The organism is Promicromonospora kroppenstedtii (assembly GCF_044389675.1).
Classification (GTDB): Bacteria; Actinomycetota; Actinomycetes; order Actinomycetales; family Cellulomonadaceae; genus Promicromonospora; species Promicromonospora kroppenstedtii.
Genome location: NZ_JBIRYI010000014.1, coordinates 1 through 113349 on the forward strand (window position 1 = coordinate 1; position 113349 = coordinate 113349).

At 73.4% G+C, this 113349-nt stretch carries 102 protein-coding genes (1 of these 102 only partly in view); 69 read left to right on the top strand and 33 right to left on the bottom strand.

Translation table 11 applies throughout. From position 1 onward, the window contains the following. Positions 1 to 160: 160 nt before the first annotated feature. Both ACH47X_RS20615 and ACH47X_RS20620 read right to left on the bottom strand, forming a co-directional pair. Complete coding sequence (locus tag ACH47X_RS20615) at positions 161 to 1084, bottom strand: NADP-dependent oxidoreductase (protein WP_397406485.1); 924 nt, start codon at positions 1082 to 1084, stop codon at positions 161 to 163. Between the two features lie 153 nt (positions 1085 to 1237). After that, positions 1238 to 3784, bottom strand: a complete 2547-nt coding sequence (locus tag ACH47X_RS20620; protein WP_397406487.1) for an ATP-dependent DNA ligase — start codon at positions 3782 to 3784, stop codon at positions 1238 to 1240. A gap of 99 nt (positions 3785 to 3883) precedes the next feature. Between ACH47X_RS20620 and ACH47X_RS20625 the strand changes: the two genes are divergently transcribed. Both ACH47X_RS20625 and ku read left to right on the top strand, forming a co-directional pair. Next, the gene (locus tag ACH47X_RS20625) at positions 3884 to 4204 is read left to right on the top strand and encodes a glutaredoxin family protein (protein WP_397406489.1); all 321 of its coding nucleotides are present in this window, start codon (positions 3884 to 3886) and stop codon (positions 4202 to 4204) included. Between the two features lie 56 nt (positions 4205 to 4260). Further along, positions 4261 to 5067, top strand: a complete 807-nt coding sequence (ku, locus tag ACH47X_RS20630; protein WP_397406491.1) for a non-homologous end joining protein Ku — start codon at positions 4261 to 4263, stop codon at positions 5065 to 5067. 33 nt (positions 5068 to 5100) lie between these two features. Here the strand turns inward: ku and ACH47X_RS20635 are convergent, their stop codons facing one another. Further along, positions 5101 to 5598 carry a hypothetical protein gene (locus ACH47X_RS20635; protein ID WP_397406493.1) on the bottom strand — a complete coding sequence of 166 codons (498 nt, stop codon included), beginning with the start codon at positions 5596 to 5598 and terminating at the stop codon, positions 5101 to 5103. Positions 5599 to 5646: 48 nt separating this feature from the next. Between ACH47X_RS20635 and ACH47X_RS20640 the strand changes: the two genes are divergently transcribed. The 4 genes from ACH47X_RS20640 to ACH47X_RS20655 all read left to right on the top strand — a co-directional run bounded on the left by ACH47X_RS20640 (position 5647) and on the right by ACH47X_RS20655 (position 10046). Further along, positions 5647 to 7314, top strand: coding sequence for a metallophosphoesterase family protein (locus ACH47X_RS20640; protein ID WP_397406495.1), 1668 nt, complete (start codon positions 5647 to 5649; stop codon positions 7312 to 7314). 9 nt (positions 7315 to 7323) lie between these two features. Continuing rightward, complete coding sequence (locus ACH47X_RS20645) at positions 7324 to 8034, top strand: metal-dependent transcriptional regulator (RefSeq protein ID WP_397406497.1); 711 nt, start codon at positions 7324 to 7326, stop codon at positions 8032 to 8034. A 76-nt stretch (positions 8035 to 8110) separates the two neighbouring features. Next, positions 8111 to 9340 (top strand): MFS transporter, encoded by a 1230-nt coding sequence (locus ACH47X_RS20650; protein ID WP_397406499.1) that lies wholly within the window; start codon positions 8111 to 8113, stop codon positions 9338 to 9340. Positions 9341 to 9386: 46 nt separating this feature from the next. Beyond that, on the top strand, positions 9387 to 10046 hold the full coding sequence (locus ACH47X_RS20655) for a vitamin K epoxide reductase family protein (protein WP_397406501.1): 660 nt from the start codon (positions 9387 to 9389) through the stop codon (positions 10044 to 10046). A gap of 124 nt (positions 10047 to 10170) precedes the next feature. Here the strand turns inward: ACH47X_RS20655 and ACH47X_RS20660 are convergent, their stop codons facing one another. Continuing rightward, positions 10171 to 11541 carry an alkaline phosphatase family protein gene (locus tag ACH47X_RS20660; RefSeq protein ID WP_397406503.1) on the bottom strand — a complete coding sequence of 457 codons (1371 nt, stop codon included), beginning with the start codon at positions 11539 to 11541 and terminating at the stop codon, positions 10171 to 10173. Positions 11542 to 11668: 127 nt separating this feature from the next. Between ACH47X_RS20660 and leuS the strand changes: the two genes are divergently transcribed. Then, entirely contained in the window at positions 11669 to 14626 is a 2958-nt protein-coding gene (leuS, locus tag ACH47X_RS20665; protein WP_397406774.1) for a leucine--tRNA ligase, read from the top strand. Positions 14627 to 14691: 65 nt separating this feature from the next. Here leuS and ACH47X_RS20670 read toward each other — a convergent pair whose 3' ends face one another. Beyond that, positions 14692 to 15579: a DUF559 domain-containing protein gene (locus tag ACH47X_RS20670; RefSeq protein WP_397406505.1), complete on the bottom strand. Its 888-nt coding sequence runs from the start codon at positions 15577 to 15579 to the stop codon at positions 14692 to 14694. 137 nt (positions 15580 to 15716) lie between these two features. Next, positions 15717 to 17474 (bottom strand): helicase HerA-like domain-containing protein, encoded by a 1758-nt coding sequence (locus ACH47X_RS20675; RefSeq protein WP_397406507.1) that lies wholly within the window; start codon positions 17472 to 17474, stop codon positions 15717 to 15719. Positions 17475 to 17568: 94 nt separating this feature from the next. On the opposite strand from ACH47X_RS20675, the gene ACH47X_RS20680 reads away from it, so the two are divergent. Continuing rightward, positions 17569 to 18450, top strand: coding sequence for a DegV family protein (locus tag ACH47X_RS20680; protein WP_397406509.1), 882 nt, complete (start codon positions 17569 to 17571; stop codon positions 18448 to 18450). A gap of 78 nt (positions 18451 to 18528) precedes the next feature. Here ACH47X_RS20680 and ACH47X_RS20685 read toward each other — a convergent pair whose 3' ends face one another. Continuing rightward, positions 18529 to 19392 (bottom strand): alpha/beta fold hydrolase, encoded by an 864-nt coding sequence (locus ACH47X_RS20685; protein ID WP_397406511.1) that lies wholly within the window; start codon positions 19390 to 19392, stop codon positions 18529 to 18531. Between the two features lie 283 nt (positions 19393 to 19675). Here ACH47X_RS20685 and ACH47X_RS20690 point away from each other — a divergent pair, with 283 nt between their 5' ends. From ACH47X_RS20690 to holA, 6 genes are all read left to right on the top strand, one after another. Beyond that, entirely contained in the window at positions 19676 to 20686 is a 1011-nt protein-coding gene (locus ACH47X_RS20690) for a helix-hairpin-helix domain-containing protein (protein WP_397406513.1), read from the top strand. Then, entirely contained in the window at positions 20683 to 23082 is a 2400-nt protein-coding gene (locus ACH47X_RS20695; RefSeq protein WP_397406515.1) for a ComEC/Rec2 family competence protein, read from the top strand. The genes ACH47X_RS20690 and ACH47X_RS20695 overlap by 4 nt, the downstream gene beginning before the upstream one ends. 135 nt (positions 23083 to 23217) lie before the next feature. Then, entirely contained in the window at positions 23218 to 24012 is a 795-nt protein-coding gene (locus ACH47X_RS20700; protein ID WP_397406517.1) for a hypothetical protein, read from the top strand. A 19-nt stretch (positions 24013 to 24031) separates the two neighbouring features. Next, positions 24032 to 24712: a hypothetical protein gene (locus ACH47X_RS20705; protein ID WP_397406519.1), complete on the top strand. Its 681-nt coding sequence runs from the start codon at positions 24032 to 24034 to the stop codon at positions 24710 to 24712. Then, the gene (locus ACH47X_RS20710; RefSeq protein ID WP_397406521.1) at positions 24712 to 25605 is read left to right on the top strand and encodes a neocarzinostatin apoprotein domain-containing protein; all 894 of its coding nucleotides are present in this window, start codon (positions 24712 to 24714) and stop codon (positions 25603 to 25605) included. Before ACH47X_RS20705 ends, ACH47X_RS20710 begins: the two co-directional genes overlap by 1 nt. 58 nt (positions 25606 to 25663) lie before the next feature. Continuing rightward, a complete protein-coding gene (gene holA, locus ACH47X_RS20715) occupies positions 25664 to 26671 on the top strand; it encodes a DNA polymerase III subunit delta (protein ID WP_397406523.1) in 1008 nt (335 codons plus the stop codon). A gap of 283 nt (positions 26672 to 26954) precedes the next feature. On the opposite strand, the gene rpsT is transcribed toward holA, so the two are convergent. Further along, positions 26955 to 27215 (bottom strand): 30S ribosomal protein S20, encoded by a 261-nt coding sequence (rpsT, locus tag ACH47X_RS20720; RefSeq protein ID WP_026365415.1) that lies wholly within the window; start codon positions 27213 to 27215, stop codon positions 26955 to 26957. Positions 27216 to 27459: 244 nt separating this feature from the next. On the opposite strand from rpsT, the gene ACH47X_RS20725 reads away from it, so the two are divergent. Further along, positions 27460 to 28581: a calcium:proton antiporter gene (locus tag ACH47X_RS20725; protein WP_036968373.1), complete on the top strand. Its 1122-nt coding sequence runs from the start codon at positions 27460 to 27462 to the stop codon at positions 28579 to 28581. Positions 28582 to 28610: 29 nt separating this feature from the next. Here the strand turns inward: ACH47X_RS20725 and ACH47X_RS20730 are convergent, their stop codons facing one another. The 3 genes from ACH47X_RS20730 to ACH47X_RS20740 form a co-directional block, all read right to left on the bottom strand. Continuing rightward, a complete protein-coding gene (locus ACH47X_RS20730) occupies positions 28611 to 29180 on the bottom strand; it encodes a type II toxin-antitoxin system PemK/MazF family toxin (RefSeq protein WP_397406525.1) in 570 nt (189 codons plus the stop codon). Between the two features lie 83 nt (positions 29181 to 29263). After that, positions 29264 to 29698 carry a type II toxin-antitoxin system PemK/MazF family toxin gene (locus ACH47X_RS20735; RefSeq protein WP_036968369.1) on the bottom strand — a complete coding sequence of 145 codons (435 nt, stop codon included), beginning with the start codon at positions 29696 to 29698 and terminating at the stop codon, positions 29264 to 29266. Between the two features lie 65 nt (positions 29699 to 29763). Continuing rightward, complete coding sequence (locus ACH47X_RS20740) at positions 29764 to 30552, bottom strand: alpha/beta fold hydrolase (protein ID WP_397406528.1); 789 nt, start codon at positions 30550 to 30552, stop codon at positions 29764 to 29766. Positions 30553 to 30638: 86 nt separating this feature from the next. Here ACH47X_RS20740 and ACH47X_RS20745 point away from each other — a divergent pair, with 86 nt between their 5' ends. Continuing rightward, the gene (locus tag ACH47X_RS20745; RefSeq protein ID WP_397406529.1) at positions 30639 to 31529 is read left to right on the top strand and encodes an aminoglycoside phosphotransferase family protein; all 891 of its coding nucleotides are present in this window, start codon (positions 30639 to 30641) and stop codon (positions 31527 to 31529) included. A 15-nt stretch (positions 31530 to 31544) separates the two neighbouring features. Here ACH47X_RS20745 and ACH47X_RS20750 read toward each other — a convergent pair whose 3' ends face one another. After that, positions 31545 to 32285: a maleylpyruvate isomerase N-terminal domain-containing protein gene (locus tag ACH47X_RS20750; protein ID WP_397406531.1), complete on the bottom strand. Its 741-nt coding sequence runs from the start codon at positions 32283 to 32285 to the stop codon at positions 31545 to 31547. Between the two features lie 240 nt (positions 32286 to 32525). Here ACH47X_RS20750 and ACH47X_RS20755 point away from each other — a divergent pair, with 240 nt between their 5' ends. Then, positions 32526 to 33935, top strand: coding sequence for a hemolysin family protein (locus ACH47X_RS20755; RefSeq protein ID WP_397406533.1), 1410 nt, complete (start codon positions 32526 to 32528; stop codon positions 33933 to 33935). Further along, on the top strand, positions 33932 to 34978 hold the full coding sequence (locus ACH47X_RS20760) for a CNNM domain-containing protein (protein WP_397406535.1): 1047 nt from the start codon (positions 33932 to 33934) through the stop codon (positions 34976 to 34978). The genes ACH47X_RS20755 and ACH47X_RS20760 overlap by 4 nt, the downstream gene beginning before the upstream one ends. A 37-nt stretch (positions 34979 to 35015) precedes the next feature. Here the strand turns inward: ACH47X_RS20760 and ACH47X_RS20765 are convergent, their stop codons facing one another. Further along, complete coding sequence (locus ACH47X_RS20765; protein WP_397406538.1) at positions 35016 to 35570, bottom strand: DJ-1/PfpI/YhbO family deglycase/protease; 555 nt, start codon at positions 35568 to 35570, stop codon at positions 35016 to 35018. A 133-nt stretch (positions 35571 to 35703) separates the two neighbouring features. Between ACH47X_RS20765 and lepA the strand changes: the two genes are divergently transcribed. The 4 genes from lepA (at position 35704) to ACH47X_RS20785 (ending at position 41043) form a co-directional block, all read left to right on the top strand. After that, the gene (gene lepA / locus ACH47X_RS20770; RefSeq protein ID WP_397406540.1) at positions 35704 to 37569 is read left to right on the top strand and encodes a translation elongation factor 4; all 1866 of its coding nucleotides are present in this window, start codon (positions 35704 to 35706) and stop codon (positions 37567 to 37569) included. Continuing rightward, positions 37570 to 38931: a radical SAM family heme chaperone HemW gene (hemW, locus tag ACH47X_RS20775; protein ID WP_397406542.1), complete on the top strand. Its 1362-nt coding sequence runs from the start codon at positions 37570 to 37572 to the stop codon at positions 38929 to 38931. 127 nt (positions 38932 to 39058) lie between these two features. Continuing rightward, positions 39059 to 39988, top strand: coding sequence for a hypothetical protein (locus tag ACH47X_RS20780; protein WP_397406544.1), 930 nt, complete (start codon positions 39059 to 39061; stop codon positions 39986 to 39988). A 92-nt stretch (positions 39989 to 40080) separates the two neighbouring features. Continuing rightward, complete coding sequence (locus ACH47X_RS20785) at positions 40081 to 41043, top strand: hypothetical protein (RefSeq protein WP_397406546.1); 963 nt, start codon at positions 40081 to 40083, stop codon at positions 41041 to 41043. Positions 41044 to 41133: 90 nt separating this feature from the next. Here the strand turns inward: ACH47X_RS20785 and ACH47X_RS20790 are convergent, their stop codons facing one another. The 4 genes from ACH47X_RS20790 to ACH47X_RS20805 all read right to left on the bottom strand — a co-directional run bounded on the left by ACH47X_RS20790 (position 41134) and on the right by ACH47X_RS20805 (position 45723). Next, positions 41134 to 41643: a DUF4870 domain-containing protein gene (locus ACH47X_RS20790; protein WP_397406548.1), complete on the bottom strand. Its 510-nt coding sequence runs from the start codon at positions 41641 to 41643 to the stop codon at positions 41134 to 41136. Positions 41644 to 41667: 24 nt separating this feature from the next. Next, positions 41668 to 42531 carry a DUF3097 domain-containing protein gene (locus ACH47X_RS20795; RefSeq protein ID WP_397406550.1) on the bottom strand — a complete coding sequence of 288 codons (864 nt, stop codon included), beginning with the start codon at positions 42529 to 42531 and terminating at the stop codon, positions 41668 to 41670. Between the two features lie 67 nt (positions 42532 to 42598). Further along, on the bottom strand, positions 42599 to 45448 hold the full coding sequence (locus tag ACH47X_RS20800) for an ATP-binding protein (RefSeq protein ID WP_397406551.1): 2850 nt from the start codon (positions 45446 to 45448) through the stop codon (positions 42599 to 42601). An 89-nt stretch (positions 45449 to 45537) separates the two neighbouring features. Then, positions 45538 to 45723, bottom strand: coding sequence for a hypothetical protein (locus ACH47X_RS20805; protein ID WP_142038200.1), 186 nt, complete (start codon positions 45721 to 45723; stop codon positions 45538 to 45540). Between the two features lie 390 nt (positions 45724 to 46113). Between ACH47X_RS20805 and hrcA the strand changes: the two genes are divergently transcribed. From hrcA to ACH47X_RS20820, 3 genes are read left to right on the top strand one after another with little or no spacing between them, the layout of a single operon-like run. Continuing rightward, positions 46114 to 47133, top strand: a complete 1020-nt coding sequence (gene hrcA / locus ACH47X_RS20810; protein ID WP_397406553.1) for a heat-inducible transcriptional repressor HrcA — start codon at positions 46114 to 46116, stop codon at positions 47131 to 47133. 28 nt (positions 47134 to 47161) lie between these two features. Then, entirely contained in the window at positions 47162 to 48283 is a 1122-nt protein-coding gene (gene dnaJ, locus ACH47X_RS20815) for a molecular chaperone DnaJ (protein WP_036968361.1), read from the top strand. 10 nt (positions 48284 to 48293) lie between these two features. Then, complete coding sequence (locus tag ACH47X_RS20820) at positions 48294 to 49058, top strand: 16S rRNA (uracil(1498)-N(3))-methyltransferase (RefSeq protein ID WP_397406555.1); 765 nt, start codon at positions 48294 to 48296, stop codon at positions 49056 to 49058. Between the two features lie 64 nt (positions 49059 to 49122). Here the strand turns inward: ACH47X_RS20820 and ACH47X_RS20825 are convergent, their stop codons facing one another. Both ACH47X_RS20825 and ACH47X_RS20830 read right to left on the bottom strand, forming a co-directional pair. Further along, positions 49123 to 49953, bottom strand: coding sequence for an OmpA family protein (locus tag ACH47X_RS20825; protein ID WP_397406557.1), 831 nt, complete (start codon positions 49951 to 49953; stop codon positions 49123 to 49125). Then, positions 49950 to 51803 (bottom strand): helix-hairpin-helix domain-containing protein, encoded by a 1854-nt coding sequence (locus ACH47X_RS20830; RefSeq protein WP_397406558.1) that lies wholly within the window; start codon positions 51801 to 51803, stop codon positions 49950 to 49952. Before ACH47X_RS20830 ends, ACH47X_RS20825 begins: the two co-directional genes overlap by 4 nt. A 214-nt stretch (positions 51804 to 52017) precedes the next feature. Here ACH47X_RS20830 and ACH47X_RS20835 point away from each other — a divergent pair, with 214 nt between their 5' ends. The 8 genes from ACH47X_RS20835 to ACH47X_RS20870 all read left to right on the top strand — a co-directional run bounded on the left by ACH47X_RS20835 (position 52018) and on the right by ACH47X_RS20870 (position 60294). Continuing rightward, a complete protein-coding gene (locus tag ACH47X_RS20835; RefSeq protein ID WP_121384176.1) occupies positions 52018 to 52368 on the top strand; it encodes a histidine triad nucleotide-binding protein in 351 nt (116 codons plus the stop codon). Between the two features lie 115 nt (positions 52369 to 52483). Beyond that, on the top strand, positions 52484 to 53539 hold the full coding sequence (locus ACH47X_RS20840; RefSeq protein WP_033326134.1) for a PhoH family protein: 1056 nt from the start codon (positions 52484 to 52486) through the stop codon (positions 53537 to 53539). Continuing rightward, a complete protein-coding gene (gene ybeY / locus ACH47X_RS20845) occupies positions 53536 to 53988 on the top strand; it encodes an rRNA maturation RNase YbeY (protein ID WP_036968347.1) in 453 nt (150 codons plus the stop codon). Before ACH47X_RS20840 ends, ybeY begins: the two co-directional genes overlap by 4 nt. Further along, complete coding sequence (locus tag ACH47X_RS20850) at positions 53985 to 55379, top strand: hemolysin family protein (protein ID WP_397406561.1); 1395 nt, start codon at positions 53985 to 53987, stop codon at positions 55377 to 55379. The genes ybeY and ACH47X_RS20850 overlap by 4 nt, the downstream gene beginning before the upstream one ends. After that, positions 55376 to 56344, top strand: coding sequence for a GTPase Era (gene era, locus ACH47X_RS20855; protein WP_397406563.1), 969 nt, complete (start codon positions 55376 to 55378; stop codon positions 56342 to 56344). The genes ACH47X_RS20850 and era overlap by 4 nt, the downstream gene beginning before the upstream one ends. Before the next feature lie 295 nt (positions 56345 to 56639). Further along, positions 56640 to 57917, top strand: coding sequence for a cytochrome P450 (locus tag ACH47X_RS20860; protein ID WP_397406565.1), 1278 nt, complete (start codon positions 56640 to 56642; stop codon positions 57915 to 57917). A 92-nt stretch (positions 57918 to 58009) separates the two neighbouring features. After that, on the top strand, positions 58010 to 59536 hold the full coding sequence (locus ACH47X_RS20865) for a class I adenylate-forming enzyme family protein (RefSeq protein WP_397406567.1): 1527 nt from the start codon (positions 58010 to 58012) through the stop codon (positions 59534 to 59536). Continuing rightward, positions 59533 to 60294: a crotonase/enoyl-CoA hydratase family protein gene (locus ACH47X_RS20870; protein WP_397406569.1), complete on the top strand. Its 762-nt coding sequence runs from the start codon at positions 59533 to 59535 to the stop codon at positions 60292 to 60294. Before ACH47X_RS20865 ends, ACH47X_RS20870 begins: the two co-directional genes overlap by 4 nt. Before the next feature lie 148 nt (positions 60295 to 60442). On the opposite strand, the gene ACH47X_RS20875 is transcribed toward ACH47X_RS20870, so the two are convergent. Continuing rightward, positions 60443 to 61642, bottom strand: a complete 1200-nt coding sequence (locus ACH47X_RS20875) for an FAD-dependent oxidoreductase (RefSeq protein WP_397406570.1) — start codon at positions 61640 to 61642, stop codon at positions 60443 to 60445. 85 nt (positions 61643 to 61727) lie between these two features. Here ACH47X_RS20875 and ACH47X_RS20880 point away from each other — a divergent pair, with 85 nt between their 5' ends. Both ACH47X_RS20880 and ACH47X_RS20885 read left to right on the top strand, forming a co-directional pair. Continuing rightward, complete coding sequence (locus ACH47X_RS20880) at positions 61728 to 62333, top strand: PadR family transcriptional regulator (RefSeq protein ID WP_397406572.1); 606 nt, start codon at positions 61728 to 61730, stop codon at positions 62331 to 62333. A gap of 29 nt (positions 62334 to 62362) precedes the next feature. Continuing rightward, on the top strand, positions 62363 to 63919 hold the full coding sequence (locus tag ACH47X_RS20885; RefSeq protein WP_397406574.1) for an alpha/beta hydrolase family protein: 1557 nt from the start codon (positions 62363 to 62365) through the stop codon (positions 63917 to 63919). Here the strand turns inward: ACH47X_RS20885 and ACH47X_RS20890 are convergent. Next, positions 63901 to 64671 (bottom strand): 4'-phosphopantetheinyl transferase family protein, encoded by a 771-nt coding sequence (locus tag ACH47X_RS20890; protein ID WP_397406576.1) that lies wholly within the window; start codon positions 64669 to 64671, stop codon positions 63901 to 63903. The two genes, ACH47X_RS20885 and ACH47X_RS20890, sit on opposite strands and share 19 nt — an antisense overlap. Positions 64672 to 64895: 224 nt before the next feature. On the opposite strand from ACH47X_RS20890, the gene ACH47X_RS20895 reads away from it, so the two are divergent. Further along, the gene (locus tag ACH47X_RS20895) at positions 64896 to 67037 is read left to right on the top strand and encodes a DUF7937 domain-containing protein (protein WP_397406578.1); all 2142 of its coding nucleotides are present in this window, start codon (positions 64896 to 64898) and stop codon (positions 67035 to 67037) included. A 255-nt stretch (positions 67038 to 67292) separates the two neighbouring features. Then, a complete protein-coding gene (gene leuA, locus ACH47X_RS20900; protein ID WP_397406580.1) occupies positions 67293 to 69122 on the top strand; it encodes a 2-isopropylmalate synthase in 1830 nt (609 codons plus the stop codon). A gap of 62 nt (positions 69123 to 69184) precedes the next feature. Here leuA and ACH47X_RS20905 read toward each other — a convergent pair whose 3' ends face one another. Continuing rightward, entirely contained in the window at positions 69185 to 70795 is a 1611-nt protein-coding gene (locus ACH47X_RS20905) for a serine/threonine-protein kinase (protein WP_397406582.1), read from the bottom strand. A gap of 94 nt (positions 70796 to 70889) precedes the next feature. On the opposite strand from ACH47X_RS20905, the gene ACH47X_RS20910 reads away from it, so the two are divergent. Both ACH47X_RS20910 and ACH47X_RS20915 read left to right on the top strand, forming a co-directional pair. Then, the gene (locus ACH47X_RS20910) at positions 70890 to 71801 is read left to right on the top strand and encodes a hypothetical protein (RefSeq protein ID WP_397406584.1); all 912 of its coding nucleotides are present in this window, start codon (positions 70890 to 70892) and stop codon (positions 71799 to 71801) included. Positions 71802 to 71920: 119 nt separating this feature from the next. After that, on the top strand, positions 71921 to 72706 hold the full coding sequence (locus ACH47X_RS20915; RefSeq protein ID WP_397406587.1) for a DUF3626 domain-containing protein: 786 nt from the start codon (positions 71921 to 71923) through the stop codon (positions 72704 to 72706). Here ACH47X_RS20915 and ACH47X_RS20920 read toward each other — a convergent pair. Then, positions 72679 to 73632 (bottom strand): DMT family transporter, encoded by a 954-nt coding sequence (locus tag ACH47X_RS20920; protein WP_397406589.1) that lies wholly within the window; start codon positions 73630 to 73632, stop codon positions 72679 to 72681. The two genes, ACH47X_RS20915 and ACH47X_RS20920, sit on opposite strands and share 28 nt — an antisense overlap. A 60-nt stretch (positions 73633 to 73692) precedes the next feature. Here ACH47X_RS20920 and ACH47X_RS20925 point away from each other — a divergent pair, with 60 nt between their 5' ends. Together ACH47X_RS20925 and ACH47X_RS20930 are read left to right on the top strand one after the other, a co-directional pair. Further along, complete coding sequence (locus tag ACH47X_RS20925) at positions 73693 to 74265, top strand: TetR/AcrR family transcriptional regulator (protein WP_397406592.1); 573 nt, start codon at positions 73693 to 73695, stop codon at positions 74263 to 74265. Positions 74266 to 74318: 53 nt separating this feature from the next. Beyond that, complete coding sequence (locus tag ACH47X_RS20930) at positions 74319 to 75461, top strand: acetamidase/formamidase family protein (protein WP_397406595.1); 1143 nt, start codon at positions 74319 to 74321, stop codon at positions 75459 to 75461. A gap of 259 nt (positions 75462 to 75720) precedes the next feature. Here the strand turns inward: ACH47X_RS20930 and ACH47X_RS20935 are convergent, their stop codons facing one another. After that, positions 75721 to 76602: a GNAT family N-acetyltransferase gene (locus tag ACH47X_RS20935; protein WP_397406597.1), complete on the bottom strand. Its 882-nt coding sequence runs from the start codon at positions 76600 to 76602 to the stop codon at positions 75721 to 75723. 197 nt (positions 76603 to 76799) lie between these two features. Between ACH47X_RS20935 and ACH47X_RS20940 the strand changes: the two genes are divergently transcribed. The 3 genes from ACH47X_RS20940 (at position 76800) to ACH47X_RS20950 (ending at position 79050) form a co-directional block, all read left to right on the top strand. Beyond that, on the top strand, positions 76800 to 78395 hold the full coding sequence (locus tag ACH47X_RS20940; protein ID WP_397406599.1) for a peptidase inhibitor family I36 protein: 1596 nt from the start codon (positions 76800 to 76802) through the stop codon (positions 78393 to 78395). A 190-nt stretch (positions 78396 to 78585) separates the two neighbouring features. Further along, a complete protein-coding gene (locus tag ACH47X_RS20945) occupies positions 78586 to 78765 on the top strand; it encodes a hypothetical protein (RefSeq protein WP_036965881.1) in 180 nt (59 codons plus the stop codon). 6 nt (positions 78766 to 78771) lie between these two features. Continuing rightward, positions 78772 to 79050 carry a hypothetical protein gene (locus ACH47X_RS20950; RefSeq protein ID WP_036965878.1) on the top strand — a complete coding sequence of 93 codons (279 nt, stop codon included), beginning with the start codon at positions 78772 to 78774 and terminating at the stop codon, positions 79048 to 79050. A 17-nt stretch (positions 79051 to 79067) separates the two neighbouring features. Here the strand turns inward: ACH47X_RS20950 and ACH47X_RS20955 are convergent, their stop codons facing one another. Further along, on the bottom strand, positions 79068 to 80060 hold the full coding sequence (locus tag ACH47X_RS20955; protein ID WP_397406602.1) for a LuxR C-terminal-related transcriptional regulator: 993 nt from the start codon (positions 80058 to 80060) through the stop codon (positions 79068 to 79070). 167 nt (positions 80061 to 80227) lie between these two features. Here ACH47X_RS20955 and ACH47X_RS20960 point away from each other — a divergent pair, with 167 nt between their 5' ends. The 10 genes from ACH47X_RS20960 to ACH47X_RS21005 all read left to right on the top strand — a co-directional run bounded on the left by ACH47X_RS20960 (position 80228) and on the right by ACH47X_RS21005 (position 91685). Continuing rightward, a complete protein-coding gene (locus tag ACH47X_RS20960; RefSeq protein WP_397406604.1) occupies positions 80228 to 81370 on the top strand; it encodes an amidase family protein in 1143 nt (380 codons plus the stop codon). Positions 81371 to 81562: 192 nt separating this feature from the next. After that, positions 81563 to 82078, top strand: a complete 516-nt coding sequence (gene uraD, locus ACH47X_RS20965) for a 2-oxo-4-hydroxy-4-carboxy-5-ureidoimidazoline decarboxylase (protein ID WP_397406606.1) — start codon at positions 81563 to 81565, stop codon at positions 82076 to 82078. Beyond that, positions 82075 to 82368 carry a hydroxyisourate hydrolase gene (locus ACH47X_RS20970; protein ID WP_397406608.1) on the top strand — a complete coding sequence of 98 codons (294 nt, stop codon included), beginning with the start codon at positions 82075 to 82077 and terminating at the stop codon, positions 82366 to 82368. The genes uraD and ACH47X_RS20970 overlap by 4 nt, the downstream gene beginning before the upstream one ends. Next, entirely contained in the window at positions 82369 to 83295 is a 927-nt protein-coding gene (gene pucL / locus ACH47X_RS20975) for a factor-independent urate hydroxylase (protein WP_397406609.1), read from the top strand. Further along, on the top strand, positions 83292 to 84836 hold the full coding sequence (gene allB / locus ACH47X_RS20980) for an allantoinase AllB (RefSeq protein ID WP_397406611.1): 1545 nt from the start codon (positions 83292 to 83294) through the stop codon (positions 84834 to 84836). The genes pucL and allB overlap by 4 nt, the downstream gene beginning before the upstream one ends. After that, positions 84833 to 86056, top strand: coding sequence for a pyridoxal-phosphate-dependent aminotransferase family protein (locus tag ACH47X_RS20985; RefSeq protein WP_397406613.1), 1224 nt, complete (start codon positions 84833 to 84835; stop codon positions 86054 to 86056). Before allB ends, ACH47X_RS20985 begins: the two co-directional genes overlap by 4 nt. Further along, on the top strand, positions 86053 to 87312 hold the full coding sequence (locus ACH47X_RS20990) for an allantoate amidohydrolase (RefSeq protein WP_397406615.1): 1260 nt from the start codon (positions 86053 to 86055) through the stop codon (positions 87310 to 87312). The genes ACH47X_RS20985 and ACH47X_RS20990 overlap by 4 nt, the downstream gene beginning before the upstream one ends. Next, positions 87309 to 88145 (top strand): MurR/RpiR family transcriptional regulator, encoded by an 837-nt coding sequence (locus tag ACH47X_RS20995; protein WP_397406617.1) that lies wholly within the window; start codon positions 87309 to 87311, stop codon positions 88143 to 88145. The genes ACH47X_RS20990 and ACH47X_RS20995 overlap by 4 nt, the downstream gene beginning before the upstream one ends. A gap of 10 nt (positions 88146 to 88155) precedes the next feature. Further along, positions 88156 to 88974 (top strand): FAD binding domain-containing protein, encoded by an 819-nt coding sequence (locus ACH47X_RS21000; RefSeq protein ID WP_397406618.1) that lies wholly within the window; start codon positions 88156 to 88158, stop codon positions 88972 to 88974. Further along, complete coding sequence (locus ACH47X_RS21005; RefSeq protein ID WP_397406620.1) at positions 88971 to 91685, top strand: molybdopterin-dependent oxidoreductase; 2715 nt, start codon at positions 88971 to 88973, stop codon at positions 91683 to 91685. Before ACH47X_RS21000 ends, ACH47X_RS21005 begins: the two co-directional genes overlap by 4 nt. On the opposite strand, the gene ACH47X_RS21010 is transcribed toward ACH47X_RS21005, so the two are convergent. Next, a complete protein-coding gene (locus ACH47X_RS21010; RefSeq protein WP_397406622.1) occupies positions 91648 to 92619 on the bottom strand; it encodes a DUF2332 domain-containing protein in 972 nt (323 codons plus the stop codon). The two genes, ACH47X_RS21005 and ACH47X_RS21010, sit on opposite strands and share 38 nt — an antisense overlap. Positions 92620 to 92829: 210 nt before the next feature. On the opposite strand from ACH47X_RS21010, the gene ACH47X_RS21015 reads away from it, so the two are divergent. The 7 genes from ACH47X_RS21015 to ACH47X_RS21045 all read left to right on the top strand — a co-directional run bounded on the left by ACH47X_RS21015 (position 92830) and on the right by ACH47X_RS21045 (position 98492). After that, positions 92830 to 93348 carry a nucleoside deaminase gene (locus tag ACH47X_RS21015; protein ID WP_142038063.1) on the top strand — a complete coding sequence of 173 codons (519 nt, stop codon included), beginning with the start codon at positions 92830 to 92832 and terminating at the stop codon, positions 93346 to 93348. An 87-nt stretch (positions 93349 to 93435) separates the two neighbouring features. Beyond that, positions 93436 to 94020, top strand: a complete 585-nt coding sequence (locus tag ACH47X_RS21020) for a nucleotidyltransferase family protein (protein WP_397406624.1) — start codon at positions 93436 to 93438, stop codon at positions 94018 to 94020. A gap of 115 nt (positions 94021 to 94135) precedes the next feature. Continuing rightward, positions 94136 to 95401 (top strand): cytochrome ubiquinol oxidase subunit I, encoded by a 1266-nt coding sequence (locus ACH47X_RS21025; protein WP_397406626.1) that lies wholly within the window; start codon positions 94136 to 94138, stop codon positions 95399 to 95401. Further along, on the top strand, positions 95398 to 96153 hold the full coding sequence (locus tag ACH47X_RS21030; RefSeq protein WP_397406628.1) for a cytochrome d ubiquinol oxidase subunit II: 756 nt from the start codon (positions 95398 to 95400) through the stop codon (positions 96151 to 96153). The genes ACH47X_RS21025 and ACH47X_RS21030 overlap by 4 nt, the downstream gene beginning before the upstream one ends. Positions 96154 to 96227: 74 nt before the next feature. Further along, positions 96228 to 96857, top strand: a complete 630-nt coding sequence (locus ACH47X_RS21035; RefSeq protein ID WP_036968317.1) for a hypothetical protein — start codon at positions 96228 to 96230, stop codon at positions 96855 to 96857. A 91-nt stretch (positions 96858 to 96948) separates the two neighbouring features. Beyond that, a complete protein-coding gene (gene recO / locus ACH47X_RS21040) occupies positions 96949 to 97695 on the top strand; it encodes a DNA repair protein RecO (RefSeq protein ID WP_397406630.1) in 747 nt (248 codons plus the stop codon). Continuing rightward, positions 97695 to 98492 carry an isoprenyl transferase gene (locus ACH47X_RS21045; RefSeq protein ID WP_397406632.1) on the top strand — a complete coding sequence of 266 codons (798 nt, stop codon included), beginning with the start codon at positions 97695 to 97697 and terminating at the stop codon, positions 98490 to 98492. Before recO ends, ACH47X_RS21045 begins: the two co-directional genes overlap by 1 nt. A 33-nt stretch (positions 98493 to 98525) precedes the next feature. On the opposite strand, the gene ACH47X_RS21050 is transcribed toward ACH47X_RS21045, so the two are convergent. The 5 genes from ACH47X_RS21050 to ACH47X_RS21070 all read right to left on the bottom strand — a co-directional run bounded on the left by ACH47X_RS21050 (position 98526) and on the right by ACH47X_RS21070 (position 103157). Further along, positions 98526 to 99578, bottom strand: a complete 1053-nt coding sequence (locus tag ACH47X_RS21050; RefSeq protein ID WP_397406635.1) for an iron-siderophore ABC transporter substrate-binding protein — start codon at positions 99576 to 99578, stop codon at positions 98526 to 98528. A gap of 124 nt (positions 99579 to 99702) precedes the next feature. Next, positions 99703 to 100494: an ABC transporter ATP-binding protein gene (locus tag ACH47X_RS21055; protein WP_397406637.1), complete on the bottom strand. Its 792-nt coding sequence runs from the start codon at positions 100492 to 100494 to the stop codon at positions 99703 to 99705. Continuing rightward, positions 100491 to 101525: a FecCD family ABC transporter permease gene (locus ACH47X_RS21060; protein WP_397406639.1), complete on the bottom strand. Its 1035-nt coding sequence runs from the start codon at positions 101523 to 101525 to the stop codon at positions 100491 to 100493. Before ACH47X_RS21060 ends, ACH47X_RS21055 begins: the two co-directional genes overlap by 4 nt. Next, on the bottom strand, positions 101525 to 102571 hold the full coding sequence (locus ACH47X_RS21065) for a FecCD family ABC transporter permease (RefSeq protein ID WP_397406641.1): 1047 nt from the start codon (positions 102569 to 102571) through the stop codon (positions 101525 to 101527). The genes ACH47X_RS21060 and ACH47X_RS21065 overlap by 1 nt, the downstream gene beginning before the upstream one ends. 46 nt (positions 102572 to 102617) lie before the next feature. Then, positions 102618 to 103157 (bottom strand): hypothetical protein, encoded by a 540-nt coding sequence (locus ACH47X_RS21070; RefSeq protein ID WP_397406643.1) that lies wholly within the window; start codon positions 103155 to 103157, stop codon positions 102618 to 102620. 318 nt (positions 103158 to 103475) lie between these two features. Here ACH47X_RS21070 and ACH47X_RS21075 point away from each other — a divergent pair, with 318 nt between their 5' ends. Next, entirely contained in the window at positions 103476 to 104231 is a 756-nt protein-coding gene (locus ACH47X_RS21075) for a helix-turn-helix domain-containing protein (protein ID WP_397406645.1), read from the top strand. 9 nt (positions 104232 to 104240) lie between these two features. Here the strand turns inward: ACH47X_RS21075 and ACH47X_RS21080 are convergent, their stop codons facing one another. Then, on the bottom strand, positions 104241 to 105647 hold the full coding sequence (locus ACH47X_RS21080; RefSeq protein ID WP_211240181.1) for a glycine--tRNA ligase: 1407 nt from the start codon (positions 105645 to 105647) through the stop codon (positions 104241 to 104243). A gap of 146 nt (positions 105648 to 105793) precedes the next feature. On the opposite strand from ACH47X_RS21080, the gene ACH47X_RS21085 reads away from it, so the two are divergent. The 7 genes from ACH47X_RS21085 to amaB all read left to right on the top strand — a co-directional run bounded on the left by ACH47X_RS21085 (position 105794) and on the right by amaB (position 113230). After that, the gene (locus ACH47X_RS21085; protein WP_397406647.1) at positions 105794 to 106762 is read left to right on the top strand and encodes a metal ABC transporter substrate-binding protein; all 969 of its coding nucleotides are present in this window, start codon (positions 105794 to 105796) and stop codon (positions 106760 to 106762) included. A gap of 14 nt (positions 106763 to 106776) precedes the next feature. Continuing rightward, positions 106777 to 107580, top strand: coding sequence for a metal ABC transporter ATP-binding protein (locus ACH47X_RS21090; protein ID WP_397406649.1), 804 nt, complete (start codon positions 106777 to 106779; stop codon positions 107578 to 107580). A 2-nt stretch (positions 107581 to 107582) separates the two neighbouring features. Next, positions 107583 to 108512 (top strand): metal ABC transporter permease, encoded by a 930-nt coding sequence (locus ACH47X_RS21095; protein WP_142042760.1) that lies wholly within the window; start codon positions 107583 to 107585, stop codon positions 108510 to 108512. Next, positions 108512 to 108907: a Fur family transcriptional regulator gene (locus tag ACH47X_RS21100; RefSeq protein ID WP_397406651.1), complete on the top strand. Its 396-nt coding sequence runs from the start codon at positions 108512 to 108514 to the stop codon at positions 108905 to 108907. The genes ACH47X_RS21095 and ACH47X_RS21100 overlap by 1 nt, the downstream gene beginning before the upstream one ends. Before the next feature lie 128 nt (positions 108908 to 109035). Next, complete coding sequence (locus ACH47X_RS21105) at positions 109036 to 110271, top strand: NAD(P)/FAD-dependent oxidoreductase (RefSeq protein ID WP_397406653.1); 1236 nt, start codon at positions 109036 to 109038, stop codon at positions 110269 to 110271. A gap of 17 nt (positions 110272 to 110288) precedes the next feature. Continuing rightward, positions 110289 to 111698 carry a 2-oxoadipate dioxygenase/decarboxylase gene (hglS, locus tag ACH47X_RS21110; RefSeq protein WP_397406655.1) on the top strand — a complete coding sequence of 470 codons (1410 nt, stop codon included), beginning with the start codon at positions 110289 to 110291 and terminating at the stop codon, positions 111696 to 111698. After that, a complete protein-coding gene (gene amaB, locus ACH47X_RS21115) occupies positions 111695 to 113230 on the top strand; it encodes an L-piperidine-6-carboxylate dehydrogenase (RefSeq protein ID WP_397406657.1) in 1536 nt (511 codons plus the stop codon). Before hglS ends, amaB begins: the two co-directional genes overlap by 4 nt. Positions 113231 to 113336: 106 nt before the next feature. Here the strand turns inward: amaB and ACH47X_RS21120 are convergent, their stop codons facing one another. Further along, on the bottom strand, positions 113337 to 113349 hold the 3' portion of the coding sequence (locus ACH47X_RS21120) for a hypothetical protein (RefSeq protein WP_397406659.1). The gene runs 1244 nt beyond the window's last position; 13 of the gene's 1257 nt are visible here — the last part of the coding sequence; its start codon lies off the right edge, out of view; its stop codon occupies positions 113337 to 113339.

The following is a 113349-nucleotide window of genomic DNA, read 5'->3' on the forward strand; positions in this document are numbered from 1 at the left end:
GGGGCGGGGGGGGGGGGGGGGGGGGGGGCGCCCGGGGGGGGGGGGGGGGGGGGGGGGGGGGGGGGGGGCGCCCGGGGGGGGGGGGGGCCGCCCCCCCCCCCCCCCACCACCCGGATCGGCTCGCCGCAGCCCGCAGCCCGCAGCCGCAGCCGCCCTGGCCTCAGACGCGGACGACGACCTTGCCCCGTGTGTGGCCGGACTCGTTGGCGCGGTGTGCTTCGGCGGCGTCGGCCAGGTCGAAGACCTGCGCGATCTCGACGGACAGCTTGCCGGCGTCGAACAGCGCGGTGAGCGCGTCCAGGTCGGCGGTCGAGGGGCGCACCCACAGGTAGTGCCCGCCGTGCTCGCTGCGGGCGGTCGGGTCGGCGATCGAGGCCACCGTGCCGCCGTCGGCCAGGTTCTCGACGCTGGCCGCGACGGCCCCGTCACCCACGAAGTCCAGGATGACGTCCACGCCGTCGGGCGCGAGGGCGCGCACGCGGTCGGCGAGGCCGTCGCCGTAGGTGACGGGCTCGGCGCCCAGCCCGCGCAGGAACTCGTGGTTCCGCTCGCTCGCCGTGCCGATGACGCGGGCGCCCAGCGCCCTGGCGATCTGCACGGCGAACGCGCCGACGCCTCCGGCCGCGGCGTGCACGAGCACGGTCTGGCCGTCCCTGACGCCGGCTCGCTGGATCGCCTGGTACGCGGTGAGACCCGCGAGCGGCACCGCCGCGGCCTCCTCGAAGCTCAGCGACGCCGGCTTGCGGGCCAGCGTGCGCACGGGCGCGGCGACCAGCTCGGCGAACGTGCCCCCGCGCACGGTGTCCTTGCGCACGTAGCCGTAGACCTCGTCGCCCACCTGGTACTCGGGGGTGTCCAGGCCGACCTGCTCGACGACGCCGGCGACGTCCCAGCCCGGGATCGCGGGCAGGTCCGTGTCGATGAGGCCCTGGAGGTACCCCTGGCGGATCTTCCAGTCGACCGGGTTGACCGACGCCGCCTTCACCCGGACGACGACGGTGTCGGGGCCGATGTGGGGGTCGGGCTGCTCGGTGAGCTCCAGGACGTCGGCGCTGCCGAACTCTGCATACGTGATCGCTCGCATGCACGCGACAACCACCGTTGCGGACGCGGGTATTCCGCGCCCGCCGGGTGGCCCGCGGCACACTGTGCGCCGCCCCATCACTAATAGTGTGCCAAGCGCCCCGCGCCGCACCCCATGGATAGAAGCGGACAACGACGGACGCCGGGACATCACTCATGCGGGCGGCGGCACCTCCGCGACCACGTCCTGCGCCGCCTTCTCCGGGCGCCAGCCCCGCCACACCGAGTGCCGCATGCGCCGCTCGCCCGAGGCGCCGTCGGAACCCTCGACCCAGTCGGCGTACGTCACCTCGCCCACCAGGCTCGGTGTGACCCAGCGCGCGTCCGACGCGTCCTCCGGCGGCACCCCGGACACCCCCGGCGTCTTGCGCTCCATGCCCCGCAGCCGGGCGGTGATCTCCCGGCGCTCGCGCTCGCTGAACCCCGTGCCGACCCGGCCGACGTAGCGCAGGCCGCCGCCCTCGCCGTCGGGCACCGCCATGAGCAGCGAGCCCATCACGGACGCGTCGGCGCGGCCCGGGCGCCAGCCCACCACGACCACCTCCTGCATGGCCTGGTGCTTGATCTTGAGCCATTCCCGTGAGCGGCGTCCGGCGTAGGTGGAGGCGCGGCGCTTGGCGACCACGCCCTCCAGCCGCAGGGTGCGCGAGGTGCGGACGGCGGCGTCGAGGTCGCCGTCGAAGGCGGGCGGCAGGTGCACGGGCGGGCGGGGCGCGACCAGGGACTCCAGCAGCTCGCGCCGCTCGGTATAGGTGCGGCCGGTCACGTCCTCGCCGTCGGCCACCAGGACGTCGAACAGCATGAGGTCCACCTGGACCTGCGCGCGGGCGCGGGCGACGTCGTGCTCCTTGCGCAGGTTGGCGCGGTGCTGCAGGCGGCGGAAGTCGGGCCGGCCGGCGCGGTCGAGGGCGACGATCTCGCCGTCGAGCACCACGGGCAGGCGGGCGGCGTCGACCTGACCCGCGAGCGCCGCGAGCTCGGGAAAGGTGACGGTGAGGTCCTGGCCGGAGCGGCTGATCAGACGGAGGGTGTCGGGGTCCTGGACGTGGGCGAGGGTGCGGAACCCGTCCCACTTCATCTCGAAGGCCCAGTCGTCGGGTCGGGTGAGGTCGCCGGGGGTGGCGGCGGTGGCGAGCATGGCGCGCCACCGGCCGCCCGGCGGCGCCTCGCGGCGGGTGCCGGGTTCTGGGGCCGCGGACGGCGCCGCGGGTTCGGTGCTCGACGGCGCGGGGGAGCCGGGCTGGGCCTTGGTGAGGTGGATGAGCCAGTTGTTCTCGGCGTCGCCGTCGCGTCCCCCGGTGCGGATCAGGGCGAGGCGGCGGGCGCCGCGCTCGGCGGAGTGCAGGGTGACGATGACCTCGTCGTCGCGCCACTTCTCCAGGTCGTAGGTGCCGGAGTCCCAGATGGTGACGTCGCCGGCCCCGTACTCGCCGGCGGGGATGCTGCCCTCGAACGATCCGTACTCGAGGGGGTGGTCCTCGGTCTGCACGGCCAGGTGGTTCTTGGCGGGGTCGGTGGGTTCGCCGCGGGGGAGCGCCCAGCTGACGAGTACGCCCTCGTGCTCCAGCCGGAAGTCCCAGTGCAGGCGGCGGGCGTGGTGCTCCTGGATGACGAAGGTGGGGTCGGTCTCGACAGGGTCGGCCCGCGGGGTGGCCTCGGCCTGGGGGGCGGGTTCGGCCTCCGCGGTGGGTTCCGCCTCCGGGTCGTCGCCCGGTCCGAAGGGTTCCGGCGTCTTGGCGGGGTCCCGCTTGGCGCGGTAGGTCTCCAGCTTCTGGAACGTGGCCAGGCGCTCCGGCGTCGGCTCCAGGGCGGCGAGGTGTCCTTCCAGCAGCGGCGCGAGGAGGTCGCCGTCGGCGGCGATGCGGGCCAGCACGTCGTCGGAGGTGAGCTGGGCGAGGTCCGGGTCCTCCAGCTCGGCCCATGTCCGTGGTGCGGCGACCCAGGGCCGGTCGAGGCCGCGCAGGGAGTAGGGCGCGATGGTGGTCTTGCTGCCGTTGTTCTGCGACCAGTCGACGAGCACCTTGCCGGAGCGCAGGGCCTTGCTCATGTCGCTGACCACCAGGTCGGGGTGCTCGGCCTCCAGGTAGCGGGCGAGCTCGTGCGCGACGGCGGAGACGGCGTCGGAGTCGAGGCGGGTGTCGGCGGCCTTGCCGAGGGCGGCGTACAGGTGGATGCCCTTGGATCCCGAGGTGACGGGGTAGGGCTCCAGGTCCATGCCGCGCAGGATCTCGCGGGCCCAGCGGGCGACCTGCGCGCACTCGGCGAGGCCGGCGCCCGGGCCGGGGTCGAGGTCGAGCACGAGGCGGTCGGGGTCGAGCCGGGCCCCGGTGCGGCCGAACTGCCACTGCGGTGTGTGCAGCTCCAGGGTGGCGGTCTGGCCCAGCCAGGTCAGGGTCGCGAGGTCGTTGACCAGCACGTAGTCGTTGGCGGACTGCTTGTGCTGGATCGACCGCCGCTTGACCCAGTCGGGGGTGGAGGCGTCGAGGTTCTTCTGGAAGAACATCTGCCCGCCGGTGCCGTCCGGCCACCGCTTGCGCGTGACGGGCCGGTTGGCCGCGTGCGGCAGCAGCGCCGGCGCCACCTCGGCCAGGTAGTGCAGCACCTCGCCCTTGGTGGTGCCCGACGCCGGGTAGAGCACCTTGTCGAGGTTGCTCAGGCGCAGGCGGTGCCCGTCGACCGTGACCGTGTGCGTCGTCGCCATCCCACCATCGTGCCGCCGCCGGGGCGCGTGCGCTCGGAGTCGGCGAGATCACTCGAACGGGGTCGTGGTGGGGTGAAGAACTCCGCTAGGCTCCGGCGCGTGATTTCTGACATCTCGACCGCCGCGTTCGCCTCGCCCCTGACGGTGGCCGGCGACGCGCCGTCGACGCGCCGGCCCGAGCGCCTCACCGTCTACGGCGCCGAGTGGTGCCGCGACTGCCGCCGCAGCAAGGCCGTGCTCGACGTGCGCCGCGTGGACTACGTGTACGTGGACCTCGTCGCGGAGCCGGCGCGGGCCGACGAGGCCGAGGCGCTGACCGGCCGCAAGCAGATCCCGGTGCTGGTGTTCCCGGACGGCGAGCACCTGGTGGAGCCCACCAACGCCGAGCTCTGCGAGAAGCTGGACCGCGCGGGCCTCTGACCTCGGCCCAGGGGTAAACCTGGGCATGTAGTGCGCTTGGGGCGCACCATAGAAGGATGAGGGCCATCTGGAAGGGTGCCGTGACCTTCGGTCTCGTCAACGTCCCGGTCAAGGTCTACAGCGCGACCGAGGACCACGACGTGCCGTTGCACCAGGTGCATGACGCCGACGGCGGACGCATCCGGTACAAGCGCGTGTGCGAGATCGACGGCGAGGTGGTGCCGTACGAGCACATCGACAAGGCGTACGACGACGGCGAGCGCACCGTGGTGCTCACCAAGCAGGACCTCGCCGACCTGCCCGCCGAGCGGGACCGGGAGATCTCGGTGGTCGAGTTCGTGCCGAGCGACCAGATCGACCCGATCATGTTCGACCGCACCTACTACCTGGAGCCCGACTCCAAGTCCACGAAGGCGTACGTGCTGCTGCGCCGCACGCTGGAGGAGACCGACCGCACCGCGGTCGTGAAGTTCGCGCTCCGGCAGCGCACCCGGCTCGCGGCGTTGCGCGTGCGGGACGAGGTGCTGGTGCTGCAGACCCTCCTGTGGGCCGACGAGATCCGCGAGGCCGCGTTCCCGTCCCTCGACGAGCCCGCGAAGGTGAGCGCCAAGGAGCTGACGATGTCGGCGCAGCTCGTGAGCAGCTTCGAGGCGGACTTCACGCCCGAGGACTACGAGGACGAGTACCAGGTGCAGCTCCGCAAGCTCGTGGACGCGAAGCTGGAGGCGGGCGAGAGCGTCGACACGGCGGCCACCTTCGGCGAGCAGGCCGAGGAGGAGGGCGGGGGCGCCGAGGTCGTGGACCTCATGGAGGCCCTCAAGCGTTCCGTCGCGGACGCGAAGAAGTCCCGCAAGACCGGTTGAGCCGCCCCGGCCGAACCGCCGGACCATTCCGGGTCACGCGCCCAGGTGGGCCGCCAGGCCCCGTTCCCCCGCGCGCATCACCCGCGAGTGCGCCCAGGCCAGCGGACCGGGGGCCACGCGCGCCGCGGCGCGGAACCAGCCCGGGACCGGCGCCACCCGCCAGACCAGGCGTACGTCCGTGCGCGGCGTGCCGGGCGCCGGGGCGTCCGAGACCACCACGTCGGCCAGCCCCGTCAGGTCCCCGGAGACGTCCAGCCGCGCGCGCCCGGGCACGCCGTCGGACGGCGCCGTCGTCTCCACGAGGTCCAGCCGGAACGCCAGTGCGTACCCCAGCGGGCTGCGCACCCGTAGCCGGGCCCACGTCCCGGGCGCCGCCAGACCGTCCGGCCCGACGGTGCTCCCGGTCTCGTCGGCGGTGAGGCCCGGCCACCAGTCGGGCCAGCTGAACCGCGGGTCGGCGAGCACCGACCAGACCAGCGCCGGGGCACCGGCGGGCCGCCAGAGCGACTCGAGCACGAACATGGCGCTCATCGTGCCAGCGACGGGTGACCGGTGCGCGTGCATGAAAAGGTAGAGGGGATGAGTCGTTCGAAACCGCCCCGCTGGCTGCGCTGGACCCTCGCGGGAGCGGCCGCCGCCCTGCTGTGCCTCATGTTCGGGATCACCACAGCCAAGGCCGACCTCAGCCTCGGCCCGCACGAGGCGACCTACGCGATCACCGCGGACGACGAGGTGGTCGCCGACCTCGGCCCGCTCGGCACGGTCGTGACGGACTCGCCGCTGCCCCTGACGCTCGGCGTGCGCATCACGGTGCACGAGATCCCCGCGGACCTCGCGGCCGTGGACGCCGCCAGCTTCGACGCGCTCGCCGGCGACCTCGACGGGTACCTCCAGTTCTTCGACACCCCGCAGCAGACGGTGCGCACCGTGGCGACGGCGCTGGTCTGGGACGCGCTGCGCGGCGCGGCGGTCGCGGCCGTGGTCCTGGTCGGCGGAGCCTACGGTTTGCGGCTCCTGCTCGGCGCCGCCCGACGGCGGGAGCTCGCCCGGGGCATGGCTGCCCGCACCTGGGAGATCACCGCCGCCACCGTCGTCGTCGTGCTGGTGGCCGCGACCGCGACGGCGAGCGCCGGCCCGGAGGAGCGCGCGGCGCTGCCCGCGTCGCCGGTGTTCGCGGGGACGGCCCTGGAGGGTGCGCGGATCACGGGCCGGCTGGCGGGCGTGATCGACACGTACAGCGGTCAGCTCGTGGACACGTACCAGGCGAACGAGGTGTTCTACGCGGGCGCCCGGGAGAAGCTGATGGCGGCGTGGGACGCGCGGGTCGCGGAGCAGGACGCGGCGCTGGTCGAGGACGGCGCCACGGCGTCGGCGGACCCGGACGCGCCGGACTACGTGACGTTCCTCGTGGTCTCGGACCTGCACTGCAACACAGGGATGACGCCGCTGATCCGGGATCTCGCGGACAGCCTGGCGCCCGACGTCATGCTGAACGCGGGGGACACCACGATCAACGGCACGAGCGTGGAGTCGGTGTGCGTGGACTCGTTCGCCTCGGCGGTGCCGGACGGCGTCCCGTTCGTCGTCTCGGACGGCAACCACGACTCGCGCCTGACGACGGCCACGGAGCTGGCCAACCGGCAGGTCGTGCTGGACGGCGAGGTGGTCGAGGTGGAGGGCGTGCGGATCCTCGGCGACCGGGACCCGCTGGAGACGCGGATCGGCGGCGGCACGGTGATCGCGCGCGAGGAGACGCCCGCGGAGGCCGGGGAGCGGCTGCGGGACACGGCGTGCGAGGCGGCCGGCGAGCCGGGGCTCGGCGGGTACACGGGCGAGGACCGGGTGGACCTGCTGCTGATCCACCAGCCCGCCGTGGGCGACGCGGCCCTGGAGTCGGGCTGCGTGCCGTTCCAGCTCTCGGGGCACATGCACACGCGGATCGGGCCGGATGTCGTCGGCTACGGGGTGCGGTACGTCAACGCGAGCACCGGTGGCGCCACGAAGGGCAACACGTCGGTGGGGCCGCTGCGCGACACGTCCGAGATGACGGTGCTGCGGTTCGACCCGGAGCGGCGCCGGTTCGTGGACTGGCAGCTCGTGGAGGTCACGCCCGAGGGGGATGCGGCCGTGAGCGAGCGGCGGGCCATCCCGCCGACCGTCCCGCTGCCCGCCGAGGTGCCGGACGAGGTGCCCGGTGACGTCCCGGGTGCCGGAAGCACGCCGTCGTCCTCGCCGTCGGGCAACTAGGCTCGGGGCGTGGAGATCACTACCGACCCGGCCGAGCTGACGCCCGTCGCCCAGGACTACCTGAAGGCCGTGTGGTCGGCGCAGGAGTGGTCGGACGAGAAGGTGACCACCAAGCACCTGGCCGACCGCCTCGGGGTGGGTGCGTCCACGGTGTCCGAGACGGTGCGCCGCCTGAGCGGGCAGGGCCTCCTGGAGCACGAGCGGTACGGCGCGATCCGGCTGACGGACGACGGCCGCCGGCTCGCGCTGGTGATGGTGCGCCGGCACCGGCTGCTGGAGACGTTCCTCGTGGAACAGCTCGGTTACGGCTGGGACGAGGTGCACGACGAGGCCGAGGTGCTGGAGCACGCGGTCTCGGACGTGTTCGTGGAGCGGATGGCGGAGCGGCTGGGCAACCCGTCGCGCGACCCGCACGGCGACCCGATCCCGGCGGCCGACGGCACCGTGGTGCGGCCCGACGCCGTGCCGCTGTCGTCGATGCACGCGGGCGACGCGGGCACCGTGGTACGTATCTCCGACGCCGACCCGGAGGCCCTGCGCTACCTCGCCGAGCTGGGCCTGGACCTGGACCTCCGGGTGGAGGTCACCACGCGCCGCGAGTTCGCCGGTACGGTCGCCGTCGCCTGGACCTGTCCGCCCGCCCCGGGAGGGGACGGCGACGAGCGCGTGGCCGATCTCGGACTGCTGGCGGCCTCCCGCGTGTGGGTGGCCCAGGAGTAGTCTTCTCCCCGTTCCCAACGCTCGTCGCCGGTGTCGCCGACGCATCCCCCGAATCGATACGACTCCCGGAGACCCCATGGCGACCAGCGCCCCTCAGAACGCCCCGGACCAGGCGGCGGAACCTGGCTCGATGCGCCGGGCCGCGCCCGCGCTCGTCGCGCTCGCCGTGGGCGGGTTCACCATCGGCACCACCGAGTTCGCCGCGATGGGCCTGCTGCCCGACGTCGGTGCCGACCTCGGCGCGACCGACCCCCAGGTGGGGCACACCATCACGGCGTACGCGCTCGGCGTCGTCGTCGGGGCGCCGCTGCTGACCGTGGCCGCGGCGCGCATGTCGCGCAAGCGCCTGCTGCTCGCCCTGATGGGGTTCTACACGGTCGCGAACGTGCTGTCCGCCGCCGCGCCCGACATCGGCTGGCTGGTGGCCGGCCGGTTCCTCGCGGGCCTGCCGCACGGCGCGTTCTTCGGCGTCGGCGCCGCGGTCGGTGCCGCCGTGGCCGGACCGGCCCAGCGCGGCCGGGCCGTCGCGACGATGATGACCGGCCTGACCATCGCGAACGTCGTCGGCGTACCGCTGTCCACGTGGGTGGGGCAGGTCTTCGGCTGGCGCACGTCCTACGTGCTGATCGGCGTGCTCGGGATCGCGACACTCCTGGGCCTCTGGCGCCTGATCCCGGCCGGCGCGGGCGGCGAGGGCCGTTCGGTGCGTACCGAGCTGGCCACCCTGCGCAACGCGCCCCTGTGGTTCGCGTTCGTGGCCGGGGCCATCGGGTTCGGCGGCATGTTCGCCGTCTACACCTACGTTGCCCCCACCATGACGGGTGTGACCGGCCTGCCGGGCGGGGCCGTGCCGTGGGTGCTGGCCCTGTTCGGCGTCGGCATGACCGTGGGCACGCAGATCGGCGGGCGGCTCGCCGACCGCGGCGTGCTGCGCGCCGTCCTGATCGGCTTCGTGGCCACGGCGGTCTCGCTCGTCCTGTTCGCGCTGACCGGAGCCTCGGTGGTGCCCGCGCTGGTCTCCCTGTTCCTGCTGGGCGTCACCTCGCAGATGCTGGGCCTCGCGTTCCAGACCCGGCTCATGGACCTGTCGCCCGGCGCGCCGTCGCTCGGGGCGGCGCTGTGCCACGCCGGGCTCAACGTCGCCAACGGCGCGGGCGCGTTCCTGGGCGGTGTCGTCATCGACGCCGGCTGGGGCTACCTGGCACCCGCCTGGGCCGGCGCCGTGGTCACCGTGCTGGGCCTGGGCATGATCCTGGCGTTCGGGCGGCAGCGAGTCGTGCACCAGCACACGGAGACCCCACTGTGACCCAGGATTCAGCAATGTCCCAGCCTGCGCCGGTACCGTAGGGCGGGTGACCGATACCGGGGCGACCACGACGTCGTCGGAGAGCTCGTTGGACAGCACGGACGACGCCGCGGCGCCCGAGGGCGCTCCGCTGGGCGCGCGGACCATGGGACTGCTGCTGGTGGTGCTCGGAGGTGTCGGCTTCGCCGCCTCGTTCGCCCTGGCCTGGGAGAAGTACCTCAAGCTGCTCGACCCGGACCGGACGGCGTCCTGCAGCATCAACCTGTTCGTCGACTGCGGCGCCGCGATGTCGTCGTGGCAGGGCGCCCTGCTCGGCTTCCCGAACCCGTACCTGGGCGTCGCGGCCTTCCCCGTGGTGATCACCACGGGCGTGATGCTGCTGCTCGGCACGCGCCTGCCGCGCTGGTACTGGACGTCGCTGCTGATCGGCACCGTGCTGGGCCAGGCGCTCGTGTTCTTCCTGATGTGGACCAGCTTCTACGCGATCGTCGCGCTGTGCCCCTACTGCATGGTCGTGTGGACCATCATGTGGCCGCTGCTCTGGTACCAGCTCGTGCGCGGCGTCCAGTCGGGCGACCTGCCCGCGAGCGCCGGCCTGCGGGACATCATGGTCGGCAACCGGCACATCATCCTGGTCATCGGGTACGTCGCCGCGGTGGCGTGGCTGATGCTCGCGGTGGGCGGGGACCTGGTCGCGTCGTTCTGACGGTCTGCCCTCGCGGCCGCTGACGGCTCCGCGTGCCTGGGGAGAGACCGCGTCCTGGAGGTGTGTTGCGCTGTGTAGACACTGTCTACGCAGCGCAACACACCTCTTTCTCGTCCTCCTGTGGTCAGCGGGTCAGCGCCTCGCGCAGCACCCGGCCCTCGCTGCCCGACGGCGGCGCGTACCCAAGCAGCGCCGAGATCGTCGGCGCGACGTCGACGTGCCGCGGGCCGCGCGGGTGCACGCCCGCCCGGACGCCTGCCCCGGCGAGGACCAGCGGCACGCGCAGCTCGGTGGTCGCGCCGTGCCGCCCGGCCGGGGAGGCGGGGGTGGCGCCGAAGGACCAGCCCGGCTCGGGCTCGACGACCAGGTCACCGTAGTTCGGGCTCATCCGCAGACGGCGCTGGTCGGCCTTGTCGAACACGTTCCGCACCTGCGGCAGCGCCGTCAGCGCCCGCTCCAGCCGGCGGACGGCGGAGCGGTCGCCCGCCCGCTCGCCGATGATCCGCACGTCGGCGACCCCGCCGACGACGATCGCGACGTCGGTGCCGGCCGCGGGCGTCTGCCCGCTGGTCAGGACCTGCGGCGTGAAGCCTGCGGCCTCGATCGCGGCGATCCCCTCGGTGGCGAAGCCCTTGTCGAAGGTGGTCATGCCGTGGTCGCCGGTGACGACGAAGGCGGTGTCGTCGTGGACGCCCGCCTCCTTCGTGGCGGCGACGATGCGGCCGATCTGCCGGTCGATGTCCTCCAGTGCGCCCGGGATGCGCGGGTCGGCGTCGCCGCCGGCGTGCCCGATCGCGTCGAGCGTGTCGCAGTACACCGTGATCAGGTCGGGGATCCCGTTGGCACGCACCAGCTGGCCGTTCGAGCTGACGGGCTCGCCGCGCAGCACCGAGACGGCGTCGTCGGTGCGGCGCGCGCAGTCGCCGCCGGGCTGCGTGTACAGGCCGTCCGGGTCGCCGAACGTGACCCCGTAGTTCTGCAGGATGAACCACTGCGCGGAGAACACCGTGCCGCCCTGCTCCCGGATCGACTGCGCGATCGTGGGCACGGCCAGGTCCCGCTGCTGGCCGCGCGCGGTGTTGCTCGCGGCGTCGAACCAGTAGGCGGTGTTGCGGTGCGTCTCGGGCCAGGCGCCCGTGGCGACCGAGGACCACGACGGGTTGGTGATCGACGTCATCACGCCCGACGAGGTGGTGACACTGCCCTCGCGCAGCAGCGCGCGCAGGTTCGGCATCTCGGCCGAGCCGGGGGAGCCGGCGCCGTCGCGCACCAGGTCGAGGTACTCGACGTCGAACCCGTCCAGGGCCAGGAGGACGACGTGGTCGGCGCGGCCGGCGGACGGGCTCGCGGGCATGGTGGCGGTCCTGGTCCTCTCCCCGGCGGTCGCGGTGGTGGGTGGGGTGCCGGGCACCGGAGCGGCGGCGGCGGTCGAGGCCGTCCACACGGTGGCGGCGACGATGCTGACGGCGAGGATCTTTCGCGACAAAGGCATCATGCGCGCAATTCGAGCACCCGGGCGGAGAACTTCGGGGGAGGCGGGGGCGAATGTCGGATGAACCCTGGAGCCTGTGGACGAACGAGGGCCGCCTCCTCGCGCGGTCGGTAGACTCGGCCGGGTGACCATGCCCGACGCACCCGAGCGCACCACGTCTCCCGACGAGCCCCGTTTCCGCTACACCCCCGCCCTCGCGCAGCAGATCGAGCTGCGCTGGCAGGACATCTGGGAGGAGCGGGGCACGTTCCACGCGGCGAACCCGCAGGGGCGACTTACGGGGCCGGGCGGGAGCCCGGCGCAGGGTGACCCGTACTTCATCATGGACATGTTCCCGTACCCCTCGGGTGCGGGCCTGCACGTGGGTCACCCGCTGGGCTACATCGCCACCGACGTCACCGGGCGCTTCCGCCGCATGCGCGGCGACAACGTGCTGCACGCGCTGGGCTACGACGCGTTCGGCCTGCCCGCCGAGCAGTACGCCGTCCAGACGGGTCAGCACCCGCGGACCACGACCGAGGCCAACATCGGCAACATGCGGCGCCAGCTGCGCCGCCTCGGCCTGGGCCACGACCCGCGCCGCACCTTCGCGACGATCGACCCCGAGTACGTCCGCTGGACGCAGTGGATCTTCCTGCAGATCTTCGAGTCCTGGTACGACGCCGACGCCGAGCGCCCCGGACCCGTCACGGGCTCCGGCGACGGCAAGGGCCGCGCGCGCCCGATCGCGGAGCTGCGCGCCGAGCTCGCCGCGGGCACGCGGCCCGTCCCCGGGCACGACGGCGACAACACGGGCGGCGCAGTCTGGGCCGGGCTGAGCGAGCTCGAGCAGCGGGACGTCGTCGACGGCCAGCGGCTCGCCTACATCGACTCCTCGCCGGTGAACTGGTGCCCGGGCCTGGGTACCGTGCTCGCGAACGAGGAGGTCACCGCCGACGGCCGCTCCGAGCGCGGCAACTTCCCCGTGTTCCAGCGCAACCTGCGCCAGTGGAAGATGCGCATCACCGCCTACGCGGACCGCCTCACGGACGACCTGGAGCTCATCGACTGGCCGGAGAAGGTCAAGTCCATGCAGCGCAACTGGATCGGCCGCTCCACGGGCGCCAACGTCCGGTTCGACGTCGTCGGCACCGCCGAGGGCGACCCGGCCGGCGCGGCGGGCTCGCTGGAGGTCTTCACCACCCGCCCCGACACGCTGTTCGGCGCCACGTTCATGGTGGTGGCCCCGGAGCACCCGCTGCTGGACGAGGTCCCCACGGCCTGGCCCGACGGCACGCGCTCCGCATGGACCGGCGGGTACGACACCCCCGTCGAGGCCGTCGCCGCCTACCGCCGTGAGTCGTCCGCCAAGACCGCCGTCGAGCGGCAGGCCGACGCCGGCAAGAAGACCGGCGTGTTCACGGGCCACCTGGCCGTGAACCCGGTCAGCGGTCTGCAGGTCCCGGTCTTCACCGCGGACTACGTGCTGATGGGCTACGGCACCGGCGCCATCATGGCCGTCCCGGGCGGCGACGAGCGCGACTTCGCGTTCGCCGAGGCCTACGACCTGCCGGTGATCCACACCGTCGAGCCGGAAGGCGGCCTGCCCGAGGGCCACACCGGGGCATACGCGGGTGACGGCGTCGCCGTGCGGTCCTCGAACGACGAGATCTCGCTCGACGGCCTGGGCGTCGTCGAGGCCAAGGCGAAGATCATCGCCTGGCTGGAGAGCAGGAACATCGGCGAGGGCACCACCACCTATCGCCTCAACGACTGGCTGTTCAGCCGCCAGCGCTACTGGGGCGAGCCGTTCCCCGTGGTGTGGGACGAGGACGACCGCCCGGTCGCGATCCCCGACGCGATGCTGCCGGTGGACCTGCCGGACGTGCCCGACTACGCGCCGCGCACCTTCGACCCGGAGGACGCCAACTCGGAGCCCGAGGCGCCGCTGGGCCGCAACGACGACTGGGTGCACGTCACCCTCGACCTCGGCGACGGGCCCAAGGAGTACCGCCGCGACACCAACACGATGCCCAACTGGGCCGGGTCGTGCTGGTACTACCTGCGCTACCTCGACCCCGCCGAGAGCACGGCGGCCGCGCTGCCCGAGCTCGAGAACTACTGGCTGGGGCCGCAGCACAACCCGACGTCCGGCCCGGCCGGCGGCGTCGACCTCTACGTGGGCGGCGTGGAGCACGCCGTGCTGCACCTGCTGTACGCGCGGTTCTGGCACAAGGTCCTGTTCGACCTGGGCCACGTCAGCGGCGTCGAGCCGTTCGGCAAGCTGTTCAACCAGGGCTACATCCAGGCGTACGCCTACACCGACTCACGCGGCCAGTACGTGCCGGCCGAGGAGGTCGAGGGCGACGAGCAGACCGGCTTCACGTGGCAGGGCCAGCCCGTCAATCGTGAGTACGGGAAGATGGGCAAGTCGCTCAAGAACGTCGTGACGCCTGACGAGATGTACGAGCAGTACGGCGCCGACACGTTCCGCGTCTACGAGATGTCGATGGGCCCGCTGGACCTGTCGCGCCCGTGGGAGACCCGGGCCGTCGTCGGGTCGCAGCGGTTCCTGCAGCGGCTGTGGCGCAACGTCGTGTCGGAGGAGACCGGTGAGCTCACCGTCACCGACGACGAGCCCGACACCGCGACGCTGCGCGCGGTGCACCGCGCCATCGCCGACGTGCGCCTCGAGATGGAGAACATGCGGCCCAACACCGCGATCGCCAAGCTCATCACGCTGAACAACCACCTCACGGGCCTGCCGGCCGTGCCGCGCTCGGCCGTGGAGCCGCTCGTCCTGATGACGGCGCCCATCGCGCCGCACATCGCGGAGGAGCTGTGGTCCCGCCTCGGCCACGAGGAGTCGCTGGCGCACGCGCCGTTCCCGGCCGCCGACGAGCAGTACCTCGTGCAGGACACCGTGACGTGCGTGGTCCAGGTGCAGGGCAAGGTGCGGGCCAAGTTCGAGGTCGCCCCGGACATCTCCGACCAGGACCTGGAGGCGACGGCCCTGGCCGAGCCGAACGTGGTCAAGTTCCTGGACGGCCGCGGGGTCCGCAAGGTGATCGTCCGTGCCCCGAAGCTGGTCAACATCGTCCCGGCCTAGCGCCTTTCGTTGAGTGCTGGGTATTTGTTGGTCCAAGGAGCCCTGGACCAACAAATACCCAGCACTCAACGTTCTTGTTGGATCTTGCGAGCCCTGATCGCGGCGCGGATCCGGCGGATCAGCCGGTCCGGGTAGCGGATCACGTCGTCCGCCGTTGCGGTGATGATCAGCCAGCCGGCACCTTCGAGGAGCTGGCGCCGTTCCACGTCGCGCCGCCAGGTTGCAGGATCGGTGCGGTGATGGTCGCCGTCGTACTCGACGGCGATCTTGAGCTCCGGATAGGACAGGTCCGGGAGCGCGAGAAACTGCCCCGTCGTGTCCAGGGCGGGCACGTTCACCAGCGGTTCAGGCAGTCCGGCGTCGATGATGATCAATCGCAGCCGAGACTCCATCGACGAGTCCGTCCCGGACCGGACCAGCTCGACGGCTTCCCGGCAGAGCGCGAGACCTCGCATCTTGAAGGTCTCGCGAAGCAGCAGCTCCAGCTCGTCGACCGTGGTCAGCGGGTTCTTGCGCCGCGTCATGGCGTCGCCGAGGCCGACCAGGCTGTCCCTGGTCAAGCCGTGCGACACCTGGAGCCAGGTCTGTGGTGCCGAGGTGATCCGGAGCCCGAGCCGATGGACGACGTCGAGCTTCTTCTGCCCGCAGAAGTGTGGCCTGATCGCGTATCGCTGGGGGCGCTCACCCCTGCGCGGAGTCACGACATGGATCGCGTGATCTTCTTCGAGCTGCCAAGGAAGCTCGACGCCGAGCAGCCGCAGCGCCGTCGAACGAGCGAAGGCGGCGTTCGGGTGCACGACCCGTGCAATCGCGCGGCACCGGTCGATCAACGACGGGTCGGGGTCGTCGATGCGTACGCCGGACGTCGGAGCCGAGAGTCGTCTGGATCTCAGCGCCTGGGCGCTGATTCCACGAGAAAGCCCCTCTGAGACCGTGAAGACTTCATGTGCCACACGTCGAGGCTCGATGGTTTCGGAGCGGGCCGCTCCCTATCCACAGCCCCCACTCCACCACCCCGTTGAGTGCTGGCCATTTGTGGGCTGAACCCGGCCAGAGGCAACAAATAGCCAGCACTCAACGGGAGGACGGGTCAGCGCTTGCGGGTGCCGAACAGCGACCGGGTCAGCTCGCGGACGAGGACCGTCCCCGCTGTCCTGGCCAGCGAGCCCACCACCCGGTTGCGGTCGCGGGCCGCCTGCTCCTTGTGCCGGGCCTCCGCCTTCTCGCGGGTCGCGGCCTCCTTCTCCAGGCGGGCACGCTCCTTGGCGATCTCCCGCTGGTCCTCGGCGGCGGACGCCTCGCCCGCCGCGGCCGCCTGCCCGGCGGCCTGCTCCTGTGCCCGCGCCTGGAGCAGCTCGAACGCCGACTCCGCGTCGACCGCCGTCCCGTACCTCGCCTGGCCCGCGGAGGCCGCGACCACCCGGTCGATCTCCGCGTCGCCCGCCGGCTCCATCGACGCCTGCGGCGCCCGCACCCGCGTCCACGCGACCGGGGACGGCGCGCCCTTCTCCGTGAGCACCGTGACCACTGCCTCGCCGGTGCCGAGCTCCTGCAGCAGACGCTCCAGGTCGTACGGCGACTTCGGGAACGTGCGGGCGGCCGCCCGCAGCGCGGTCGCGTCGTCGGGTGTGAAGGCGCGCAGCGCGTGCTGCACCCGGTTGCCGAGCTGGGCCAGCACGTCGGACGGCACGTCCTTGGGCGACTGCGTCACGAAGAACACGCCCACGCCCTTGGAACGGATCAGCCGGACCGTCTGCACCACCTGCTGCAGGAAGTCCTTGGAGGCGCCGGTGAACAGCAGGTGCGCCTCGTCGAAGAAGAACACGAGCTTGGGCTTGTCGGCGTCGCCCACCTCGGGCAGCTCCTGGAAGAGGTCGGCCAGCAGCCACATGAGGAACGTCGAGAACAGCTGCGGGCGGTCCTGGACCGCGGGGAGCTCCAGCACGCTCAGCACGCCGAGGTCGCCCCGTGTCGCGATCAGGTCCGACGTCTCGAACGCCGGTTCACCGAAGAACACGTCGGCGCCCTGCCCCTCCAGGCCCACGATCTCGCGCAGGATGACGCCCGCCGTCGCCGCCGAGACCCCGCCGATCCCCTTGAGCTCGGCCTTGCCCTCGTCCGAGGTCAGGTGCGCGATCACCGACTGCAGGTCCTTGAGGTCCAGCAGCGCCAGACCCTTCTTGTCGGCCCAGTGGAAGATCAGGGTCAGGCTCGACTCCTGCGTCGCGTTCAGGCCCAGCACCTTGGACAGCAGGATCGGCCCGAAGTCGGTGACCGTCGTCCGGATCGGTACCCCCTTGCCCAGACCGCCCAGCGAGTAGAACTCGACCGGGTACCGCGTGGGTGTCCACTCCTGGCCGATGCTCGCCGCGCGCTCCGCGACCTTCGGGTTGTCCGGGCCCGGCAGCGCCAGGCCGGACAGGTCGCCCTTGACGTCGGCCAGGAAGACCGGCACCCCGGCCAGGGACAGGCCCTCGGCCATGCCCTGCAACGTCTTGGTCTTGCCGGTTCCCGTGGCGCCCGCGACCAGGCCGTGCCGGTTCAGCATCGACAGGGCGAAGCCCACCTGGACCTGCGGGTCGGGCGTGGCCTCGCCGCCCGGTTCGCCCTCCAGGAGGGCGCCCAGCGGCAGCGTTGCCTCCGCGGCATATCCGGCGGCGACCTCCGCCGCGTAACCCTGGGGCGTCGCCTCGCCCGGGGCCGGCTCGTCGTCGGCGGACGGCGCCGCCCCGTCGCCGGTCTCGGGGGCCGCGGGCGCGGCAGCCCGCTCCGCCTCCTCCAGCGCCTTCTGGGCCGCGGCGGCGGCCTCGCGCAGTGCGGCGAGATCAGGCGTCGATGCATCGGGCATGTCTCGGATGCTAAGTCGGGCCCAGGAGCGGCGCGCGGGGAGGCTCCGTCGCGTTTCGCCGTCGGGTTCCCGGCGCGGATAGAGTGTCGCGGTCATGCGCAACCGTCGTCGTCCTTCCCGCCCGGCACCCCAGGAGGTGCGGGTCGTCACCGACTCCACCGCCTGCCTGCCCGCCGGTCTGCCGGACGGTCCGGTCGTGGTGCCGCTACGCGTCCTGGTCGGGGACGAGGCGTACGCGGAGGGCGAGGACATCACCCCCGACCGTCTGGCCGAGCTGGTCTCCGAGGGCGAGCAGGTCACCACCTCGCAGCCGTCGCCCGAGGCGTTCGCGGCGGTCTACCGCGCCCTCGGCGAGCAGGGCGTCCGGTCGGTCGTCTCGGTGCACCTGTCGGGAGCGCTGTCGGGCACCGTCGGCTCGGCCGGCACCGCCGCTGCGCGCTCGCCCCTCCAGGTGCGCGCCGTCGACTCCCGGACGGCGGCCGCCGGCCTCGGCTTCGCCGCCCGGGCCGCCGCGGAGTGCGCGGCAGCCGGGGCCGACGCCGCCCACGTGGCAGCGCGCGCTATCGAGGTCGCCGGGACCGCCGACGCCGTGTTCGTCGTCGACACCCTGGAGCACCTGCGCCGCGGTGGGCGGCTCTCCGGCCCCGCGGCCGCGCTCGGCACCGTCCTCGGCGTCAAGCCGATCCTGCGGCTGTCCGACGGCGCGGTCGTGCTCTCCCAGCGCGTCCGCACCCGCGCGGCCGGCGCGGAGCGGCTCCTGGAGCAGGCCGCCGACTTCGTCGCGCGTGCCACGCGGCCGGTCGTCGCCGTGCACCACTTCGGCGCCCACGACCGGGCCCAGGCCCTCGCCGGCCGCCTGCACACCCGCACCCGGGCGGACGTCGAGGTCACGCCGCTGAGCGCCGTCCTCGGGGTGCACGTGGGACCGGGCACGCTCGCCGTCGTCGTCGCGGACCTGGGCGACCACGCGCACTGAGGCCCGCCTAGATCGGGTGATTGGTAGTAGGCCAGGTGGTCGGCAGCTCGGGCTGCCGACCACCTGACGTACTACCGATCACGGCGTGAGGACTTCCCGCAGCCGCGCCGCGAACTCGTCGGGCTTGTCGGCCGGCTGCCCGTACTCCCCGCCGCTGAAACCGCCGTGGCCCCCGGGGAAGATGACCGCCTCGGCGTCGAGCAGCGCGGCGGCCGCCCGCGAGGAACGGCCGGTCATCTCGTCGTTCGTGTCCTCGCCGACGGCGATCAGCGGCTTGGCCGCGCTGGCCCGGACCGCGGCCCAGTCCGGTTCGTACTGCGCCAGGAGTCGCATGTTGACGCCCAGCAGCAGGTCGTCGCGATTGCCGTCGTCCTCGGTCGGCAGGCCGAACACGGCCGGGTCCGGGTCGGGCTGGGCGACGTAGTCCGCGGTGAGCTCACCACGGGCCATGACCAGGGCGATGAACTTCGCCATCCCGGCCCCGAAACCCTTCGCCTGATAGGTGTCATGGATGTCGGTCAGGGCCGCGACCATGGCCGCACGGTCCGGCAGCACGCTGGGCAGCGGTGGCTCGTGCGCCACGACGGTCCGCACGTCCTCCGGGTATCGGGCTACGAGCTCGAGCGCCACGAGGGCGCCGCCGCTGGAGGCGAAGAGGTCCACCGGGCCGCCGCCGACGGCCTCGATGATCCGGTGCACGTCGTCGGCGTGGTCCGCGAGCCCGGGTGTTCCGGTGCGGGTGCTGCGCTCCACACCCCGCGGGTCGTAGGTGGCCACCCTCCGGTCGGTGAAGTGGCGCGCCAGGGTGGTGAAGCCCTCGGCGCCCATCGGCAGGCCGATCATGAGCAGCGTCGGTTCGTCGGACGGCGCGGCCGCCTCGCGCACGTCGTAGGTGAGGACGGCGCCCGGCACGTCGAGCGTGTGGGTCTTCTTCTCGGTCATGGTGCTCGCTCCTGATCTCGTCCGCGCGGGCCGGGACCGCTTGTGCTGCTCGGGTTCGCGCGGGTTCGTCAGGTCCGACGACGGCGTCCGGTGGAACTCATCGGTGGTGACGGACGGAGCCACGGTCGAAACTCATGGAGCCCTCGTAGTCGGCGAGGACAGACCCTCGCGACGGCGCCGTGCGGGTACGAGCCCGACCACAGGGGCTCGTTCTCGGGGTCTGTGCACAGGTGCACCGCGGGGCTCGTTCGTGGCGTGCCCGACCCGCCTAGCGTCCTGAGTCATGCAGCCAGAGACCGCGCAGCAGCGCCGCCCTGATCCCTGGCCGTTCGGCCCGGTGCGTGGGTCAGACGGCCCGGGAACCTTGCCGTCCGTCACCGAACCGGCCGCCGACGCCGGGCCGGCCGTGGACGGCGTGCCCGATGCGAGGACGGAGGCCGAGGACCTGGTGGAGCGACTGCGCGCGCGGCGCTCCGCCTCGGGCGTGGCCGCGGCCTACGCGGCCGCGCACGGTCATCCCGCCGACCCGCGGGCCGAGCACGGCGCCCGGCGCTGGGCACTGACCGGCACGACAGCCCTGGTCGCGGTCGTGGCGGTGCTCCTGATCGGCGTGGGTGTGGCCGCCTTCGCCGTGGGCGGTGACGGCGTCGAGGCGCTGGCCCCGGTCGCTGCCGACGGCGCCACGTCGGACGCTTCGCCGGGCACCGGTGACGAGGAACCGGGCGCCACGGCCCCGGGTGCGGACGGCAGCGCCCGCGACGGGGCAGCGGATGGGGACGGCGCGGGCGGTGACGGCGCAGGCGCGTCCGCCGGGACCTCGGGCGGCCTGCTGGTGCACGTGGTCGGCGAGGTCGCCGAGCCGGGCCTGGTCACCCTGCCGGACGGCGCCCGCGTGGCCGACGCCGTCGAGGCCGCCGGCGGCGTCACGCGCAAGGCCGACCTCACCGCGGTCAACCTGGCCCGGGCCGTGGTTGACGGTGAGCAGCTCTACGTGCCGAAACCGGGGGAGCCCGTCCCCGGAGCGGCGGCCGGCGCCGGCGGTTCGGCCGGTTCCGCCGGTGGTGGGACGGGTGGCTCCGCCGGCGGGGCGGGATCGGGCGCCGTCGACATCAACACTGCCGACGCGGCGGCCCTGGAGGCCCTTCCCGGTGTCGGGCCGTCGATCGCGAAGGCCATCGTCGAGTGGCGGGACACGAACGGGCCGTTCGCGAGCGTGGACGAGCTGGACGACGTGCCGGGCATCGGCCCCGCCACCCTCGACGAGTTCCGTGACAGCGCGCGGGTGGGCCCATGACCGACCTCCGGCTCGTGCCTGCGGCCATCGCCGTGTGGGTCGCCGCCTGGTCGCTGACCGGCCCGGCGGCGGCCTGGACGGGGCCGGCGACGGTGGTGTTCTCCCTGGTGACCGGGGTCGTGATGGCTGTGGCATGCCTCTGGCCGACCGCCGTCGTCGGGGCGGCACGGCGCGGACCCGACCGGAACGCCGCCCTGTACCCCGTCCTCGCACACCTCGCCCTGGTTGCCGCCGGCGTCCTCGCGGTCACGCTCTCCGCGCACGTCCAGCTCGCCGGCCGAGCCCCACTGGCCGAACTGGCCGGGCAGCGCGTGACCGCGACCCTCACCGGCGTCGTCGTGTCCCAGCCCGAGCCGTTCTCGTTCGCCCCGGGCTCGGGCCGGCAGCGCTGGGTCCTTGCCGCCCGGACCGTCGACGCCCGCGGCGTCGAGTCGTCGGCCCGGGCGCACGTCCAGGTGCTGTCGGATGCTGCACCCCGGTACGGGTCGACCGCGACCGTCACGGGCCCGCTGCGTCCCGCCGACCCAGGCGCCGCCGAGACCGCCCGGCTGAGCGCCCGGAGCGCCGCCGAGATCCGGGCGCCACCGTCCGCGCTCCGCGTGCTCGACACCCACCGCGCGGCCCTCCTGACGGTCACCGACCCGCTCTCCCCGCAGGCACGCGGGCTGGTCCCGGGTGCGGCGATCGGCGACACCAGTCGGCTTCCCGACGACGTCGCGGAGGAAATGCGCGTCACGGGCCTGACCCACATCACGGCTGTCTCCGGGGGCCATTTCGCGGTCGTGGTCGCCGTCCTGACCCTCCTCTGCTCGGCCGCCCGGCTGCCCCGACCCGGCAGGGTGCTCGTCATCGCGCTCGCGTCCCTGGCTTTCGTGCTGCTGGTCCGGCCCGAACCCGCCGTGCTCCGGGCCGCCGTCATGGCGGCGTTCGCCCTCACCGGTACGGCGCTCGGCCGGCCGTCCCAGGCGCTGCCCGCGCTCGCGGGGTCCGTGGTGGGGCTGCTGGTGGTCGACCCGTGGCTGTCCCGCTCGTTCGGGTTCGCCCTGTCGGCCGCGGCGACGGCGGGGCTGGTGCTGCTCACGGCTCCGCTGAGCGCGCGGCTGGCGCCCTGGACGGGCCAGGCCCTGGCGTACGCGGCAGCCGTCCCGCTCGCGGCGCAGGTCGCGTGCGGCCCGATCCTGGTGCTCCTCGACCCGTCGGTCTCGACGGTCTCGGTGCTCGCCAACCTCCTGGCCGGCCCGGCGCTGGTCCCGGCGACCGTGCTCGGCCTGCTCGCCACGGTGCTCGCACCCTGGCTCCCGGCCGTCGCCGGGCTGGTGGCCTGGGCGGCGAGCGGGGCCACCTGGTGGATCGCCGCGGTCGCGCACCGGTGCGCCGCGCTGCCCGGTGCGGCCGTCCCCTGGCTGGGCGGGCCGGCGGGTGCGCTCCTGCTCGCCGTGCTCACCGGGTTGGTGCTGTGGGCCGTGCTGCGGCGCGCACCGCGCCCGGGCTGGCCCGAGTCCTGGCGTGCGGCGGCGTCGCGCGGCCTGCGCGAGACCCTGGCCGCGCGACGCCGCCGGCTGACCCGGGCCCGGTTCGTCGTGCTCCTGGCGGCTGCGTCGGTGGCGGCGCTGGTCGTCGCCGTCACGGTGCCCCGGCTCGTGGCCCGCACCGGTCTGCCGGCGGACTGGCAGGTCGCGGCGTGCGACGTCGGGCAGGGTGACGCGCTCGCACTCCGCACCGGTCCGACGTCGGCCGTGGTGGTGGACGTCGGTCCCGACGGTCCGGCAGCGGGCCGGTGCCTCGACCGGCTGGGGGTCGAGCGGGTCGACCTGCTCGTCCTCACCCACTTCCACGCCGACCACGTGGGCGGGCTGGCGCCCGTGCTCGCCGGGCGCGAGGTCGTCGCGGCGCTCGTGTCCCCGGTTCCGGAGCCGGTGGCGAACGCCGGCGCGACAGGGGCGACCCTGGCCGCGGCCGGCGTCCCCGTGCGGGTCGCCGGGTCCGGCGACCGGGGGACGGCCGGGACCCTCGCGTGGCAGGTGCTGCAGGCGGGCGCGGGAACGGACGCGAACGACTCCAGCGTGGTGCTGTCCGCCCGGGTCGCCGGGCTGGACGTGCTCCTCCTGGGCGACCTGGAGGACGTCGGCCAGTCAGCGCTGGTGCCGCTGACAGGTCGCGCCGACGTCGTGAAGGTCGCGCACCACGGGTCGGCGGTGCAGTCCCGCGCGCTCGCGGAGCGGGTGCGTCCGGCGGTCGCGCTCGTGTCCGCCGGGCGGGACAACGAGTACGGGCACCCCACCGACGAGGCGCTCGACCTGTACGCGGGCGTCGGCGCCGCGGTGGTGCGCACGGACGAGTGCGGCACCGTCGCGCTCGTCGTCCGCGGAGGGGAGGTGGCCCTCGCGGGCTGCTAGTGCCCAGGCAAGCGTTTGCCCACGCACGACGACGCAAGTCAGCGCCACACTTTCGCGAAACGTTGCGGATCCTGGCCACGGCCCTAACGTGGTTGAAAGACGAAGGAGCTTTTTCGGCACCTATCAGGGGGCAACGTGGTCGAACTAGGACGTACCGCCCGGCGGCACCGCCGGATCATCGCGGTGACAGCAGCGGTGGCGCTCCTCGTCCCGGCGGCGGCGTTCAGCGCCGCCGGCCGGGACCAGGTCTCCGCGCAGCTTCAGCTCCGGCAGGACCTTCTGGACCAGGAGGTCGTCACCGACGTCTCCGAGGAGGACCAGGTCGTCCGGGTCGACACCACGCAGGACCCGGCGGCCGCCGAGCAGTGGCTCGACGAGTCGGCCGATGTGCTCGACGGCTGGACCGTCGTCGTCGGCGGGACGGGTTCCCGCACCGGCGAGGAGCGCGCCGAGCTCGACGCGCAGGCGTCCGCGGGCGATGTCGCACCGGACGCCGTGTGCCCGGACGTCCCCGAGGGCAAGCGCTCGAAGGACGGCTCGACGACGCCGGTCCTGGGCTGCGGCACCGGGGAGGACGTCCAGCTGACCGCCGGCGCGAAGCGCGTGACACACGGCGGGCCCTCCCGGACGCTGGCGACCGCCGTCGACGAGGTCCTGGCCTCCTACCTGCCGGACGCGGGCCTGGCGGCCACCAAGGTGCACCTGACCAAGGGCGAGGCGACGGTCGACGTCGCCGCCGGGTTCGAGCAGGCGCTGTCCGACGCCGGGGTCTACCCGGGCGACGTCTGGCAGGCGCTCCTGTTCACGGCGTACAGCAACGGCGCCGTCGACTCGGTGAAGTTCACGCTCGACGGGGACTGCCTCGCCTTCGCCTACGCCACGGGCGGCGACATGTGCGCGGCGACCGACCTGCCGATCGAGCTGGGCTGAGGGGGCCATGATGCACACCATGCTCCGACGGCTCCTGGTCGTGCTCACCGCCCTGCTCGTGGGCGCCGCCGGTCTGGTGGCCGTGGCGCCGTCGGCGGCGGCCGACGTGACCTACGTGCCGGACGACTGGAACGGCAAGGTGATCTACCTGTCCCAGGCGTGCCACGACCGCGGGGACACCGTCTGCCACGACAACACCGGCTGCGGCGGCTTCAGCGAGAACGGCAACTCCTACCGGCTCGCGATGTCGACGATCCAGGGCGGCAGCACCGACAAGCTCAACCTCCTGGAGCGGGGCTACAAGGTGGTGCGGGGCAACGGCCTGACGCGCAAGAACATCGCCAACTCGAACAAGGTGGGCGCGGACCTGCACGTCCCGTTGCACTCCAACGCGATCAGCGCGGCGTGCGAGAGCAAGAAGCCCGCGTCCCGGTACGGCACGCACGTGATGTACGTATCCAAGGCGGGCAAGGCCTGCGCCGCGGCGATGGTGCAGCACGTGGGCGTCAGCAGCCCGGGCACCAACGACACCCGGCAGTACCGGACCGACCTGGGGGAGCTGAACCAGACCAACGCCGTCGCCTGCTACCTGGAGCAGGACTTCCACGTCTGGCAGCGGGGCGTGAACTGGATGAAGAACCGTGACACCTGGAGCTGGCGCCTGGCCGGGGCCATCGACGTGTACCTGGGTTACCCGTGATGCGCGCGCGGCTGTTCGGCCCTGTCGTCCTCGCGACGGCCCTGCTCCTGCTCGCCGGCTGCACCGCTGAGCCGACGGGTCAGGGCTCGGGCGCCGCACGCGGGAGCGGCGCGGGCCCGTCACCCAGCCAGGAGAGCCGGGGTGGCGCGGACGGCACGAGCCGCGCCGACGGCGGCACGGGCAGCGCCGACGGCGGCACGGGCAGCGCCGACGGCGTGGAGGAGCCCACCCTCACGGTCCGGTCCGCAGGCGGCGCCTGGATCGTGCGCGGCACGGGGTACGCGGGCCGCAACCAGTACCTGGTCCAGTGCACCGCCGGCACCACGACGGGGGCGAGCGCGCTCGACGAGTGCGACATGTCGACCAGCCAGCAGGTGGTCGCCGACGACGACGGGCGGATCTCCGAGACGCGTCAGGCGCGGGCGTTCGTCAACGTGGGCGCCGTGTCCGAGGTGGACTGCACGGGTGACCCGTGCACGCTGGCCGTCGCCGACCTGTCGGACCGCGTGCTCGTGGCCGCCCCGGCGCCCCTGCCCGGCGGCTCCGAGCCGCCGGACGCGCCCGTGCTCGAGCTGTCCGAGCCGAGCCTGAAGGCCGACGCGGGCCGGGTCACCGTCACCGGCGCGGGCTTCGCGGCGGGCTCCACCGTCCGGATCGTGCAGTGCGCGACCACCTCGGACGGCGGGGTGGACGGCGACAACTGCCTGTACGACGACGGCAGGCGCGTCATCGCGGACCGTGCGGGCACCCTGGTCACCCGCCTCCGCGTCGAGCGGGAGATCGAGCTGGTCGGCGGGGGAGTCGCGGACTGCGCCGTGCAGGGTGCGTGCGTGGTCGCGAACGCCTGGACCGACGGCGGGCGGATCGCGCTGGCGGACCTGCTCTGGGAGTAGCGCACGGCACATCGCGGTGTGACCGCCCCTTGTCGGTGGCGCGTGGCAGGCTGTGTCCGTGCCTCCCGCTACCCGACGCCGAACCGCCACCGCTCCCGCCGGCCGCAGCTGGGACGAGCCCACGGTGGCTCCCGTCGTGCTGGTGCGCGGCGCCGAGCCGCTCCTGACCGAGCGCGCGGTCGACGGCGTCGTGCGGCTCGTGCGGGAGCGCGACCCCGAGGTCGAGAAGGTGGAGCTGGAGGGGGCCACCTATGGCACCGGCCAGCTCATGGTCGCGGCGAGCCCGTCCCTGTTCGGCGAGGCCAAGGTGGTCGTGGTCCGTTCGACGGAGTCGGGCACGGAGGACCTGATGGCCGACCTGATCGCCTATGTCGGCGCGCCCGACCCGGAGACCACCGTGGTCGTGGTGCACGGGGGCGGGCAGCGCGGCAAGAAGATGCTCGACACGATCACTGGTTCGGGCGCGCCCGTCATGGTCTGCGAGCCCGTGACCAAGGACGCCGAGAAGGCGTCGTTCGTGGTGGGTGAGTTCAAAGCGGCCCGGCGCCGGGCGGACGCCGAGGGCGTGCGCGCCCTCGTGGACGCCCTCGGCAGCGACCTGCGCGAGCTCGCCGCGGCATGTTCGCAGCTCATCGCCGACACGACCGGCACCATCACGGCCGCCACCGTGGACCGCTACTACGGCGGCCGGGTCGAGGCCACGGGCTTCCGGGTGGCCGACGCCGCGGTCGCGGGGGACGCAGGCGGCGCCGTCGCCCTGCTGCGGCACGCGCTCGACACCGGCCTGGATCCCGTGCCGATCGTCGCGGCCCTCGCGCTGCGCCTGCGGAACCTGGCCAAGGTCGCCTCGATGCGGGGCGGTGGCCTGTCGGCCCGCGACCTCGGCATGGCCCCCTGGCAGGTGGACCGCGCCCGCAAGGACCTGCGCGCCTGGACCCCGGAGGGGCTGGCGACGGCGATCTCCGCCGTCGCGCAGGCCGACGCCGACGTCAAGGGCGAGGCCCGCGACACGGTGTTCGCCGTGGAGCGCGCGGTCATGACGATAGCCCGCTCCCGCCGAGCCTGACGGTCAGCGCAGGTTCGGTGTCGACAGCACCGCCCAGTCGTACCTGGTTCAGTACTGAGAGACCGCCGTGCGGCCGCCGCTGCAAAGTGCTGTTCTACCCAGTCATTGGGCCCGAAATCTGCGTGATTTCGGGCCCAAATGACTGGGTAGAAGCGCACCTCGGTGCGGAGTGCCGGGTGCCGAGTGCCGGGTGGGCGCCGCGCCAGCCGTGGTGTCGGGGCAGTCAGCGCACACGAAAGACGCCGCCCGCCCCGGAGGGCGGACGGCGTCAGTCGAAGTCAGCTCAGAGAGCAGCGACCGACTTCGCGATGGCCGACTTGCGGTTCGCGGCCTGGTTCGCGTGGATGACGCCCTTGGCGACAGCCTTGTCGAGCTTGCGCGACGCGGTGGCAAGGGCGACCGTCGCGGTCTCCTTGTCGCCGGCTGCGACGGCCTCGCGCACCTTGCGCACGTGGGTCTTCAGCTCCGACTTGACGGACTTGTTGCGCAGACGAGCCTTCTCGTTCGTCTTGATGCGCTTCATCTGGGACTTGATGTTTGCCACGAGTGGACTTCCTGGTGTGTTCGCCTGACGGCGAGCGGATAGGTCGTAGAGGGCGGTCGCAGTTCCGGGACTGGGGTGGGGACCCGTGGAGAGGACCTGCGACTGTGCCCGCCGACCTGGGCGGACACGCGACCTCCAAGGTTACCAGAGGGTCCGGGGTCTCGTGGGGCGGCCGGATGTGAGACCGGCTACCACCGCCGTCGGCCGACAAAGGGCTTCTGACGAGGCCCCATAGAATCGGGCTATGAGTACCAGGACACTTCGGGGCCGTTTCCAATGGACCGTGGTGGTCCCCATCCTTGCCCTGGTGCTCCTCGTCGCGACGTGGAGCAACCACGAGCACCCTGCGACCCTCGCGGCCATCGGCGCCGCGCTGGTGGGTTCCATCCTCGCGGCGGTGCATCACGCGGAGGTGGTGGCCCACCGGGTCGGTGAGCCGTTCGGCTCCCTCATCCTCGCGGTCGCGGTGACCGTGATCGAGGTGGGGCTCATCCTCATGCTGATGAGCGGCGGCAGCGACTCGGCGAGCACGTACGCCCGTGACACGGTCTTCGCCGCCGTCATGATCACGTTCAACGGCATCGTCGGCCTGTCCCTGCTCGTCGGCGCGAGCAAGCACCACCTGGTCAGCTTCAACGCCTCGGGGACGGGGTCCGCGCTCGCCACGGTCGTGGCGCTGGCGACGGTCTCGCTGGTCCTGCCCAGCTTCACGACGTCTGCCGAGGGCGGCGCCTACACGCCCTTCCAGCTGGGCTTCGCGGCCGTCGCGTCCCTGACGCTGTACGGCGCGTTCGTGTTCACGCAGACCGTGCGCCACCGCGACTTCTTCCTGCCCGTCACCAGTGACAAGTACGGCCGGGTGACCGGCCTGCTCGACGAGGACGGCGACGACCACGCCGACCCGCCGCCCGTGAAGGAGGCGTGGTTCAGCGTCGCCCTGCTGCTGGTCGCCCTGGTCTCCGTGGTCTTCCTGGCCAAGATGCTCTCGCCGACGATCGAGCACGGGGTCGAGGCCGCGGGCCTGCCCTACACCGTGGTCGGTGTGGTGATCGCGCTGCTCGTGCTCGCGCCCGAGTCCATCGCCGCCGTCCGCAACGCGCTGCGCAACCGCGTGCAGATCAGCCTGAACCTCGCCTACGGCTCCGCGATGGCGTCGATCGGCCTGACCATCCCGACCATCGCCGTCGCGATGATCTGGATGGAGGGGCCGCTGACGCTCGGCCTCGACCCGACCCAGATGGTGCTGCTCGCGGTCTCGGTCGTGGTGGCGATGCTGAGCATCGCCCCGGGCCGGGCCAAGACCCTCCAGGGTGTGGTCCACCTGGTGCTGATGGCGGCGTTCCTGGTGGTCTCGGTCCAGCCCTAGCGTCGGGTCCGGCCCCGGTCCGGGCCGCCTCAGAGCGCCGCGGCGACCCTGTCGAAGATCGCGCGGTCCAGGATCGCGCCCTCGCGGCGGACGGCGTCCGGGTGGATGCGGATCACGCGGTTGAGGCGCACCTCGGAGGGGCGGCCCGAGCTGTCCCAGTCTCCCGTGCCGATGTCCATCCAGCGGCGTCCGGCGCGGGCCTCCTGCTCGGCGTCGCGGTCGTGGTCCTGGCTGGTGAGCTGCAGCGCGAGCAGCCACGGGCCGTCGTTGCCCACGATCAGCACCGGCCGGTCCTTGCCCTGGCTGTGATCTTCCTCATACGGAACCCATGACCAGACGACCTCGCCCGGGTCGGGCTCGCCATCGAGCTCAGGGCGGTAGACGGGCTTGACCTTGCCCTCGAAGTCTCCCGGGTAGCCGTCGGTCTCGGGCAGGTCGCGGCCCGACGGGCGGGGCGCCGTCGGCCGGGGCCCGGACGAGGGCCGGTCGCCCCCGGACCGGCCGTCCCCGGTACGACGGTCGTTCTGGTCGAGTACGGTGCGGGCGACTGCCTCGACGACCTCGCCGAGCAGCTTGAGCCACGGGTTCTGCTGGTTCACGCTGGGCAGGGTAGCCCGACGCCGCCCCGCGAGCAGGCGGGACGACGCCGGGCGGCGCGCCTCGTGGCCCGTACCCGGTCGGCTCAGGTCAGGTCGAGCGCCCGGTCCATGTACTTCACGACCTCGTCGAACCTGGCTTCGTCCAGCACGTCGCCCTCGCGGCGCACGTCGTCCGGGTCGATGCGGATGACGCGGTTGATCCGGACCTCGGACTCGCGGCCCGACCGGTCCCACCGGCCCGTGCCGACGTCCATCCAGATGCGCCCCGCGCGCGCCTCGTCGAGCAGGTCCTCGCGGTCGTGGTCCTGGCTGGTGAGCTGGAGGCCCAGCAGCCAGGGACCGTCGTGGCCCACGAGCAGCACCGGGCGGTCCTTGCCCTGGCTGTGGTCCTCCTCGAACGGGACCCAGGTCCAGACCACCTCGCCCGGGTCCGGCTCGCCGTCGAGCTGCGGGTGGTAGACCGGGTGTACCTCACCCTCGTAGTCGCCGGGGTAGCTGTTGTCTGATGCGAAGGTCACGCCTGGAACCGTACCGGAACGGGTGAACCGCGTATCCAAGACTTACCGCCCAGGCGGGCTGGGCCTCACCCCGCGCAGGCCCGCGTGAACTCGGCCAGCTCGGCCGCCATCGGCTCCGGCTCCCAGCTGTGCATGGCGCCCGGCATCTCCTTCTCGGTGCCCTTCGGCATCTGGGCCACGATGCTCGCGGCGGCGACGGGCATCTCCGGGAACGTCTCGGTGCCGTACATGGCCAGCACCGGGACCGTGACGTCGAGCGTGCCGTCCTCCAGCCCGTGCTGCGCCCACGCCAGCGCCTGCGCGTCCGCGCGGTAGGCGGCCACGGTGCGGGCCAGGTCCGGCCAGGTGGGGGAGGCCTCCATCCCCGCGAGCCACTCCGGCGGCATGTCCTTCATGTAGTGCCGCATGGCGTTCTCGGTGTCGTCCGCGTCGAGCAGGCGCTCGATCTCGTCGGCCCACGCCTGCGTCGTGGCGGCGGGGTCGCCCAGGGGCGCCTCCCACAGCGCCAGGCCCGCCACGGGCAGCCCGGCCTGCGCGGACCGGAGGCTGATCGCGCAGCCGGACGAGTGCCCGACCAGCACGGCGGGGCCGCCCGCGACCTCGATCATCGCGGCCACGGCCGCCAGCTCGCGGTCCAGGTCGAGCCGGCCCTCGGCGGGGCTCTCCCCGCGCCCCAGGCGGTCGAACGTGACCGTGGTCAGGCCGGCCTCGGCGGCGCGGCGGGCGGTCTCCGCGGTGATCGGATCGTCGGCCCGGTCCGGTCCCGCACCCGTCACGAAGACGAGGGCCGGGCCGGAGCCGTGCAGGTCGTAGGCGACCCGGTCGCCCTGGCTGGTGGTCGTGTACTGAGTCATGCCCGTCCGACGGCGGCGGCGCGCGGAACTCATCGGCCGGTCGAAAAGTGCTGGCCGCGTCCCCGGAGCGGTGCCACGGTGTGGCCATGCGCCTCCACGACCACGAGATCGTCTCGACCCCGGACCTCGTGCACCGGCTCGTCGCGGCCCAGCTGCCCCGGTGGGCCGGGCTGCCGGTGCGGCCCGGCCCGGCCGGCGGCACCGACCACCACCTGTTCCGCCTCGGCGACGACCTGCTGGTCCGCATGCCGAAGATCGCCTGGGCGCAGGACCAGGCGCTCGCCGACGCGCGCTGGCTCCCGCACCTGGCCGCCCAGCTCCCGGTCGAGATCCCCGCGCCGGTGGCGGTGGGCGAGCCGGGGGAGGGTTTCCCCTTCCGCTGGTCGGTGGTGCCGTGGCTGGAGGGCGATCCGGCGTCCCCCGAGGTCCTCGGCGCGCGCGGTGCGCGCGACCTGGGCGAGCTCGTCGCCGCCCTGCGGACGGTGCCCACCGCCGGCGGGCCGGTCAAGGAGGGCACCTCGCGCGGCGTCCCGCTCGCGAACCTGGACGACGACGTCCGCGCGGCGATCCGTGCCTCGGGCACCCGCATCGACGGGCCCGCCGTCACCAGGGTGTGGGACGCCGCCCTGGCCGCCCGTCCCGCGGCGGAACCGAGCTGGCTGCACGGTGACCTGCTGCCCGGCAACCTGCTTGCCCGCGGCGGGCGGCTGACCGGCGTCATCGACTGGGGCGCGATGGGCGTGGGCGACCCGGCCGCCGACCTCATCCCGGCCTGGAGCCTGCCCCTGGCGGACTGCGAGCGCGCCGACTTCCGCGCGACGGCCACGGCCGGCCTGGCCGACCCGGACGACGCGTGGCAGCGCGGGCGCGGCTGGATGCTGGTGCAGGCCGTCATCGCGCTGCCGTACTACTGGGATCGCTGGCCGGCCTTCGCCCGTGCGGGCCAGGCCCGGATCGCCACCGTCCTGGCGGACTGAGAGCCTCCCGGGCTCCTACGGCACGATCGCCTGCGCCAGCGCGGCCTCGAGGTCGGCCCGGTCGCCCGTGACGGTCAGCCCCGCCTCGGCGGGCGTGAGCCGCCGCCACAGTGTGAGCGCCAGCCCCTCGGCCGGGCCGGCGACGATGACGTCGGGCGCCACCTCGTCCGCGCGCTCGCCCGGAGCGCCGAGCACCCAGGTGGGCGCCCCGGCGATGTCGGTCGCCACGAGCACCACCGGGAAGCGGAGCGGCGCCATGCGGCCCAGGCCCACCTGCCGGGGCTGGAGCACGGACACGATCTCGTCGACCGTGTCGGCCCACACCTCCGGCGCCGCGCCGACGAGGCCCGTCGCGGCGGCGCCCGCGGAGGCGGCCAGCAGGTCGTGCAGGTGCACGAGCGTCTCGTGGGCCTGCCGTCGGTGCCAGAACCGCACGGGGCCGGGGCCCAGCGGGTCGGGATGGGTCAGGACCCGGCAGGCGGATCCGGGGTCGAGCTCGGCCAGCGTCTCGCGTAGGAGGGCCGCCTGGGCGGCGTAGTGCGGCGCGAGGTCGAACGGGCCGTCGCCGAGCGCGGGTCCCTTGGTCCCTCGGGCGTTGCCCGCGGCCCAGTGATGCACCTCGGCGAGATGCTCCACGAGCCCGCGCACGGTCCAGTCACCGCAGGCGGGGACCTTGGCGTCGGCGTCGGCGGCGGGCACCGCGGCGAGGAAGTCGCCCTGGAACGTGGCCAGCAGCGACAGGTGGTCGAGCGTCATGTGCGGAAAGGTACCGCGCCCCACCGACATCCCGGGGCCACGCTCCGGATGACGGCTGTCGCACGCCGTGGAACCGTAGGACCACCTCCGTCGTTCTCCACGCGATGCGCACGGCGCATCCGGCCGGAGACCTCCGGCCCGAGGCAGACCGCACCACCACCAGTGAAGGATCATGGACCCCGACAGTCATAGTCCCGGCCCGAACGCACGTCTCCGCACCACCGAGAGGAGGTGGATGCGTTGACCTGGGTGATCTCCCTCCTGCTGGGGGTCGTGGTGATCCTGGCGATCACCGCCGTGACGGGTTACTTCGTCGCGCAGGAGTTCGCGTACATGGCGGTCGACCGCGCCCGCCTCGCCTCCCGCTCCGAGTCCGGCGACGCCGGCGCGCGGCGCGCGCTCGGTGTGACCCGGCGCACCAGCTTCATGCTGTCCGGCGCACAGCTCGGCATCACCGTCACCGGCCTGCTCGTCGGCTACGTCGCCGAACCGCTCGTCGGTGAGGCGCTCGGCGAGGCCCTGGGCGGCGTCGGCGTGCCGGTCGGCACCGGCGTCGCCATCGGCACCGTCCTCGCCCTCGTCTTCTCGACCCTCGTCCAGATGCTGTTCGGCGAGCTCGTGCCGAAGAACCTGGCGATCGCCCAGCCGGAGCCCGTCGCGCTCTGGCTGGCCCGGTCGACCACGGTGTACCTCGCCGTCTTCGGCTGGCTCATCAAGGTGTTCGACGCCGCGTCCAACGCGCTCCTGCGGCTGCTGCGGATCGAGCCCGTGCACGACGTCGAGCACTCCGCCACGGCCCGCGACCTGGAGCACATCGTCGCGGACTCGCGTGCCAGCGGCGACCTGCCCGGCGACCTGTCCGTGCTGCTGGACCGCATCCTCGACTTCCCGCGGCAGGATGTGGAGCACGCCATGATCCCGCGCGCCCGCGTGGGCGTGGTGCGCGCCGACGACACGCTCGCGCAGGTGCGCGAGCTGATGGCGGCCGGCCACTCCCGGTACCCGGTGGTCGACGACGACGGCGAGGTCACCGGCGTCGTGCACCTGACCGACCTGCTCGCCGCAGGGGCGGAGGCGACGACCGTAGCGGACCTGCTGCGGCCCGCCCTCGTGCTGCCCACCTCGATGACGCTGCCCGACGCGCTGCGCGAGCTGTCGGCGACGCGCAACCAGATGGCGTGCGTCGTGGACGAGTACGGCGGGTTCGCCGGCGTGCTCACCGTCGAGGACCTCGCCGAGGAGCTCGTCGGCGAGATCACCGACGAGCACGACGACGAGATCGACCCCGTGACCGCGGCGTCGGACGGCGTCTGGGTCATGGCCGGTGACGTGCACCTCGACGAGGTCGAGCGCGCCGTCGAGCGCGACCTGCCCGAGGGCGACCACGAGACGATCGCGGGCCTCGCGATCGCCGTGCACGGTTCGCTGCCGGCGGCCGGCGACGTCGTCGACGTGCCGTTGCCCGTCGACCCGGCCACCCTGGTGGCGCCCGAGCCGCCGCCGGCCGAGGTGCTCCGCATCAAGGTGCTCGACGTGGAGCGGCACGTGCCGTCCCACGTCCGGGTCACCGTCGTCGAGGCACCCCCCGAGGAGCAGGCGGAGACTTCCACCGACCACCACACCGGCACCGAGACCGAGGAGGCCCGATGAGCAACCCCTGGGTGGTCCTCGTCGCCACCGTCGTCATCATCGCGCTGAGCGCGTTCTTCGTGGCCGTGGAGTTCGCGCTCCTGGCCGCCAAGCGGCACCGCCTGGAGGACGCCGCACCGACCAGCCGTTCGGCGCGTGCCGCGCTGCGCAGCTCCGGCGAGCTGACCGTGCTCCTGGCCGGCTCACAGCTCGGCATCACCGTCTGCACGCTCGCGCTCGGTGCCATCACCAAGCCGGCCGTGCACCACTGGCTGACCCCGCTGTTCGAGACGTGGGGCGCGCCGTACTGGGCCGCCGACGTCGCGGGCTTCGTGCTGGCGCTGGTCATCGTCACGTTCCTGCACCTGGTGGTGGGAGAGATGGCGCCCAAGTCGTGGGCCATCGCCCACCCCGAGGCCAGCGCGACGATGCTCGCGCTGCCGATGCGGGCGTTCATGGTCGTGACCCGGCCCGTGCTCCTGGCGCTGAACGGCGCCGCGAACTGGTGCCTGCGCCGCGTGGGCGTCGAGCCCGCCGACCAGGTCGCCTCCGGGCAGGGCCCGGACGACCTGCGGCACCTCGTGGAGCACTCGGCAAGCGTGGGCGCGCTCGACGTCGCCTACTCGGACCAGCTCTCGGGCGCTCTCGACCTGCGCCGCCTGACGGTCGAGGACCTGCTGGCCGACCACGCGGCGCCGTCCGCCGTCGGGCACGGTGCCACGGCCGCGCAGGTGCAGGAGGCGTCCCGCGCCTCCGGCCACCTGCGGATCCTGGTGCAGGGCGCCGGCGGGCGCCCGGAGGGCGTGGTGCACGTGCGCGACACGCTCCTGCTGGCCGACGATGCGCCGGTCACCGACGTGACCCGGCCCGTGTTCGAGCTGGCCGCGGACGTGCCGCTGCACACCGCGCTGACCAGCATGCGCGAGACGGGCAACCACCTCGCCGTCGTGCCGCGCTCGGACGCCGACGGGCCGGACGGGCCCGCGGCGGACTTCGGCGTGGTGACCCTCGCCGACGTGCTGCGGCGCCTCCTGCCGCGTACGACGGCGGGTACGCCCGCCTGACACCGCCCGCCTGACGGGACCGGCGCGGTGCCGGGGCTCAGCCCTCGAGCACCGCGTCGATCTCGCGCAGGAACGCCGGCAGGTCGCCGGGCGTCCGGGACGTGATCAGCGGGAAGCCCGCGCCGTCGTCGCGCACGACCGGCTCGTCCACCCAGGTCCCGCCGGCGTTGCGCACGTCGGTGGCCAGGGACGGATAGCTGGTGAGCGTCGCGCCCGAGACGTGCCCGGCCTCCACGACCGCCCACGGGCCGTGGCAGATCGCCGCGACGGGCCGGCCCGAGGACGCGAACTCCGCCACGGCGGCCACCGCCTCCGGCCGCAGCCGCAGGGCGTCGGCGTTGATGGTGCCCCCGGGCACCAGCAGCAGGTCGAACCCTGCGGTGTCCACGGCGTCGATCGTGGTGTCCGGCTGCACGGTGTCGCCGGGTTTCTCGTCGCCCACCAGGGTCCGGATGTCGCCCGGCTGCGCGGCCGCCACGGTCACCACCGCGCCGTGGTCGCGCAGGTGGCGTACGGGTACCAGGAGCTCGTCCTGCTCGACGCCGTAGTTGGTCACGATCGCCAGTACCTGCCGGCTGGTCAGGTGCGTCATGGTTCTGCTCCGTCCATCGGGGTCGCTGCTCCCCGACCGTAGGCACGACCGCGCCCCGCTCGCACGGGACGTGGGAGAATGACGGTTGGCCCCGCCCATCCTGACCATCACCTGACGACGGAGCGAGAACGCTTTGCCCATCCCCGGTCCTGCGCTCACGGCGCGCATCCAGCCGAATGCCACCGCGCCCGAGCTGATCCGCAACTTCTGCATCATCGCGCACATCGACCACGGCAAGTCGACCCTGGCCGACCGCATGCTCCAGCTCACGGGCGTCGTCGACGCGCGCGCCATGCGCGCCCAGTACCTGGACCGGATGGACATCGAGCGCGAGCGCGGCATCACCATCAAGTCGCAGGCCGTCCGCATGCCGTGGGAGCTCGACGGCACGCCGCACGCCCTGAACATGATCGACACGCCCGGCCACGTCGACTTCACCTACGAGGTCTCCCGGTCGCTCGCCGCGTGCGAGGGCGCCGTGCTGCTGGTCGACGCCGCGCAGGGCATCGAGGCGCAGACCCTGGCCAACCTGTACCTGGCCATGGAGAACGAGCTCGAGATCATCCCGGTCCTGAACAAGATCGACCTGCCCGCCGCCCAGCCCGAGAAGTACGCCGAGGAGCTGGCGAACCTCGTGGGTTCCGACCCGGAGGACGTGCTCAAGGTCTCCGGCAAGACGGGCGTGGGCGTCGAGGCCCTGCTCGACCGCATCGTGCAGCGCGTCCCCGCCCCGGTCGGCGACCCGGACGCCCCGGCCCGCGCGATGATCTTCGACTCGGTCTACGACACCTACCGCGGCGTGGTCACGTACGTGCGGGTGGTCGACGGCGACCTGAACCCGCGCGAGAAGATCGCGATGATGTCGACGAAGGCCACGCACGAGCTGCTGGAGATCGGCGTCAGCTCGCCCGAGCCGCACCCGACCAAGGGGCTCGGCGTCGGCGAGGTGGGCTACCTGATCACGGGCGTGAAGGACGTGCGCCAGTCCAAGGTCGGCGACACCGTGACCAACGCCGCCAAGCCCGCGTCCGACGCGCTCGGCGGCTACAGCGACCCCAAGCCGATGGTCTTCTCGGGCCTGTACCCGATCGACGGCTCGGACTACCCGATCCTGCGCGACGCCCTCGACAAGCTCAAGCTCAACGACGCGGCGCTCAACTACGAGCCCGAGACGTCGGTGGCCCTCGGCTTCGGCTTCCGCGTGGGCTTCCTCGGCCTGCTGCACCTCGAGATCGTGCGCGAGCGCCTGGAGCGCGAGTTCAACCTCGACCTCATCTCCACCGCCCCGAACGTCATCTACGACGTGACGATGGAGGACAACACGACGATCGAGGTGACCAACCCGTCGGAGTTCCCCGGGGGCAAGATCAAGGAGGTCCGCGAGCCCGTCGTCAAGGCCACGATCCTCACCCCGAGCGAGTTCGTGGGCGCCGTCATGGAGCTGTCCCAGTCCAAGCGCGGCGACCTCCAGGGCATGGACTACCTGTCCGAGGACCGCGTCGAGATGCGCTACCACCTGCCGCTCGCCGAGATCGTCTTCGACTTCTTCGACCAGCTCAAGTCCAAGACCCGCGGCTACGCGTCACTCGACTACGACACGTCCGGTGACCAGGCGGCCGACCTCGTCAAGGTCGACATCCTGCTCCAGGGCGAGCAGGTCGACGCGTTCAGCGCGATCGTGCACCGGGACAAGGCCTACTCCTACGGCGTCATGATGACGGCCAAGCTCAAGGAGCTCATCCCGCGGCAGCAGTTCGAGGTGCCGATCCAGGCCGCCATCGGTGCGCGCGTGATCGCCCGCGAGACCATTCGCGCCATGCGCAAGGACGTGCTCGCCAAGTGCTACGGCGGTGACATCAGCCGTAAGCGCAAGCTGCTGGAGAAGCAGAAGGAGGGCAAGAAGCGCATGAAGAACATCGGCTCCGTCGAGGTGCCGAAGGACGCGTTCATCGCGGCGCTCTCCTCCGACGCCGCGGCCCCCAAGGAGAAGAAGAAGTAGGTGCCCGCACTTCCCTCCGGCATCCCCGTGCCCGACGACGGCGGGCTGCCGACCTGGGCGCGCCCGTCGGGGCGGGTCGCCGCCGCTGAGCCGTTCGGCGTGTACGTGCACGTCCCGTTCTGCACGGTGCGCTGCGGGTACTGCGACTTCAACACCTACACCGCGTCCGAGCTGGGCGGCGGCGCCAACCAGGCGGCCTACGCGACCACCGCGCTGCGTGAGGTCTCCCTCGCGCGGCGGGTCCTGGCCGACGCCGGGCGGTCGCCCGCCGCGGTGTCGACCGTCTTCTTCGGCGGCGGCACCCCGACGATGCTGCCCGCCGAGGACCTTGCCCGTGTGCTGAGGGGCATCCGGGACGCCTGGGGTCTGGCAGAGGACGCCGAGGTCACCACCGAGGCCAACCCGGACTCCGTGACCCCCGAGTCGCTGCGTGTGCTCGCGGAGGCAGGCTTCACGCGCGTCTCGTTCGGCATGCAGTCCGCGGTGCCGCACGTGCTGGCGACGCTGGAGCGCACCCACGACCCGCTGCGCATTCCGGACGTCGTGCGGTGGGCCAGGGACGCCGGCCTGGACGTGTCCCTGGACCTCATCTACGGCACGCCCGGCGAGTCCCTCGACGACTGGCGCACCAGCGTCGAGGCGGCGCTGGCCACCGGCGTCGACCACGTGTCCGCGTACGCGCTCGTGGTGGAGCCGGGCACCAAGATGGCGGCCCAGGTGCGCCGCGGCGAGGTGACGCTGCCCGACGAGGACGACCAGGCCGCCAAGTACGAGCTCGCCGACGACCTGCTCACCCAGGCCGGGCTGAGCTGGTACGAGGTGTCGAACTGGTCCCGCGCGGGGCACGAGTGCCGGCACAACATCGGGTACTGGCGCGGCGACGACTGGTGGGGCGTGGGTCCGGGCGCCCACAGCTACGTGTCGGCGCCCGCCCCGGCCGCACCCGCCGACGAGACGCCCGCCGGCGAGGCCCCTGCCGACGCGACGCCCGCCGGCGTCCGCTGGTGGAACGTGAAGCATCCTCGCGCCTACGCGACTCGGCTGGAGGCCGGGCACAGCCCCGGCGCGGGGCGCGAGCTGCTCACCCGGGACGAAGCGCACCTGGAGCGGGTCATGCTCGGCGTGCGGCTGCGCCAGGGCCTCGACCTCGGGGTGCTGACGGCACAGGGCCGCACCGCCGTGGCGGGCCTCGTGGCCCGCGGGCTGCTCGACGGCCGGGCCGCGCTCGGGGCCGGCACGGCCGGCGACGGCGCGCTGGGCGCGACCGGCCCGACTGCCGTCGGTGGGGCGCACGCCCGCGCCGTGCTGACGCGCAAGGGCCGCCTGCTGGCCGACGCCGTCGTGCGGGACCTGACCGCTTGATACCAGCCCTTTTCAAGAGCCGGGGTGTCTTTTCGGTTGTTTGCGCGGTAGGTGAGCCCGTCGATATCTTGTGCTGTTCACAACGTTCGGGGGAGGCGGCTCGGACCGCCTGACAAGGGGCACGCGCATGAGCAACACCCACGGAGACCGGAGCCCGCAGGACGGCCAGTCCCCACAGCCGGTGGATCCCTACGGGCCGCGTGATCCTTACGGCCGGCCCGCCAACCCGTACGGCCGGCCCGACTACCAGCCCCCGCAGTACCCGTACGGTGGCTTCCAGCAGCAGCAGCCCGTCCAGCAGCAGCCCGTCCAGCAGCAGCCCGTCCAGCAGGTCCCGGTGTACCCGCCGGTCCGGGAGCCGGCGCCGCGGCCGGACCAGGACCCGCCGACGATCGGCCGCGCCTGGCGCTGGGCGTGGGGCGCGTTCGGCACGAGCTGGGGCACCTGGGTGCTGATGAGCCTCGTGCTCGGCGTCGCGCAGGTCGCCGTCATCCTCCTGGCCAGCCCGTCCACGCTGGAGGGGCTGATGAACGCCACGGACCAGACGGCGGTCGACGCCGCCCAGGCCGCCGGGCAGACGCTGGAGGCCAAGGCGCTGGGCGCGGCGGGGACCGCCGTCAGCTTCCTGCTGCAGGCCCTGCTGTATGCCGGCGCGCTCGCGGCCACCCGCACCCGCCGGGTCAGGTTCCGCGACTTCTTCCTGTTGCGGGGCCTGGGTGGCCTGGTGGGGTACGCCCTGGTCGCCGGGGTGATCGGGTTCGTCAGCACGGCCGTGCCCCTGGTGGGCGGACTGATCCAGGTGGTCTGCACGCTGCTCCTGCTCGCGGTGCCCTTCCTGCTGCTCAAGGGTGAGGGCTTCGGGCGCGCGCTCGCGGGCGGCGTCGGCCTGGTGCTCTCCCATTTCGGCACGGCGCTCGCCGTGTTCGCGATCTTCGCCGGGCTGGCCCTCGCGTCGATCTTCACCTGCGGGCTCGGGCTCGTCGTGGTCGCGCCGGCGATGCTGCTGGTGGGGGCTTATCTCGTCCAACGGTGGACCGGCGAGCCGGTCCAGTCCTGACCGGCTGGTAACAACTCGGCAATTGCGCATGCGGGCATGCGGAGAAAAGGTGAAGGTGGCCTCGGATCACTGAACAGTGAAAAGGGGATCACATGAGCGAGAACACTCCGCAGAACCCGTACGAGCCGAGCGCCGGGGGGCCGACGCCGCCGCAGAACCCGGCCGGCGGTCCCACGCAGCCGCCTGCCGAGCCCACGCCGCCGGCCTACGGCGGTCCCACGCAGCCGCCCTACGGCGAGCCCGCCCAGTCGCCCTACGGTGGTGCGGCGCAGCCGCCCGCCTACGGGGGCGCCGGCCAGCCGCCTGCCTACGGTGGTCCGGCCGGGCCGTACGGCGCGCAGCCGGCTGCGACGTTCGCCGTCGGTGAGGCGCTGGGCTACGGGTGGAAGCGGTTCACCGGCAACTGGCTCTTCTGGGTGCTGTTCGTCCTCCTGTCCTTCGCCGTCGGCGCGATCTTCAACGCCGGCAACTTCGGCGACTACCAGGAGATCAACGAGGCCGCTATGCGCGGCGACATCAGCACCTCTACCGCGACCGGGGTGTCGTTCGGCAGCTCGCTGCTCGGGCTGCTCGGCGGAATCATCAACTCGATCCTCGGGGCCCTCGGGATCAACGCCGCGCTGCGCGAGGCCTCGGGCTACAAGGCGACCTGGGGCACGCTCTTCAAGGTCAACAGCTACCCGATGATCATCCTGACGGCGCTCCTGCTGCTGGTCGCCGGCTTCGTGGGTGCGCTGCTGTGCGGCCTGGGCCTCATCGCCCTGGCGATCTTCGCGCCGTTCACGTACCACAACGTGGTCGACCGGAACCTGAACGCCTGGGACGCGCTGACCGGCTCGTTCCGCCTGGTGGGGCAGAACTTCGGCGCGGTGTTCCTGCTGGAGCTCGCGCTCCTGGGCATCAACATCGTCGGCGCGCTGGTCTGCGGGCTCGGCCTGTTCGTCACGATCCCGCTGTCGCTGCTGGTGCTGGCCTTCGCGTTCCGCCGGATCACCGGCGGCCCGGTCGCGGCCATCGAGGCCGGTCCCGCCCCGGCCGGTCCCGCCGTGGCCTGACGCCGACCCACGTAGGAACGACCATGCACCTGCTGCCAGTCCCGGAATCCGACTGGCAGCAGGTGCATGGTCGTTGCTGTCCTGCGGGCCTTACTTGATGAAGCGGATGTTCACCGGGTAGCGGTACGGGGCACCCTTCCCGTTGGCCACGGCCGCCAGGATCATGAACACGATCGCGGCGATGAACGCCAGGTACACGATCGCGCCGATGCCGAACGTGATCGCCGTGATGATCGCCGCGGCGACCTGCGCGATGGCCAGGGTGATCTGGAAGTTCAGGGACTCCTTGGCCTCCTGCTCCACGAACTGGCTGCGGTCCTTGAGCACGAGCCAGATCACCAGCGGCGGGATGAACGAGAGCAGGAACGGGCCGATCTGGGCGAGGACCGTCCACAGGCGCTCGTCGGACGGCGTGAGCGGCGGCTGGTACTGCTGCCCGTAGGGCTGGCCGGCCTGCGGCGGGCCCTGGTAGGGGGACTGGGCGGGCTGCGGCGTCCCGTAGGCGGGGCCGCCCTGCGGCTGCTGAGGCGCGGGGCCGGGCTGCTGCGGTGCCGGGCCGGGCTGCTGAGGAGTCTGCGGCTCCTGCGGGTTCTCGGACATATGACCAACCGTAGAGGTTGTGCCTTACGCCGAGGTCACGAAATCGATAAGTTCTTCGACCCGGCCCAGCAGGGCCGGGTCCAGGTCACGGAAGTCGCGCACGGAGCCCAGGATCCGCTGCCAGCCGCGGGCGACGTCCGCCTGTGTCTCCGCAGGCCAGCCCAGGGAGCGCAGGATGCCGAGCTTCCACTCGGTGCCGCGGTCGATCACGGGCCAGCGCTCCAGGCCGAGCCGCTGGGCGCGCACGGCCTGCCACACGTCCACGTAGGGGTGGCCCAGCACCAGCACGGTGCCCGTGGGCACGGTCCGGAGCACCTCGTCGGTGAGGCGCTGCTCCTTGGAACCGGGCACCAGGTGGTCCACCAGCACGCCGACCCGGCGCTCGGCGTCGGGCCCGAACTCGGCGAGCCGCTCGGCGAGGTTGTCCACGCCGTCGAGCATCTCGACCACCACGCCCTCGATGCGGAGGTCGTCACCCCAGACCTTCTCGACGAGCTCGGCGTCATGCTTGCCCTCGACCCAGATGCGGCTGCCGCGGGCCACGCGGGCCCGGCCGCCGTGCACCGCGACGGACCCGGAGGCCGTGCGCGTGGGCTGCGCCGGCGCGCGGCTGACGACGGGCGCGGTCAGCTCGACCGGCTTGCCCTCGACCCAGAAACCCGGGCCGAGCGGGAACGTGCGGGTCCGGCCGCGCCGGTCCTCCAGGACCACCACCTGCATGCCGCCGGACTTCTCGACACGGACGATCGCGCCGACCCAGCCGGTCTGCACCTCCTCGACCACGAGCCCCAGCTCGGCGGGCGTGGGCTGCGACGTGGGCCGCCGCCCGCGCTGCGCGCCGGGAAACTCGGGGGAGAGCACATCGGACCCGTACCGTTCGTCGACCACGTCAGGAGCCTAGGTCGGCTTCCTCGCCGAGTGCTGGATCTCCGCCCCGCCGGAGTGTCTCCCGCCGTCAGCGGACGCCGCGGAGCGCCGCCTCGGTGCGGGTGGCCACGCCCAGCTTGCGCAGGATCGCCGAGACGTGGACCGAGACCGTCTTGGCCGAGATGAACAGCCGCTCGGCGATCTGCCCGTTGGTCAGGCCCTCGGCCACCAGGGCCAGCACCTGCCGCTCCCGTGCCGTGAGGGCGTCGGTCCCGCTGCCCGACGCCGGAGTGCCGGCAGCCCCGTCCACGAGCCCCGCGCGGTCGATCAGGCCCTGCGCCTGCCGGACGACCAGTCCCGCCCCGAGCTTCTCCGCCTCCACGACCGCCGCGCCGAGCGCCGCCCGGGCCCCGGCGCGGTCGGCGGCCTCCAGCAGCCGCGCGCCCTCGCGGTACAGCGCGTACGGGCGCAGGTGGACGGGTCCGGGGCCGGGCAGGTCGGCGACGGCGGCCCACGGGCCGGTGCCGAGCTCTGCCTCGAACAGCGCCGACCACAGCGGGAACGTCGGCCAGTGCGCGCACTCGGCAAGGGCCGTCCGGTAGGGAGCGTCGGTCACGTCCTGTCCGGCCGCGCACAGCCGCGTGATCGCCCGCGCGGCGACGGCGAGCTGCTGCAGGTCGTAGGCCGGCATACGCGGGTGGTCCGGGGCGACCACCACCGCCATGCGCTCCAGGGCCTCGGCCGGCTCGTCGCGCAGCAGCGCGAGCTCCGCCAGCGTCACGCTGGTGCGCGACCTGATCTGCTCCTCCAGGCGCCCGAACTGCTCCCAGCTCGTGGCCCTGCGGCGTGCCTCGGCCTGCGCCTGTTCGACGCGCCCCTGCCACATCATGAGCCAGACCCGGCGCTCGCTGAGGTAGACGGAGTACACGCTGTCGTGGATCGGCGGGATCGCCCGCTCGTACCAGGCGGACGCCTCGGCCCAGTCGCCACGCCCGATCTGCGCCTCGGCGAGGTTGCCCTCGATCATGAGCCGGGTCGAGTCGGACGAGCCGTGTCGGCGCGCGGCGCCCATTCCCTCCCGGGCGATCTCCGCCGCCCGGGTCCAGTCGCCCACGACGAGCCGGGCGTCCGACCCGTTGACGTAGTACCGGCTCAGCCCGTGCCAGGCGTCCCCGGCCGCCGCGCGGCCGGCGTCGATCTCCGCGAAGCCGCCGGCGTCGCCGAGCTGGACCCGGCTCACACCCCGTAGGTTCAGCGTGACGGACACGACCTCGGCGTTGCCGGCCGCACGGGCGGCGTCGTGGGCGGCCGTCGCGGCCTCGATCGCCTCGTGGGGCCGGCCGCCGAGCATCGCGCGGCGTGCCCGCAGCATCAGGAGCAGACCGCGCACGTCGTCGTCCCGGCCGGGCTCGACGAGCGCCAGGGCGCGTTCGATGAGCTCGGGCCCCTCGTCCGAGCCGGCGTGGCCCGCGATGAGCGCCGCGTCGGAGAGCATGCCGGCGAGCCCCGCCGGGTCGTCGGCGGGCCACTCGTCGACCGCCTCGTGCGCCACGGCCAGGGCCCGGGTGGTCCGGGTGGCGCCGCGCAGCGACTCGGCGACCGTGCGGAGCAGCTCATGGTGCGGCAAGCCGGCCACGGCCTCGGCGTCGGGCACCTGGTCCCAGAGCTCCATGGCGCGCTCACCCAGGGTGACCGCGGTGGACGACGCCGCGCCGGCGACCGCGGCCCGGTGCCCCTCGACGGCCGCCGCGAGCGCCTTGTCGAGCATCCCGGCGCGCCACCAGTGGTCGGCGATGCGGGACAGCTTCGCCACCGAGTGGGCGCGCCGGACGAGGGCCTGCTCCAGGGCTCGCGCGTAGGCGGCGTGCAGGCGGTGCCGCTCGCCGGGGAGCAGCTCGGCGTACACGGCCTCCTGGACCAGTGCGTGCCGGAAGGCGTACCCGACCTCGGTGACCACCAGCACCTGGGCGTCGACCGCCTCGCGGACGGACTCCTCGGCGTCGGCGGCCGCGTGCGGGGCGCGCCGGCCGGGACCTGTCGAGGGGTCGGCCAGGACGTCGTCGAGCACGTCGTACCAGACGCGCGGGCCGGCGGCGGCGACCACGCGGCACAGCGACCGCGCCTCCTGGCTCAGGTTCCAGTACCGCAGCAGGAGGATGTCGCGCAGGGAGTCGGGCAGGTCGGTGCCCAGGAAGCCGACCAGCTCCTCGACGTAGAAGGGCACGCCCTCGCTGCGGTCCGCCAGGTCGGCGAGCTGCTCGGCGTCGAGGCCGACGTCGAGCAGGTCCTGTGCCATCTCGTGGACCTCGGCCTCGCCCAGGCGCGTCAGCTCGAGGCGGGTCGTGAGCCGGGCGCGGTCGAGCTCGGCGAGGACGACGCGCAGGGGGTGCGCTCGGCCGACGTCGTCGCTGCGGTAGGTGAGCAGCAGGAGCAGGCCCGGCGGCGCGGTGCGGGCGAGCCGGAGGGCGACGGCGCGGGTGACGTCGTCGGACCAGTGCAGGTCCTCGATGACGACGATCACGGGGCGCTCGTGCGCGAGCCCGGCGAGCAGGTCGGTGAGGACCTCGGGGATGCGGTCGGCGCCGGCGTCGGGTGTCGGTGCGACGAGCTGGGGAGCGAGCACGGACAGGGCGCCGGCCGAGGGTCCGGCCGCGGCGACGACGGCTTCGTGGCCCGTCGTCCGGACGACGCCGTTAAGGAGTCCGACCAGGGCCGCGTACGGGAGCGGACCGGAGCCCTCGTCGGCGCACTGCCCGGTGACGACGGTGACGTCGTCGGCGCGCGACACGAGCTCGTCGAGCAGGCGCGTCTTGCCGATCCCGGCCTCGCCCGCGACGACGACGCTGCGGCTGTCTCCCGAGCGGACGGCGGCGAGCGCGGTCTCGAGCGCGCCGAGCTCGAGGGCTCGGCCCACCAGGCGGGCACGGGGGACCGGCATGGGCTCATCGTCCCATGCCGGTCCGTGGTCGTTGTGTCCTTTTCCGTCGGCCTGCTCGCTGCCCGGCACGGTCGCCGTCCCTGCGCGGGTCAGGCGACGCGCGGCCGGACGGCGTCGGCCGCCCTGCCGCGGTCCGCGCGCTCGGCCGTGCGCCGGGCGGCGGCCTGACGGCGGGCGAGGTCCTGCTGCTCGCGGGCCTTGCGGGCGCGCTCGTTGCGGTCGTCCATCTCGCGCTCGCCGCGGCGGTAGTCGGCGTAGTCCGAAAAACCGAACATGGTGGTTCCTCCTGGTGTCACCGTCGGCCCCTCGCCGGCGGTGATTCCAGGTTGGTCTGTGAGGTACGTCGCGCGGATCGGGCGGTCGCCGCATCTTTCGTGGCGGGTCCGTGTCCGGGGCTGGGCACGTCTAAGGCATCGCCCTATGCTCGACCGGTCAGCCCTCGGCGAACGGGTAGGAACCGCAGGTCAGGGGCGGGTTTTCCGCGGTGCGTCCGGGCGGCTCGCGGGGTCGTGGCCGGCCTGCGGCGGGTCGGGGACCCAGCCGCTCGTGCGCGCCGCGTAAGATTGGCACTCGGTTGGTGAGAGTGCTGGACGGCAGTGTCGGAGAACGGGCCGGAACCCGGGTGCACGTCCCGGACGTTCTACCTGGGGACGGAGGTGAGCGCGGTGAGCGAGGAACGCAGACTCGATGTCCTGCGGGCGATCGTGGAGGACTATGTCCGCACGCGTGAGCCCGTCGGTTCGCGCATCCTCACGGAGCGGCACCAGCTCGGGGTCTCCCCGGCCACGGTGCGCAACGACATGGCCGCCCTCGAGGAGGCAGGGCTCATCGCCCAGCCGCACACCTCGGCGGGGCGCATCCCCACCGACAAGGGCTACCGCCTGTTCGTGGACCAGCTCGCCGAGGTGCGCCCGCTGACCGTCCCGCAGAAGCGCGCCATCGAGACCTTCCTGTCCGAGGCGGTCGACCTGGACGACGTCGTGGCACGCGCCGGGCGGCTCATCGCCCAGTTGACGGGCCAGGTCGCCGTGGTGCAGTACCCCTCCCTGCGCCGCTCCGGGCTGCGGCACCTGGAGCTCGTGCCCACGGCCGAGGGCCGGCTCCTGGTGGTCGTCATCACGGACACGGGCCGGGTGGAGCAGCGCTTCCTCGACGTGCCGGTCGACCTCGACGACGGCACGCTGGGCGAGCTGCGTGCCCGGCTCAACGCCGCGACGGCCGGTCGCCGGCTCGCCGACATCGGTGACGCCTTCGCCGACGTCGCGGAGGCCATGCCGCCCGAGCACCGCCCGCTGGCGACCGCCGTGGCCGAGGTGGTCACCACCGCGCTGGGCGAGGAGAGCGAGGAGCGGATCGTGCTGACCGGCCAGGCCAACCTGGCGCGGTCGGGCATGCGGTTCGAGCAGGGGCTGCGGCCCGTCCTGGAGGCCCTGGAGGAGCAGGTCGTCCTGCTCGGCCTTCTCACCGACATGACCGACGACGCCGGGGTGGCGGTGAGCATCGGCCACGAGAACCGGCTGGCGGGACTGGCGGAGACCTCCGTCGTCACCTCCGGCTACGGCTCTTCCGACGGTGACACCGTCGCGATCCTGAGCTCTATCGGCCCCACCCGTATGGACTATCCGGGCACCATCGCCGCGGTGCGCGCCGTCGCGCGCTACCTGTCGCGAGTCCTGCCCAGCTGACTACTCACCTCATCACGAAGAGAGACCTGTGACCGACTACTACGAGATTCTCGGTGTTCCGCGCGACGCCTCGCCCGAGCAGATCAAGAAGGCATACCGCAAGCTGGCCCGTGAGCTGCACCCGGACGTGGCCGGAGACGCCGGTGAGGACCGGTTCAAGGACGTCGCGCGCGCGTACGAGGTGCTCTCCAACCCCGACAAGCGCCAGCAGTACGACATGGGTGTCGACCCGACCTCGCCCGGTGGCGGTGCGGGCGGCGGGTTCGGCGCCGGGTTCGGGTTCCAGGACATCTTCGAGACGTTCTTCGGCGGCGGACAGCCGACCGGACCGGTCCCGCGTGCTCGCCGCGGCAACGACGCGCTCGTGCGCCTCGATCTCGACCTCGCCGAGGCCGTGTTCGGCGCCAAGCGCGAGATCCAGGTCGACACCGCGGTGGTCTGCAACACCTGTGGCGGCGACGGCGCGCGGCCGGGCACCCACGCCCGCACCTGTGACGTCTGCCAGGGCCGCGGCTCGGTGCAGCGGGTCGCCCGCTCGTTCCTCGGCCAGGTCATGACCAACCAGCCCTGCTCCGCGTGCGGCGGTTTCGGCACCGTCATCCCGGAGCCGTGCACCGACTGCTCCGGCGAGGGCCGCGTGCGCTCGCGCCGCACCGTCTCGGTGAACGTGCCCGCGGGCGTCGACACCGGCACGCGCATCAAGCTCTCCGCGCAGGGGGAGGTGGGCCCCGGTGGCGGCCCCGCCGGCGACCTGTACGTCGAGATCCGCGAGCGCGCCCACGACACGTTCGTGCGGCGCGGCGACGAGCTGCACTGCACCCTCCAGGTGCCGATGACGGCGGCCGCCCTCGGCACCGTGCTGGAGCTCGACACCCTGGACGGCCTGCAGGAGATCGACCTGCGCCCCGGCACGCAGCCGGGCCAGGTCATGACCCTCAAGGGCCTCGGCGTCGGTCACCTGCACTCCAACGGGCGCGGCGACCTCAACGTGCACATCGAGGTCCAGGTGCCCACCCACCTGGACGAGGAGCAGACGGCCCTGATGCAGCAGCTCGCGGCCCTGCGCGGCGAGGAGCGGCCCGAGCCGCGGCTCGCCACCGTCCAGGGCGGCGTGTTCTCGCGCCTGCGCGACAAGCTCAGCGGCCGCTGACCCGCCGCCCATGAGCGCGCCAGTTTTTCTCGCCGAGGCGTCGGCCGCCCATCCGCTGTCGGAGTACGCCGCCGGGTCGGTGTACGTGCTCGACGGCGCCGAGGGGCGGCACGCCGGCGTGGTCCAGCGCCGGGGCCCGGGGGAGCGCATCGACGTCGTCGACGGCGCCGGGGTGCGCCTGCGGACCGTCGTCGAGGCGGTGCACGGCGCCGAGGTGCACCTGCGGGTCGAGCACGCCGACGTCGAGCCCGTGCCCGACGTCGTCGTGACGCTCGTCCAGGCCCTCGCCAAGGGCGACCGCGACGAGATGGCGATCGAGGCCGCCACCGAGACCGGGGCGGACGCGATCGTCCCCTGGCAGGCGGAGCGGTCCGTCGTCGTCTGGCGCGGGGACCGGGCCGCCAAGTCGCGGGCCCGCTGGGTCAGCACCGTGCGGGCCGCGACCAAGCAGGCCCGCCGGGCACGCATGCCCGACGTCGACCTGCCGCTGAGCACCAAGCAGCTCGCCGCGCGGACCCGCGAGGTGGTCGCCGCGGGCGGCGCGGTCGCGGTGCTGCACGAGGAGGCCACCGTGGGCCTCGCCGACGTGCCCCTGCCCGAGGCCGGCGCCCTGCTCGTCGTGGTGGGGCCCGAGGGCGGCATCTCCGAGGCGGAGGTCGCCCTGCTGACCGACGCCGGGGCCGTCACGGCGCGCCTGGGGCCGCACGTGCTGCGCACGTCCACGGCGGGGCCGGTGGCGATCGCCCTGCTGAGCGAGCGCCTGGGCCGCTGGTAATCCTGCCTGCCGGTCGAGCGACCGTCGCCGGTTCAGCGACGGTCGCTCGACCGGCGGACGCCGGTCAGTTCGTGACGTCGAACTCGACGCGGCGGTTCTTCTCCAGGTCGTCGAACGTGCGCGGCACCACGAGCGGATCCGACTCGCCGAAGCCCTTCCAGGTCAGGCGGTCGCGCTCGACGCCCTGGTGGACCAGCTCGTCGACGACCTTCTCCGCCCGGCGCTCGCTGAGCTCCTGGTTGTGCTCGTCGGTGCCCACGGAGTCGGTGTGGCCCTCGATCCGCACCTCGACCTCCGGGTGCTCCGCGAGCACCTCGGCGGCCTTGCGCACGACCTTGCGCCCGTGCTCGGTCAGCTCGGCGCTGTCCGTGACGAACGTGATGTTCGGGATCTCGACGAGGTCCTCCTGCGCCTCCTCCCGCTCCTCACGGGTGGGCTCGCGCTTCGGCTCCTCCTCGGCCTCGGTCTCGCCGTCCGACGTCGCCTCGGTCGCCTCGGGCGCGGCGGTCGCCTCGTCCGTCGGCTCGGGGGCTGCCTCGGTCCCGGTCTCCTCCTCGGCGGGTTCGGCGGGTCCCGCGGCCTCGGCCTCGGCGGGCTCGGCCTCGGCCCCGACCAGGCCGTCCGGCCCGTAGGCCGCCGCGGTCCGGACGCCGGTGACGCCGCCCACGACCTCGGCGGCCTCGAGAGCCACCGCGTCGCTCGGCGCGGTCACGTCGGCGTCGCGGCCCGAGAACGCCACGACCGCATCGATCCCCGCGGCGGAGAGGGCCCCCTGCGCGCTCTCCGTCAGCGTGGACTCGATGTGCTCGCGGAACCCGGTGTTCTGCACGCTGGAGATGGCACCCAGCCCCAGGACGACGATGATCACCGGGGGCAGGACGACCTTCAGGTTCATGCCTTCACCTCGGACCCCGTCGGCTCCGCGTCGTCCTCGGCGGCCGCGGCCTTGGCCTCGTCCTCGGCGATCGCCTCGGCCTTGGCGCCGGCGCCCTCGATCTCGTCGACGTCCGTGTAGTCGACGTCCTTGCGGAACTTCGCGTGCCGGTCCTGGCCGCCGATCAGGTAGTCCTGGAACTCCTGCAGGCCGTCCTCGTCCCCGTCGGCCAGGTACTGCGCCTGGTCGGCCCAGCTGCTGGCCGCCGGGGCGAACTTGATGCCGCCCGTGGCGAGCGCCTCCCGGATCTCCGTCTCCGTCGCGGCCGCGATCTTCGCGTACGTGGCGTAGCCGGCGGCCTTCAGCGCCGCCTCGATCTTGGGGCCGATGCCCTCGATGCGCTGCAGGTCCTGCGGCTCGGGCTCCGGCTCCGGGGCGGGCTCGGCGGCCGGCTCCGGAGCTGCTGCGGCCTCGGCCTCGTCCTCGGCCAGGGCAGCGGCCTTGGCCTCGGCGCCCTCGATCTCGTCGACGTCGGTGTAGTCGACGTTCTCGTTGAACTTCGCGCGCCGCTCCTGGCCGCCGATCAGGTAGTCCTGGTACTCGCGCAGGCCGTCCTCGTCGCCGTCCACGAGGTACTGCGCCTGGTCGGCCCAGCTCGTCGCGGCCGGGGCGAACTTGATGCCGCTCGCGGCCAGCGCCGCGCGCAGCTCGTCCTCGCTCGCGCCCGCGACCTTGGCGTAGGTGGTGTAGCCGGCGGCCGTCAGGGCCGTCTCGATCTTCGGGCCGATGCCCTCGATGCGCTGCAGGTCCTGCGGCTCGGGCTCGGGCTCCGGCGTGACCTCGGCCGGCTCGGCCTCGACGGTGCCGGCGGCCTCGGCCTGCTCGGCGGTGGCGGCCGCGGCCTCGTCCGCGGCGATCGCCTCGGCCTTGGCCTCGGCGCCCTCGACCTCGTCGACGTCGGTGTAGTCGACGTTCTCGTTGAACTTCGCGCGCCGCTCCTGGCCGCCCACGAGGTAGTCCTGGTACTCCTCGAAGCCCGCCGTGTCGCCGTCCACGAGGTACTGCGCCTGGTCGGCCCAGCTGCTCGCGGCGGGCGCGAACTTGATGCCCTGGCCGGCGACGGCCTCGCGCAGCTCGTCCTCGCTCGCGCCCGCGATCTTCGCGTACGTGGTGTAGCCGGCGGCGGCCAGCGCGGCGGCGATCTTCGGACCGATGCCCTCGATGCGCCGCAGGTCGTCCGCGGGCTCCGCAGGCTCGGCGGCGGCGGTTCCCGGCTCCACGACCGCCTCGACGGCGGTCACCTCGGCGGCGTCGTCCCCGGCATCGGCCAGCGCGGCCGCCTTGGCGGCGGCCTGCTCCGCGGCCTCGCGCGCGACGGCCTCGGCCTCGGCGACGACGGCGGATCCGTCGGCCCCGTCGTGCTCATCCTCGCCGGTCTGCGCGGCGGTCTCGGCGCCGGTCTTGTCGTCGGCCGTCGTGCCGGCCGCGCTGGTCCCGTCGGCCGCCTTGGCGGCGGCCTGCTCCGCAGCGGCCTCGCCGGCACCGGCGTCGCCCTCGGTCTCGTCGTCCTCGGTGTCGACGGCGTCGACCGCGCCCGTCTGCACCGGCTCGTCCGAGGCGGCGACGGCGGTGGCCGCACCGGCGGCCCCGGCGACGGCCAGCACGCGGACGGGCTCGGCGCCGGCCTCGGCGTCATCCGCCGCGGTGCCGCCCTCGGCGGTGTTCGCGCGGGTCACCGCCTCGCTCTTCTCGGCCGTGTGCTTGCCCTTGCGGCGACCCCAGACGAGCCAGCCGATCCAGATGCCGACCGCGAGGCCGATCAGGGCTGCGATGACGATGAATGCGAGCGATTGGGCGATGAACCAACCCACGCGAACCTCCAGGTGACTGCTGTGTGTGGTGAGTGAGGGCGACCGACGGGACCTGCGAGGGTGACCGCGACGAAAGGGTGTCTCAGTACGCCAATCTCCATCGAACGCCGCAAACTCTCCCACATCCCCTTCACCCGGGCATTTCGAGCAATGTAACGGTATGGAAAAACGTGGCGGAGTCCCGCCCGCGAACGCCCGCCGGTAGCCTGCCGACATGACGAGTACCGACAGCCCTGACTGCCTCTTCTGCAAGATCGTCGCGGGAGACATCCCGGCGGACGTCGTCGCGTCGTCGGACACCGCGATCGCTTTCAGGGACATCGCCCCCAAGGCGCCGGTGCACGTGCTCGTGGTACCGAGGGAGCACTACCCGGACGTGCCCGCCTTCGCGGCGTCGGACCCCGAGGGCCTGGCGGGCGTCGTCGCGCTCGCGGACGGCGTGGCGACCGAGCTCGGCGACGGCCAGTACCGCCTGATCTTCAACACGGGGCCCAAGGCCGGCCAGACGGTCTTCCACGTGCACGCCCACCTGCTCGCCGGCGGCGAGCTGCCCGGGTTCGCCTGAACTTCTTCTCGACCCGGAGCAGGAAAGACCGTGGCGTGGCCCTGGCAGGTCGATAGGATGACCATGTCGTCATCCCTACCGCGTGAAGGAGCGGATCGGCCCGACGGGCCGGCTCATGACAACTTCGTCCAGCACACAGTCACAGACCCGGATCGAGCACAAGATCGTCGTACCGGCCCACATCCCGACGGTCGCGCTCCTCGGGAGCCGGGACTCGGTGCTGCGGGCCGTCGAGGAGGGCTTCCCCGGAGTCGACGTCCTTGCCCGTGGCAACGAGATCGCGGTGAGCGGACCGGCGGGCGACGTCGCCCTGGTCACCCAGCTGCTCGACGAGCTGATCGAGGTCGTCGAGGCGGGCACCCAGCTCACCCCTGAGGTCGTCAAGCGGTCGGTGGCGATGCTGAGCGACGCCTCGGCCTCCCGCCCCGCCGAGGTGCTCACGTTCAACATCCTGTCCAACCGGGGGCGCACCATCCGGCCCAAGACGGTGGGGCAGAAGGCGTACGTGGACGCCATCGACACCAACACCATCACGTTCGGCATCGGGCCGGCCGGTACCGGCAAGACCTACCTCGCCATGGCCAAGGCCGTCCAGGCGCTCCAGGCCAAGCAGGTCAACCGGATCATCCTGACCCGCCCTGCCGTCGAGGCGGGCGAGCGCCTCGGGTTCCTCCCGGGCACTCTGTCCGAGAAGATCGACCCGTACCTGCGCCCGCTGTACGACGCGCTGCACGACATGGTCGACCCCGAGCAGGTGCCCAAGCTCATCGAGGCGGGCACCATCGAGGTGGCGCCACTGGCCTACATGCGCGGCCGGTCGCTCAACGACTCGTTCATCGTGCTCGACGAGGCGCAGAACACCTCGACCGAGCAGATGAAGATGTTCCTGACCCGCCTGGGCTTCGGCTCCAAGATGGTGATCACCGGCGACGCCACGCAGGTCGACCTGCCGGGCGGCACCACCTCCGGGCTGCGCGTCGTGGAGGACATCCTGCTGGGCGTCGACGACGTCGAGTTCTGCCGCCTGACGTCGTCCGACGTCGTGCGGCACCGCCTGGTCAGCGACATCATCGACGCGTACGCGCGGTGGGACGTCGTCGCGGGCGGTCAGCGCCCCGGCCGTCAGCCGCAGGACCACCGTTCGGGAAGCAACAAGAGGCAGCGCCGGTGAGCATCGAGGTCAACAACGAGTCCGGGTTCGAGGTCGACGAGGCGGAGTTCGCCGCGCTCGGCCGCTTCGTCATCGACGCCATGCGGGTGCACCCCCAGTCGGAGCTGTCGATCATCTTCGTCGACACCACCGTCATGACGGACCTGCACGTGCAGTGGATGGACGAGCCCGGACCCACCGACGTCCTCTCGTTCCCCATGGACGAGCTGCGCCCCGGGCGCGACGGCGACGTCACGCCCGCCGGCACCCTCGGCGACATCGTGCTGTGCCCGGAGGTCGCGGTCACCCAGGCCAAGGCCGCCGGCCACTCCACCACCGAGGAGCTGCTGCTCCTGACGACGCACGGCATCCTGCACCTGCTCGGCTACGACCACGCGGAGCCCGAGGAGGAGAAGGAGATGTTCGCGCTGCAGCGCAAGCTCCTCCTGACCTTCCTCGCGACCCGGTGACCGGCGTGATCGTCCTGCTCCTGACCCTGGTCGTGCTGGTCGGTCTCTCGCTGGCGGGCATGCTCTCGGCCGGCGAGGCCGCGCTCCTGCGCGTCACGCGCGCCTCCCTCACGGAGGCGCTCGCGGAGGCCGAGCTGGGGCAGTCGCCCGACCCGGAGCGCGCCGTGCGGATCCGGCGGGCCCAGGCGCTCGTCGTGGACCCGACGGCGATCGTCGCGTCCTTCGCGCTGGTGCGCGTCATGGCCGAGGTCGTCGCGATCGCGGCCGGGACCCTGCTGGTGCAGCAGGCCATCCCGGGCGAGGGCGTGCCCAACGAGCTGCCGGTCATGCTCATCGCGCTGGTCGTGGGCGTCGTGGTCGGCGTCGTCTTCGTCCGGGTCTCGCCGCGTGCGCTCGGCTTCCGCCGTCCCGTCGGGGTGCTGATCGCCCTGGTGGGGCCGCTGACCGCCGTCTCGCGTGCGGTCGCATGGCTCACGCGTCTGTCGGTGCCGCGGCACGACCCGTCGCCGCCGACGGAGGCCGAGCTGCGCGACATCGCGGACCGGGTGGGGGAGTCCAGCGCCTTCGAGGAGTCCGACCGCGAGCTGCTCCGGTCGGTCATCGAGCTCGGCGGCACCATCACGCGCGAGGTCATGGTGCCCCGTACCGACATGGTCACCGTCACGGCCGACACGTCGCTCGACAAGGTGCTGCGGCTGTTCCTGCGCTCCGGGTTCTCGCGGGTACCCGTGGTCGGCGAGTCGGTGGACGACGTCGTCGGCGTCGCCTACCTCAAGGACGTCGTGGCCGCGGTGCACTGGCCCGTCGACGACGGCGGCAGGGGCGGCCGGGAACCCTCCCGGCGCCCGGCCTCCGACGTCGCGCGCGACGCCGTCTTCGTGCCCGAGTCCAAGCCGATCGACGACCTGCTGCGCGAGATGCAGGCCTCGGCCAGCCACATCGCGCTCGTCGTCGACGAGTACGGCGGCGTGGCCGGCCTGGTGACCATCGAGGACCTCCTGGAAGAGGTCGTCGGAGAGCTCACCGACGAGCACGACACGGTGCCCGTCCAGGAGGTCGAGGAGCTCGGCGGCGGGACGTTCCGCGTGCCGGCCCGCCTCCCGGTCGACGAGCTCGGCGACCTGTTCGACCTGCGCCTGGACGACGACGACGTGGACACCGCCGGCGGCCTGCTCGCCAAGGCGCTGGGCAAGGTGCCGCTCGCGGGGGCGTCCGTCGAGGTCGGCGGCGTGCACCTGGAGGCGGAACGGATCGAGGGGCGGCGCAAGCAGCTCTCCACGATCCTCGTGCACCGCACGGAACCGGCAGGCGAGCCGGAGGACAGCAACGGTGGTCTCGACCAGCACGACCACCGTGATCAGAAGCGTGACCAGAAGGAAGTGACCTCATGAGCGATCAGCCCACAGGACAACAGACCGTCGCACACCGGAGCGGGTTCGCCTGTCTGGTGGGCCGCCCCAACGCGGGCAAGTCGACCCTGACGAACGCGCTGGTGGGGCAGAAGGTCGCGATCATGTCGGCACGGCCGCAGACCACGCGGCACACCATCCGCGGCATCGTGCACCGCGAGGACGCCCAGCTCGTGCTGGTCGACACGCCCGGCCTGCACCGCCCGCGCACCCTGCTGGGCGAGCGGCTCAACGACCTGGTGCGGGACACGCTCTCGGAGGTGGACGTCATCGCGTTCTGCCTGCCCGCGGACCAGAAGGTGGGCCCCGGCGACCGGTACATCGCGGCGCAGCTCGCCGAGCTGATGACCGGGCGCCGCGCCGTGCCCGTCGTCGCCGTGGTGACCAAGGCCGACCTGGTGCCCCGTAACGACCTGATGGAGCACCTCATCGCCGTCGAGCAGCTCGCCAAGTCGGTGGACCGCGAGTGGGCCGACATCGTGCCCGTCTCCGCGAAGGACGGCTACCAGGTCGACACCCTGGAGTCCGTGCTCGTCTCGCACCTGCCCGAGGGTCCCGAGCTGTACCCGGACGGCGAGCTGACCGACGAGCCCGAGGCCGTCATGGTGGCCGAGCTGGTCCGCGAGGCCGCGCTGGAGGGCGTGCGCGACGAGCTGCCGCACTCACTCGCGGTGGTCGTCGAGGAGATCGTGGAGCGCGAGGGCTCGGGCGACCCGGAGAAGGGCCGGCCCGCGCTCCTCGACGTGCGCGTGAACCTGTTCGTGGAGCGCGACTCCCAGAAGGCGATCGTCATCGGCCGCGGCGGGTCCCGGCTGCGCACCGTCGGCACCGAGGCGCGCCGCGGCATCGAGAAGCTCCTGGGCCAGCGCGTGTACCTGGACCTGCACGTCAAGGTCGCCAAGGACTGGCAGCGCGACCCGAAGCAGCTGCGGCGGCTGGGCTTCTGACGGCGTCCCCCACGAACTCGGCAGTTTGCACCGCAGACTCGGCAGTTGGCATCGAGATCGGCTCAGGCCTGGACCGATCTCGATGCCAAGTGCCGAGCACTCAGAAAAGTGCCGATCCGGACTTGCTCACGCGCCGCCCGCCACAGGTCTCGCGCCACGTGCCTCAGCCCACGCATCCCGCGCCGCGGCCTTCGAGCCGCCGACCGGGGTCGGCCTGGGCCCCGACGAGCTCTGACCGGCCCGAATATCGCAGCCAGGATTACGGGCATTACGGACACTGTGCTGTGATTGCCGCATGGAGAGAGTGGTCGCTCGGACGTCCCCCGTCGAGCTCACGAGCCTGAGCGGGCTCACCCCCCTGTCGGCAACCACGGGCGGCATGGACTCGCAGGAGATCTATGACGTCCTGCGCAGCAGATGGGGCGTGGTGGCGCCGGTCGACATGGAGCCGGGCGTGCCGGCCTGGCTGGTGATGGGGCACGCGGAGATCTGCGAGATCACGCGGAACGAGTCGCAGTTCTCCCGGGACCCGCGTAACTGGCGCTGGCACTACGACGGCCTGCTGTCGGAGCGCTCGGCCCTGCTCGGCATCTCGCCGCGCGAGCCGCGCAACTCCTCCTACCACCATGACGGCGAGCGGCGTCGTCGGCTGCGCCAGCCCCTGGACGACGGGCTGGAGGCGCTGCCGGAGAAGCTGGTCGTGGCCCAGGTCGAGGAGGTCTGCAACCGGCTGATCGAGGGCCTCGGCGAGGGCGGTGAGGCCGACCTCGTGGCGGACTGGGCCAAGAAGGTCGGCTTCCTCGCGGTGACGTCCCTGTTCGGGTTCGACCCCGCGACCGCCGACCAGATGATGGTCGACTCGGCGCACATCATGGACCACACCGGCGAGGCCGCGGAGGCGCGCGACCGGATGGGCCGCAACCTCATGGCGCACGTCCAGGCCAGCAAGGAGGTGGCGGGCACGGACCTGACGTCGTCGTTCGTGCGGCACCCGAGCTTCCACGACGACCGCGAGGTCGCCGACTCGATGTCCGTGCCGCTGATCGCCGCCAGCGAGTTCCTCACCGCGTGGATCGCCCTGACCCTGCGGCTGCTGCTCACCGACCAGCGGTTCGCGGCGCGCTGGACCGGCGGCCGGATCGCCCTGGACGAGGTGCTGGACGAGGTGCTGTGGCGGGAGGCTCCCGCCGCGAACCCACCGCTGCCCCGGTACGCGATGAACGACCTGGAGATCGACGGCAAGCTCATCCGCAAGGGCGACGCCCTGGTCATGGCCGTGGCCGCGGCCAACCAGGACCCGCTGGTGCACACCGGCAACATGTGGGACGAGGTCGGCAACCGGGCGCACCTGGCCTGGGGCGTGGGCCCGCACCGCTGCCCGGCGTCGCGGCAGGCGCGGATCATCGCGCGCGTGGCGATCAACCGCCTGCTGACCGAGCTCGACCTGGAGCTGGCGGTCGAGGACCACGACCTGGCATGGGTGCCCTCGCCGTGGGTGCGGCACCCGCAGGCGCTGCCGGTCCGTTACCGGCGGGCGCGCTCGTCGGGCACGGAGATCTACGAGGTGCGCTGAGCGTGACGTGGTCGGGGCGCACTTCCGCGTGGAGCTGACCCGGTAGTACCGTCACGAAAGGTATTTACCGGACACCTTTCGTGGAGGAGAGCATGCTCACCGTTGACCTGGTCCGCCGCGGGGCCGCCCGGTTCGGGCCGCGCACCGCAGTCCGGTTCGGCGACGAGTCGCTGACGTACGCGCAGGTGGACGCAGCAGCGAACGCCATGGCGCGGGTGCTGCACGCCCACGGCGCGGAGCCGGGCTCGCGGGTGGCGCTGCTGATGGGCAACGGCCTGTGGTCCATCGCCATGGACTTCGCCTGCCTCAAGGCGGGGGTCACCCGGGTGCCGCTGAACGCGCGGCTGTCCGCCGTCGAGCAGGGCCGCATGCTCGACGAGACGGACGTGCGCCTGCTGGTGCACGACGCCGCCCTGGCCGAGCGGGCGGGCGAGCTCGCCGCCGCGCACGGTGTCACCACGCTGGGCCTCGGGGCGCCCGGCGCCGCGGGCGGCCCGGACCTGCTGGTCGCCATGGAGGACGTCCCGGCCACGGACCCGAACCTGCCCGCGAACCCGCAGGACCCGATCCTGCTGCTGTACACGTCGGGCACCACGGGCACGCTCAAGGCGGTCGAGCACACCCAGGCCAGCTACGCCGCGATCGTCACGAACATCCTCACCAACCTGGTCGGCCCCGCGCGTGACTCGGTGATGCTGCACGCCGCCAGCCTGATCCACGCCAGCGGCACGTTCGTGCTGCCGTACTGGCTGCGTGGCGGCGAGTCCGTGGTGCTGTCCGGGTTCGAGCCGCAGGGCTACGTGGACGCGATCGCCCGGTACCACGCCACCGAGATCAACCTGGTGCCGACCATGATCGGCATGCTGCTCTCGTCGGGCGTCGCCCAGAAGGCCGACGTCGCCTCCCTGCGCACCGCGATCTACGGGGCCAGCCCCATGCCGCGCCCCGTGATCGAGCAGGCCATGGACGTGTGGGGTCCCAGGTTCGCGCAGTACTACGGCCAGACCGAGGCGCCCCTGTGCATGACCGTGCTCGACGCCGAGGACCACCTCGACGCCGCCCTGCTCGGCTCGTGCGGCCAGCCCGCCCTCGACGCCCAGATCGTCGTGACCGACGACGACGGCGTGCCGGTCGCGCCCGGCGAGATCGGTGAGATCCGCGTGCGCGCGCCCTTCACCATGGCCGGCTACCACGCCGCCCCCGAGCTGAACGCCGAGATGTTCGCCGGTGACGGCTGGCTGCGTACCCGCGACATGGCCCGCACCGACGAGCGCGGCTACCTCTACCTCGTGGACCGGCGCAGCGACATGATCATCACCGGCGGCTACAACGTCTACCCACGTGAGGTCGAGGACGTGCTGCTCGCCCAGCCGGGAGTGGCGCAGGCCGTCGTCGTCGGCGCGCCCGACGACACCTGGGTCGAGGCCGTCACCGCGTTCGTCGTGCCCGCGCCCGGCGCCGTCGTCGACGAGGCGGCGCTGCAGGCCGCGGTCCGCGACCGGCTCGCGGGGTACAAGGTGCCCAAGGCCGTGCGCGCCGTCGACTCCGTGCCGCTCTCGCCGGTGGGCAAGGTGCTGCGCCGCGCCCTGCGCGAGCCCCTGTGGGAGGGCCGCCGGTGAGCGTCCTGGTCACCCGCGAGGGCAGCGTCACCCTGATCGGCATCGACCGTCCCGAGCGGCGCAACGCCGTCGACGGCCCCACGGCCGCGGCGCTCGCCGACGCGTTCCGGGCCTTCGACGCCGACGACGCCGCCACGGCGGCCGTGCTGTACGGCACGGGCGGCACGTTCTGCTCCGGCGCCGACCTCAAGGCGCTCGGCACGCCGGACGGCAACCGCGCAGCGGCCGACGGCGACGGGCCCATGGGGCCGACCCGGCTGCGGCTCACCAAGCCGGTGGTCGCCGCCGTCTCCGGGCACGCCGTGGCGGGTGGGCTGGAGCTCGCCGCGTGGGCCGACCTGCGGGTCGCCGACGAGACCGCGGTGTTCGGCGTCTACTGCCGCCGCTGGGGCGTGCCCCTGATCGACGGCGGCACGGTGCGGCTGCCGCGGCTGATCGGGCAGTCGCACGCGATGGACATGATCCTGACCGGGCGGTCCGTCGAGGCCGACGAGGCGCTGCGCATCGGGCTGGCCAACCGTGTGGTGCCCGCGGGGCAGGCGGTGCCGGCGGCGGTGGCACTGGCTGCGTCGCTCGCGGCGTTCCCGCAGGTCTGCCTGCGCGAGGACCGGGCTTCGGTGCTGGACCAGTGGGGCCTTCCCGAGGTGGACGCCCTGGCCCAGGAGTGGAGGCACGGCGAGCGTTCCCTGTCGGCGGACGCCTATGCGGGCGCAGCCGCCTTCGCGGCGGGCTCGGGCCGTCACGGCGCTCCGGCCTGACCCACGTGGGCCGGACCTGTCCCGCCCGGCCGGGCCCGCTCCCTTCGAGGCCTAAGTTTCTTGTCTTTGCGGAGGTCGAGAGCGAAGAAACTTAGGTCTCGAAGGGGATCTGCCGGCGAGGATTGGCTCACGGCCCGGTCAGGCCGGGTCAGGCCCGGAGCCGATCTGCCGGGGCGTCCCAGTCGATGCGGTAGTCCGTCACCCAGTCCTTGGTGCTGCGGGCCGCGGCCCGGCTCACCAGCGGCAGGATCACGCGGTCCCGCAGCACCCGGGTCAGCGGGTTCGGGATCTTCTGGTTCGAGGTGCGCTTGGCCTGCGCGATCAGCTTCTCGACCCGCCTCCGGCGCAGCGCCTCGAACGCCCCGAACGCGGCGGTGGGGTCGCCGTGGTCCCGCAGCAGGCGGGCGAGCAGCACGCCGTCCTCGATCGAGAGCGAGGCACCCTGGCCCGACGTCGGCGAGATGCCGTGCGCGGCGTCGCCGACCAGCCCGATGGGTCCCCGGTGCCAGACGGGCACCTTGGGCAGGTCTAGCGTGTTCCACGGGCTGATGACCTGCGGCGTAGCGGCGATGAGCTCCAGCGCGGGGCCGGCGTCGTCGGCGAACAGGCGCTCCAGCTCGGCCCGCCAGCGGTCCGGGGCCCAGGCGGCGAGCTCGTCGTCGGACGCCGCGCGGGCGCGCGGCACGTTCGCGAACCACCAGACGTCGCCGGGGGCGCGCTGGACGTAGGCGAAGAAGGCGCGCCGGCCGAAGATCATCGTGAACACGCCCTCACGTGCGTCGACGGAGACGCCCGACGCGTAGCCACCGGTGTTCAGCAGCCCGGTCCAGCGCGGCGGCGGGCACCCCGGGTCGAGGATCGCGCGGGTGCGGGAGTGCAGCCCGTCGGCGCCGATCAGCAGGTCGCCCTCGGCGGTGCTCCCGTCCGCGAAGGAGGCGACGACGCCGCCACCGGGCACCGCCGTGGCGTCCACCAGGCGCTTGCCGTACTCGACGGAGATGCCGCGCCGGGCGGCCTCGTCGCGCAGCCGCGTGTAGAGGTCCGAGCGCCGGACGGTCTGGCTGACCGTGCCCGGGCCGTCGTCCCGACCCATCGCGAGGTGGGCCAGGAGCCGGCCGCCCGAGCCGCGCAGCTCCAGCGCCGGGGTGTCGAAACCACCGAGGTCGTGCGGGTCGATGTCCAGCACGCGCAGGGCGGCGAGCCCGTTCGGGGCGAGGTTGAGGTAGGCGCCGACGCCGTCCGCGGTGCGGTCGTAGGCCTCGTGGACCACGGCGTCGATGCCCGCCTTCTGCAGGGCCATGGCGGTCACGGGTCCGGTGATGCCCGCTCCGATGATGATCGCTCTCATGTCATCACCATAAAATGGTTAACCATAAGATGGCAAGATGCCCCGTCGAGCAGCCGATCCCGTACCGCCGCCTAGGCTGGGCGCCGTGACCCAGGACTCCCGGCCGCGCTCGCCGCTCGCCATGGTGCTGCTCGCGCTGCTCGCCGAGGAGCCGATGCACGCCTACCGCATGCAGCGGCTGATCAAGACCCGGCGCAAGGACGACGTCGTCAACGTGGCACGCTCCAACAGCGTCTACCAGGCGATCGAGCGCCTGCTGCGCGACGGCCTCATCGAGGTGCACGAGAAGCAGGTGGCCGACGCCGGCCCGGCCCGGATCGTGTACGCCCTGACCGACGACGGCTCCGCCGCCCTGCGCCGCTGGATGGACGCCGCGCTGGCGACCCCCGCGCGCGAGTTCCCCGAGTTCCGGGCGGTGCTGGCCGTGCTCGCCATCACCGGGCCCGATCTGGTTCGCGACCGTCTCGCCGAGCGCGCCACCGCGCTCGAGGCCACGCTGGCCGACGCCGAGCGGGAGGCCGCCGACGCCGAGGAGTGGGGACTGCCACGCGTGCTCCTGCTGGAGCACGAGCACCTGCTCGTCGCGACGCGCGCCGAGCTGGAGTGGGTGCGCGGCGTCGTCGCCGACCTGGCGTCGGGCGCCCTGACGTGGGACACGCAGGAGATGCTCGCCGCGCGTCCGCCCGAGTGAAGCCAAGGTGCCGGGAGTAGCATCCGAAGGTGTTCTTCAGGACCGTCGCCACCTCCGCCGCGATCCTGGTCGCCCTGGCCGTCACGGGCGCCGTCGCGGGACCGGCCTGGGAGCCGGAACCGGTCACGAACCACCTCGACCTGAGCACCACCTCGACGGCGATCGGGGGTGCCTCGCCCGACGCCGGGCAGCCCGGCGACCACGAGGTCCGCGAGACCCCCGTGACCATCCCGCTGGCTGACGGCCTGGAGGTGGGCGGCCTGCTCCGCGAGCCGGTCCTGACCGGGCAGGACGCCGACGACGGCCCGGGCCGCCCCGGCATCGTGTTCGTGCACGGCGCGGGCACCGGCAAGGCCGCCGACGCGTTCACGCTGGCCGCGACGGCGCTCGCGAGCGCGGGGATCACCACGCTGGTGCCCGACAAGCGCCTCGACAACTACTCCACCCGGCACCGGGACTACGAGGCGATGGCGCGCGACTACGCCTGGTCGGTGCGGTTCCTGCGGGACGTGCCCGGCGTCGACCCGGACTCCGTCGGTCTGTACGCCGAGTCGGAGGGCGCGTGGGTGTCGCCGGTGATGATGGTGGACGACCCGCGGCTCGCGTTCCAGATCCTGGTGTCGGCCCCGGTGGTGCCGCCGCGCCAGCAGGCCGCGTACGCCGTCGACAACTACCTGCGCAACACCGACGTGCCGGCCGGGGTGTTCCGCGCCATCCCGCGCGCGGTCGGCATGAAGGTGCCGGGCGGCGGGTTCGAGTACGCCGACTTCGACGTCCGGCCGTGGCTGCGCGAGCAGCAGGACCCGATCCTCGCCGTGTTCGGCACGAACGACGCCTCGATGCCGCTGGAGCAGGGCACGCGCGAGCTCCTGGAGGATGCCGACGACGTGACCGTGCGCTTCTACGAGCGCGCCAACCACGGCATCAACGTCGAGACGCCCGCCGGCCTGGTGTTGCACCCCGACTTCGCGCGCGACGTCGCCGACTGGGTGCTGGGGCTGCCGGCGACGGCGTCGGCCCCGCCGCAGGTGGCCGGCGCGCAGCCGGAGCAGCTCTACCTCGCCGCCCCCGTGCCGCAGCCGCACTGGTACGGCGACGGCGACTGGCTGGTCGGGGTGGTCGTCACGGCTTCCGGGCTGCTGGTCGTGGGCCCGCTGCTCGTGGGCGGCGCGGTGCTGACCGGCCGCCTTGCCGGACGCCGCTCCGGTCGCCCGGGCGTGCGCCTCGGCCGGGGGCTGCGCGGGCCGCTGACGTGGCTGGGTGCCGGGTCCGTGGCGACTCTGCTCGGGCTCGGCGCCTATCTTGGGGCGGTCGCCCGGCTGGCCCTGGACTACGAGAAGAACGCGTGGGTGGTGCAGGGCGGCTGGATCGCGGTGCGGCTGCTGGGCATCGTCGCCGTCGTCGCGGCGGCGCTGCTGGTGGGCCGGCTCCGCGACCGGCGGATGTCGCTGGTCGACACCGAGGGCCCCGAGCCCCGCCGCGCCGCCGTCGCCGTCGTCTCGACGGGGTTCTGGGCGATCGTCCTGGGCTCGGCGGCCCTGCTGGTGACGCTGGCCTACTGGGGCGCCTACCAGCTGGGCATCTGAGCCGCCGCCCCCGCCAGCGGGCGGGGTGCCACCACGTCCGGGAGCACGTCCGGCAGGCGCAGGTGCCGCACCTGGTCCACGTGCGTGGTGGACGCCAGCGCCGCGCTGTGCCCCGCCGGCGCCGGCACGTGCGTGAGGTACGGGCGGGGGTGGGGGAGCCGCACCGACGGGTCGGCCGTCACCAGGCTCGGCCGCGGCCCCGTCACGTCGAGGTCCCGCAGCGGGATCGCCAGACCGTGCCCCGCGAGCTTGGTCGTCGCCTCCTTGCGCGTCCAGGACGCGAGGAGGGAGTCGGCGCGGTCCCGCGCGGGCAGCCGGCGCCACGCGTGGTGCTCGGCGCGCGTGAGCGCGGCCGCCGCGAGGTCGTCCACGTCGCCGTCCGCCGGCCGGGCGTCCAGGTTCGCACCCACCCGGCCCTCGCCGACGACGGCGACCAGCACCCACGCCCGCGTGTGCGACACCGAGTAGTCCAGCCCGGCGCCCTTGACGTGCGGGCGGCCGTGCTGCGGGTCCCCGCAGCGATCACATGTGCGCTCCACCACGACGTCCTCCGGCGCGAGGCCCAGGTAACGCGAGAGGATCAGGCGCTGCGCCGCGCGCGAGGTCAGGTGGACGTCCGCCGCCAGAGCGTCCAGGCCCACGAGATGCTCCCGATCCGGTACGGTCAGCAGGCGCGTCCAGGCTTCTCGGCGTCTGACCGGCACGAGCCAGACGTCGCAGGTGCGGGGTGCTGGTGCGGCAGCTGAGTCCACTGCGTTCTCCTGAGACCTCGATGTGCCCGCGGCTGTCGCCGGGGGCGGAAGTTCCACGCATCCCAGATGTGATGGACGTGCGCAGAAATGCAGGTGTGACCGGACTCGCCGTGGCACAGCCGGACAGAGTCGGTTCGCAGCGGGTAGAAACGGGGTGGACCCCAGCGCCGCCAGCCCCACTTCCCCAGTCTCGACCAGTGGCGTTATCGAGGAGTGAACGGATGATGGACCAGCACGCTTCGGAGCGTGACGAGAGAACTTCGGGCGACGTCGCGGAGGACGCGAACGGCGCACCGACGGAGAACCTCGGCCACGAGCACGTCGCCACGCTCGCCCCCGAGACCGGTGCCACACCCGGTACCGCCGCCAACGGCGCCGGGGACCTCCGGCCCTTCGCGAACATCGCGGCCGCCGACTACGTGCGCGACGCCATCGCCGCGCTCGCCCTCCTCGTGTCGCTCGCACTGCCGTGGAACCTGCTGGACCGCTCGGCGGACCGGGTCGAGGTCGTGCTGGCCGTCGCGCTGTCGCTCGCGTCGCTGACCCTGCCCTACCTCGCGCGCTTCGGCGTGCTGCCCGTCACGTGGACCGTGCACACCACGCGCCGCGCCCGGCTGGTCGCCGGTCTCCCGCTCGCCGTGATCGGCCTGGTCCACCTCGTGCTCGACCTGCGCAGCGGCGCGGGCGTCGGCACCGGCCTGGGCCTCGCGCTCGCCGGCGCGGCGCTCGCGGCGACCCCGCGCGACAGCGAGCTCGGCCCCGTGGACCAGGACGGCGCCGTGGTGCGGGCGTGGCGGTTCGGCCTCGCCGGCGTCGGGGCGCTCATCGCCCTGGGCGCCGTGGTCTCGACACTGCTGGCCGAGTTCGCCGACGGCGCCACGCTGGGCGACCGGCTGCTCGCGCCCGTGTGGCTCGCACTCTCGCTCGGCCTCGTGTGGCTCCTCGTGGGCGGCACCGTGCGGCACGACCGGCCCTCCCGCCTCGTGCTCGTCGCCGTCGGCATCGTGCTGGCGCTCCTGTTCGTCTTCACCTCCGGCGGCGCGCTGACCGGCATGGAGTCCATGCAGCCCGGCGTCACCGACCCGAGCCGGTTCGGCCTCGTGCTGCTCCCGCTCGCCGCGGCCGTGGCCGGCTCGCCCGCGGTCCGTCGCGACCCTGCGGCGGCCGACGCCGAGGAGAGCACCGAGTACGCCGCCGGCGTGTGGGTCCGCGTGGCCGTCCGCGCGTTCGACGTCATCGTGCTGCTTGCCGTGTGCAGCGCGCTGGCCGCGCTCGTGCAGCTCATCGACCCCGGCTTCGTCGGCTCGGGCGCCGGCGTCACGCTGGTGCTGCGGCTCGTGCTCGGCGCCGTCGTCGCCGGTATCGCCTGGTTCGCGCGGCGCTCCCTGAAGCGCGACCCCAACACGGGCCACGTGCCCGCCGTCGGCGCCGCCTGCATCGCGGGCGTGCTGGGCCTCGTCGTGGTCATCGCGACATCGGGCGCCAGCCTGGGCGTGAACCTCGGCGACCTGCTCATGGCGCTCGCGCTGCCCATCGTCGCGGCGAGCGCGCTGATGGTGCCCAAGGCGGTGCGCGAGCACTTCCAGACCGCCGGCATCGGCGGCGAGGTCGAGGCCGACCGCACCCAGGCCTACGTGTGGGCCCCGGCGCGGCCCAAGGGCGACAAGGCCCCGCCGGCCACGCTGCCCGAGGAGCCCGTGCGGAGCGCCCCCGAGCTGCGGCGTCCCGCCGAGCCCCGCCGGGTCACCTCGACGGGCGCCGTGCGGACGGTTGCCGGCGCCACCGCCGCCCAGCGCGGCGTCGTGCCGGTCCGGGCCGTGGAGCCGACGTCGGGCGAGACCCCGACGTCGGGCGAGGTCTCGCTCGGGGCGATGCGTACGGTGGAGGACATGCCGGCGGCGGCCGCCCCGGTCGACGCCACCGCGAGCATGCCCCCGGTGCGCTCGGGCGCCACACCAGTGGCGGCGCAGCCGGCGCACCCGACGTCGCACGCCACCGCGCGCATCCACCCGGTGGGCCGGCAGGCGCCGTCGGAGGTCGCGGGCGGGCTCGACGAGGACGTGGAGCACACGACCCGCCGGGTGGTGAGCGGCCAGCCGCAGGGCCAGGGCGCCGCGACCGCCGGTCGTGACGCCGAGTCCGGGCACACCGCGGTGCTGCCGCCCGTGGTGGCCGGCGGCCGGTGGAGCGCCGCCCAGGCGCTCGACCCGGCCACGCCGCTCGCGGACCTGGCCAAGATCGTGCAGGAGTCGCCGCACCTGCGGCCTCAGGTCGCGGCCAACCCGTCGACCTACCCGGCGCTGCTGGACTGGCTCGGCGCCCTGGGCGACCCCCAGGTCGACGCGGCGCTCCGCAGCCGCCGCTGACCCACGACGTGTCGGACGGGCAGGTCGCTCCGGTGACCTGCCCGTCCGACACGTGCGCGCGGGGCGGCGCTCCTGGAAGCGGCGTCAGGTCCGGATCGTGGGCGTGGTTGGCGCCCACCGTCCGGACCAGGGGTACAGTGACGGCGTGCGTCTCACGGTGATCCTTCTCCTTCGCTGCCGCGACGAGGCCTAGACAGGCCGGTCCCTCGTCGCGGAGGCTTGGTGTGCCGGCCAACCTCACCGAGCGAAGGACACATGATGGAGAACAGCATCACCGCCACCACCCCCGGCGGAGTTCACGAGACAGCCGTGCACGGCGCAGCAGGCGGGATCATCGAGGACAACCCGCAGCAGACGTCGGGCATGCCGACAAGCAAGTACCGGCCCTTCCACGAGCAGATCCACCTCGAGCTGCCCGACCGTACGTGGCCCGCCAAGCGCATCGAGAAGGCCCCGCGCTGGTGCGCGGTGGACCTGCGGGACGGCAACCAGGCCCTGATCGAGCCGATGGACGCGGGGCGCAAGCTGCGCATGTTCGAGCTGCTGGTCCAGATGGGCTACAAGGAGATCGAGGTCGGGTTCCCGTCGGCCAGCCAGACCGACTACGACTTCGTGCGCAAGCTGATCGACGAGAACCGCATCCCCGACGACGTGGTGATCCAGGTCCTCACGCAGTCCCGCGCACACCTGATCGAGCGCACCTACGAGGCGATCACGGGCGCCAAGCAGGCGATCGTGCACCTGTACAACTCGACGTCCGTGCTGCAGCGGGAGGTCGTCTTCCGCTCCGACGAGGACGGCATCGTCGACATCGCGCTCGACGGCGCCAAGCTGTGCCGCAAGCTGGAGGAGACGGTCCCCGGCACGCGGATCTACTACGAGTACTCCCCGGAGTCGTACACCGGCACCGAGCTGGAGTTCGCCGCGCGCATCTGCAACGAGGTCATCGAGGTCTTCGAGCCGACGCCGGAGCGCAAGGTCATCATCAACCTGCCCGCGACCGTCGAGATGGCCACGCCCAACGTGTACGCGGACTCCATCGAGTGGATGAGCCGGCACCTCAACCACCGCGAGAACGTGATCCTGTCGCTGCACCCGCACAACGACCGGGGTACGGCCGTGGCCGCCGCCGAGCTGGGCTACCTGGCCGGCGCCGACCGCATCGAGGGCTGCCTGTTCGGCAACGGTGAGCGCACCGGCAACGTCGACCTGGTGACGCTGGGCATGAACCTGTTCTCGCAGGGGATCGACCCGCAGATCGACTTCTCCGACATCGACGGCATCCGCCGCACGGTCGAGCACTGCAACCAGATGCCGGTCCACGAGCGGCACCCCTACGTGGGCGACCTGGTGTTCACGGCGTTCTCGGGCTCGCACCAGGACGCCATCAAGAAGGGCTTCGAGCACATGGCCGGGCGCGCCGAGGCCGCCGGCGTGGGCGTCGACGACCTGGACTGGGGCGTGCCGTACCTGCCGATCGACCCGCGCGACGTCGGGCGGTCCTACGAGGCCGTGATCCGCGTGAACTCGCAGTCCGGCAAGGGCGGCGTGTCCTACCTGCTCAAGAGCGAGCACAACCTGGACCTGCCGCGCCGGCTGCAGATCGAGTTCTCGCACGCCGTGCAGAAGGTGACCGACGAGCAGGGCACCGAGGTCACCGGCGCGGACATCTGGCGCATCTTCACCGACGAGTACCTGCCGGTCGAGGAGAACGCGCCGTCCGGCCTGGAGCACTGGGGCCGGCTGACCCTGCGGGGCACCCGGGCGGTCTCCGCCGAGGGCGAGCAGGACACGCTCGAGGTGGACGTCACCGACCGCGGCAAGGAGCTGACCCTGACCGGCACCGGCAACGGGCCGATCGACGCCTTCGTGAACGCGATCGCGCAGGTGGGCGTGGACGTACGCGTGCTGGACTACACCGAGCACGCCCTGTCCGAGGGCGGCGACGCCAGCGCGGCGGCGTACGTCGAGTGCGCGGTGGGCGACGACGTCCTGTGGGGCGTCGGCATCGACCCCTCGATCACGCTGTCGTCGCTGAAGGCGATCGTGTCGGCGGTCAACCGCGCGGAGCGCGCGGCGGTCTGACGCGGACGTCGAGTGCCGGGTACCCCCGTCGGTCTGCCGACGGGCACCCGGCACTCGACGACCTAGTCGAGGCGCTCGAACGTCGCCTCGAAGCCCGTGGTCCACTGCGTCTGCGTGGTCTCGTCGCACGTGTACTTCAACGGCTGGGACAGGCCCTCGGGCTGGTACGTGTCGCCGTTGCCGGCGAGCTCGCGCGTCACCTCGGCGTCGTCGAAGTCGACCGTCTCGAAGGTGAGCCGACCGCCCTCGGTCGAGACCGTGTACGTGGCGGAGCCGCTCCACGTCTCGACGTACTCCCCGGCGGGCAGGTCGGCGCGCAGCGGCTCGGCGTCGTCGAACTCGACCACCTGGGTGCCGTCGGGACGGAACTCGACCACGCGCCCGGTCCAGCCCGTGGTCGGGTAGGTCTCGCCCTCGGCCGAGATCTCCGTGGCCAGGTCCGTCTGCTCCCAACGGCCCACCAGGCACTCGTCGATGGCGGACGGCGGCTGGGCGGAGGCCGAGGCGGACGACGCGCCCGAGGCGCGTGCCGAGGCCGAGACCGACGGCGTGGGGCGGGCCCCCGCCCCGCCGGACCGCAGGCCCAGGACGGCGGCCGTGGTGCCGCCGCCGACGATGACCACGACCGCGGCCGCGACCAGCCAGGTGATCGGCCTGGTCAGCAGGCCGCGCCGGGGCGCTGCCGGCTGGGGCTCGGGCACCGGGGCGGGCTCGGCCGGGAGGGCCTTGACCACGGTCTCGTCGTCGCGCAGCGCCGTCGCGTCGTCGTCCGGGTCGAGGGCGCCCGCGCCGCCCGCCACGGCCGGGAGGATCTTCGCGGGTCCCGTCCGCCGGTCGCCGGGGACGTCGTTCAGGAAGTCGAGCACCTCCGCCAGGTCCGGCCTGGCCTCGGGGTCCTTGGACAGGCAGGCCTGCACCAGCGGCAGCAGCCACTCGGGGCACCCGGTCAGGTCGGGCTCCTCGTGCACCACGCGGTAGTAGACGACGGTGGTGTCGCCCTCGCCGAAGGCGCGCTGCCCGGTCGCGGCGTACAGCGCGACGGCGCCCAGCGCCCAGACGTCCGCGGCGGGCGTCGCGAGGCTGCCGCGCACCTGCTCCGGCGCCATGAACGCGGGCGTGCCGACCTTGAGGCCGGTGCGGGTCAGGGACGTCGAGTCCGACCCCTGGGCGATGCCGAAGTCGATGACGAACGGGCCGTCCGCACCGAGCAGGACGTTGGACGGTTTGAGGTCGCGGTGCACGATGCCGGCCTGGTGCACGGCACGCAGCGCCTCGGCCACGCCGGCCAGCAGGCGGCGCACGTCGGCCTCGGGCAGCGGGCCCCGGGTGCGGACGACGGCGGACAGCGCCGGGCCCTCGACGTACTCGACGGCCAGCCAGGGCTGCTCGCCGTCCGGGTCGGCGTCGATGAGGGTGGCCAGGAACCGGCCGCGCACCTTCATCGCGGCCGCGGCCTCGCGGCGGAACCGGGTGCGGAACTCCGGGTCCTGGACGTGTTCGCGCAGGATCGCCTTGAGGGCGAGCCTGCGTCCGGTGCGGGTCTCCGCGAGATAGACAGCTCCCATGCCGCCCGCCCCGATCCGGCCGAGAAGCTGGTAACCGCCCAGCTCCTGCGGGTCGCCGGGCTCGAGCGGCTGGATCTGCGGGGCTGCCCCTGAGCCTGGCGCGATCATGGAGCGAAACATACCGGATTTCCTTGAATTCATCCGATATTTCGGTCATGGTGATTCGCGTTCCCGAACGAAATACAGATGCAGGGGGAGAACCATGAAGCGAAAGCTGGTGAGCCGCGCGCTGCCGTCAGTGCTCGTGGCGGGCGGTCTGCTCGTCACGGGAGGCATGTCCGCGACCGCGGCCGACGACGCGCCGTCGAGCGTCGAACAGCCGGCCGGCGGCCTGGGCGACGTGCTGTCGGGCACGGTCGACGCCGTCGTCGGCAAGGGCGGCGCCGTGGACAGCACGCTGAGCCAGGTGACCGACACCGTCGAGCAGGTCACGAAGACGGACGGTGCCGTCGACGACACCGTCAAGGGCGTCACGGACGCCGTCGACGCGGTGGCCGGCGAGGACGGCGCCGTCGACGACGTGGTGCGCGGCGTGACCGGCGGCGAGGCCAAGGCGCCGACCGCGAAGGGCGGCCCTGTGGACGACGTCGTGCGCGGCGTGTCCGGCGTGGTCACCTCGGTGGCCGGCGAGAACGGTGCCGTGGACGACGTGCTGGGCGCGGACGAGCCCGAGCGCGGCCTGACCGACAACCTGCCGAACGAGATCATCGACGACATCGGCTCGGTCGGCGAGAACCTGGGCCGCGGCGACGTGCCCGGCACGATCGGGGCCGTGACCGGCGAGGACGGCGTCGTGGACGACCTGCTCGAGAGCCCCGTGCACGGCGGCCCCGGCGGCGGCGACCCGGGTGACGGCGGTCCTGGCGGTCCTGGTGGGCCTGGTGATGGGCCGGGCTCGGGCGACGGCTCGGGCACGATCCCCGTGTCCAACCTGCCGGGGTCGGGTACCGGCGTCGACACGGGCCTGCCCGTCCAGTCGATCGGCGAGGCGCAGGCTCCGGGCACGCTGGCCCAGACGGGCTTCCAGGTGGCCGGGGCCGCGGCGGTGGCGCTCGGCCTCACGGCGGCGGGCGCCGCGATGCTGCGCGCGCGCCGCCGGATGCTGACGCGTTGACGCGCTGACGCGGCAGTTTGCCCCGCAGACTCGGTAGTTGGCATCGAGATCGGCTCAGGCCTGGGCCGATCTCGATGCCAAGTGCCGAGTCTGCGAGGGACCCCAACTATCATGCACGCATGAACTGGCCGGTCACCATCAACTTCCACCCCGACCGACTGGTCGCCGACGGCAGCGAGACGCTGATCGAGCGCCTCGCCCATGACCGCGTCTGGCGCTCCCAGTTCGAGACCGGCACCAGCAACGGCGGCCTCACCGCGTACGAGGGCGGGGACCGCTGGCGCTGGGAGCAGCGCATGTTCGACGGCCGGTACGACGCCGCCGAGCCGCACCTGCGCCCGCGCTACGGCGCGCTGAACCACCGGGGCCGTGCGGCGGGCGGGGCCGTCCGCTTCGGTTCGTCGCACCTGCGGCTGCGCCCGCACGTGCTGGAGCGCACCACCTACTGCTACCCGGACTCGTTCCTGGAGCCCGAGCACTTCGCCGCCGCCGACCCGGGCGCGCTGGTCGCGATGGCGGACGCCGACACCGCGGCCGGCGTCCACGACCTGCTCGACGACTACGTCGAGGCGCAGGTGCACGGCGTCGTCGCCCTGCCGGACGACGTCGAGGCGCTGGTGCTCGACCCCTGCTACCGGGAGACGGCCGTGGCCGACGCCGCCGGGCGGTTGGGCGTCGCCGTCGAGTGGCACCCCGGGTTCCGGCTGCACGTGGACGAGGTGGCCGCCCGCCCGGAGTTCCGCGGCCCGGCGATCGTCGACGTGGCGCGGAAGGTCGGCGCCGGATACACGACGGACGGGTTCCTGGACGCCCGCGTGGTCGGCGAGGCGGTGCTGGCGGGGGAGCACGACCCGCAGGACCTGAAGAAGGTGTGGCATCACCTGGCGCGCTGGGGCGAGGCATAGCGCTCGGACCGCGCCGGCGCGGCTTCACCCGCCGCTCGCCGGGCGGGCCGGGACCGCCGGCCCGGTCGGGTCAGCAGCACGCCCGCCAGGCTCACCACGAAACCCGCCACCGTCAGCAGCGGCAGCTCCTCGCCGAACATCGCCCAGGCCCACGCCGCCGAGACCGCCGGGGTGAGGTAGAGCCACGTGCTCACCGCGACCGGGCCCCGCGTGCGCTGCACGTACAGGTACATGCCGTACCCGCCCAGGAACGCCAGCCCGACGAGCCAGGCGATCGCGAGCCAGAACGTCGGGTCCGCGGGCGGTGTGGCCTGCCCGCTCGCCAGCGCGAGCACCGCGAAGACCCCGAGCGCGACGACGCCCTGCACCGCCAGGGAGTCCAGGACATCGTGCCCGCGGCCGTCGTCGGGTGCGGGCCACACGTCGCCCAGCACGGTGGCAGCCGAGAGCGACAGCATGCCGAGCACCGCCCAGAGCGCGCCCGCGGCGCCGGACCCCGCGGCGACGTCCGGCCCGACGGCGAGCGCGACGCCCGCGAACCCGATGGCCAGGCCGACGGCCTGGCGCCGTCCGCCGCCGCTCCCGCGCCCTGAGGCCGACAGGACGACGGCGACCAGGGCCGGCTGGAGCGAGGCGAGGAGGGCGGCGGTCCCGGCCGGCAGGCCCTCCTCGACCGCACGGAAGACGCCGTACAGGTAGCCGGCCTGACCGAGCGCGCCGAGCACGGCCTCACGCCGCAGATAGCGCGCACCGTACCGGCGGCCGAGCGCGAGCACCACGACGACCATCAGCAGCGCGGCGGCGACGTAGCGCCAGAGGAGCGTGGTGGTGGCGGGCGCGACCGGGGCCGCGAACGTGGCACCCACGAAGCCGGAGCTCCACAGCACCACGAGCAGGGCGGGGGCGAGGTTCCGGAGAAAGCTCATGCCAACAGGTAACCATACAGGTCGGTATACTCGCAGTGGACCCGGAACCAGGAGGCAACCGTGCCACGACGCAGTCCCAACCCCGACACCCCGGCCGGCGAGCGGATCCTCGTCACGGCCAGCGCGCTGTTCTACGAGCGCGGCATCCGCGGCGTCGGCGTCGACCTGATCGCCGACCGCGCCGGCGTCACCAAGAAGACGCTGTACGACCGGTTCGGCTCCAAGGACGCGCTGGTGGCCGCCTACCTGACGCGCCGGCACGAGCGCTGGGCGCGATGGTTCCGCGAGCACCTCGCGGAACGCGGCGCGACGGGCACAGACCAGGTGCTGGCGGCGCTCGAGGTGGCCGAGGAGTGGGCCGACGACAACGTGCGCGGGTGCGCGTTCGTCAACGCGCACGGCGAGATCGGCGGCACCGACCACCCGGGCAACGCCGTGATCCTGGCCGACAAGCAGTACATGCTGGCCGCCTTCCAGGGACTGCTGCGCGACGCCGGGCACCCGGACGCGGAGCAGCTCGGCGAACAGGTCCATCTGCTCTACGAGGGCGCGATGGTCGCGCACACGACGCGCGCGCAGCCGGACGCGTTCGGCACCGCCCGGGCGGCGGCCCGGGCCCTGCTGCGGGAGTGAGCGGCGGGGCCGGGCGCGGCACCGGCCGCGGCGCGCCTGTGTACCCTCGGCCCGTGCGCCAGCAGAGCATCCTCCAGCCCGGCACGGGCACCGGTCCCACCGCCGACGTCGTCGACGGGGCCGCCTACCTGCCCACCTCGCCCGAGACCGCGTACTGGGGCCGCCTGCCCTGCGCGGCGGACACCGCGGTGCTGAGCGTGGACCCGGGGCAGGAGGTCGTGGTCGACACCCTGTCCCACGAGGGCATCCTGGAGGACCAGGGCGGGGACCCGCTCGCGTACTTCGCGGAGCGCGGCGTCGCCGAGCACGCCGTCCTGGCCGACGCCGTCGAGCTCGCCGCCGCACGCCGCTCCCGCCTGGGCACGCGGACGCCGGGACTGCCCGACGTCCCCGGCGCGCACGGCGGCCACGTGGTCACCGGGCCGGTCGAGGTGCGCGGCGCGCGGGCCGGCGACCTGCTCGCCGTCCGCGTGCTGTCGACCGAGCCGCGGGTGCCCTACGGCGTCATCTCCAACCGGCACGGCCGTGGCTCCCTGCCGGACGAGTTCCCGGCCGGCGGGGCCGGCATCGTGAGCGTCTTCGCGGAGGTGGACACCTGGGCCGACGGCGCCGGGCGCGGGTCCATCCCGCTCGCGGAGGACTCCGCCGCCCGGGTCGGCTTCGACCTGCACCCGTTCCTCGGCATCATGGGCGTGGCCGCGGCCGGCGACGAGCGGCCGCACTCGGTGCCGCCGGGGCCGTTCGGCGGCAACATCGACATCAACCTGCTGGGCGCCGGCTCCACGCTCTACCTGCCGGTGCAGGTGGACGGCGCCCTGGCCTACGTGGGTGACCCGCACTTCGCGCAGGGCGACGGCGAGGTGGCGCTCACCGCCTTCGAGGCCTCGCTGCGGGTGCGGCTCGGGTTCGACGTGATCCCGGCGTCGGACGCCGTGGCGGCCTTCGGGGAGCTGGCCGGACCGCTCGCCGAGACCGCCGAGTTCCTGGTGCCCACCGGGCTCGACCGCGATCTCGACGTCGCCGTGCAGAACTGCGTGCGCGCGGCGGTCGCGCTGCTGGGCGTGCGGTACGGGATGTCGCCCGCGCACGCCTACGCGTACCTGTCCGCCGCGACGGACTTCGACATCTCGCAGGTCGTGGACGTCGTCAAGGGCGTGCACGCCCGGATCCGCAAGGCGGACTTCCTGCCGCGCTAGCAGGTCCGGCGCTGCGGCCGCCCGCGGCCGCCCGCGGCCGGCCGCAGCCGAACGTAGGGTTCGTCGGCGCAAGAGCGCCCATGCGCCGACGAACCGTACGTTCGACGGCGGCGGCCCCGCGGGCAGGGTCAGGCAGGCCGGCGCCGGCCCGGCCCGGCTCGGCAGCAGTCGAACGTAGGGTTCGTCGGCTCACGAGCCCTTGCACGCCGACGAAACCTACGTTCGACGGCGGCTGTCCCCCACGGGCGGCGGGGCAGGCTTACGCCGCGCGGCGGCGGTCGTACCAGTCCGGCAGCTGCTCGAAGCCCGCCGACCGGTAGGTCGCGACGGCCGGGGTGCGCGAGCTCTCCGTGATGACCACGGCGCTGGACGACCCGAGCTCCCGCAGCGTGGCCGCCGCGGCGACGGTGATCGCCCGGCCGTAGCCGTGACCGCGCTGGTCCGGGTGCACGCCCAAGGGCTCGATCAGCCCCGGCCGCCCGGGGCCGGCGGACCACACCGTCGTGGCGCCCACGGGCGTGCCCGCGGCATCCCGGGCCAGCAGGCAGCGCGCGTCGGCGTACAGCGGCCCGGCCGCCATGTCGTGCCAGCGCTGGTCGACGAACGTCGGACCGCCGAAGGCCGCCCGGTGCACCGCGGTCCGCTCGCTCACCTGCTCGGGGCCGACCACCTCGACCCGCACGCCGGAGTCCTCGACCGGTGCGAGGCCGACCGGGTCGGTCAGGTCGCGCACCAGCGGGGCGAACGGGTCGTCGAGACCCCAGCCCGCCTCGCCCAGCAGGTCCTGCACCAGGGCGTCGTCGGGCGCCTCGACGCTCACGGCGCCGTCCGGCAGCACGCCCTGGTCGGGTGCCGTCAGGTCGGCGACCAGCCGGCGGGCCAGCTCCTCGTCCTGGCGTGCGTCGGGTGCGGTCGTCAGGCGCAGCAGCCGGGCCCCGTCGAGCAGGCCCACGGCGAGCACCTGCCCGTCCCGGCTCCAGGTGCGGACGGCGGCGGCCGCGGCCTGCGCGCCGAAGCGCCGGAACCAGCCGATGTCCCCGGGGTGCAGCTGCACGGGCGCGGCGTCGGACTGCCATTCCCGCAGCGCCGTGGTGGCCCGGTCCAGGTCGTCGGCCCCGGGATCGCCCCTCATGATCGTCATGGGCTGATCCAACCTCTCGGCCCGGCCGGCCCGCCAACCATTTTGGTGGCCCACTGGTGACACGGATGCCCGTGGCACCTTTCTCCCACTTCCCGGCTCATTTACCGCATTGCAAACATCTCCGTATCCGATCCGGCACCCCGGACCGGCAGATAAATCACCGGGTCAGGTCTTGGCCCGCTGGAAGGAGAATGGTGATGAGAAGAGCGTCTGCACTTCTCGCGGTGATCTCGTTGGTGGCCTCGCTCCTCGGGGCAGTGGTCGGCGTGGCGGGGCCCGCTTCGGCCGCCGCACGTGACGGGGTCTGCGACAGCGGCGAGTTCTGTTACTACTACAACAGCGACAACGCGGGTTCCGTCTCGGACTTCACGGGCTCCGTCAGCGACTACGGCACCGTGCAGCCCTCGTGCTACGACTTCAAGAGCTCGGGCAACGGCCAGGGCGAGTGCATCAAGAACAATGCCGCCTCCGTGTGGAACCGGACCGGCGAGACCGTCCGGGTCTACTACAACACCGGGTACGGCGGCGAGTACCAGAACATCGGCTCGGGCTACAAGGGCCAGCTCAGCGCGGAGCTCTACAACAACAACGCGTCGCACCAGCTCGTGGGGACCGCCGGCACCGACACCGGTGCGCGCAGCGGCACCTGTGAGGACGGCGAGTTCTGCTACTACTACAACAGCGGCAACGTGGGGTCGATCTCGGACTTCACCGAGTCCGCGGGCAGCTACGGCGACGCCCAGCCCACCTGCTACGACTACAAGGGCGCCGGCGCCGGCCAGGGCGAGTGCATCAAGAACAACGCCGCGTCGGTGTGGAACCGGTCCACGAAGACGGTCCGCGTCTACTACAACAGCAACTACGCGGGCACCTACCAGGACGTCGCTCCCGGGTTCAAGGGCCAGCTGAACAGCTCGCTCTACAACAACAACGCCTCGCACCAGTTCGTCGGCGCGCCCGCCTCCGGCAGCGGCTCGCGCAGCGGCACCTGCGAGTCCGGGGAGATCTGCTACTACTACAACAGCGGCAACGCGGGGTCCATCTCGGACTTCACCGACTCGGTGGGCGACTACGGCACGTCGCAGCCGTCGTGCTACGACTTCAAGGGTGCGGGCGCCGGCCAGGGCGAGTGCATCAAGAACAACGCCGCGTCGGTGTGGAACCGGTCCAGCAAGACGGTCTGCGTCTACTTCAACAGCTACTACGGCGGTTCCTCGCAGGCCGTGGCGGCGGGTTTCAAGGGCGCGCTGAACGGCACGCTCTACAACAACAACGCCTCCCACAAGTTCATCACGGGCACCACGTGCCCGGTCTCCGAGGGCCCCGTCGACCCGGGCAGCCCCGGTGGCGACACCAGCGGAGACTACAACCAGAAGGTCGAGCGGGTCATCCAGGCCGCGCTCGCGCAGACCGGCCAGGGCTACACGTACTCCTGGGGCGGCGGCAACAAGTACGGCCCGACCTACGGCATCTGCTGCAGCCCGGGCGGCTACGACGACCGGAGCCGGTTCGGCTTCGACTGCTCCGGCCTGACGCAGTACGCGTTCTGGCAGGGCGCGGGCGTCGACATCGGCACCTACACCGGCGCCCACCTCAGCAAGGGCACCAAGGTCTCCATGAGCAACCTGCAGCGCGGTGACCTGATCATGTGGGGCGGCTGGTCCAGCACGTACCACGTGGCCATATATCTAGGAAACGGCCAGATGGTCGAGGCGGCGCCACCGCGCAACTCGACCAGTGTGCACGTGACGAACGTGTACGGAGGTGACTTCGGCATCCGGGTGAACATGTGATCCGGGCCGGAGGATGAATGGCACCGTCCTGCCACCCGAAACGGTGGCAGGACGGTGCCATTTGTCGAATTCGCGGCCGGAATTGTCGCGGCACCTGCGTGACAGGCCATTTCTCTTGTTGGCGCCCCGGGAGCGGTAAAGGATGAGGGCAGAGAGAAAAAGAATCCCCTTGTCGAGATGGAGAATCATCGTGCAGATCAACGCCGTCCGGCGCGTCGCCGCCGTCGCTCTCTTCGCCGCCCTGCTCACCGGCGCGGGCCAGGGGGCGGCCGTCGCGTCCGACCCGCAGTGGGAGTCCGACCCGCAGTGGGAGGCGGCCCCGGTCTCGGCACCCGTGTGGGACGCGGCCCCGCCGACCGCCCAGCCCTGATGTCTCGTGCGCATCGTCAGCATCACCGTCGAGGCGCCGAACCACGCGGCCTGGATCACGTCGGCGAGACTCGTCGAGGAGGTCCGGGCCGCGGCCGTACCGCGGGACGAGCTGGCTCACGTCTACGCCGGCGTGCGGCCCCGTGGCTTCGGCGTGGTGGTCTTCCTCCTGGTCCCGCTGGACCAGGCCGCGGCGACCGGGTGCCGCCTGGTCCTGACCGCGGCCGACGCCCTGGGTGAGGGCTGGACCCTGGGCACGGTGCGGGTCTGGGGCCCTGGGGGCTGAGCCGAGACCGGCGGGCCTCAGCTGAGGTCCGCAGGGGCCAGCCAGCCGCGCTCCAGGGCCCGCGCACCGGCCTGGAACCGGCTGCCGGCGTCGAGCCGCTCCATGAGCACGCTGCTGAGCCGGCGCACCGTCCGCAGGGACACGCCGAGCCGCCGGCCCGCCGCCTCGTCGGTCGCGCCCTTGGCCCACAGCCGCAGCAGCTCGCGCTCCTGCACCGACAGGCCGTCGTGGTCCCGCCGCCGGTCCGCGCCGAGCGGCGTGGCCGACCGCCAGGTCTGCGTGAACAGGGCCATCAGCGCGGCCACGACCCCGGGGGACGTCATCACGACCGCGCCGGACCCGGACTCGGCGTCCGCCAGGGGGACCATCGCGTGGTCCTGGTCGATGATCTGCAGGCGCACCGGGATGGTCGCGGCCAGCCGTACCTCGGCGCCGTTGTTGCGCAGCCACGTCGCGTGGTCCCAGGTGGGCTGGTCGTTGCGGATGCTCTCCAGGTAGACGGTGCGCATCCGCACCCCGCGGTCCAGCAGTACCTGGGACAGTGCGCGGCTCGACTCCAGCGCACGCGACGACGTGGCTCGCGTCGGCACGAACGTGCACAGCTGGTGCGTGCACGCCGCGGTGAGCGTCGTGAGCCGGTCGCGTGCCTCCTCGGCGGTGCCCAGCACCTCGACGTCGGGCCCCCGGCGCACGTTCTGCAGCTCGGAGACGAGCCGGGCGAGCGCCACGCGGCCCTCCTCGATCTCCTGGTTGCGCCGCGCCACGTGCGCCTGCTCCCGGGCGAGCAGGGCGGCGAGCCCGACCTCCGGGCTGACCGGGCGGAACCCCTCGTCGCCCGCCCACGACTCCTCGACGAGCATCAGGCGGGACAGCTCGTCCAGCGCGTCGCGGACCTGCGCCTCGTCGATCCCGAGCGCGGCCGCGAGCAGGTCCGGCCCCGCGTCGCGGTCCCGGAGCATCTGGAGGTAGACCGACTCAGCGGTTCCGGACAGTCCAAGCCCTTGCAGCATGGCGTGACACCCCGATCGGACGGACGACAGGGGCGCCGGGTGGCCGTCCCGGTCTCGCAGGATCGCACAGGGCGGGAGGCCCGAGAAGGGGTAGTCCAAGAGTTCACCCGCTCCGCCGCGCCGCACCGTCTGACCTGCTGGTTCGTTCGGCCTGGCAGCATGGGCGCATGGCTCTCGACCTCAGCGTGTGGCGCGTCCGGCCCGAACCCGGTCCGCTCGTCGCCCCGACCGGCCCCGGCGTGCTCGACGGCGAGAGCGTGGCGGTGAAGGACCTGTTCGCCGTGTCCGGCCAGCGCGTCGGTGCCGGCAACCCGGCGTGGCTCGCGGCGGCGCCCGTCGAGCGGGCACACGCCGACGCCGTCGCGCGGCTGCTCGCGGCCGGGGCCGCCGTCGCAGGCATCGCGCAGACCGAGGAGTTCGCGTACTCGCTGACCGGCGCCAACGCGCACCACGGCACGCCGCCCAACCCGCGTGCGCCCGGCCGGATCAGCGGTGGTTCGACGTCGGGCCCGGCGACGGCGGTGGCGGCCGGCCAGGCGAGCGTCGCCCTGGGGACCGACACCGGCGGCTCGGTGCGCGTGCCCGCCGCCTACCAGGGCCTGTGGGGCATCCGGTCGACACACGGGACGGTCGCGTCCGGCGGGCTGCTGCCGCTGGCGCCGTCCTTCGACACGGTGGGCTGGCTGGCCCGCGACGCCGACACCCTGGCCCGTGTGGGCCAGGTGCTGCTCCCGGCGGACCCGGTCACCCTGCCCGACGACGTCCCGCTCGTGGTGAGCGACGCCCTGCTGGACCTGGCCGCGCCCGACGTGCGCGACGCCGTCGGGCAGCTTGCGCGGACCGCCGGAGCCGGGGCGGTGGACTGGGCGCCCGAGCCGGCGTGGCTCACCGCGTTCCAGACGCTGCAGGCCGCCGAGGCGTGGGCGGCCCACGGCGCGTGGCTGGCGGGGCGGATGGACACGCTCGGGCCCGCGGTGCGCGCCCGGTTCGAGCGGGCGCGGTCGATCGGCGCGGGCGAGGCACAGGCCGCACGGGCCGACGTCGGGCACGCGCGGGCCGAGATCCGGGAGCGGCTGGGGGAGCGGGTGCTGGTGCTGCCGTCGGCCGCGACGGTGGCGCCGCTGCCGGCCGAGGCCGAGGCCGCCCGCACGGCGACGATGCTGCTGACCTGCGTGGCGGGACTCGGTGGGCTGCCGGCGGTGTCGGTCCCGGTGGCCACGGCGGGCGGCCTGCCCGCCGGCGCCTGTCTGGTCGGCCCGGCGGGCTCGGACGGCGCCCTGCTGGAGCTGGCGGCTCGGCTGGCGCCCTGAAGCACCGACGCCGCGGCTCCGCGCGGCGTCGCGACGCCGCGGCGTCGAACGTAGGGTTGGTCGGGGCATGGAGCCTCGTGCGGCGACGAACACTACGTTCGGCGGCCCGCCCGCCTGGCGGCGCACCGAAGGTTTACAGGGCTGAAACTCGTGTGCCGTCCGCAAATCGCGTTGAAACCGTAGATTTGTGTCATGGACCTCGCGACGTTCAACGCCCTGTCCCCGGCCGACGCCGCGGCGACCGTCCGCCCCTGCGCCGACGTCGACTCGTGGGTCGACGCGGTGGTGTCCGGCCGCCCGTTCGCCTGCCGCGACAAGCTGCTGCTGCACGCCATGCGCGCCGCGGCCGACTGGACGGCCGCGGACATCGACGCCGCCCTGGCGGACCATCCGCGCATCGGTGAGCGCGCGGCGGGTGACAGCACCGCGGCCCGGCTGGCCCGCACCGAGCAGCCGACGGCGGCCGAGGCGACCGCTGCCCGGATCGCCGAGAGCAACGCCGCCTACGAGGCTCGGTTCGGCCGCATCTTCCTGGTCCGCGCGGCGGGCCGCACCGCGGAGCAGATCCTCGACAACCTCACCGAGCGCCTGGGCAACGACCCCGCGACCGAGGCGCTGGTGACCGCGGAGCAGCTGCGCCAGATCGCACTGCTGCGGCTCGAGACGATCGTCGAGGAGAACACCCCGGCACCGGCGGTGGCACCGTGAGCACCGCGTCGACCCACGTGCTCGACGCCGCCCGCGGCCTGCCCGCCGCCGGGCTCTCCGTCACCCTCGGCGACCGCCGGGAGACGACCGACGCCGACGGCCGCATCGCCTGGGGCGAGGTCACGCCAGGCCGGCACGTGCTGACGTTCGCCGTCAGCGACTGGTTCGGGGCGCAGGACCGCGAGACGTTCTTCGGGCAGGTCGTGCTCGACGTCGTGCTCGGACCCGACCACACGCACGTCGCGCTCCTGCTGAGCCCGTTCGCCTACACCACCTACCGGGGGAGCTGAATGTCGATCGTCCTGGGTCCCAACCAGTACGGAAAGGCCGAGGTCCGGCTGGTGCGTGTCGACCGCGGCACCCCGCGGCACCGCATCACCGACCTGAGCATCACCTCGCAGCTGCGCGGAGACTTCCGGGCCACGCACGAGTCCGGGGACAACACCGGCGTCATCGCCACCGATACGCAGAAGAACACGGTGTACGCGTTCGCGCGGAACGGCGTCGGATCGCCGGAGACCCTTCTGCTGCGGCTCGCGCGGCACTTCCTGGCGGAGCCGCAGGTCACGGGCGGGCGCTGGCGTGCGGAGCAGTACGGCTGGGAGCGGATCGGGGCCGACGCCGCCGGGGGCGCCCCGGGCGCCGTCGGCCATGACCACTCCTTCGTCCGCGGCGCCGCCGAGCGCCGCACCGCGCTGGTGCACGCCGACGACGCGGGCCTGACCGTGCTCGCCGGGCTGCGCGACGTGACGGTGCTCAAGTCGACCGGCTCGGAGTTCTCCGGGTTCCCGCGCGACCGGTACACGACCCTGCCCGAGACCGACGACCGGATCCTCGCGACCGATGTCACGGCCTGGTGGCGGTACGCGCCGTCGTTCGCCGACGCCGCGGGTCCGACCGACTACGACGAGCGGTTCGCCGCCGTCCGCGCTCTGCTGCTGACCACGTTCGCCGAGCTGCACTCCCTGGCCCTGCAGCAGACCGTCTTCGCGATGGGCCGCGCGGTGCTGGAGGCGTTCGGCGACATCGCCGAGATCCGGCTGTCGTGCCCCAACAACCACCACTTCCTGGTGGACCTGGAGCCGTTCGGCCTGGACAACCCGGGCGAGGTGTTCTTCGCGGCCGACCGGCCCTACGGCCTCATCGAGGCGGCGGTCCAGAGGTCCGGGGACGGCCCGGAGCATGCCGTGTGGTCCACGATCGGAGGATTCGTATGACGGACAGGCTGATCGGTTCCGAGCGGGTGCTGGTCGAGGGTGAGCTCCGCCCGGCGGTGGTGCGGACCGAGGGCGACCGGATCGCCCAGGTGTGGTGGGGCACGTCCGACCCCGACGCCGTCCTGCAGCCGGCCGACGACCTGTTCGGCGCCCCGCCGCCCCGGCCGACGGCGGTCTGGAAGCTGCACGACCGTGTGGTCCTGCCCGGGGGCGTCGACACCCACGTGCACGTCAACGAGCCGGGGCGCACCCACTGGGAGGGGTTCACCTCGGCGGCGCGCGCCGCGGCGTACGGTGGCGTGACCACCATCGTGGACATGCCGCTCAACTCGATCCCGCCGACCACGAGCGTGGAGGCGCTGCGGGTCAAGCAGGCTGCGGCACGGGCTGCGGCGGCCCAGCTCCCCGGCGACGCCGACTGGGAGTCCGGCCGGCTGCCGGTCGACGTCGCCTTCTGGGGCGGCGCCGTGCCCGGCAACGCCGACGACCTGGAGCCGCTCTGGGACGCGGGCGTGCTGGGGTTCAAGTGCTTCCTCGCCGACTCGGGCGTCCCGGAGTTCCCGCCGCTCGACGCGGACGAGCTGATCGTCGTGATGGACCGCCTGGTCCGGTTCGACGGCCTGCTCGCCGTGCACGCCGAGGACCCCGCCGTGCTCGCGAGGGCCCCGCACCCGCCGTCGCGCGCCTACGCCGATTTCCTGCTCTCCCGTCCCGACGGGGCCGAGACGGCGGCGGTGCGCACCCTGCTCGACGCCGTGCGCGAGACCGGCGCGCGCACGCACGTGCTGCACGTGTCCTCGGCAAAGGTGCTCGACCTGCTCGAGGAGGCCAAGGCGGAGGGTCTGCCCGTCACGGCGGAGACGTGCCACCACTACCTGGTGCTCGCCGCGGAGGACGTGCCCGACGGCAACGCCGCGTACAAGTGCTGCCCGCCGATCCGCGACCGGGGCAACCAGGACGCCCTGTGGGACGGGCTGCGCGAGGGCATCCTGGACTGCGTGGTCAGCGACCACTCGCCGTCGTCGGTGGCCGAGAAGGTGCTCGGCGGACCCGTCGGTGAGACCGACCTGCAGGCCGCCTGGGGCGGTATCTCGGGGCTCCAGACCGGGTTCGTCGCGTTGGCGGACGCCGCCCGCTGGCGCGGGGTGCCGCTGCCGGAGGTGTCCCGGTGGACGGCTCGGAACACGGCGACGCTCGTGGGCCTGGACCGGGGCGAGCGGCCCAAGGGTGTCATCGCCGAGGGCGCCGCGGCAGACCTCATCGTCTACGAGCCCGACACCGTTTCAGCGGTCGACGCCGCGCAGCTCGCGCACCGTAACCCGGTCAGCGCCTATCACGGCATGACGATCACGGGGGCGGTGACCCATACGGTGCTCGGCGGGCAGGTCGTCATGAACGAGTTCTCCGAGGGTGTGGCGCACGGCCAGCTCGACGGCGGCACCTGGCGCCCGGCGAACGACGTCGAGCACGTGCGCGGCGACGGACGGCTGATCGCCCGCCCCGGGAGTGCTGCCGCCGACGAGGCCAGGAGGCCCGCATGAGGCAGGTCCACCCGCCCGCCCGGCTGCTCATGGGCCCCGGCCCCGTGGACGCGGACCCACGTGTGCTGCGCGCCATGGCCGCGCCGCTCGTGGGCCAGTTCGACCCCTTCATGACCGACACCATGACGGAGGCCATGGTGCTGTGGCGCACGGTCTGGGACACCGCCAACGAGCAGACCCTGCTTGTGGACGGCACCTCCCGCGCCGGCATCGAGGCTGCGCTCGTGTCGCTGCTGGAGCCCGACGACCGCGTGCTCGTGCCGGTGTTCGGCCGGTTCGGGCACCTGCTCGCCGAGATCGGCGCGCGGGCCGGCGCCGAGGTGCACACCATCGAGACGGCGTGGGGCACGGTCTTCGACCCGGGCCAGATCGAGGACGCCGTCCGCCGCGTGCGGCCGCGCGTCGTCGCCGTCGTGCACGGGGACACCTCCACGACCATGGCCCAGCCGCTCGCGGAGCTCGGCCGGATCGCCCACGAGCACGACGCGCTCCTGTACGTCGACGCCACCGCGACCCTGGGCGGCAACCCGTTCCACACCGACGAGTGGGGCGTCGACGCCGCCACGGCCGGGCTGCAGAAGTGCCTCGGCGGCCCGTCGGGCAGCGCCCCCGTGACCCTCTCGCCCGCCGCGGTCGTCACGATCGAGCGGCGCCGGCACGTCGAGGCCGGGATCCGCACCGCGGACGACGCGGAACCCCACGGCAGCCCGATCCGCTCCAACTACCTCGACCTCGCGCAGATCATGGAGTACTGGGGACCCCGCCGCCTCAACCACCACACCGAGGCCACCTCCATGCTCTACGCCGCGCGCGAGTGCGCCCGCCTCCTGGTCGCCGAGGGGATGGCCACGGCCACCGGCCGGCACGCCCGGCACGGCGCCGCGATGCTGGCCGGCGTGCGCGGCCTCGGCCTGGAGGTCTTCGGCGACGTCGCCCACAAGATGCACAACGTCGTGGCCGTGCGCATCCCCGACGGCGTGGACGGCGACGCGGTGCGCGGCGCCCTCCTGGACGACTTCGGCATCGAGATCGGCACCTCGTTCGGCCCCCTGCACGGCGTGGTCTGGCGCATCGGCACCATGGGTTTCAACGCCCGCCGCGACGCCGTGCTCACCACCCTCGCGGCACTGGAGCACGAGCTGCGCCGGGCCGGGTTCGCCACGGAGCCCGGCGGCGGCGTCACCGCGGCGCTCGCGGTCTACGAGGAGGCGTCCCCGTGACCGCGATCGGCACCACCGCCTGGGTCATGGCCCGCTGCGACGACCTGACGCGGCACTCGGCGCGCCCGGACGCCCTGGAGCGGGTGTACCTCTCGCCCGAGCACGCGGCCGCGAACACGGCGGTGCGCGCCTGGATGCTCGACGCAGGCCTGGACACCGAGACCGACGCCGCCGGCAACATCTGGGGCCGCCGGTCCGCGGCCGGCGCGCCCCAGCGGCCCGGCACCCCGGGCGAGCCCGCGCTCGTGCTCGGTTCGCACCTCGACACCGTGCCCGACGCCGGGCGCTACGACGGCATGCTCGGTGTGGTGCTCGCGATCGCCGTCGCGCACCGGCTGCGCGGCCAGGCCCTGCCGTTCGCCCTGGAGGTCGTGGGGTTCTCCGACGAGGAGGGCACCCGGTTCGGCAAGGCGCTGCTGGGCAGCTGCGCGGCGTCGGGCCAGTGGGACGAGGCCTGGTGGGACCAGGCCGACGCCGACGGCGTGACCCTGCGCGAGGCGTTCGCACGCTTCGGCCTGCCCCCGGACCGGGTGGGCGACGCCGCCCGCCGCCCCGCCGACCTGGTGGGCTACCTGGAGGCGCACATCGAGCAGGGGCCGGTGCTCCAGGACCGTCAGCTGCCGCTCGCGTACGTCACCACCATCGCCGGGGCACGCCGCTTCGTGCTCACCGTCACCGGCGAGGCCCGGCACGCGGGCGGCACGCCGTTCGACCGCCGCCGTGACGCGCTGGTCGCCGCTGCGCACCTGGTCACCCGCATCGAGGAGCTGGCCCGGGCGGCCGGCTGCCTCGCCACCGTGGGCGACATCCACGTCGAGCCCGGCGCCGTCAACGTGATCCCCGGCCGGGCCGAGCTGACCCTCGACCTGCGTGGGCGCACCGACGCCGACCGCGACGGCCTGTGGGACCAGATCGCGGTGGCCGGCCGCGAGATCGCCGACGCGCGGGGCGTGACGATCGAGCACACCGAGACCCACCGGGCGCCGTCGACAACCTGCGCACCGCGGCTCAGCCGGGCCGTGGCGGCCGGGATCACCAAGGCGACCACGACGTCGTCCGACCCGGCCGGGCTGTGGAGCCCCGCGGGGCACGACGGCATGGCGATGGCCGCGGTGACCGATGTCGGCATGCTGTTCCTGCGCTGCCGCGACGGGATCAGCCACCACCCGGACGAGCACGTGGAGCCCGAGGACGTGGACCTCGCGCTGGACGCGTACACCGCGGCCGTGCTGGCGCTCGCGGAGGAGACCCGATGACGTCGCTCGCGGACCGCCCGCTCGAGGACCGCATCGCCACCGGCTACCGGGACCTGTCCCCGCAGGAACGCCGCGCCGCGGACGCGCTGCTGGACCACCTCGGCGACCTCGGCACCTACCGTGCCACGGAGCTCGCCGCCCTGGCGGGCGTCTCCAAGGCCACGATGAGCCGGCTGTTCCGCAAGCTCGGCTACGAGGACTTCGAGGGGCTGCGCGAGGACCTGCGCGCCCAGCGCGGGCGCGGCCTGCCCATCGCCGTGGACCCCTCACCCGGGCTGCGCGAACGGCTGGAGCAGGAGGTCCGGAACCTGGAGAAGGTCTACGCCGCGCTCGACGACGCGACGCTCGACCAGATCGCCGAGGCCCTGGCGACCGCGGGCGACGTGGTGGTCGTCGGCCGCCGGGGCTCGCTCGGCCCGGCCACGCAGCTGCGGCGCAACCTGGTCCAGGTGCGCGGGCGCGTGCACCTGGCGCCGGGCCCCGGCCAGTCGCTCGCCGACGACCTCGTGGGCCTCGGTCCCGACGACGTCGTCGTGGTGGTCTCGATCCGCCGGCACGCGTTCCGCGTGGGCGAGATGGTCGAGGCCCTGCTGGCCGACGGCGTCCGTGTGCTGCTGCTCGCCGACTCCAGCCTGCGCCACCTCGCCGGCTCCGTGACCTGGTGGATCGAGTGCCCGATCAGCACGCAGGGCGCGTTCGACTCGCTGGTGGCGCCGGTCAGCGTCGTGGCGATGCTGTCGGACCGCGTGCACGAGGTGCTCGACGGCTCGACCGCCCGCGTCGAGGCGATCGACGCCCGGTACGAGCTGCTGCGCGAGATCGACGAGAGGTGAGACGCGGACCGTGGACCTGGACATCGACACCGTGCGCGTGGCGCGGACCCGCGCCGACTGCGTGCTGCGGCCCGGCGAGGCGTTCCTGGGCGGGGGCACGTTCCTGTACTCGGAGCCGCTGCACGCCGGGGTGACCGGCCTGGTGGACCTCACCGGGCTCGGCTGGGAGCCGTGGTCCGTGGACGAGTCCGGGCTGCGGGTGGCCGGCACGTGCACCCTGGTGGAGCTGGTGGCGGGGCCGGGTGCGCTCGGTGCGCAGGGCCCGTATCGCGGGCTCGGGATCGTGCGGGACTGCGTCTCGGCCCTCTCGCTGTCGGCGAAGGTCGCCCGGACCGCGACCGTGGGCGGCAACCTCGCGCTGGGACTGCCCGCCGGGTCGATGATCGGGCTGTTCGCGGCGCTCGGCGCGCGGGCCGTCGTGTGGACGCCGGACGGTGGTTCGCGCGAGGTCGCCGTCGCCCGCCTGGTCACGGCCGCGGGCGTGGTCGCCCTGGAGCCGGGCGAGGTGCTCCGCGAGGTGCGCGTGCCGGCCGCCGTGCTCGGTCAGCGCACCGTGTTCCGGCGGGCGTCGCTCACCCCGACCGGCCGGACGGCGGCCATGGTGACGGGCCGCGCGGACGAGCGGGGTCCCCGGATCGTCGTGACGGCGTCGGTGTCGGCGCCACACGGCCTGGACGCCCGCGACCACGACATGCTGGACCGCTGGCTCGACCGGATCGGAAGCACCGTCGGCTGGTTCGAGGACACCCACGGCACCGCGGACTGGCGCGGCGCGATGACGCGGCGCCTGGCGCACGAGGCGCTCGACGAGCTGGGCGGTGCGGCATGAGGATCGACGGCGCCGACGTCACGGGCGCGCCCCGGCCGGGCCAGTGCCTGCGCACCTACCTGCGCGAGCAGGGCACCACCGCGGTGAAGAAGGGCTGCGACACGGGCGACTGCGGCGCGTGCACCGTGCTGCTCGACGGCGCCCCGGTGCAGTCGTGCCTGGTGCCCGCGCACCGCGCCGTCGACGCCGAGGTGGTCACGGCTGCCGGGCTCGGCCGGTTCGGCCCGGGCGGCGAACCGGGCGCCGACGGCGAGGCGCTGCACCCCGTGCAGCGCGCCTTCGTCGAGGCCGCCGGATTCCAGTGCGGCTTCTGCACGGCCGGCATGGTCTGCACGATCGCGGGGACGCCCGAGCACGGCCCGACCGCCGAGCTCCTCAAGGGCAACCTCTGCCGCTGCACCGGGTACCGGTCGATCCGGGACGCGATCGCGGGCCGGGCGAACATCGAGGTCGCGGAACCGGGCGCGGCGTTCGGGCGCGCGGTCGCCGCGCCGGCCGCGGCCCGGATCGTGCGCGGGCGCGAGCCGTACACCCTGGACGAGCCCGCGCCGCCCGGTCTCCTGCACGTCGCCGTGCTCGGCAGTCCGCACCCGCACGCGCGGATCACCCGCATCGACGCGACCGCGGCCCGGGACGCGCCCGGCGTGCACCTGGTGCTCACGCACCACGATGTCCCGGACACGCTCTACTCGACCGGACGGCACCAGAACCGGCTCGACGACCCCGACGACACCCGCATGCTCGACCCCGTGCTGCGGTTCGTCGGCCAGCGCGTCGCGGTCGCCGTCGCCGAGACCCCACGGCAGGCCCGTGCCGCCCTCGCCCTGGTTCGGGTCGACTACGAGGTGCTGCCCGCCGTCCTCGACCCCGAGGCCGCCCGCAGCCCCGGCGCACCCCTGCTGCACGCCGGCAAGACACCCGCCGGGCACCGCGTCGCGGAGGCGGGCCGCAACGTCGTCGCGCAGGTCCACGAGGAGTACGCCGCACCCGGGCACGACGGCGTCGACGCGGCCCTGGCGGCGTCTGCGGCGACCGTGACCGGGACCTGGACCACGGCCCGCGTGAACCACGTCGCGCTGGAGACGCACGGCGCCCGCGCCTGGCTGGAGCCGGGGGAGGAACTGCTGCACGTGCGCACCTCCACGCAGGTGCCGTTCCTCGTGCGCGACGAGCTCGCGCGGCTCCTCGACCTGCCGCGGGACCAGGTGCGCGTGGTCGCGGGCCGCGTGGGCGGCGGGTTCGGCGGCAAGCAGGAACTCCTCGTGGAGGACGTCGTCGCGCTCGCCGCCCTGCGCACCGGGCGGCCCGTGCAGTGGGAGCTCAGCCGCACCGAGCAGTTCACGACCGTGCCGTGCCGGCACCCGTTCCGCGTCACGGTGCGCGCCGGGGCGACCGCGGACGGCGAGCTCACGGCGCTCGCGATCGACGTCCTGGCCGACACCGGCGCCTACGGCAACCACGCGCCCGGCGTGCTGTTCCACGGCGTGCACGAGTCCATGGCCGTGTACCGGGCCCCCAACAAGCGGGTCGACGCCGAGTCGGTCTACACCAACAACGTGCCGTCCGGGGCGTTCCGCGGGTACGGGCTGGGGCAGGTGCAGTTCGCGATCGAGGGCGCGCTCGACGAGCTCGCCGCGCGGCTGGAGATCGACCCGGTCGAGATGCGCCGCCGCAACGTCGTCCGCCCGGGCGACCCGTTCATCGTCGGCCAACCGGTGGACGGCGACCTGGAGTACGGGTCCTACGGGCTGGACCAGTGCCTCGACCTCGTCGAGGACGCGCTGGCCTCGGGCCGGGGCGAGGCGGCCCCGGAGGGCTGGGCCGAGGGGCGCGGGGTGGCCCTCGCGATGATCGCGACCATCCCGCCGCGCGGGCACCACACGCACGCCCGGGTCACGGTCGCGCCCGACGGCGACTTCGTGGTCGACGTCGGCACCGCCGAGTTCGGCAACGGCACCACGACGGTGCACGCGCAGCTCGCCGCGACGGAGCTGGGCGTGCCCGTCGAGCGGGTGCGGGTGCGCCCGTCGGACACGGCGACGTCCGGCTACGACACGGGTGCCTTCGGCTCGGCGGGCTCGGTCGTCGCGGGCCTGGCGGTCCAGCGTGCGGCCGCGGTGCTCCGCGCCGAGATCGACGCGGTGGTCTCGACAGGCTCGACCGGAGGTGCGATCGCCGCTGGAGCACGTCCGGACCTGGCCGGGATGTCGGCCGAGGCCACGCACGACGGGTCGCCGCGGTCCGTCGCGTTCAACGTCCACGGGTTCCGCGTCGCCGTGCAGCGAGAGACCGGGGCCGTGCGGATCCTCCAGTCGGTGCAGGCCGTCGACGCCGGCGTCGTGATCAACCCCGAGCAGCTCCGCGGGCAGGTCGAGGGCGGGGTGGCGCAGGCGGTCGGCTCGGCCCTGACCGAGCAGCTCGTGGTGCGCGACGGCGTGGTCGTCACCGACAGGCTGCGGCACTACCGCGTGCCGCAGGCCGCCGACGTCCCCGACACCGAGGTGCTGTTCGCCGACACCGTGGACCGGCTCGGGCCCCGCGGCGCCAAGTCCATGAGCGAGGCCCCCTACAACCCGGTCGCCCCCGCGCTGGCCAACGCGATCGCCGACGCGACCGGCGTCCGCCCGCGTGACCTGCCGATGCGCCCCGACCGGCTGTGGGCGCTGCTGCGCGCTACAGCGGCCGCACCGACCGGCCGTGCGGGTCGGTGAGCGCCACCGGTTCGCCGTCCCGGGCCAGGATGAACTGTGGATCGGCGCCCGCGGGCAGCTTCGCGGCGACGTCGGGCAGCACGGTCCAGCCCTCGTTGCTGAGCCAGACGACGCCGCGCGTGCGCCGCAGGCGGTCCATCGTGGCGGCGAACTCCGCCCGCTCCGGCAGCGGGAGGTAGCAGAGCACCGCGGAGTTCTGCACCACGACAGTGGCCTCGGCCGGTGCGGCGGCGACCAGGTCGGCGACCCCCGCGAGCAGGTCGCCGGCCACCAGGTGTGGCGAGTCGGCCGCGACCAGCCGGGCCGCCGCGCGCAGCGTCCCGACGCGGTCCGTGTGCTCAGGCCAGACGAGCGCCTCCAGCCAGGCGAGGTCGGCCGGGTCGCGCACGTCGAGCGGGTTCAGGTCGATGCCCGCGCGCCACACGACGTCGGGCAGCCGGGTGGGCACCGGACCCTCGATGGTGCAGGGGAGCAGCACGTCGCTCGGGCCGGTGGCCGGGTCGAGCCGCGTGACGGTCCCGTCCGGCGTCGTGTAGGCGTAGGAGTACCGGTCCGGGTAGAGGCAGAGCCCGGCCGACGCGCCCACCTCGACCAGCGCGACCGGGCCGTCGACCGCCGCCAGCGTCGGCAGGAGGGTGGCGCAGCGGCGCGGTTCGTTGGTCTGCGTCGCCCGGGTGCGCATCTCGTGCTCGACGCCGGGCCAGGCGGCCACCAGCCAGGACCGCACCGCGGCCCAGGCGCCCGCCGGCGCCCCCGCCAGCCGGGCCGCCGCGAACAGCAGGTTGGGCTGCCGCTTGGGCTCGGGCAGCGTGTCGAGCAGCGCGCACACCTCCGGGTCGGCGGCGACCCCGGACGCCCAGTCCTCGTACGTCGGCGACCCGCCGTTCCGAGCCTGGCTCAGGGCGAAGTGCGCGTAGACGGCGGCGGTCTCCATCCGGCTCACGCTAGCGGCCCGGGTCCGCGGCCTGTGGCGACATCGGTCCATTGCGTCGAGACCGGTCCGTCAACCGACCGGCCTCGACGCAAGCGACCGATCTCGAAACCCGGGGCCCGAGGGAACCAGTGCAACCCGGGTGAAACGGACGTTTCGATCAGGTCACCTCCTGGGAACGCCGTTGAAACGCAGCAGTGCGAGCATCGAGGAGTGAGCAGCGCACCCGACACCTCCGGCACACCACCCCGGGCCTCCGTCGGCCCCGAGGACGCCGCGTGGCTCGCCCGTGCCGTCGAGGTCGCGTCCCGGAACGTGGCCGACGGCGGTGGTCCCTTCGGGGCCGTCGTCGTGCGCGACGGTGCCGAGATCGCGGCCGCCGGCAACCGGGTGACCCGGGACCTCGACCCCACCGCGCACGCCGAGGTGGTGGCGATCCGGGCGGCCTGTCAGGAGCTCGGCACCTTCTCGCTGGCCGGGACCACGCTGTACGCCTCGTGCGAGCCGTGCCCGCTGTGCCTCTCCGCGGCCCTCTGGGCCCGGGTCGACCGCGTGGTGTTCGCCGCGGACCGGCACGACGCCGAGCGTGCCGGCTTCGACGACCGTGAGTTCTACGAGCTGCTCGACCGCGACCGGTCGACGTGGCCCAACCCCGTCGTCGAGCACCGGATCGAGCGGGCCGGGGAGCCCTTCGAGGCCTGGCGCGAGCACACCACGCGCGTCCCGTACTGAGGCGCGGCGGGGGATCCCCGGAACCGACCCTGTCCGGTACTTTTACGGCGATGCACCCGGCCGACGCCGGGCAGGACGGAGAAGGTCATGGACGCCAGGAACAGCACGACGACGGTCGGCATCGTGCTCGCGGCCGGCGCGGGCAGCCGGTTCGGCATGCCCAAGGCGCTGGCCCGCAGCGACGGCGGCACGCCCTGGCTCGAGCTCGCCTGCCAGGCGCTGGTCGACGGCGGGTGCGCGGACGTCGTCGTGGTGCTGGGCGCGCGGGCCGACGCGGCCGAGCGCCTGGCGCTGTCCGACGCGACGTCCGTGGTCGCAGACCAGTGGGAGACCGGGCTCGCGGCGTCGCTGCGCACCGGCCTCGCCTCTGCGCAGGAGACCGGTGCGGATGCCGCCGTCGTCTCCCTGGTGGACCTGCCCGGCCTGCGGCCCGACGCCGTCCGCCGCGTGCTGGAGCCGTTCGGCGAGCCGGACACCGCCCGCAGCGCCCTCGCCCGCGCCACCTACGACGGCCGCCCCGGGCACCCCGTGCTGCTGGGCCGCGCCCACTGGGAGCCGCTCGCCGGTTCGGTCCGCGGGGACGCCGGCGCCGGGCTGTACCTGCGCACGCACGGCGCCGTCGGCATCGACTGCACCGACCTCGGCGGCGGGGACGACGTCGATCGCCGGTGATTCACCCCGGGGGTAGGGGCAGCCCCACCACCCGATCCGGGTGATCCCTGAGGTTTCCCCCGGTCATGCCCGAATCCTCTCGCCGCGACCGGTTCGGCTACGTAGTCTCGGAAACGTGGAGGCCACGGAACTCGCCCGCCTGCAGTTCGCGCTGCTGGCCGCTGTGCACTTCCTCTTCGTGCTGCTCACGCTCGGGCTCGGCCCCGTGGTGGCGATCTTCAACACGCGCTGGGCCCGGGCCTCGGGTCCGCGCGCCGTCGTGCTCGGCAACGCGACCCGGTTCTGGGGCCAGATCTACCTGGTGAACTACGCGCTCGGCATCGCGGCCGGGATCGTGCTGGAGCTGCAGTTCGGGCTCCACTTCCCGGGCCTGCTCGACGTCGCCGGCGAGGTCTTCGGGGCCCCGCTCGCCGTGGAGACGCTCGGGGCGTTCTTCCTGGAGTCCACGCTGCTGGGCCTGTGGGTGTTCGGCTGGCACCTGTTCCCGCGCGGGCTGCACGCCGCCATCTTCTGGGCCGTGGTGCTCACCGGCTACGCCTCCGCCTTCGCCGTGATGGTCGCCAACGGGTTCCTGCGCAACCCCGTGGGGTACGTGCTGGAGGGCCCGCCCGGTGCCCAGGTCGCCGGCATCACCGACTTCGGCGCACTGGTCACCAACCCGGCCGCGCTCGTGTCCGGCCTGCACGTCGTGGGTGCCTGCCTGCTGGCCGGCGGGTTCGTGCTCGTGGGCGTCTCCGCGTGGCACCTGCGGCGCGTGGGCGGTGGCGAGCGTCTGCCGGTGAGCCCCGACGAGGACCTCTGGCGCCGCTCCATGCGCGCCGGGATCTGGACCGGCCTGGTGGGCGTGCTGTTCGTGCAGGCGTTCGGGTACGCCCAGTTCGGCTATGTCGGCGACACCGGCTCGTTCGACCGGAATCCCGCCGTCGGCGTGCTGCTGGAGGTCATGATGCGGACCGCGGACCTGGTGTTCCTGGGGGCCCTGGTGCTCCCGCTGCTGCTCATCGGAGGCGCCCTGTTCCGGATGCGCGGCCGACGCCCGCTCTACGCGGTGCTCACGGCCCTGCTGCCGCTGCCGTTCCTCGTCGGGATCGCGGGCTGGCTGGTGCGGGAGCTGGGGCGGCAGCCGTGGGTGGTCCAGGGCGTGCTGCGGGTCGACCAGGTCACCTCCGACCAGCCCGCCCGTGCCGTGCTGGCCTCGCTGGTGCTGCTCGTGGGCCTCATGGTGACGCTGGCCGTCCTCGACTGGTGGGTCCTGACCCGGCTGGCGCGCGCCGGGACCGACCGCCTGGTGCTCGGGGCCGCGCCGGCCGACGTCCTGCGGGACGACGGCGCGGACGCCGCCGTGCTGCTCCGCTTCGGGCCGCCGCAGGAGAGCCGATGAGCGCGTCGGCATGGGCGGTGCTGCTCACCGTCCTGGTCACGGGGTGGGTGGTGCTCGACGGCGCCGTCCAGGGCGCGGGCGCCACCCTGCTGCAGGAGCACGGCCAGGACGGCAAGGAACGTCGGCGGGAGCCGGCCGAGCGCCGGCTGGTGCTCGGCGCGGTCGGCCCGCTGCTGCTGCCCGGGGAGGTGTGGCTGATCGCCGCGCTCGGCGTGCTGATCGGCGTGTTCCCGCACGCCGAGGCAGACCTGCTCAGCGCTGGATATCCCGTGGCGATCACGCTGGTGGGCTCCTGGGCGCTGCGGGACGCCGGGATCTGGCTCCGCAGCCGCCGTCCGGGGAACGTGTGGCGCGACGTGTGGGACGTCGTGCTCGTGGTCGCGAGCATCACGCTCGCCGGGAGCTGGGGCGCGCTGCTCGGCGTCGCCTGGGGGAGCGGCGTCGCCGCGTTGGCCCTCGGCATCGCGGCGGTCGTGGTCACACGCCTGCACGGCGACGCCGTCGTCGCCTGGCGGCTGCGCCGCAGCGGGCCGCTGCCGGTCCTCGTCACGTCGGTGATGGTCGCCGCACCCGTGGTCGGGACGGCGATCGCGGCGTGGCCGCGGCTCGTCCACGGCGCGGTCTCCGAGCCCACCATGGCGGCGCTCGGCGTCGTGGCCCTGGTGGTGCTGCCCGTGGTCCTCGCGCTCCAGGTCGCGGCCTGGTGGATCGTCTCCCGGCCCCTGGACGGCCGGGACACGCTGTTCTTCTGACCCCCGGAACTTAGATCTCGAAACGGACGTATCGCCCCGGCGCACGACGAGATGCCGGTAAAGTCCTACCTACCATGACCATGAAGAACCGCATCGTCTGCGCGCTGCTCGGCGCCCTGGCGTTCGCCACCGCGACCCTGCTCCTGCCGTGGCTCCCGGATGCTCTCGTGGGGCTGCTGGGGACCGGCGGGCTGCTGCTGTTCCTGGCCGCCCTGGTGCTGCCCACCAACACCCGGCAGCCGCCCGTGCACAGCCTCGCGATCCTCGACAAGGGGTACCTGACGCCCGCCGAGATCCACCAGATCCTCGGGATCTGGCTGCCGTCGGGCAGCTCGGCCCTCGACGCCCGCGACGCGCAGTGGACGGTGGCCCGGCACGTCGCCAAGTGGCGCGCCGACCACGTGGTCAACGTGATGGACTTCCACGGCGTGGTCGCCGAGCGCCGGGTCGACATGCTCTCGGTGGTGCAGTGGGTCGGCATCCAGCTCCTGCCGGCGTTCCTGGGCCTGATCTTCCTGATCCCCACGCTGGCGCTGAGCGGGTTCGACAAGATCAGCATCAACTTCCTGCAGACCCTCCTGCTCTTCGTGGTCTGGGGCGGCGTCGCGCTGCTGGCACGCTGGATCCTGGAGAAGCACGTGATCCACCGGTTCGTGTGGGAGCCGGAGCTGACGGCGGACGGGACCCGGTTCGTCGAGCGGTGACGCAGAGAGCGGTGACGCGGAGCGCAGCGTCGCCGCGACCGGAAAGCACAGGGCGTGCCTGAGTGTCGGTGACTGGGGGCAGAATGGCTCTGTGCCCCTGTACCGAGACGACGCGATCGTGCTGCGTACCCAGAAGCTGGGTGAGGCGGACCGCATCGTCACATTCCTGACGCGCGAGCACGGGAAGGTGCGTGGCGTGGGCAAGGGTGTGCGGCGCACGTCGTCCAAGTTCGGCGCGCGGCTGGAGCCGTTCATGGCCGTCGACGTGCAGCTGCACACCGGTCGTAACCCCCGGCCGGGCATGGGGCTCGACACGGTGACGCAGGTCGAGACCATCGGCGCCTACGCCCGCGCGATCAGCGAGGACTACGGCCTGTACACGTCCGGCACGGTGATGCTGGAGGCCGCCGACCGGCTGGTCGCGCAGGAGCACGAGCCGGCGGTGCAGCAGTACTGGCTGCTCGCCGGCGGCCTGCGGGCCCTGTCGGAGCGGCACCACGACGCCGGCCTGGTGCTCGACTCGTACCTGCTGCGTGCGCTCGCGGTGGCCGGCTGGGCACCGTCGTTCGAGGATTGCGCGCGCTGTGGCGAGCCAGGCCCGCACCATTCGTTCAACGTGGCGCAGGGCGGCGCCGTCTGCCCGCGCTGCAGGCCGCCGGGCTCCACCGCACCCGCACCCGAGACCTTCGCCCTGCTGTCCTCGCTGCTCGCGGGGGACTGGGCGACCGCCGACGCGTCCGACGCGCGGCACCGCAAGGAGGCGAGCGGCCTCGTCGCCGCCTACGGCCAGTACTACCTGGAGAGAACGTTGCGATCGTTGAAGATGGTGGAGCGCTGATGGCCCGGAACGCGAACCGGGAGCTGGTCGCGCCCTTCCCGCACCCGTCCGGGGAGCGGGCCCCGCGGATCCCCAAGGAGTTCCTGCCGCGGCACGTCGCCGTCGTCATGGACGGCAACGGGCGCTGGGCGAACGCCCGCGGCCTGCCGCGCGTCGAGGGGCACCGGGCGGGCGAGAACTCCCTGCTCGACATGGTCGCGGGTGCGGTCGACGTGGGCGTCGAGTACGTCTCGGCGTACGCGTTCAGCACCGAGAACTGGAAGCGCTCGCCCGAGGAGGTGCGCTTCCTGATGAACTTCACGCAGGACGTGATGCGCCGCCAGTGCGACGTCATGGCGTCGTGGGGCGTGCGCATCCGCTGGGCCGGGCGCCGTCCGAAGCTGTGGAAGTCCGTGATCGACGTGCTCCAGGAGGCGGAGGAGCGCACCAAGGACAACGACCTCTGCACCCTGACGATGTGCGTCAATTACGGCAGCCGGGCCGAGCTCGCCGACGCCGCCGCGGCCATGGCGCGCGACGTCGCCGCCGGGAAGCTGGACCCGAAGCGGATCTCCGAGAAGACGGTGCAGAAGTACCTGTACCTGCCTGACCTGCCCGACGTCGACCTGTTCCTGCGGTCCTCGGGCGAGCAGCGCACGTCGAACTTCATGCTGTGGCAGGCGGCGTACGCCGAGATGGTGTTCCTCGACGAGCCGTGGCCCGACGTCGACCGCCGGCACCTGTGGCACGCGGTCGAGGAGTACGCGAAGCGCGACCGCCGCTACGGTGGGGCGCTGGACGCCCCCAGGCCGAAGTAGAACTCTCGCGAGAGTTCTACTTCGGCCAGGTGGTTACTTGTTCAGCGTCTCCGCCAGGGCGTCGATCAGCTTGGGCATGCCCTCGGGGTACTCGACCGAGAGCGCCGTCGGCGGGGAGACGGCCGAGACCGCGACGGTGCCGACCTGCTGCGCGACCATGCCGTTCTTGACGGCGGGCAGGGCCTGCAGCTCCTTCTTGTCGGGGAGCGCCGCGGCCTCCTCCTCGGTGTACGTGTAGGCCACGACGAGGTCGGACTCCAGCTTGTCGAGCTCCTCGTACGACAGCGTGTAGAAGAACGAGCCGTCGTCCGGCGCGAGCTCCTCGACGGCCGGGGCGGTCTCGAAGCCGAGGCCCTCCAGGAACCCGGCGCGGGGGTCACCGGCCCGGTAGACGTAGATCAGGCCCTCGTCGGGCGAGTCGACGATCGCGGCGACGGTCTTGCCCTCGAACTCGGGGTGCGCCTCGGCCTGCTCGGCCAGGTACGCGTTGATCTCGTCGACCTTGGCCTCGCCCGCGGCGCTGCGGCCCAGGGCGGCGTCCGTGGCGGTGATGATCTCGTCCCACGGCGTCTGCCAGGCGGTCTCCGGGTAGGCGACCGTCGGGGCGATCTCGCTGAGCAGGTCGTACTGCTCCTGCGTGATGCCCGAGTACGTGGCGATGATGACGTCGGGCTCGGCGGCCGCGAACTCCTCGTAGGGCACGCTCGCGCCGGCCTCGGCGTCGGTCAGCACGGTCGGGTGCTCGACGCCGGCCTCGTCGTAGGCCTCCTCGACCCAGGGGAGCAGGTTGCCCTCGCCCACGGTCCAGGTCTGCTCGGCGACGGCGACCGGGAAGACGCCCGCGGCGATCGCGGCCTCGGTCGAGCCCCAGCCCCACGTGGCGACACGCTCGGGCGCCGCCTCGATCGTGGTCTCGCCGAGCGCGTGCTCGATGGTCAGGGGGAACTCGTCGGTGGCGCCGGAGGCATCGGCGGACGGCGTCGTGTCGCCGCCTGTGGCCGGCTCTTCGGACGCGCAGCCCGCGAGGGTGAGGGCGGCCGCGGCGACGAGGCCGACGAGCGCTGCGAGGGATCGGCGAGATCGCACGGTTTCTCCCGGGGGTTTCAGTCGAACGACCGGCGGGGTGCCGGTCGAGATGAGGTAACCCTAACTGCATTAGGTCACGTTGATGTTGCGGAATTGCGAGTGGTCTGAGTGAGGTAAACCACGCCTACTTCGAGTGGAAACGGCCTACCGGGACCACCAGGGGGGAGCCCGCGACGGGGTCGGGTACCACCTGGGCGCGCAGCCCGAACGCCTCGTCGACCACCTCGCGCGTCAGCACGTCCGACGGCGTCCCCTCGGCGACGATCCGGCCGGCCGACATGACGACCAGGTGGTCGGCGTACCGGGCGGCCAGGTTGAGCTCGTGCAGCACCATCGCGACGGTCGTGCCCCGGTCGCGGTTCAGCTCGGTGAGCAGGTCCAGCAGGTCGAGCTGGTGGCGCACGTCGAGGAACGTCGTCGGCTCGTCGAGCAGCACGATGTCGGTCTGCTGCGCCAGCACCATCGCGATCCACACGCGCTGGCGCTGCCCGCCCGACAGCTCGGCGACCGGCCGGTCCGCGAGCTCCGCGACCCCCGTGGACTCGAGCGCGGTGGTGACCACGGCGTCGTCGTCGGAGGAGTGCCTGCCGAACCAGCCCTGGTGCGGGTACCGGCCGCGGCTGACCAGCTCGGCGACCCGTACGCCGTCCGGCGCGATGGACGACTGCGGCAGCATGCCGACCTTGCGCGCGAGCTCCTTGCGCGGCATCGCCGTGATGTCGGCACCGCCGAGCGTGATGCGGCCGCCGTCGAGCGGGTGCAGTCGGGCGAGCCCCCGCAGCAGCGTGGACTTGCCGCAGGCGTTCGGCCCGACGATCGCGGTGATCTTGCCGTCGGGCAGCGTCAGGTCGAGGCCCTCGATGACCTTGAGGCCGTCGTAGCCCAGGCTGACGCCCTCGGCGCGCAGGTTGGTCATCGGCTCCTCTTCTCGTTCGTGGCGAGCAGCCACAGCAGGTAGGGGGCGCCCACGAGCCCCGTGACGACCCCGACCGGAGCCGCGACGCCGAGCAGCCCGTGCTGCGCGACGACGTCCGCGACCAGGGTCAGGGCGGCGCCGGTCACGGCGGACGCGACGAGCGCGGCGCCGCCGTCGTTCACCAGGCGGCGCGCGATGGCGGGCGCGACCAGGGCGACGAACGCGATGGGGCCGGAGGCACTGGTGGCGAGCGCGACGAGCGCGACGGCCAGCAGCAGTGTGCCCACGCGGGCGGCGTCGACGTGCACGCCCAGGGCGCGCGCGTTGTCGTCGCCCAGCGCGAGGGGGCCCTGGGTCCGCGAGACGACTGCGACCGCGAGGGACAGCACGAGCGTCCCGACGGCGACGAGCGTGAGCTGCTCGCCGCGGACGTCGGAGATGGACCCGACCGTCCACGTCAGGACGGCCGCAGCTTCGTGCTCCTGCGCGCGGGCCAGGGTCCAGGCGATCAGGGACGAGCCCAGGTACGCGAACCCGACGCCCACCAGTACGAACCGGATCGAGTGCAGGCCCCTGCGCCACGCCAGCAGCCAGATCGCCAGGGCGACGAGCGCCGCGCCCGCGAACGCGATCCCGGACAGCGCCACGCCGCTCAGCCCGAGGGCGAGCACGCCGAGCACCGCTCCGAGGCTCGCGCCGGTCGAGATGCCGAGGATGTCGGGGGAGGCGAGCGGGTTGCGCAGGGTCGACTGGAAGAGGGCGCCGGCCAGGCCGAACGCGACGCCGATCACGACGGCGGCCTCGATGCGGGGCAGGCGCAGCTTCTGGATGACGAAGACGTCGCCCTTGTCGCCGAGGCCGAGGACGCCGGCGATCGCCTGGCCGGGGGTCAGGCCGGCGGCGCCGATCAGGAGCGCGACGGTCCCGGCGCCGAGCACCACGAGGACCATCCCGGACACGACGAGCGTCTGCCGGCGGCGCCGGACGGTGCGCAGCTCGGCGACGGTGCGGACGGTGACGGCGGCGGACATCAGGCCCCCACCACGTTCCGGCCCCGGGCGACGGCGACCAGCACCGGCGCGCCGAGCAGTGCGGCGACGACGCCGGCCTCGAGCTCGGAGCGGGGCAGGACCAGCCGGCCGAGCACGTCGGCGGACAGCAGCATGACCGGGCCCAGCAGCGCACCGACCGCCATGATCCAGCGGTAGTCCGTGCCCACGAGACGGCGCGCGGCGTGCGGCACCACGAGCCCGACGAGCGCGATCGGCCCGGCGAGCGACGTCGCCGTGCCCGCGAGCAGCACGATGGCGACCGCCGCGAGGGCGCGCGTGGTGCCGACCCGCTGCCCGAGTGCGGTGGCGACGTCGTCCCCGAGGGCCAGCATGTTGAGCCGGTGCGCGAGTCCCGCTGCCAGGACCAGGCCGACGACGATGAACGGCCACAGTGCCGTCACGGTGTCCAGGCCGCGGCCCGTCAGGGAGCCGACCGACCAGAACCGGTACAGGTTGAACGCCTGCTGGTCGCGCAGCAGCACGAGCGTGATGAGCGGCGTGATCAGCGCGGTGACGGCGGCGCCGACCAGTGCGAGCCGCACCGGCTGGCCCCGCCCCACCGAGAACACGATCGCCGCCGCGACGGCGGCCCCGAGGAACGCGAACCACACGTAGCCGATGGGCGAGGTGATCCCCAGCAGCCAGACGGCGCAGACGACCGCCAGCGACGCACCCGAGTTCAGCCCCAGCAGCCCGGGGTCGGCGATCGGGTTGCGGGTGACACCCTGGATCAGCGTGCCCGCCATGCCGAGCGCGACGCCCGCCGCCAACCCCACGACGGTGCGCGGCAGCCGCTGCTCCAGCACCACGTCGTGGTCCATGAGGCCTGCGACCGGAGCTGTCAGCGCCCGCCACACCTCGGCCGGGTTGATGTCGCGGACGCCGAGCGCGAGGCTCGCGAGGACGACGAGCGCCAGGGCGACGACCGCCGTCAGCAACGCGAGCGTCCGGCGTCGGGCACGGCGGGCTACGGCTTCCGCACCCTCACGGCGTCCCGCGGGCGCAGCCGCAGGTGAGGTAAGCATTGCCTAAGCATTCCACAACGCCGGGCATGGTCGGTACGCGCCCGGATCAGGAGTACGAGTCGCAGCCCCAGCCGTCGTCGTCCGCGTCGAGGCGGTGGTAGTCCTTGGTCCCGACCCAGACGGTCTTGCCGACGTCGGAGCAGTCGAGGTCGGGGTTGCTGGGCGTGATCGGGCACTGCCACCGGCCCGCGGTGTAGACGCAGGCGTTGTCACGGGCGGAGTCGGACCGCAGCGAGCCCGTCTTGCCGCCGAAGCTCACGGTCCACGTGCCCGACTTCGTCGCGGTGGTCCTGAAGGAGTAGGTCCCGGTCCTGGTGGTCTTGATCTTCGCGATCTTCTTCGACGCGACCGGCCCCGCCGGGTCGAAGCGGACGATGAGCTCCCGCCCGGACAGGACGCGCCACTTCCCGTCCCTCTTGTACGTGAGCTTGCCCTTCAGGACGACCGACTTGCCCTTCGCGACGGTGTCCGGCGTGGCCTGCGCCGTGATGTTGGTCGTGTAGCCGGTCGCGGCCTGCGCGGGGACGGACGCCGTGAGAGCAAGTGCGAACACGCTCACCAGGGCGACGATGATTCGACGGAACATGCGGGACCAGTCTCTTCCTCGAGTACGGAGTGCCTTCGAATGCGGCACGCTATGAGTCCCAGACCTGTTCAGGTGCTGTTTCTGACACGATTCCCCCCGACCTCACCCGGGTGAACCCGGGCGCCGGCCTCCGGGAAGTGCGTATGTCTCCCAGGTGTGTTGCCGTCAGCCGACAATGTCTACGCAGAGCAACACTCCCGGCAGGTACACCTTCCCTCCGAGGAGATGTCCGTTCCTGGTGCGCAGCCCGCGACCGGGTTATCCACAGGCTCGGGGGCTCGCCCCGCGCCGTGGAGGCCCGCCCGGCACGATGAACCGATGGCACTCGACGGATCCCGGCTCGACGCAGCTCGGCTCGACGCAGCTCGGCTCGTGAAGAGAGCGCGGCACTCGGCCCGGCAGACGCAGGCGAGCCTGGCCGGGCGAGCGGGCGTGGCCCGGGGAACCGTCGCGGCGATCGAGACGGGAGCGCGGTCACCGTCCTGGGACATGCTGACGGCGCTCCTCGCGGCCGCGGGCATGCAGATGCGGATCGAGCTGGAGCCGCTCGACGCGGACGTGCGGCAGCAGATCGTCGAGCACCGCCACGACCCGGACCTGCCCGCCCGGGTCTGGTTCGCGGTGGAGGGGATCGAGGACCTGGCGGACCTGGACCTCCGGGTCGAGGGGCTCGCGGCGGCGGCGCTGCTCGGTGCGCCGGTGACTGCGGGCGATCCGCAGATCGCCGTCGCGCGGACCGAGCGGTCGATGGAGTGGCTCGCCGACAAGCTGGGGCGGGACCGGATCCGGCTCCGTCCGCCGAGCTGGCTGGGGCACGCGTGGCCGCGCACGCCGCAGGAGGCGTTCGACCTGATCGAGACGGAGTGCCCCGACGGCTGGATCATGGTGCGGGGCTACTTCGGGGAGACGCCCGTGCGCTTTGCGCCCGCGGAGGACGTTGCCCGGCACGTCCTTGTCGCGAACGGCGAGCGGCCGATCCCCGTGCAGCCGCTGCACGAGATCGAGACCACGGACCGGAACGCGGCGCGCGTCCTGCGCCTGCTGCGGGAGCAGGCCCAGGACGCGCGCGACTAGCGTCTGCGCTCAGGCCCCGACGAGGTGCCCGGCCAGGTACCCGACCACCTTGTCCAGCGCGACGCGCTCCTGCTGCATCGTGTCGCGGTGGCGGATGGTCACGGCCTGGTCGTCGAGGGTGTCGAAGTCGACCGTGATGCAGAACGGCGTACCGATCTCGTCCTGGCGGCGGTAGCGCTTGCCGATGGCCTGCGTCACGTCGTAGTCGATGTTCCAGTACTTGCGCAGCTCGGCGGAGAGCTTCTCCGACGTCGGCAGCAGGTCCGCGGTCTTGGACAGCGGCAGCACCGCGGCCTTGACGGGGGCCAGGCGCGGGTCGAGGCGCAGCACGGTGCGCTTGTCGACGCCGCCCTTGGTGTTGGGCGCCTCGTCCTCGGCGTACGCCTCGACCAGGAACGCCATGAGCGAGCGGGTCAGGCCGGCGGCCGGCTCGATGACGTACGGGTAGTACTTCTCGTTCGTCACCGGGTCGCGGTAGGCCAGGTCCTTGCCGGAGCTCTCCGTGTGGGTCTTCAGGTCGAAGTCCGTGCGGTTCGCGATGCCCTCGAGCTCACCCCACTCGCTGCCCTGGAAGCCGAAGCGGTACTCGATGTCCACGGTGCGGGTCGAGTAGTGCGACAGCTTGTCCTTGGGGTGCTCGTAGTGCCGCAGGTTGTCGGCCGAGATGCCCAGGTCCGTGTACCAGTTGGTGCGGTAGTCGATCCAGTACTGGTGCCACTCCTCGTCCTCACCCGGCTTGACGAAGAACTCCATCTCCATCTGCTCGAACTCACGGGTGCGGAAGATGAAGTTGCCCGGCGTGATCTCGTTGCGGAACGACTTGCCGATCTGGCCGATGCCGAACGGCGGCTTCTTGCGCGCGGCGGCCGCGACGTTGGCGAAGTTCACGAAGATGCCCTGCGCCGTCTCGGGGCGCAGGTAGTGCAGGCCGGACTCGTCCTCGACGGGGCCCAGGTACGTCTTCAGCATCATGTTGAAGTCACGGGGCTCGGTCCACTGGCCGCGGGTACCGCAGTTGGAGCAGACGATCTCGGCGAGGCCGCCCTCGGGGGCGCGGCCCTTCTTCTCCTCGAACTCCTCGATCATCTGGTCCTCGCGGAACCGCTTGTGGCACGAGAGGCACTCGGTGAGGGGGTCGGTGAACACGCCGACGTGGCCGGAGGCCACCCAGACCTGGCGCGGCAGGATGACCGACGAGTCGAGGCCGACGATGTCGTCCCGGCTCGTGACCATGGCCCGCCACCACTGCTTCTTGATGTTCTCCTTGAGCTCCACGCCCAGGGGGCCGTAGTCCCACGCAGAGCGCGTACCGCCGTAGATCTCGCCCGACGGGAAGACGAAACCTCGTCGCTTCGCGAGCGAGACGACGGCGTCGAGCTTGGCGGTCTGCGCAGAGCGCACTGACTTGTCGGACACGAGGGATCTCTCCAGGGGAACAGGTGGAAGTAACGTCCGCCCAGCCTACCGTCCGGGCCGGTCGAGGCCCGCGTGAAATAGCGCGTGACCGACCTCTCGGCGCCGATCTTTGACAACGGTTCTCAACAAGCGTGAGAATCGTTCTCATGACTTCGACTCGCGCCACGGGCGCCGCACTGACCAGCCTCGTCCTCGCCGGCACGGCGGCACTCGCAGGCTGCTCGGCGCAGGACCAGGGTGGTGCGGCGGGCGGGTCCGACGGCGTCGTCGTGCTCGCGTCGTTCTACCCGCTGCAGTACGTGGCGCAGCAGATCGGCGGCGACCTGGTCACGGTCGACAACCTGACCCCGCCCGCCGCCGAGCCGCACGACCTCGAGCTCTCGCCGGCGCAGGTCCGCGAGATCGGCACCGCTGACCTGGTGGTGTACCTGTCCGGCTTCCAGACCGCCGTCGACGAGGGCGTCGAGTCCCGCGCTCCCGAGCACGTGGTCGACGCCGCGGACGCCGCCGGGCTCGTCGAGCACGCGGAGGAGACCGAGGAGGAGCACGCGGAGCACGCCGCGGAGGGCGACGACCACGACCACGGCGCCACCGACCCGCACTTCTGGCTGGACCCGAGCCGGCTGGCCGCCGTCGGGCAGGCCGTCGCGGACGAGCTGGCCGCCGTCGACCCGGAGCACGCCGACGAGTATGCGGCGGGCGCCCTCCAGCTCGGCCAGCGCCTCGACGACCTGGACCAGGAGATGGCTGACGGCCTCGCCGCCTGTCAGGGGGCGACGCTCGTGACGAGCCACGCCGCCTTCGGCTACCTGGCCGACCGGTACGCCCTGGAGCAGGTGGGCATCTCCCAGCTTGACCCCGAGGCGGAGCCGTCCCCCGCGCGCCTGCGGGAGATCGGTGACGTGGTGAAGGAGAACGGCGTCACCACGCTGTACTCCGAGACGCTGGTGAGCCCCAAGGTCACCGAGACCCTGGCTTCCGACCTGGGCGTCGAGACCGCCGTGCTGGACCCGCTGGAGGGCCTGTCGGAGGACGCCACCGCCGCGGGCGACGACTATGTCTCCGTGATGCAGGCGAACCTGAAGGCGCTGGAGGAGGGGCTGGTCTGCGAATGACGGACACTAGGCATGTGACCGAGCCCGGCGAACCCGTGATCGAGGCGCGTGGCCTGCACTTCCGTGCGGGCGCGAGCCACATCCTGCGTGGCATCGACCTGACGGTCGAGCGTGGTGAGGTGGTCGCGCTGCTCGGCGCGAACGGCTCCGGGAAGTCCACGCTGGTCAAGTCGCTGGTCGGCATCAACGTGCCGTCGGACGGCAGCGTGCGGCTGCTCGGCGAGCCCCTCGGGGCGGGCGGGCGCGGCAGCCGGGTCGACTGGAGCCGCATCGGCTACGTGCCGCAGCGGTCGGGCGCGGGCGGTGGCATCCCGTCGACCGCGCAGGAGGTGGTCGCCTCGGGCCTGCTGCACGGGCGCCGGCTGCGGCTGCCGCGCGGCTGGCGCCAGCGGGTCGCCGTCGCGCTGGAGCAGGTGGGCCTGGCCGACCGTGTGCACGACCCCGTGCACCTGCTGTCGGGCGGGCAGCAGCAGCGCATCCTCATCGCGCGCGCCCTGGTGCGCGAGCCCGACCTGCTGGTCCTGGACGAGCCCGTGGCCGGCGTCGACGTGGCGAGCCAGGAGGCGTTCGCGGCCACGATGAAGCGCCTGGTCGACGGTGGTCTCACCGTGCTCGTCGTGCTGCACGAGCTGGGCGAGCTCGAGCCGCTGGTCACGCGCGCCGTCGTGCTGCGGCACGGCAAGGTGGTGCACGACGGCGCCCCGCCGCCCGCCCGCCACGACCACGACCGTGCGGGGCACCGCCACCAGCACCCGCACGCCGACGACAACGCCCTGGACACCGAGTCCCGGGCCCTGGACCTGGAGGTGCGCCCGTGATCATGCTCATGCTGACCGACCCGTTCATGCAGCGGGCGCTCATCGCCGCCCTCCTGGTCGGCGTCACCGCCCCCGTGGTCGGCACCTACCTGGTGCAGCGCAAGCTCTCCCTGCTCGGAGACGGCATCGGGCACGTGGCCCTCACCGGCGTCGCGCTGGGCTGGCTCGTGGGCGCGGGCATGGGCCTGACACCCAACGACGCCCTCGCGATCCCCGGCGCCGTGGTCGCCGCGGTGGTGGGCTCCGTGCTCATCGAGGTGGTCCGCCGCCGCGGCCGCACCTCCGGCGACCTCGCGCTGGCCATCATGTTCTACGGCGGCATCGCCGGCGGAGTGCTGCTCATCGGCATCGCGGGCGGTTCCTCGGGCAACCTCATGCAGTACCTGTTCGGCTCGATCTCCACGGTGTCCGACGCCGACCTCTGGCTCACCGTCGTGCTCTCGCTCGTGGTGCTGACCGTCGGCGTCGGGCTGCGGCACGCGCTGTTTGCCGTCAGCCACGACGAGGACTTCGCCACCGCCTCTGGCCTGCCTGTCTGGGCGCTGAACGTGGTGGTCGCCGTCGTCTCCGCGCTGACCGTGACCGTGGCCATGCGCGTCGTGGGCCTGCTGCTGGTCAGTGCGCTCATGATCGTGCCCGTCGCGATCGCCCAGCAGGTCACGCACGCGTTCGGGCGCACCATGCTCACCGCTTGCGTCGTCGGCGTGGTGGTCTGCCTGACGGGCCTGAGCATCACCTACTGGTACAACGTCTCGCCGGGCGCGACTATCGTGGTGCTCGCCATCGGGGTCTACGCGGTGGTCTCCGTGCTGGCGCCGCTGCTGAGCCGGCGGCGACCCGTGCACGACCCGCATCCCGACCTGCCCGACGACGTCGACCTGCCCGCGGCCGCCACCGAGCGTGCGGCCGCCGCCGCGAAGGAGTGCCGCTGATGACCGCACGCATGACCCGCCAGCGCACCGCCGTCGTCGAGACCCTCGACGAGATGGCGGACTTCCGCTCGGCCCAGCAGCTGCACGAGGCCCTGCGTGCCCGCGGCGAGTCCGTGGGGCTGGCCACCGTCTACCGGGCGCTCCAGGCGCTCGCGGAGGCGAGCGAGGTGGACGTGCTGCGCGCGGAGGACGGCGAGAGCCTGTACCGCCGCTGCGCCCGCCGCGAGCACCACCACCACCTGGTGTGCCGCCTGTGCGGCCGCACCGTCGAGATCGACGGCCCCACGGTCGAGGCCTGGGCCTCGAAGGTGGCCGCTGCCCAGGGCTTCGACGACATCGAGCACACCATCGAGCTGTGGGGCACGTGCGCGGACTGCCGCGCCGCCGCACGGTGACGCGCGCGCGGTGATCTGACGGCGCAGCCGGCCCGCTTCAGCACCTGATTCCACCGACCTCGGGGCCTATCGCAAGAACAATTCCGGTGTGGGCCCATCTCGGCCGGAGCGCGTGGCAGGATGCGTGCATGACCTCACCACGGCGCCCCGCGGACCGCCGGGGCCCGCTGCCCGCCCGCGCCGAGGTGGTGGTGGTCGGCGGCGGCGCGCTCGGCGCGTCGGTGGCGTTCCACCTCGCCGAGGACGGCGTGGACGTGCTCCTCCTGGAGGCCGAGGAGCTGGCCTCGGGCAGCTCGGGCAAGCCCATCGGGGGAGTGCGCGCGCAGTTCTCCGACCCGGCCAACGTCGACCTGGGCAACCGCAGCCTGGACCTGTACGAGGACTTCGCCGCCCGCCCCGGCGCGGACATCGGGCTGCAGCAGCCGGGCTACCTGTTCCTCCTGCCGGGCGCCGACGACGTCGCGCTGTTCGAGGAGTCCGTGGCGATGCAGAACGAGCACGGCGTCACCAGCCGCATGCTCGGCCACGACGAGGTGCGCCGCCTCAACCCGTACGTCGACGCCGACCGCTACGCCGGGGCGGCGTACGCCGCGCGCGACGGGTTCGCGTACCCCCACGCCGTCGTCGAGGGCTACGCGGCGGGCGCCGAGCGGCACGGCGCGACCGTCCGCACCCACGTGACCGTGCAGGACGTCGAGACGCGGGGCGACGCCGTCGTCGCGGTCTGGACCGACCAGGGCCGGGTGCGCACGGGCGCCGTCGTGCTGTGCACCGGCGCGTGGACCCGCGACCTGGCCACGAAGGCAGGCCTCGACCTGCCCGTGGACCCGTACCGGCGGCAGATCGGGTTCACGCCGCGGCTGGACCCCGCGCCGCCGCGCATCCCGTTCACGATCGACTACGGCACCACGTTCTACTTCCACAACGCGGAGCCCGGCGGCCTGCTGCTCGGCATCGCGGACCCCGAGACGCCGATCGCGTTCGAGCGCACCTACGACCCGGGCTGGCTGCCGCTGCTGCGCGGGGCGATCGGGGGCTGCGCGCCCGGGCTGACCGACGTGCCGGTCGCGCGCGGCTGGGCCGGGCTGTACGAGATGACGCCGGACCACAACGCCCTGATCGGCGAGGCCACCGGCGTGCCCGGCCGCGTGCTGTACGCCACGGGATTCTCGGGGCACGGGTTCCTGCAGGCCCCCGCCGTCGGCGAGGTGGTGCGCGACCTGTACGCGGGCCGCCCCCCGGCGATCGACGTGTCCGGGTTCAGCGCGGACCGGTTCGCCGCGGACGACGAGCCCACCCCGCCCACCACCAGCACCCGCACCACGAGCCCAGGGCGACGAGGCCCTGAGGCGAACATCATCTGAAGGACAAGGAGAGACCGATGCCGGCACCGGCGTTCCTCGAACCCTGGCAGCTGCGGGCCGCGTTCGCGCGCAGCCTCTCGGACATGTACGGCAAGGAGGTGCCCGCCTACACCACGCTGCTCGACGTGTCGCACGAGGTCAACGCGGACTTCGTGACGCAGCACGGCGCGGACGCCGAGCGGCTCGGCTCCATCGCGCGCGTCACCGCGGAGCGGCACGGCGCCATCCGGGTCGGCACCCCCACCGAGATGTCCCAGGTGGCGCGGGTCTTCGGCGCCATGGGCATGCGCCCGGTCGGCTTCTACGACCTGCGGGACGCGTCCTCCAGCTCGGTCCCCGTGATCTCCACGGCGTTCCGCCCGATCGAGCGGTCCGAGCTGGCCCGCAACCCGTTCCGGGTCTTCACGTCCATGCTGGTGACCGCCGACCGCCGGTTCTTCACCGCCGACCTGGAGCGGCGGCTGGAGAACTTCCTCGGCGCCCGCACGCTGTTCGGCCCGGACCTGCTCGCGCTGGCCGACCGCGCGGAGGCCGAGGGCGGCCTGCCCGAGGACCAGGCCGCCGAGTTCCTGCGCCTGGCCACCGCGGCGTTCGAGCTGTCCGCCGAGCCCGTGGACCAGGCCTGGTACCGCGAGCTGGAGGCGGTCAGCGCCGTGGCGGCCGACATCGGCGGCATCGCCTCCACGCACATCAACCACCTCACGCCCCGCGTGCTGGACATCGACGACCTGTACGCGCGCATGGAGGCGCGCGGCATCACGATGATCGACGCGATCCAGGGCCCGCCGCGCTGGGAGGGCCCGGACGTGCTGCTGCGGCAGACGTCGTTCCGCGCCCTGGCCGAGCCCCGCACCTTCCGCACGGCCGACGGCGAGATCATCAGCGACTCCCTGCGCGTGCGGTTCGGCGAGGTCGAGGCCCGCGGCATCGCTCTGACCCGCGCGGGCCGCGCCGCCTATGACGCGGCAGTGGTCGAGATCGACGAGGCGGCCGCCGCGGCCCGCGCCGACGACCCGGGCTTCACGGAGGCGCAGCGCCAGGAGATCGCCCGCGCCGTCTGGCAGAAGACCTTCCCGACGACCGAGGCGGCGCTCGCCGACCAGGAGCTCGGCTGGTTCACCTACGAGGTGGACCCGGCCGGCGCGGGCGTGGTCCGCCAGCCGATCGTGTACGAGGACTTCCTGCCCCGCTCCGCGGCCGGCATCTTCCAGTCCAACCTGACCTCTGACGGCGCCAAGGACGCCAGCCAGGAGGGCACGGACCGGGACGCGGACTGGATGGCGGGCGCGCTCGGCCGCGACCTGAACGACCCCTTCGACCTGTACGCCGACCAGGTGGCCAGGTCCCTGGCCACCGCCGCCGAGACCCTCGGTGTCGACCCGGCCACCCTCACCACCACCCACCGCACAACGGGAGCAACGCGATGACCAGCACCACCACCGACAGCCCGCTGACGACCGAGCTGCGCGACACCGCGCTGGCCGCCCTGGAGCGGCTGGGCGCCACCGTGCCCGCGGGCACGGGCCTGCCCGTCGTGTCGCCCCTGTCCGGGCAGACGCTGCTGGAGCTGCGCCGCGCCGGCGCCCCCGAGGCCGCGACCGCCGTCGGCGAGGCCGCCGAGGCCTTCGCGACGTGGCGCTCGGTGCCCGCCCCGGTGCGCGGGCAGGTCGTCAAGCGTCTCGGCGAGCTGCTCACCGAGCACAAGGCCGACCTCGCGGAGCTCGTCACCATCGAGGCGGGCAAGATCACCAGCGAGGCCCTGGGCGAGGTCCAGGAGATGATCGACATCTGCGACTTCGCCGTCGGGCTCTCGCGGCAGGTCGGGGGCCGCACCATGCCGTCCGAGCGGCCGGGCCACCGCCTGATGGAGACGTGGCACCCGATGGGCGTCGTCGGCGTGATCAGCGCCTTCAACTTCCCGGTCGCGGTGTGGTCCTGGAACACGGCCGTCGCGCTGGTCTGCGGCGACACCGTGGTGTGGAAGCCGAGCGAGAAGACCCTGCTGTCCGCCGTCGGCGCGGCCGCGCTGCTCGACCGGGCGCTGGCCGAGGCCGGCTTCCCGGCCGGGGTCTCGCAGCTCCTGCTGGGCGACCGCGAGGCCGGCGAGGCGCTGGTGGCCGACCCGCGCGTCGCGCTCGTGTCCGCGACCGGCTCGGAGCGCATGGGCCAGCAGGTCGCGCCCGTCGTCGCGGCGCGCGGCGGCAAGTACCTGCTGGAGCTGGGTGGCAACAACGCGGCGATCGTCGCGCCGTCGGCGGACCTCGACCTCGCCGTGCGCGGCGCGGTGTTCTCCGCGGCGGGCACGGCCGGGCAGCGCTGCACCTCGCTGCGCCGCCTGATCGTGCACGAGTCGATCGTGGACGACGTCGTCACCCGGCTCGCGAAGGTCTACGAGAGCCTCCCCGTGGGCGACCCGCGGACCGAGGGCACCCTGGTGGGCCCGCTGGTCGACGCCGGCGCGCGCGACCGCATGCTGGCCGCCGTCGACGAGGCCGTGACGGCGGGCGGCGAGCTCGTCGTGGGCGGCACCGTCGTCTCGGTCCCGGGCGCGGAGGACGCCGCGTACGTGCACCCGGCGATCGTCCGGATGCCGGAGCAGGCCGACGTCGTCAAGCGCGAGACGTTCGCGCCGATCCTGTACGTGCTGACCTACTCGGAGCTGTCCGAGGCGATCGCCGTGCACAACGACGTCCCGCAGGGCCTGTCGTCCTCGATCTTCACGCTGGACGTGCGCGAGGCGGAGACGTTCCTGTCCGAGGTCGGCTCCGACTGCGGCATCGTGAACGTCAACATCGGCACCTCCGGCGCGGAGATCGGCGGCGCGTTCGGTGGCGAGAAGTCGACCGGCGGCGGCCGCGAGTCCGGCTCGGACGCGTGGAAGCAGTACATGCGCCGGGCGACGAACACCGTGAACTACTCGACCGAGCTGCCGCTGGCGCAGGGCGTCAACTTCGGCTGACCGGCTCCGACCGGCTCCCGCCGGACGGGCGACGGCCCGGCTCCACGCGTCAGAGCGCGCGGGGCCGGGCCGTCGTCGGCCCTGCCGGGGCCGGATCAGGAACCGCTCAGGAGGCGGCC

What these genes read in the sequence shown, in the direction of transcription:
- ACH47X_RS20650 (WP_397406499.1), top strand. Translation starts at nt 8,111, where the DNA reads ATGGCGACCAGCGCCCCTCAGAACGCCCCGGACCAGGCGGCGGAACCT.
- ACH47X_RS21105 (WP_397406653.1), top strand. Translation starts at nt 109,036, where the DNA reads ATGACCTCACCACGGCGCCCCGCGGACCGCCGGGGCCCGCTGCCCGCC.
- ACH47X_RS20725 (WP_036968373.1), top strand. Translation starts at nt 27,460, where the DNA reads ATGAGTACCAGGACACTTCGGGGCCGTTTCCAATGGACCGTGGTGGTC.
- ACH47X_RS20920 (WP_397406589.1), bottom strand. Translation starts at nt 73,632, where the DNA reads ATGAGCTTTCTCCGGAACCTCGCCCCCGCCCTGCTCGTGGTGCTGTGG.
- ACH47X_RS20985 (WP_397406613.1), top strand. Translation starts at nt 84,833, where the DNA reads ATGAGGCAGGTCCACCCGCCCGCCCGGCTGCTCATGGGCCCCGGCCCC.
- ACH47X_RS20695 (WP_397406515.1), top strand. Translation starts at nt 20,683, where the DNA reads ATGACCGACCTCCGGCTCGTGCCTGCGGCCATCGCCGTGTGGGTCGCC.
- ACH47X_RS21075 (WP_397406645.1), top strand. Translation starts at nt 103,476, where the DNA reads ATGGCACTCGACGGATCCCGGCTCGACGCAGCTCGGCTCGACGCAGCT.
- ACH47X_RS20835 (WP_121384176.1), top strand. Translation starts at nt 52,018, where the DNA reads ATGACGAGTACCGACAGCCCTGACTGCCTCTTCTGCAAGATCGTCGCG.
- ACH47X_RS21030 (WP_397406628.1), top strand. Translation starts at nt 95,398, where the DNA reads ATGAGCGCGTCGGCATGGGCGGTGCTGCTCACCGTCCTGGTCACGGGG.
- ACH47X_RS20805 (WP_142038200.1), bottom strand. Translation starts at nt 45,723, where the DNA reads ATGTTCGGTTTTTCGGACTACGCCGACTACCGCCGCGGCGAGCGCGAG.
- ACH47X_RS21045 (WP_397406632.1), top strand. Translation starts at nt 97,695, where the DNA reads ATGGCCCGGAACGCGAACCGGGAGCTGGTCGCGCCCTTCCCGCACCCG.
- ACH47X_RS20790 (WP_397406548.1), bottom strand. Translation starts at nt 41,643, where the DNA reads ATGTCCGAGAACCCGCAGGAGCCGCAGACTCCTCAGCAGCCCGGCCCG.
- ACH47X_RS21095 (WP_142042760.1), top strand. Translation starts at nt 107,583, where the DNA reads ATGCTCATGCTGACCGACCCGTTCATGCAGCGGGCGCTCATCGCCGCC.
- allB (WP_397406611.1), top strand. Translation starts at nt 83,292, where the DNA reads ATGACGGACAGGCTGATCGGTTCCGAGCGGGTGCTGGTCGAGGGTGAG.
- ACH47X_RS21085 (WP_397406647.1), top strand. Translation starts at nt 105,794, where the DNA reads ATGACTTCGACTCGCGCCACGGGCGCCGCACTGACCAGCCTCGTCCTC.
- ACH47X_RS20960 (WP_397406604.1), top strand. Translation starts at nt 80,228, where the DNA reads ATGGCTCTCGACCTCAGCGTGTGGCGCGTCCGGCCCGAACCCGGTCCG.
- ku (WP_397406491.1), top strand. Translation starts at nt 4,261, where the DNA reads ATGAGGGCCATCTGGAAGGGTGCCGTGACCTTCGGTCTCGTCAACGTC.
- ACH47X_RS21035 (WP_036968317.1), top strand. Translation starts at nt 96,228, where the DNA reads ATGACCATGAAGAACCGCATCGTCTGCGCGCTGCTCGGCGCCCTGGCG.
- ACH47X_RS20915 (WP_397406587.1), top strand. Translation starts at nt 71,921, where the DNA reads ATGAACTGGCCGGTCACCATCAACTTCCACCCCGACCGACTGGTCGCC.
- ACH47X_RS20640 (WP_397406495.1), top strand. Translation starts at nt 5,647, where the DNA reads ATGAGTCGTTCGAAACCGCCCCGCTGGCTGCGCTGGACCCTCGCGGGA.
- ACH47X_RS20745 (WP_397406529.1), top strand. Translation starts at nt 30,639, where the DNA reads ATGCGCCTCCACGACCACGAGATCGTCTCGACCCCGGACCTCGTGCAC.
- era (WP_397406563.1), top strand. Translation starts at nt 55,376, where the DNA reads ATGAGCGATCAGCCCACAGGACAACAGACCGTCGCACACCGGAGCGGG.
- uraD (WP_397406606.1), top strand. Translation starts at nt 81,563, where the DNA reads ATGGACCTCGCGACGTTCAACGCCCTGTCCCCGGCCGACGCCGCGGCG.
- ACH47X_RS20955 (WP_397406602.1), bottom strand. Translation starts at nt 80,060, where the DNA reads ATGCTGCAAGGGCTTGGACTGTCCGGAACCGCTGAGTCGGTCTACCTC.
- ACH47X_RS21060 (WP_397406639.1), bottom strand. Translation starts at nt 101,525, where the DNA reads ATGTCCGCCGCCGTCACCGTCCGCACCGTCGCCGAGCTGCGCACCGTC.
- pucL (WP_397406609.1), top strand. Translation starts at nt 82,369, where the DNA reads ATGTCGATCGTCCTGGGTCCCAACCAGTACGGAAAGGCCGAGGTCCGG.
- ACH47X_RS20690 (WP_397406513.1), top strand. Translation starts at nt 19,676, where the DNA reads ATGCAGCCAGAGACCGCGCAGCAGCGCCGCCCTGATCCCTGGCCGTTC.
- ACH47X_RS20910 (WP_397406584.1), top strand. Translation starts at nt 70,890, where the DNA reads ATGAAGCGAAAGCTGGTGAGCCGCGCGCTGCCGTCAGTGCTCGTGGCG.
- ACH47X_RS20905 (WP_397406582.1), bottom strand. Translation starts at nt 70,795, where the DNA reads ATGATCGCGCCAGGCTCAGGGGCAGCCCCGCAGATCCAGCCGCTCGAG.
- amaB (WP_397406657.1), top strand. Translation starts at nt 111,695, where the DNA reads ATGACCAGCACCACCACCGACAGCCCGCTGACGACCGAGCTGCGCGAC.
- ACH47X_RS21065 (WP_397406641.1), bottom strand. Translation starts at nt 102,571, where the DNA reads ATGCTTACCTCACCTGCGGCTGCGCCCGCGGGACGCCGTGAGGGTGCG.
- ACH47X_RS20780 (WP_397406544.1), top strand. Translation starts at nt 39,059, where the DNA reads ATGAGCAACACCCACGGAGACCGGAGCCCGCAGGACGGCCAGTCCCCA.
- ACH47X_RS20765 (WP_397406538.1), bottom strand. Translation starts at nt 35,570, where the DNA reads ATGACGCACCTGACCAGCCGGCAGGTACTGGCGATCGTGACCAACTAC.
- ACH47X_RS20685 (WP_397406511.1), bottom strand. Translation starts at nt 19,392, where the DNA reads ATGACCGAGAAGAAGACCCACACGCTCGACGTGCCGGGCGCCGTCCTC.
- ACH47X_RS21010 (WP_397406622.1), bottom strand. Translation starts at nt 92,619, where the DNA reads ATGGAGACCGCCGCCGTCTACGCGCACTTCGCCCTGAGCCAGGCTCGG.
- ACH47X_RS20705 (WP_397406519.1), top strand. Translation starts at nt 24,032, where the DNA reads ATGCTCCGACGGCTCCTGGTCGTGCTCACCGCCCTGCTCGTGGGCGCC.
- leuA (WP_397406580.1), top strand. Translation starts at nt 67,293, where the DNA reads ATGATGGAGAACAGCATCACCGCCACCACCCCCGGCGGAGTTCACGAG.
- ACH47X_RS20840 (WP_033326134.1), top strand. Translation starts at nt 52,484, where the DNA reads ATGACAACTTCGTCCAGCACACAGTCACAGACCCGGATCGAGCACAAG.
- ACH47X_RS20710 (WP_397406521.1), top strand. Translation starts at nt 24,712, where the DNA reads ATGCGCGCGCGGCTGTTCGGCCCTGTCGTCCTCGCGACGGCCCTGCTC.
- ACH47X_RS21055 (WP_397406637.1), bottom strand. Translation starts at nt 100,494, where the DNA reads ATGACCAACCTGCGCGCCGAGGGCGTCAGCCTGGGCTACGACGGCCTC.
- ACH47X_RS20875 (WP_397406570.1), bottom strand. Translation starts at nt 61,642, where the DNA reads ATGAGAGCGATCATCATCGGAGCGGGCATCACCGGACCCGTGACCGCC.
- ACH47X_RS21005 (WP_397406620.1), top strand. Translation starts at nt 88,971, where the DNA reads ATGAGGATCGACGGCGCCGACGTCACGGGCGCGCCCCGGCCGGGCCAG.
- ACH47X_RS20750 (WP_397406531.1), bottom strand. Translation starts at nt 32,285, where the DNA reads ATGACGCTCGACCACCTGTCGCTGCTGGCCACGTTCCAGGGCGACTTC.
- ACH47X_RS20635 (WP_397406493.1), bottom strand. Translation starts at nt 5,598, where the DNA reads ATGAGCGCCATGTTCGTGCTCGAGTCGCTCTGGCGGCCCGCCGGTGCC.
- ACH47X_RS20825 (WP_397406557.1), bottom strand. Translation starts at nt 49,953, where the DNA reads ATGAACCTGAAGGTCGTCCTGCCCCCGGTGATCATCGTCGTCCTGGGG.
- ACH47X_RS20935 (WP_397406597.1), bottom strand. Translation starts at nt 76,602, where the DNA reads ATGACGATCATGAGGGGCGATCCCGGGGCCGACGACCTGGACCGGGCC.
- ACH47X_RS20760 (WP_397406535.1), top strand. Translation starts at nt 33,932, where the DNA reads ATGAGCAACCCCTGGGTGGTCCTCGTCGCCACCGTCGTCATCATCGCG.
- ACH47X_RS20680 (WP_397406509.1), top strand. Translation starts at nt 17,569, where the DNA reads ATGCGCAACCGTCGTCGTCCTTCCCGCCCGGCACCCCAGGAGGTGCGG.
- leuS (WP_397406774.1), top strand. Translation starts at nt 11,669, where the DNA reads ATGCCCGACGCACCCGAGCGCACCACGTCTCCCGACGAGCCCCGTTTC.
- ACH47X_RS20785 (WP_397406546.1), top strand. Translation starts at nt 40,081, where the DNA reads ATGAGCGAGAACACTCCGCAGAACCCGTACGAGCCGAGCGCCGGGGGG.
- ACH47X_RS20740 (WP_397406528.1), bottom strand. Translation starts at nt 30,552, where the DNA reads ATGACTCAGTACACGACCACCAGCCAGGGCGACCGGGTCGCCTACGAC.
- ACH47X_RS20865 (WP_397406567.1), top strand. Translation starts at nt 58,010, where the DNA reads ATGCTCACCGTTGACCTGGTCCGCCGCGGGGCCGCCCGGTTCGGGCCG.
- ACH47X_RS20820 (WP_397406555.1), top strand. Translation starts at nt 48,294, where the DNA reads ATGAGCGCGCCAGTTTTTCTCGCCGAGGCGTCGGCCGCCCATCCGCTG.
- ACH47X_RS20660 (WP_397406503.1), bottom strand. Translation starts at nt 11,541, where the DNA reads ATGATGCCTTTGTCGCGAAAGATCCTCGCCGTCAGCATCGTCGCCGCC.
- hglS (WP_397406655.1), top strand. Translation starts at nt 110,289, where the DNA reads ATGCCGGCACCGGCGTTCCTCGAACCCTGGCAGCTGCGGGCCGCGTTC.
- ACH47X_RS20860 (WP_397406565.1), top strand. Translation starts at nt 56,640, where the DNA reads ATGGAGAGAGTGGTCGCTCGGACGTCCCCCGTCGAGCTCACGAGCCTG.
- ACH47X_RS21100 (WP_397406651.1), top strand. Translation starts at nt 108,512, where the DNA reads ATGACCGCACGCATGACCCGCCAGCGCACCGCCGTCGTCGAGACCCTC.
- ACH47X_RS20940 (WP_397406599.1), top strand. Translation starts at nt 76,800, where the DNA reads ATGAGAAGAGCGTCTGCACTTCTCGCGGTGATCTCGTTGGTGGCCTCG.
- ACH47X_RS20615 (WP_397406485.1), bottom strand. Translation starts at nt 1,084, where the DNA reads ATGCGAGCGATCACGTATGCAGAGTTCGGCAGCGCCGACGTCCTGGAG.
- ACH47X_RS20995 (WP_397406617.1), top strand. Translation starts at nt 87,309, where the DNA reads ATGACGTCGCTCGCGGACCGCCCGCTCGAGGACCGCATCGCCACCGGC.
- ACH47X_RS20800 (WP_397406551.1), bottom strand. Translation starts at nt 45,448, where the DNA reads ATGCCGGTCCCCCGTGCCCGCCTGGTGGGCCGAGCCCTCGAGCTCGGC.
- ACH47X_RS20895 (WP_397406578.1), top strand. Translation starts at nt 64,896, where the DNA reads ATGGACCAGCACGCTTCGGAGCGTGACGAGAGAACTTCGGGCGACGTC.
- ACH47X_RS21070 (WP_397406643.1), bottom strand. Translation starts at nt 103,157, where the DNA reads ATGTTCCGTCGAATCATCGTCGCCCTGGTGAGCGTGTTCGCACTTGCT.
- ACH47X_RS20620 (WP_397406487.1), bottom strand. Translation starts at nt 3,784, where the DNA reads ATGGCGACGACGCACACGGTCACGGTCGACGGGCACCGCCTGCGCCTG.
- ACH47X_RS21020 (WP_397406624.1), top strand. Translation starts at nt 93,436, where the DNA reads ATGGACGCCAGGAACAGCACGACGACGGTCGGCATCGTGCTCGCGGCC.
- ACH47X_RS20675 (WP_397406507.1), bottom strand. Translation starts at nt 17,474, where the DNA reads ATGCCCGATGCATCGACGCCTGATCTCGCCGCACTGCGCGAGGCCGCC.